This is a genomic window from Klebsiella sp. PK01, assembly GCF_057624675.1.
Window position 1 is genome coordinate 1 of the sequence record NZ_JBYEZM010000010.1, and the last position, 110,198, is coordinate 110,198.

Annotated in this window: 109 protein-coding genes, 1 tRNA gene and 2 pseudogenes; 62 read left to right on the forward strand and 50 right to left on the reverse strand. The window is 56.7% G+C overall.

Annotation, left to right across the window (positions count from 1 at the left end; translation table 11 throughout):
- Nucleotides 1-29 precede the first annotated feature (29 nt).
- A tRNA-Ser gene (locus tag AC22LX_RS22730) sits at nt 30-117 on the forward strand.
- Nucleotides 118-291: 174 nt separating this feature from the next.
- Here the strand turns inward: AC22LX_RS22730 and AC22LX_RS22735 are convergent.
- The 5 genes from AC22LX_RS22735 to efeU form a co-directional block, all read right to left on the reverse strand.
- The gene (locus AC22LX_RS22735) at nt 292-660 is read right to left on the reverse strand and encodes a hypothetical protein (protein ID WP_487334228.1); all 369 of its coding nucleotides are present in this window, start codon (nt 658-660) and stop codon (nt 292-294) included.
- A 6-nt stretch (nt 661-666) separates the two neighbouring features.
- Nucleotides 667-1,455 carry a phosphate starvation-inducible protein PhoH gene (gene phoH, locus AC22LX_RS22740; protein ID WP_045396936.1) on the reverse strand — a complete coding sequence of 263 codons (789 nt, stop codon included), beginning with the start codon at nt 1,453-1,455 and terminating at the stop codon, nt 667-669.
- A gap of 510 nt (nt 1,456-1,965) precedes the next feature.
- Nucleotides 1,966-3,249: an iron uptake transporter deferrochelatase/peroxidase subunit gene (efeB, locus tag AC22LX_RS22745; protein ID WP_047050546.1), complete on the reverse strand. Its 1,284-nt coding sequence runs from the start codon at nt 3,247-3,249 to the stop codon at nt 1,966-1,968.
- 4 nt (nt 3,250-3,253) lie between these two features.
- Entirely contained in the window at nt 3,254-4,381 is a 1,128-nt protein-coding gene (efeO, locus tag AC22LX_RS22750; protein WP_047050548.1) for an iron uptake system protein EfeO, read from the reverse strand.
- Between the two features lie 53 nt (nt 4,382-4,434).
- On the reverse strand, nt 4,435-5,265 hold the full coding sequence (efeU, locus tag AC22LX_RS22755; RefSeq protein ID WP_047043553.1) for an iron uptake transporter permease EfeU: 831 nt from the start codon (nt 5,263-5,265) through the stop codon (nt 4,435-4,437).
- A 274-nt stretch (nt 5,266-5,539) separates the two neighbouring features.
- Between efeU and AC22LX_RS22760 the strand changes: the two genes are divergently transcribed.
- The gene (locus AC22LX_RS22760; RefSeq protein WP_213292635.1) at nt 5,540-6,724 is read left to right on the forward strand and encodes a NupC/NupG family nucleoside CNT transporter; all 1,185 of its coding nucleotides are present in this window, start codon (nt 5,540-5,542) and stop codon (nt 6,722-6,724) included.
- A gap of 33 nt (nt 6,725-6,757) precedes the next feature.
- Here the strand turns inward: AC22LX_RS22760 and AC22LX_RS22765 are convergent, their stop codons facing one another.
- Entirely contained in the window at nt 6,758-7,192 is a 435-nt protein-coding gene (locus AC22LX_RS22765) for a DUF3574 domain-containing protein (RefSeq protein WP_045396952.1), read from the reverse strand.
- A 241-nt stretch (nt 7,193-7,433) separates the two neighbouring features.
- Between AC22LX_RS22765 and AC22LX_RS22770 the strand changes: the two genes are divergently transcribed.
- Complete coding sequence (locus AC22LX_RS22770) at nt 7,434-8,522, forward strand: AI-2E family transporter (RefSeq protein WP_074165786.1); 1,089 nt, start codon at nt 7,434-7,436, stop codon at nt 8,520-8,522.
- Nucleotides 8,523-8,618: 96 nt separating this feature from the next.
- On the opposite strand, the gene putP is transcribed toward AC22LX_RS22770, so the two are convergent.
- The gene (gene putP, locus AC22LX_RS22775; RefSeq protein ID WP_047050551.1) at nt 8,619-10,127 is read right to left on the reverse strand and encodes a sodium/proline symporter PutP; all 1,509 of its coding nucleotides are present in this window, start codon (nt 10,125-10,127) and stop codon (nt 8,619-8,621) included.
- A gap of 422 nt (nt 10,128-10,549) precedes the next feature.
- Between putP and putA the strand changes: the two genes are divergently transcribed.
- Together putA and AC22LX_RS22785 are read left to right on the forward strand one after the other, a co-directional pair.
- Nucleotides 10,550-14,512, forward strand: coding sequence for a trifunctional transcriptional regulator/proline dehydrogenase/L-glutamate gamma-semialdehyde dehydrogenase (putA, locus tag AC22LX_RS22780; RefSeq protein WP_047050552.1), 3,963 nt, complete (start codon nt 10,550-10,552; stop codon nt 14,510-14,512).
- A gap of 167 nt (nt 14,513-14,679) precedes the next feature.
- A complete protein-coding gene (locus AC22LX_RS22785; protein WP_045396958.1) occupies nt 14,680-15,075 on the forward strand; it encodes a lysozyme inhibitor LprI family protein in 396 nt (131 codons plus the stop codon).
- On the opposite strand, the gene rutR is transcribed toward AC22LX_RS22785, so the two are convergent.
- A complete protein-coding gene (rutR, locus tag AC22LX_RS22790; protein ID WP_045396960.1) occupies nt 15,072-15,710 on the reverse strand; it encodes an HTH-type transcriptional regulator RutR in 639 nt (212 codons plus the stop codon). The genes AC22LX_RS22785 and rutR overlap by 4 nt on opposite strands.
- A 284-nt stretch (nt 15,711-15,994) precedes the next feature.
- Here rutR and rutA point away from each other — a divergent pair, with 284 nt between their 5' ends.
- From rutA to rutG, 7 genes are read left to right on the forward strand one after another with little or no spacing between them, the layout of a single operon-like run.
- Complete coding sequence (gene rutA / locus AC22LX_RS22795; protein ID WP_045396962.1) at nt 15,995-17,086, forward strand: pyrimidine utilization protein A; 1,092 nt, start codon at nt 15,995-15,997, stop codon at nt 17,084-17,086.
- Nucleotides 17,086-17,796 carry a pyrimidine utilization protein B gene (rutB, locus tag AC22LX_RS22800; protein ID WP_045396964.1) on the forward strand — a complete coding sequence of 237 codons (711 nt, stop codon included), beginning with the start codon at nt 17,086-17,088 and terminating at the stop codon, nt 17,794-17,796. The genes rutA and rutB overlap by 1 nt, the downstream gene beginning before the upstream one ends.
- Complete coding sequence (rutC, locus tag AC22LX_RS22805; protein ID WP_045396967.1) at nt 17,789-18,181, forward strand: pyrimidine utilization protein C; 393 nt, start codon at nt 17,789-17,791, stop codon at nt 18,179-18,181. The genes rutB and rutC overlap by 8 nt, the downstream gene beginning before the upstream one ends.
- Complete coding sequence (gene rutD, locus AC22LX_RS22810) at nt 18,178-18,981, forward strand: pyrimidine utilization protein D (protein ID WP_487334229.1); 804 nt, start codon at nt 18,178-18,180, stop codon at nt 18,979-18,981. Before rutC ends, rutD begins: the two co-directional genes overlap by 4 nt.
- Nucleotides 18,978-19,568 carry a malonic semialdehyde reductase gene (locus tag AC22LX_RS22815; RefSeq protein ID WP_045396972.1) on the forward strand — a complete coding sequence of 197 codons (591 nt, stop codon included), beginning with the start codon at nt 18,978-18,980 and terminating at the stop codon, nt 19,566-19,568. Before rutD ends, AC22LX_RS22815 begins: the two co-directional genes overlap by 4 nt.
- A gap of 10 nt (nt 19,569-19,578) precedes the next feature.
- Nucleotides 19,579-20,073 (forward strand): NADH-dependent FMN reductase RutF, encoded by a 495-nt coding sequence (gene rutF / locus AC22LX_RS22820; RefSeq protein ID WP_045396975.1) that lies wholly within the window; start codon nt 19,579-19,581, stop codon nt 20,071-20,073.
- A 21-nt stretch (nt 20,074-20,094) separates the two neighbouring features.
- On the forward strand, nt 20,095-21,417 hold the full coding sequence (rutG, locus tag AC22LX_RS22825; RefSeq protein ID WP_487334230.1) for a pyrimidine utilization transport protein G: 1,323 nt from the start codon (nt 20,095-20,097) through the stop codon (nt 21,415-21,417).
- 44 nt (nt 21,418-21,461) lie between these two features.
- On the opposite strand, the gene AC22LX_RS22830 is transcribed toward rutG, so the two are convergent.
- Both AC22LX_RS22830 and AC22LX_RS22835 read right to left on the reverse strand, forming a co-directional pair.
- Nucleotides 21,462-22,388 (reverse strand): DMT family transporter, encoded by a 927-nt coding sequence (locus tag AC22LX_RS22830; protein ID WP_045396980.1) that lies wholly within the window; start codon nt 22,386-22,388, stop codon nt 21,462-21,464.
- 157 nt (nt 22,389-22,545) lie between these two features.
- Nucleotides 22,546-22,719 (reverse strand): con-10 family general stress protein, encoded by a 174-nt coding sequence (locus AC22LX_RS22835; RefSeq protein WP_015367250.1) that lies wholly within the window; start codon nt 22,717-22,719, stop codon nt 22,546-22,548.
- Between the two features lie 391 nt (nt 22,720-23,110).
- On the opposite strand from AC22LX_RS22835, the gene wrbA reads away from it, so the two are divergent.
- Together wrbA and AC22LX_RS22845 are read left to right on the forward strand one after the other, a co-directional pair.
- A complete protein-coding gene (gene wrbA, locus AC22LX_RS22840; RefSeq protein WP_015367251.1) occupies nt 23,111-23,707 on the forward strand; it encodes an NAD(P)H:quinone oxidoreductase in 597 nt (198 codons plus the stop codon).
- Nucleotides 23,708-23,727: 20 nt separating this feature from the next.
- Complete coding sequence (locus tag AC22LX_RS22845) at nt 23,728-23,955, forward strand: YccJ family protein (protein ID WP_015367252.1); 228 nt, start codon at nt 23,728-23,730, stop codon at nt 23,953-23,955.
- A 66-nt stretch (nt 23,956-24,021) separates the two neighbouring features.
- Here the strand turns inward: AC22LX_RS22845 and agp are convergent, their stop codons facing one another.
- Together agp and AC22LX_RS22855 are read right to left on the reverse strand one after the other, a co-directional pair.
- Complete coding sequence (gene agp / locus AC22LX_RS22850; RefSeq protein ID WP_045396982.1) at nt 24,022-25,269, reverse strand: bifunctional glucose-1-phosphatase/inositol phosphatase; 1,248 nt, start codon at nt 25,267-25,269, stop codon at nt 24,022-24,024.
- Nucleotides 25,270-25,890: 621 nt separating this feature from the next.
- Complete coding sequence (locus AC22LX_RS22855) at nt 25,891-26,115, reverse strand: hypothetical protein (protein WP_045396984.1); 225 nt, start codon at nt 26,113-26,115, stop codon at nt 25,891-25,893.
- A 266-nt stretch (nt 26,116-26,381) separates the two neighbouring features.
- Here AC22LX_RS22855 and AC22LX_RS22860 point away from each other — a divergent pair, with 266 nt between their 5' ends.
- Nucleotides 26,382-26,504, forward strand: coding sequence for a small membrane protein (locus AC22LX_RS22860; RefSeq protein WP_072251592.1), 123 nt, complete (start codon nt 26,382-26,384; stop codon nt 26,502-26,504).
- 141 nt (nt 26,505-26,645) lie between these two features.
- On the opposite strand, the gene AC22LX_RS22865 is transcribed toward AC22LX_RS22860, so the two are convergent.
- The 4 genes and pseudogenes from AC22LX_RS22865 to AC22LX_RS22880 all read right to left on the reverse strand — a co-directional run bounded on the left by AC22LX_RS22865 (nt 26,646) and on the right by AC22LX_RS22880 (nt 31,263).
- Nucleotides 26,646-27,059 (reverse strand): hypothetical protein, encoded by a 414-nt coding sequence (locus AC22LX_RS22865; protein WP_045396988.1) that lies wholly within the window; start codon nt 27,057-27,059, stop codon nt 26,646-26,648.
- 54 nt (nt 27,060-27,113) lie between these two features.
- Nucleotides 27,114-27,358 (reverse strand): annotated as a pseudogene (locus AC22LX_RS22870) (T6SS immunity protein Tli3 family protein); the annotation flags it as partial.
- A 744-nt stretch (nt 27,359-28,102) separates the two neighbouring features.
- A complete protein-coding gene (locus tag AC22LX_RS22875) occupies nt 28,103-29,494 on the reverse strand; it encodes an APC family permease (protein ID WP_015367261.1) in 1,392 nt (463 codons plus the stop codon).
- Nucleotides 29,495-29,844: 350 nt separating this feature from the next.
- Nucleotides 29,845-31,263, reverse strand: a complete 1,419-nt coding sequence (locus AC22LX_RS22880) for a glutamine synthetase family protein (RefSeq protein WP_045396993.1) — start codon at nt 31,261-31,263, stop codon at nt 29,845-29,847.
- A 225-nt stretch (nt 31,264-31,488) separates the two neighbouring features.
- Between AC22LX_RS22880 and puuD the strand changes: the two genes are divergently transcribed.
- The 5 genes from puuD to puuE all read left to right on the forward strand — a co-directional run bounded on the left by puuD (nt 31,489) and on the right by puuE (nt 37,156).
- Entirely contained in the window at nt 31,489-32,241 is a 753-nt protein-coding gene (gene puuD / locus AC22LX_RS22885; protein ID WP_487334231.1) for a gamma-glutamyl-gamma-aminobutyrate hydrolase, read from the forward strand.
- A gap of 25 nt (nt 32,242-32,266) precedes the next feature.
- A complete protein-coding gene (gene puuR, locus AC22LX_RS22890) occupies nt 32,267-32,824 on the forward strand; it encodes an HTH-type transcriptional regulator PuuR (protein ID WP_002898590.1) in 558 nt (185 codons plus the stop codon).
- A gap of 249 nt (nt 32,825-33,073) precedes the next feature.
- Nucleotides 33,074-34,561 (forward strand): aldehyde dehydrogenase PuuC, encoded by a 1,488-nt coding sequence (gene puuC, locus AC22LX_RS22895; protein ID WP_047050558.1) that lies wholly within the window; start codon nt 33,074-33,076, stop codon nt 34,559-34,561.
- Between the two features lie 2 nt (nt 34,562-34,563).
- Entirely contained in the window at nt 34,564-35,844 is a 1,281-nt protein-coding gene (locus AC22LX_RS22900) for an NAD(P)/FAD-dependent oxidoreductase (protein ID WP_045397003.1), read from the forward strand.
- 46 nt (nt 35,845-35,890) lie between these two features.
- Complete coding sequence (gene puuE / locus AC22LX_RS22905) at nt 35,891-37,156, forward strand: 4-aminobutyrate transaminase (protein WP_045386357.1); 1,266 nt, start codon at nt 35,891-35,893, stop codon at nt 37,154-37,156.
- Here the strand turns inward: puuE and AC22LX_RS22910 are convergent.
- Nucleotides 37,143-38,138 (reverse strand): LysR family transcriptional regulator, encoded by a 996-nt coding sequence (locus AC22LX_RS22910; protein WP_161801883.1) that lies wholly within the window; start codon nt 38,136-38,138, stop codon nt 37,143-37,145. The genes puuE and AC22LX_RS22910 overlap by 14 nt on opposite strands.
- Nucleotides 38,139-38,220: 82 nt before the next feature.
- On the opposite strand from AC22LX_RS22910, the gene AC22LX_RS22915 reads away from it, so the two are divergent.
- From AC22LX_RS22915 to AC22LX_RS22935, 5 genes are all read left to right on the forward strand, one after another.
- A complete protein-coding gene (locus AC22LX_RS22915; RefSeq protein WP_015367268.1) occupies nt 38,221-39,306 on the forward strand; it encodes a tartrate dehydrogenase in 1,086 nt (361 codons plus the stop codon).
- A gap of 775 nt (nt 39,307-40,081) precedes the next feature.
- Nucleotides 40,082-41,689: a BCCT family transporter gene (locus AC22LX_RS22920; protein ID WP_032714225.1), complete on the forward strand. Its 1,608-nt coding sequence runs from the start codon at nt 40,082-40,084 to the stop codon at nt 41,687-41,689.
- A gap of 37 nt (nt 41,690-41,726) precedes the next feature.
- Nucleotides 41,727-42,851, forward strand: coding sequence for a carnitine monooxygenase, oxygenase subunit YeaW (gene yeaW / locus AC22LX_RS22925; RefSeq protein WP_045397447.1), 1,125 nt, complete (start codon nt 41,727-41,729; stop codon nt 42,849-42,851).
- 18 nt (nt 42,852-42,869) lie between these two features.
- A complete protein-coding gene (locus AC22LX_RS22930) occupies nt 42,870-44,318 on the forward strand; it encodes an NAD-dependent succinate-semialdehyde dehydrogenase (protein WP_047043609.1) in 1,449 nt (482 codons plus the stop codon).
- Between the two features lie 56 nt (nt 44,319-44,374).
- Nucleotides 44,375-45,340: a PDR/VanB family oxidoreductase gene (locus AC22LX_RS22935; RefSeq protein WP_032714222.1), complete on the forward strand. Its 966-nt coding sequence runs from the start codon at nt 44,375-44,377 to the stop codon at nt 45,338-45,340.
- A gap of 37 nt (nt 45,341-45,377) precedes the next feature.
- On the opposite strand, the gene ptsP is transcribed toward AC22LX_RS22935, so the two are convergent.
- Nucleotides 45,378-47,879 carry a phosphoenolpyruvate--protein phosphotransferase gene (ptsP, locus tag AC22LX_RS22940; protein WP_487334232.1) on the reverse strand — a complete coding sequence of 834 codons (2,502 nt, stop codon included), beginning with the start codon at nt 47,877-47,879 and terminating at the stop codon, nt 45,378-45,380.
- A 309-nt stretch (nt 47,880-48,188) separates the two neighbouring features.
- On the opposite strand from ptsP, the gene AC22LX_RS22945 reads away from it, so the two are divergent.
- From AC22LX_RS22945 to AC22LX_RS22965, 5 genes are all read left to right on the forward strand, one after another.
- On the forward strand, nt 48,189-49,265 hold the full coding sequence (locus AC22LX_RS22945) for a PTS fructose transporter subunit EIIC (RefSeq protein WP_047043613.1): 1,077 nt from the start codon (nt 48,189-48,191) through the stop codon (nt 49,263-49,265).
- A 20-nt stretch (nt 49,266-49,285) separates the two neighbouring features.
- Entirely contained in the window at nt 49,286-49,606 is a 321-nt protein-coding gene (locus tag AC22LX_RS22950) for a PTS fructose-like transporter subunit IIB (protein ID WP_032711368.1), read from the forward strand.
- Between the two features lie 209 nt (nt 49,607-49,815).
- Nucleotides 49,816-52,113 (forward strand): formate C-acetyltransferase, encoded by a 2,298-nt coding sequence (locus AC22LX_RS22955; RefSeq protein WP_047050565.1) that lies wholly within the window; start codon nt 49,816-49,818, stop codon nt 52,111-52,113.
- The gene (locus AC22LX_RS22960; RefSeq protein ID WP_047050567.1) at nt 52,079-52,954 is read left to right on the forward strand and encodes a [formate-C-acetyltransferase]-activating enzyme; all 876 of its coding nucleotides are present in this window, start codon (nt 52,079-52,081) and stop codon (nt 52,952-52,954) included. Before AC22LX_RS22955 ends, AC22LX_RS22960 begins: the two co-directional genes overlap by 35 nt.
- A gap of 15 nt (nt 52,955-52,969) precedes the next feature.
- Entirely contained in the window at nt 52,970-53,311 is a 342-nt protein-coding gene (locus AC22LX_RS22965) for a PTS fructose-like transporter subunit IIB (RefSeq protein WP_047043619.1), read from the forward strand.
- 13 nt (nt 53,312-53,324) lie between these two features.
- Here AC22LX_RS22965 and AC22LX_RS22970 read toward each other — a convergent pair whose 3' ends face one another.
- Nucleotides 53,325-54,029: a phytanoyl-CoA dioxygenase family protein gene (locus AC22LX_RS22970; protein WP_411710450.1), complete on the reverse strand. Its 705-nt coding sequence runs from the start codon at nt 54,027-54,029 to the stop codon at nt 53,325-53,327.
- Here AC22LX_RS22970 and AC22LX_RS22975 point away from each other — a divergent pair.
- Nucleotides 53,996-54,115: pseudogene (locus tag AC22LX_RS22975) on the forward strand (hypothetical protein); the annotation flags it as partial. The gene AC22LX_RS22970 and the pseudogene AC22LX_RS22975 sit on opposite strands and share 34 nt — an antisense overlap.
- 236 nt (nt 54,116-54,351) lie before the next feature.
- Nucleotides 54,352-55,185: a helix-turn-helix transcriptional regulator gene (locus AC22LX_RS22980; RefSeq protein WP_047050570.1), complete on the forward strand. Its 834-nt coding sequence runs from the start codon at nt 54,352-54,354 to the stop codon at nt 55,183-55,185.
- Between the two features lie 201 nt (nt 55,186-55,386).
- Here the strand turns inward: AC22LX_RS22980 and AC22LX_RS22985 are convergent, their stop codons facing one another.
- From AC22LX_RS22985 to AC22LX_RS22995, 3 genes are read right to left on the reverse strand one after another with little or no spacing between them, the layout of a single operon-like run.
- Nucleotides 55,387-56,415 (reverse strand): ABC transporter ATP-binding protein, encoded by a 1,029-nt coding sequence (locus AC22LX_RS22985; RefSeq protein ID WP_047043625.1) that lies wholly within the window; start codon nt 56,413-56,415, stop codon nt 55,387-55,389.
- 1 nt (nt 56,416) lies between these two features.
- Nucleotides 56,417-57,991: an ABC transporter permease gene (locus AC22LX_RS22990; RefSeq protein ID WP_047050572.1), complete on the reverse strand. Its 1,575-nt coding sequence runs from the start codon at nt 57,989-57,991 to the stop codon at nt 56,417-56,419.
- A 23-nt stretch (nt 57,992-58,014) separates the two neighbouring features.
- On the reverse strand, nt 58,015-59,031 hold the full coding sequence (locus tag AC22LX_RS22995; protein ID WP_047050574.1) for an iron ABC transporter substrate-binding protein: 1,017 nt from the start codon (nt 59,029-59,031) through the stop codon (nt 58,015-58,017).
- Nucleotides 59,032-59,451: 420 nt separating this feature from the next.
- On the opposite strand from AC22LX_RS22995, the gene AC22LX_RS23000 reads away from it, so the two are divergent.
- The 4 genes from AC22LX_RS23000 (at nt 59,452) to AC22LX_RS23015 (ending at nt 64,693) form a co-directional block, all read left to right on the forward strand.
- The gene (locus AC22LX_RS23000; protein WP_487334233.1) at nt 59,452-60,315 is read left to right on the forward strand and encodes a ChaN family lipoprotein; all 864 of its coding nucleotides are present in this window, start codon (nt 59,452-59,454) and stop codon (nt 60,313-60,315) included.
- Nucleotides 60,312-61,103, forward strand: coding sequence for an energy transducer TonB (locus AC22LX_RS23005; RefSeq protein ID WP_227504809.1), 792 nt, complete (start codon nt 60,312-60,314; stop codon nt 61,101-61,103). Before AC22LX_RS23000 ends, AC22LX_RS23005 begins: the two co-directional genes overlap by 4 nt.
- A gap of 169 nt (nt 61,104-61,272) precedes the next feature.
- Nucleotides 61,273-63,495 carry a TonB-dependent receptor domain-containing protein gene (locus AC22LX_RS23010; RefSeq protein WP_047050580.1) on the forward strand — a complete coding sequence of 741 codons (2,223 nt, stop codon included), beginning with the start codon at nt 61,273-61,275 and terminating at the stop codon, nt 63,493-63,495.
- Between the two features lie 28 nt (nt 63,496-63,523).
- Nucleotides 63,524-64,693 (forward strand): YncE family protein, encoded by a 1,170-nt coding sequence (locus AC22LX_RS23015; RefSeq protein ID WP_047050581.1) that lies wholly within the window; start codon nt 63,524-63,526, stop codon nt 64,691-64,693.
- Nucleotides 64,694-64,723: 30 nt separating this feature from the next.
- On the opposite strand, the gene AC22LX_RS23020 is transcribed toward AC22LX_RS23015, so the two are convergent.
- The 3 genes from AC22LX_RS23020 to AC22LX_RS23030 all read right to left on the reverse strand — a co-directional run bounded on the left by AC22LX_RS23020 (nt 64,724) and on the right by AC22LX_RS23030 (nt 67,222).
- The gene (locus AC22LX_RS23020; protein WP_015704963.1) at nt 64,724-65,446 is read right to left on the reverse strand and encodes an RNA polymerase sigma factor FliA; all 723 of its coding nucleotides are present in this window, start codon (nt 65,444-65,446) and stop codon (nt 64,724-64,726) included.
- A gap of 197 nt (nt 65,447-65,643) precedes the next feature.
- Nucleotides 65,644-66,933, reverse strand: a complete 1,290-nt coding sequence (locus tag AC22LX_RS23025; RefSeq protein ID WP_047050582.1) for a flagellin FliC — start codon at nt 66,931-66,933, stop codon at nt 65,644-65,646.
- Between the two features lie 43 nt (nt 66,934-66,976).
- Nucleotides 66,977-67,222 carry a hypothetical protein gene (locus AC22LX_RS23030; protein ID WP_020079192.1) on the reverse strand — a complete coding sequence of 82 codons (246 nt, stop codon included), beginning with the start codon at nt 67,220-67,222 and terminating at the stop codon, nt 66,977-66,979.
- Here AC22LX_RS23030 and fliD point away from each other — a divergent pair.
- Genes fliD through fliT form a run of 3 tightly spaced genes read left to right on the forward strand, consistent with a single transcriptional unit; the run spans nt 67,216 to nt 69,461 of the window.
- A complete protein-coding gene (gene fliD / locus AC22LX_RS23035) occupies nt 67,216-68,619 on the forward strand; it encodes a flagellar filament capping protein FliD (RefSeq protein ID WP_045397414.1) in 1,404 nt (467 codons plus the stop codon). The two genes, AC22LX_RS23030 and fliD, sit on opposite strands and share 7 nt — an antisense overlap.
- A gap of 24 nt (nt 68,620-68,643) precedes the next feature.
- Nucleotides 68,644-69,054, forward strand: a complete 411-nt coding sequence (gene fliS, locus AC22LX_RS23040; RefSeq protein ID WP_015704959.1) for a flagellar export chaperone FliS — start codon at nt 68,644-68,646, stop codon at nt 69,052-69,054.
- Complete coding sequence (gene fliT / locus AC22LX_RS23045) at nt 69,054-69,461, forward strand: flagella biosynthesis regulatory protein FliT (protein ID WP_045397410.1); 408 nt, start codon at nt 69,054-69,056, stop codon at nt 69,459-69,461. Before fliS ends, fliT begins: the two co-directional genes overlap by 1 nt.
- A 394-nt stretch (nt 69,462-69,855) precedes the next feature.
- Here fliT and AC22LX_RS23050 read toward each other — a convergent pair whose 3' ends face one another.
- The 4 genes from AC22LX_RS23050 to fliE all read right to left on the reverse strand — a co-directional run bounded on the left by AC22LX_RS23050 (nt 69,856) and on the right by fliE (nt 71,975).
- Entirely contained in the window at nt 69,856-70,179 is a 324-nt protein-coding gene (locus AC22LX_RS23050) for a hypothetical protein (protein WP_223683770.1), read from the reverse strand.
- A gap of 130 nt (nt 70,180-70,309) precedes the next feature.
- Entirely contained in the window at nt 70,310-70,636 is a 327-nt protein-coding gene (locus AC22LX_RS23055; RefSeq protein WP_487334234.1) for a hypothetical protein, read from the reverse strand.
- A 646-nt stretch (nt 70,637-71,282) separates the two neighbouring features.
- A complete protein-coding gene (locus AC22LX_RS23060; RefSeq protein WP_072048039.1) occupies nt 71,283-71,396 on the reverse strand; it encodes a YmiA family putative membrane protein in 114 nt (37 codons plus the stop codon).
- A gap of 264 nt (nt 71,397-71,660) precedes the next feature.
- A complete protein-coding gene (fliE, locus tag AC22LX_RS23065) occupies nt 71,661-71,975 on the reverse strand; it encodes a flagellar hook-basal body complex protein FliE (protein WP_045375469.1) in 315 nt (104 codons plus the stop codon).
- A gap of 299 nt (nt 71,976-72,274) precedes the next feature.
- Between fliE and fliF the strand changes: the two genes are divergently transcribed.
- From fliF to AC22LX_RS23140, 15 genes are all read left to right on the forward strand, one after another.
- On the forward strand, nt 72,275-73,951 hold the full coding sequence (fliF, locus tag AC22LX_RS23070; RefSeq protein ID WP_045397400.1) for a flagellar basal-body MS-ring/collar protein FliF: 1,677 nt from the start codon (nt 72,275-72,277) through the stop codon (nt 73,949-73,951).
- On the forward strand, nt 73,948-74,940 hold the full coding sequence (fliG, locus tag AC22LX_RS23075; RefSeq protein ID WP_015367292.1) for a flagellar motor switch protein FliG: 993 nt from the start codon (nt 73,948-73,950) through the stop codon (nt 74,938-74,940). The genes fliF and fliG overlap by 4 nt, the downstream gene beginning before the upstream one ends.
- Nucleotides 74,933-75,634, forward strand: a complete 702-nt coding sequence (gene fliH / locus AC22LX_RS23080) for a flagellar assembly protein FliH (RefSeq protein WP_047065439.1) — start codon at nt 74,933-74,935, stop codon at nt 75,632-75,634. Before fliG ends, fliH begins: the two co-directional genes overlap by 8 nt.
- Nucleotides 75,634-76,995, forward strand: coding sequence for a flagellar protein export ATPase FliI (gene fliI, locus AC22LX_RS23085; protein WP_045397393.1), 1,362 nt, complete (start codon nt 75,634-75,636; stop codon nt 76,993-76,995). Before fliH ends, fliI begins: the two co-directional genes overlap by 1 nt.
- Nucleotides 76,996-77,016: 21 nt before the next feature.
- Complete coding sequence (gene fliJ / locus AC22LX_RS23090) at nt 77,017-77,463, forward strand: flagellar export protein FliJ (protein ID WP_045397390.1); 447 nt, start codon at nt 77,017-77,019, stop codon at nt 77,461-77,463.
- Nucleotides 77,460-78,638 carry a flagellar hook-length control protein FliK gene (locus AC22LX_RS23095; RefSeq protein WP_049061464.1) on the forward strand — a complete coding sequence of 393 codons (1,179 nt, stop codon included), beginning with the start codon at nt 77,460-77,462 and terminating at the stop codon, nt 78,636-78,638. The genes fliJ and AC22LX_RS23095 overlap by 4 nt, the downstream gene beginning before the upstream one ends.
- A gap of 162 nt (nt 78,639-78,800) precedes the next feature.
- A complete protein-coding gene (gene fliL, locus AC22LX_RS23100; protein ID WP_045397383.1) occupies nt 78,801-79,289 on the forward strand; it encodes a flagellar basal body-associated protein FliL in 489 nt (162 codons plus the stop codon).
- 5 nt (nt 79,290-79,294) lie between these two features.
- Nucleotides 79,295-80,302 carry a flagellar motor switch protein FliM gene (gene fliM / locus AC22LX_RS23105; RefSeq protein WP_015367298.1) on the forward strand — a complete coding sequence of 336 codons (1,008 nt, stop codon included), beginning with the start codon at nt 79,295-79,297 and terminating at the stop codon, nt 80,300-80,302.
- Nucleotides 80,295-80,711, forward strand: coding sequence for a flagellar motor switch protein FliN (gene fliN, locus AC22LX_RS23110; RefSeq protein WP_015367299.1), 417 nt, complete (start codon nt 80,295-80,297; stop codon nt 80,709-80,711). The genes fliM and fliN overlap by 8 nt, the downstream gene beginning before the upstream one ends.
- Nucleotides 80,711-81,103, forward strand: coding sequence for a flagellar biosynthetic protein FliO (fliO, locus tag AC22LX_RS23115; RefSeq protein ID WP_049061465.1), 393 nt, complete (start codon nt 80,711-80,713; stop codon nt 81,101-81,103). The genes fliN and fliO overlap by 1 nt, the downstream gene beginning before the upstream one ends.
- A gap of 2 nt (nt 81,104-81,105) precedes the next feature.
- Complete coding sequence (gene fliP / locus AC22LX_RS23120) at nt 81,106-81,867, forward strand: flagellar type III secretion system pore protein FliP (RefSeq protein WP_045397378.1); 762 nt, start codon at nt 81,106-81,108, stop codon at nt 81,865-81,867.
- Between the two features lie 17 nt (nt 81,868-81,884).
- The gene (gene fliQ / locus AC22LX_RS23125) at nt 81,885-82,154 is read left to right on the forward strand and encodes a flagellar biosynthesis protein FliQ (RefSeq protein WP_015367302.1); all 270 of its coding nucleotides are present in this window, start codon (nt 81,885-81,887) and stop codon (nt 82,152-82,154) included.
- 2 nt (nt 82,155-82,156) lie between these two features.
- Nucleotides 82,157-82,939: a flagellar biosynthetic protein FliR gene (fliR, locus tag AC22LX_RS23130; protein WP_047050586.1), complete on the forward strand. Its 783-nt coding sequence runs from the start codon at nt 82,157-82,159 to the stop codon at nt 82,937-82,939.
- A 262-nt stretch (nt 82,940-83,201) separates the two neighbouring features.
- Entirely contained in the window at nt 83,202-83,336 is a 135-nt protein-coding gene (sra, locus tag AC22LX_RS23135; RefSeq protein WP_072251507.1) for a stationary-phase-induced ribosome-associated protein, read from the forward strand.
- Nucleotides 83,337-84,132: 796 nt separating this feature from the next.
- On the forward strand, nt 84,133-84,369 hold the full coding sequence (locus AC22LX_RS23140) for a hypothetical protein (RefSeq protein WP_045397890.1): 237 nt from the start codon (nt 84,133-84,135) through the stop codon (nt 84,367-84,369).
- A 278-nt stretch (nt 84,370-84,647) separates the two neighbouring features.
- Here the strand turns inward: AC22LX_RS23140 and AC22LX_RS23145 are convergent, their stop codons facing one another.
- On the reverse strand, nt 84,648-85,538 hold the full coding sequence (locus tag AC22LX_RS23145) for a helix-turn-helix domain-containing protein (protein ID WP_045397887.1): 891 nt from the start codon (nt 85,536-85,538) through the stop codon (nt 84,648-84,650).
- A gap of 100 nt (nt 85,539-85,638) precedes the next feature.
- Between AC22LX_RS23145 and AC22LX_RS23150 the strand changes: the two genes are divergently transcribed.
- A complete protein-coding gene (locus tag AC22LX_RS23150) occupies nt 85,639-86,046 on the forward strand; it encodes an MAPEG family protein (RefSeq protein WP_045397884.1) in 408 nt (135 codons plus the stop codon).
- 2 nt (nt 86,047-86,048) lie between these two features.
- Here the strand turns inward: AC22LX_RS23150 and AC22LX_RS23155 are convergent, their stop codons facing one another.
- Nucleotides 86,049-86,984, reverse strand: coding sequence for a LysR family transcriptional regulator (locus AC22LX_RS23155; RefSeq protein ID WP_049059365.1), 936 nt, complete (start codon nt 86,982-86,984; stop codon nt 86,049-86,051).
- Nucleotides 86,985-87,076: 92 nt separating this feature from the next.
- Here AC22LX_RS23155 and AC22LX_RS23160 point away from each other — a divergent pair, with 92 nt between their 5' ends.
- Nucleotides 87,077-87,556: a GNAT family N-acetyltransferase gene (locus tag AC22LX_RS23160; RefSeq protein WP_045397879.1), complete on the forward strand. Its 480-nt coding sequence runs from the start codon at nt 87,077-87,079 to the stop codon at nt 87,554-87,556.
- A gap of 79 nt (nt 87,557-87,635) precedes the next feature.
- Here AC22LX_RS23160 and AC22LX_RS23165 read toward each other — a convergent pair whose 3' ends face one another.
- Both AC22LX_RS23165 and AC22LX_RS23170 read right to left on the reverse strand, forming a co-directional pair.
- Complete coding sequence (locus AC22LX_RS23165; protein WP_487334235.1) at nt 87,636-88,583, reverse strand: hydroxyacid dehydrogenase; 948 nt, start codon at nt 88,581-88,583, stop codon at nt 87,636-87,638.
- Nucleotides 88,580-89,275, reverse strand: coding sequence for an RraA family protein (locus tag AC22LX_RS23170; RefSeq protein ID WP_045397876.1), 696 nt, complete (start codon nt 89,273-89,275; stop codon nt 88,580-88,582). Before AC22LX_RS23170 ends, AC22LX_RS23165 begins: the two co-directional genes overlap by 4 nt.
- Nucleotides 89,276-89,441: 166 nt before the next feature.
- Between AC22LX_RS23170 and AC22LX_RS23175 the strand changes: the two genes are divergently transcribed.
- Nucleotides 89,442-90,158 carry an IclR family transcriptional regulator gene (locus AC22LX_RS23175; RefSeq protein WP_045397874.1) on the forward strand — a complete coding sequence of 239 codons (717 nt, stop codon included), beginning with the start codon at nt 89,442-89,444 and terminating at the stop codon, nt 90,156-90,158.
- 39 nt (nt 90,159-90,197) lie between these two features.
- Here AC22LX_RS23175 and AC22LX_RS23180 read toward each other — a convergent pair whose 3' ends face one another.
- The 4 genes from AC22LX_RS23180 to AC22LX_RS23195 form a co-directional block, all read right to left on the reverse strand.
- Nucleotides 90,198-91,532 carry an MFS transporter gene (locus AC22LX_RS23180; RefSeq protein ID WP_045397871.1) on the reverse strand — a complete coding sequence of 445 codons (1,335 nt, stop codon included), beginning with the start codon at nt 91,530-91,532 and terminating at the stop codon, nt 90,198-90,200.
- 58 nt (nt 91,533-91,590) lie between these two features.
- The gene (locus AC22LX_RS23185; RefSeq protein ID WP_045397868.1) at nt 91,591-92,859 is read right to left on the reverse strand and encodes an MFS transporter; all 1,269 of its coding nucleotides are present in this window, start codon (nt 92,857-92,859) and stop codon (nt 91,591-91,593) included.
- Complete coding sequence (locus AC22LX_RS23190) at nt 92,849-93,904, reverse strand: amidohydrolase family protein (protein ID WP_045397865.1); 1,056 nt, start codon at nt 93,902-93,904, stop codon at nt 92,849-92,851. The genes AC22LX_RS23185 and AC22LX_RS23190 overlap by 11 nt, the downstream gene beginning before the upstream one ends.
- Before the next feature lie 297 nt (nt 93,905-94,201).
- A complete protein-coding gene (locus AC22LX_RS23195; RefSeq protein ID WP_213292647.1) occupies nt 94,202-95,392 on the reverse strand; it encodes an MFS transporter in 1,191 nt (396 codons plus the stop codon).
- A 170-nt stretch (nt 95,393-95,562) separates the two neighbouring features.
- Between AC22LX_RS23195 and AC22LX_RS23200 the strand changes: the two genes are divergently transcribed.
- On the forward strand, nt 95,563-96,444 hold the full coding sequence (locus tag AC22LX_RS23200) for a LysR family transcriptional regulator (protein ID WP_045397858.1): 882 nt from the start codon (nt 95,563-95,565) through the stop codon (nt 96,442-96,444).
- On the opposite strand, the gene AC22LX_RS23205 is transcribed toward AC22LX_RS23200, so the two are convergent.
- A complete protein-coding gene (locus AC22LX_RS23205) occupies nt 96,419-96,919 on the reverse strand; it encodes a DUF2938 domain-containing protein (RefSeq protein ID WP_045397855.1) in 501 nt (166 codons plus the stop codon). The two genes, AC22LX_RS23200 and AC22LX_RS23205, sit on opposite strands and share 26 nt — an antisense overlap.
- An 80-nt stretch (nt 96,920-96,999) precedes the next feature.
- Here AC22LX_RS23205 and AC22LX_RS23210 point away from each other — a divergent pair, with 80 nt between their 5' ends.
- Nucleotides 97,000-97,398: a helix-turn-helix domain-containing protein gene (locus AC22LX_RS23210; RefSeq protein WP_369075379.1), complete on the forward strand. Its 399-nt coding sequence runs from the start codon at nt 97,000-97,002 to the stop codon at nt 97,396-97,398.
- A 55-nt stretch (nt 97,399-97,453) separates the two neighbouring features.
- Here the strand turns inward: AC22LX_RS23210 and AC22LX_RS23215 are convergent, their stop codons facing one another.
- From AC22LX_RS23215 to flgB, 12 genes are all read right to left on the reverse strand, one after another.
- Nucleotides 97,454-97,840: a VOC family protein gene (locus AC22LX_RS23215; RefSeq protein ID WP_045397852.1), complete on the reverse strand. Its 387-nt coding sequence runs from the start codon at nt 97,838-97,840 to the stop codon at nt 97,454-97,456.
- 203 nt (nt 97,841-98,043) lie between these two features.
- Nucleotides 98,044-99,003 carry a flagellar hook-associated protein FlgL gene (gene flgL, locus AC22LX_RS23220; protein WP_045397850.1) on the reverse strand — a complete coding sequence of 320 codons (960 nt, stop codon included), beginning with the start codon at nt 99,001-99,003 and terminating at the stop codon, nt 98,044-98,046.
- A 21-nt stretch (nt 99,004-99,024) separates the two neighbouring features.
- Entirely contained in the window at nt 99,025-100,674 is a 1,650-nt protein-coding gene (gene flgK / locus AC22LX_RS23225; RefSeq protein ID WP_015704937.1) for a flagellar hook-associated protein FlgK, read from the reverse strand.
- Between the two features lie 250 nt (nt 100,675-100,924).
- The gene (gene flgJ, locus AC22LX_RS23230; protein ID WP_045397847.1) at nt 100,925-101,869 is read right to left on the reverse strand and encodes a flagellar assembly peptidoglycan hydrolase FlgJ; all 945 of its coding nucleotides are present in this window, start codon (nt 101,867-101,869) and stop codon (nt 100,925-100,927) included.
- Nucleotides 101,869-102,969: a flagellar basal body P-ring protein FlgI gene (locus tag AC22LX_RS23235; RefSeq protein ID WP_015367323.1), complete on the reverse strand. Its 1,101-nt coding sequence runs from the start codon at nt 102,967-102,969 to the stop codon at nt 101,869-101,871. The genes flgJ and AC22LX_RS23235 overlap by 1 nt, the downstream gene beginning before the upstream one ends.
- A gap of 39 nt (nt 102,970-103,008) precedes the next feature.
- Nucleotides 103,009-103,710 (reverse strand): flagellar basal body L-ring protein FlgH, encoded by a 702-nt coding sequence (gene flgH / locus AC22LX_RS23240; protein WP_015367324.1) that lies wholly within the window; start codon nt 103,708-103,710, stop codon nt 103,009-103,011.
- Nucleotides 103,711-103,792: 82 nt separating this feature from the next.
- A complete protein-coding gene (flgG, locus tag AC22LX_RS23245) occupies nt 103,793-104,575 on the reverse strand; it encodes a flagellar basal-body rod protein FlgG (RefSeq protein WP_015367325.1) in 783 nt (260 codons plus the stop codon).
- A 34-nt stretch (nt 104,576-104,609) separates the two neighbouring features.
- On the reverse strand, nt 104,610-105,365 hold the full coding sequence (locus AC22LX_RS23250) for a flagellar basal body rod protein FlgF (protein ID WP_045397845.1): 756 nt from the start codon (nt 105,363-105,365) through the stop codon (nt 104,610-104,612).
- 12 nt (nt 105,366-105,377) lie between these two features.
- A complete protein-coding gene (flgE, locus tag AC22LX_RS23255) occupies nt 105,378-106,592 on the reverse strand; it encodes a flagellar hook protein FlgE (protein WP_015367327.1) in 1,215 nt (404 codons plus the stop codon).
- A gap of 44 nt (nt 106,593-106,636) precedes the next feature.
- Nucleotides 106,637-107,314: a flagellar hook assembly protein FlgD gene (gene flgD / locus AC22LX_RS23260; protein WP_015367328.1), complete on the reverse strand. Its 678-nt coding sequence runs from the start codon at nt 107,312-107,314 to the stop codon at nt 106,637-106,639.
- 12 nt (nt 107,315-107,326) lie between these two features.
- Nucleotides 107,327-107,731, reverse strand: coding sequence for a flagellar basal body rod protein FlgC (gene flgC / locus AC22LX_RS23265; RefSeq protein ID WP_015367329.1), 405 nt, complete (start codon nt 107,729-107,731; stop codon nt 107,327-107,329).
- 5 nt (nt 107,732-107,736) lie between these two features.
- Nucleotides 107,737-108,150 carry a flagellar basal body rod protein FlgB gene (flgB, locus tag AC22LX_RS23270; protein WP_015367330.1) on the reverse strand — a complete coding sequence of 138 codons (414 nt, stop codon included), beginning with the start codon at nt 108,148-108,150 and terminating at the stop codon, nt 107,737-107,739.
- A 159-nt stretch (nt 108,151-108,309) separates the two neighbouring features.
- Here flgB and flgA point away from each other — a divergent pair, with 159 nt between their 5' ends.
- The 3 genes from flgA (at nt 108,310) to AC22LX_RS23285 (ending at nt 109,784) form a co-directional block, all read left to right on the forward strand.
- Nucleotides 108,310-108,960: a flagellar basal body P-ring formation chaperone FlgA gene (flgA, locus tag AC22LX_RS23275; protein WP_045397842.1), complete on the forward strand. Its 651-nt coding sequence runs from the start codon at nt 108,310-108,312 to the stop codon at nt 108,958-108,960.
- Nucleotides 108,961-109,023: 63 nt separating this feature from the next.
- Nucleotides 109,024-109,347 (forward strand): flagellar biosynthesis anti-sigma factor FlgM, encoded by a 324-nt coding sequence (gene flgM / locus AC22LX_RS23280; protein WP_045397841.1) that lies wholly within the window; start codon nt 109,024-109,026, stop codon nt 109,345-109,347.
- 2 nt (nt 109,348-109,349) lie between these two features.
- On the forward strand, nt 109,350-109,784 hold the full coding sequence (locus AC22LX_RS23285; RefSeq protein WP_045397839.1) for a flagella synthesis protein FlgN: 435 nt from the start codon (nt 109,350-109,352) through the stop codon (nt 109,782-109,784).
- Nucleotides 109,785-110,198 lie beyond the last annotated feature (414 nt).

The window sequence follows — 110,198 nt, forward strand, 5'->3', positions numbered from 1 at the left end:
CCCACCCAAGGTGAGCAGCAAGACAATATGGTGAGGTGTCCGAGTGGCTGAAGGAGCACGCCTGGAAAGTGTGTATACGGCAACGTATCGGGGGTTCGAATCCCCCCCTCACCGCCATATTCGAGATGAGAGCTCGTACGAAAGTACGGGCTCTTTTCTTTTATATTCTCCGTTGGGGGGGGACGAGAACCCCCGACCGGGGTTCGACAACTGGCGCAGCCAGTTGGACAGACCGCGAACGCAGTAAGCGGGCTGCCCCGCAGGGGCGAGCAAAGCGAGTCAATCCCCCCCTCACCGCCATATTCGAGATGAGAGCTCGTACGAAAGTACGGGCTCTTTTTTCGCATGTGGCACCGCCGCCCTTCCCGGGGTCGGCATAAATGCCTCGCCCGGGCTACCCATCCCACAGGCCGCACCACCAACCAGTAGCCCGGCCAAGCGCAGCGCCGCCGGGAATCCCACAGGCCCCACCATCAGTAGCCCGTCCAGGCGCAGCGCCGCCGGGAAACCCCACAGCCGCACCACCAGTAGCCCGTCCAGGCGTAGCGCCGCCGGGAAACCCCACAGGCCGCACCACCAGTAGCCCGTCCAGGCACAGTGCCGCGGGAAAATGCTGCAAAAACAACAAAGCCCGGGACATCCCGGGCTTTGCACACTCACTAGCGTTTAGTAATAGGCTTTCAACGTTCGCTGGCAAAGCGTTGAACGCACGCAGTCATCGGTAGTAAAGCGCACAATGCCAATCATCTCGTCTTCTTCAAAACGCGACAACGCATCGCTCAGACCCGATTTTACGCCAGAGGGCAAATCACACTGGGTAATATCGCCGTTGACGATCACCGTGACGTTCTCCCCGAGGCGGGTTAAAAACATCTTCATTTGCGCCGCGGTCACGTTCTGGGCCTCGTCCAGAATCACCACCGCGTTTTCAAAGGTGCGTCCGCGCATATAGGCGAACGGCGCGATTTCTACCTTGCCGATTTCCGGGCGCAGGCAATATTGCATAAAGGAAGCGCCCAACCTCTTCACCAGCACGTCATATACCGGTCGGAAATAGGGAGCGAATTTTTCGGCGATATCTCCCGGTAAGAAGCCGAGATCTTCGTCGGCCTGCAGAACGGGACGGGTAACAATAATTCTGTCCACATCCTTATGGATCAGGGCTTCAGCTGCTTTAGCCGCGCTGATCCAGGTCTTCCCGCACCCGGCTTCGCCGGTGGCGAAAATCAGCTGTTTATTGTCGATGGCATTCAAATAATGCGCCTGAGCTTCATTACGCGCCTCAATCGGTGAAAGATCGCGGCTATCCCGCGCCATGCCGATTGCTTCTACGCCACTCATTTGCACAAGCGATGTGACCGATTCTTCTTCACGTTGTTTATGGCTACGCGAATCCCGTCTCAGCACACGTTTTGCCTCACGACGAGCTTTGATCACTGCTTTTTGTCTTCCCATGGATAGCACCTTGCGTTGTTGGTTTACATCACGCGCGTCAAGAGCAACGCGATTATGCGCACGAACGATTGAGGTTTGGCTTCCTTGTAAGCCATTGCTTGCCGGTTGAATGGACAACGAGTCGCGGCTACGCGCACCGCGTACCCTGCCAGAGTTAGCCTGATTAGTAGTGGAAGAAATTGGGGTTACAGAGTGAAAATCGCTGCCGGAAGCTGGGCCCCCGTGCTGGAAAGTACGGTATGTGGTTTTACGTTGTCCGCTACAGGACCTTACCATTCGCGATCTCCATAGTGAGCGACATCACTGCCGGGAACTACCGCGTATGTAATAAGTACATCAAAAATTATTCTTAATGCAACTTATTTTTTACATTGACGCAACAATGATTTCTAAAATCATTGTAGAAAACTATCCGTCATTTGTATTACAGAAATATAACACATGGCAGGAAATATATTGAATCCGAGAAAAACAGCAGAAAACGCCCTGCCTTAGCCGGCAGGACGCCTATCAGGCTTGTAACAGCGATTGTCCAAGATAATGCTGGTCATTCATCACGCCGGGCAACACAAAGAAGTATCCGCCGCCAATCGGTTTAACGTACTCCTCCAGGGCCTCGCCGTTCAGCCGTTTCTGCACCGTCAGGAATCCCTTTTCCAGATCGTGCTGATAGCAGACAAACAATAACCCCATATCCAGTTGCCCTGAGTTGGTGACGCCTAACGAATAGCTGTAACCGCGGCGCATCATCAGGCTGGACTGCGTTTCCGGCGTACGCGGGTTCGCAAGACGAATATGGCTATCAAGGGCAATCACTTCACCGTTCGGATCGCGACTGTAGTCCGGAACATCATGTTCATGCTTCATCCCCAACGGCGCGCCAGAATGTTTATCGCGGCCAAAAATCGTCTGCTGCTCTTTCAGCGGCGTACGATCCCAGAACTCAACGTGGAACTGAATGATACGCGCAGCCTGATAACTACCGCCGATCGCCCAGGCCGGTTCGCCCTGGTCGGCAGTCACCCACACCACGTTATCCATTAGCGCTTTATCCTGGCTCGACGGATTAGCGGTACCGTCTTTAAAGCCCAGCAGGTTAATTGGCGTCTCTTTGCCTTTGCTACGGGCCGCGCTATCAGAGATAAACCCTTCCCGCTTCCAGCGCACGCTCAGTAGATCGGGCGTGTGTTTGATAATGTCACGTAGCGCGTGAATGACCGTATCCTGGGTATTGGCGCAAATCTGCAGTAGTAAATCGCCATGGCACAGTGCGGCATCCAGCGAATCATTCGGGAAACGCGTCATTGCCTGCAGTTTTTTTGGCGCTTTATCCGCTAATCCAAAGCGCTCATCGAACAGCGAATGGCCGACCGAGACGGTGATAGTCAGGTTATCCGGCGCAATCCACGGCCCTAAAATCCCGGAATCCATCGGCGGCAATCGGGGATTCGGGGTATCCGGCGCCGGACCGCCTGCGGTTAAAAAGGCGATCCGCTGGGTCAGCAAGCGGAACAGGCGTTCGAGGTCAGCTTTATCCGCCGCCAGTACATCAAACGCCACCAGCATCATCGAGGCCTGCTGCGGCGTCAGGATGCCCGCCTGATGCGGGCCATAAAATGGCTGTTTTTCCTGACGCGCATCCGGAGCGAGCGTGCCGGGGGAGCTTTCCGCTTTCGCCGCCTGCGCCATCGGGCAACCGCCGCTGATGGCCAGCGCGCCGCCAAGCGCGCCGATCCCCTTCAGTAAGCGGCGACGTGACGGTTCATTCACGTCGCGTGGTTTCTGTTGTGTCATCGAATTAATCCAGGCCCAAAATTCCGCGCAGTTGAGCCAGATCTTCTGCCAGCGTCGTGATCGGCCCTTTCAGCGCATTACGGTCAGCGGTGGTGAGCTTGTCATAGGTCTCGAAACCGTCTTTCGTACGGTATTTAGCAAGGATGGCATCAACTTTTTTGAAGTTGGCGTCAACTTTGGCCAGCAGCGCGCTATTATCCTTTTGCAGCTGCGGGCGCAGCAGGTCGACGATTTTCTGTGCGCCGTCGATATTGGCCTGGAAGTCCCACAGGTCGGTATGGCTGTAACGATCTTCTTCGCCGCTAATTTTGCTGGCCGCCACTTCTTCAATCAGCCCCGCCGCGCCGCCTACCACTTTCGACGGCGGGAAGGCCAGCTCGCTAATGCGTTTTTGCAGTTCCAGCACATCGCTGTTCAACTGTTCGGCATAGTTTTCCATTCCCTTCACGCTGTTATCGCCAAACAGCGCTTTTTCCAGACGGTGGAAGCCGGTAAATTTCGGGTCTTCGGCTTTTTTCTCGAAATCATCTTCACGGGCGTCAATGCTGCCGTCGAGGTCGGAGAACAGTTCGGCAATCGGTTCGATGCGCTCGTAGTGCTGCCGGGTCGGGGCATACAGCGCCTTCGCTTTCTCGATATCACCGGCTTTTACCGCATCGGTAAAGGCTTTAGTACCGCTAACCAGCTGCGCTGTCTCCGCGGTGACGTAGGCTTTATAGGCAGTAATCGCCTCGCCAAGACTCAGCACCGCATCGGCTTTCGCCGCATCTTTGCTGGTTTCACCGGTGACAATCAGCTTACCTTTCGGGTTAGTCAGCAGGCCACAGGTCATATCGTATTCGCCCGGCTGCAGGTTAGCCGTCAATTTTTGCGTGAATCCTGGCGCGATGTTTTCCCGCTCCTCGACCACCATTACCCCTTTCAGGATCTCCCACTCCAGCGCTTTCTGGCTGTGGTTCTGGATGATGAACTGGGTTTTACCCGCCTTCACCGTTACCTGCATAGGTTCGCACTGCTTATCGTTGACGGTAACTTTGACCTGCGGAATATCCGCAGCCTGAGCGTAAAAGGCGGAACTGAACAGCGCGGCGACGGTTAACTGCAGCGCAGTACGGCGAAAATGAATCATCATGACCATCCCTTTCGAAAAGTATGTTGTAACTATATTAATCAGCGGCGCCTGAATTACGCGGCTCGCGATGCTGTCGTTTTGCTGCCCGGCGGCAAGGCAAAGCACACCAGCGCCGGGATCAAATAGAGGAGATAAACCGCCACTTCACTGACGGTGGGCGTCTCCTGATAACCAAAGATGCCTTCCAGCAGCGTGCCGAACAGCGTATGCGTCGATACCACGTTGCTAAGGTCAAAGGCGACATTCTGGAAGTAATTCCACAATCCCGCCTCGTGGAAGGCGCGAATCGCCCCGGCGGCCAGACCAGCCGCCACCAGCAGGATAAACAGACTGGTCCATTTGAAGAACACGCCGAGATTAAGACGGATACCGCCCCAGTAAAGCAGGAAACCTAATACTACCGCCGTCGCCAGCCCGAGCATCGCCCCCAGCGGCGGCCAGATGCCCACATCCTGCTGGAATGCCGCCAGCAGGAAAAAAACCGACTCCAGGCCTTCGCGGGCAACCGCAAAAAACACCATCATCACCAGCGCCCAGCCGTGGTTATTCCCGCGCTGTAGCGCGTTATCCACCGCCTGCTCCAGCTGTTGTTTGACGTTGCGCGACACTTTACGCATCCAGAACACCATCCAGGTGAGGATAAATACCGCTATCACCGCCACGATGCCTTCAAACAGTTCCTGCTCGCGCTGCGGAAATTCTCCGGTGGTCTCGTTGATAAAAATCCCCAACCCGAGACAGAGCGCCGCCGCGAGGAATACGCCAATCCACATGACGCCGATCCAGCTGCCGCGCTGGGTTCGTTTTAAATAGCTGGCAATCAGGCTGACAATCAGCGCGGCTTCCAGCCCTTCGCGTAACATGATGAGAAATGGAACAAACATGCCGAAACCCTTAAATGTGAACCGCAGTCAACGGATGCAAAGATAGGTAAATATTTATGATAGTGATTATCATTACAACAATGAGAAACACAAGCGAAATGTTCAGGGAATGATGACAAGTTGTAAATTAATCGCTACAAAATAGTCACTTACGAAAATATCTCACCAGCTAAGCATTAAAATGGCAAATAGCATGATTTTTTATGTCGCATATTTACCGGACCGTAGCGCTGTGGCTAAATGGCGGTCCTGATTTATCTGCGAAATAAATAACATGACTCAAATTTTGCATTTCCTGCTGGCGCTGGCGGTTATTCTCGCCCTCGCCTGGCTTGCCAGCTATGACCGTCAAAAAATCCGCATTCGCTACATTCTGCAGTTAATTATTATTGAAATCACCCTGGCTTTCTTTTTCCTTCACGCCGAAAGCGGGTTATGGGTAGTGAAAAATATTTCAGGCTTTTTTGCCTCGTTACTCGGGTTCGCCGCTGAAGGGACCAACTTCGTATTTGGCGGGATGGGTGAAAAAGGGCTGGCCTTTATTTTCCTCGGCGTACTGTGTCCAATCGTCTTTATTTCCGCGCTGATAGGTATTCTGCAACACTGGCGTATTCTGCCGATCTTTATTCGTCTGATCGGCACCCTGCTGTCGAAGGTGAACGGCATGGGCAAGCTGGAATCATTCAATGCCGTCAGCTCGCTGATCCTCGGCCAGTCGGAAAACTTTATTGCTTACAAAGGCGTACTCGGGGACCTCTCTCCGCGTCGCCTGTTCACGATGGCGGCGACCGCCATGTCAACGGTATCGCTGTCGATCGTCGGCGCCTATATGACCATGCTTGATGCGAAATACGTGGTGGCGGCGTTGATTCTTAATATGTTCAGCACCTTTATTGTGCTGTCGATTATTAACCCTACGCGCCCCGGCAGCGAAGCTGAAATAAAGCTTGAAAAGATGCATGAATCGCAGAGTTTCTTTGAAATGCTGGGCGAATATATCCTGGCGGGCTTTAAGGTGGCGATGATTATTCTGGCGATGCTAATCGGTTTTATCGCCCTGATTAGCGCCGTTAATGCGTTATTTGCGACCATTTTCGGCCTAAGCTTCCAGCAAATTCTCGGTTACGTGTTTTATCCGCTGGCGTGGCTGGTGGGTATTCCATTAAGCGACGCGCTAAATGCCGGGAGTATTATGGCCACCAAGCTGGTCGCTAACGAATTCGTGGCGATGATCGAGCTGCAGAAAATTGCCGCCAGCATGACGCCGCGCGGGCTAGGGATCCTTTCCGTGTTTCTCGTCTCGTTCGCCAACTTCGCCTCCATTGGCATCATTGCCGGGGCGATTAAAGGGCTTAACGAGCAACAGGGCAACACCGTTTCCCGCTTCGGCCTGCGTCTGGTCTATGGCGCGACGCTGGTTAGCCTGCTGTCCGCCAGTTTTGCCGGGCTGGTGCTGTAACTCGTCGGGCGGGGGCTCTCCCCGCCCTGTTCGTCAGAAATGTACGCACACCGGCTGATCAACGCGCATAACGGACTCCTGGGCGAATCGCGTCTTATACGTATTACGCAGCGCTTCAATCCCCTGCTCACTTTTCGCATCATTGCTGTGAATCAGCATCAGCGCCTTACTGGACTCGCGGGCCACTGTGCCATTGTTACCTAACCACTGGCCGCGGGCATCAAAAACCGTCAGGCCATCGCGAAAACGCGGCGTCACATCGCGGTCGACAAACTGCTGCCACTCCTGGGCGGTAATATCTTTCCCCGCTGGCCGGCTAAGGCCGAAATAAAGGGTGGTTTGCACCATCGCGTTGTCCGCCGGGCAGACGTTATTATCAACGCGCGCGGCGCTTTTCTCGGATGGCGCCACGCATCCTGTCAACAGTGCGGCAACGATCAGCGCCGCGGCGGTTTGGGGTAATTTCATTTGCTATCCTCATTGTTTTTTGTACCCAGATATCAGCGTATTTTCAGTGAATTAGCAAGAGCAGCGCGAACATTACTCTCTGGCGATACGGCGTATTTTCTTTTGTTCTACACTGATAAACACAGCCTGGGCGAAATTCTTTTTTAAATTATTTCCTGCGTTTTTTATTTCAAAGACTTCTCTATAGTTGAGCGTTTTTAACTGGCCTGGCGGCCGCGTAAAATAACAACTGGAATAATTCATGATAGAAAATAATGAGTTAGCTAATATTGAGAAAAGAATTGTCACCCGCTTTCTCGATATGTTTATTAAGTTCGGCTTGATACTGGCGCTGGCCTCCTTCTGCTTTACCGTCTTCTCGCCGTTCCTGAACATGATGCTATGGGCGCTGATCCTGGCCGTCACCCTCTACCCTTTACATCAACACATCGCGCGACGTATCGGCGGGCGACAGGGGCTGGCATCAACTATATTGGTATTATTCGGCCTGCTGATTATCGTCATCCCGACCATTTTCATGGTGACCTCGCTTGGCGAAAGCGCCGGTAGCCTGATTGATAAGGTCAGCGGCAGCGATCTGACGCTGCCGCCGCCATCGGCCAACGTCGCCTCTATTCCACTCGTCGGCGGTAAGCTGTATGCGTTCTGGCTGAAGGCCTCGGCGGACCTGCCGGCGGTACTGAGCAGTTATCACACGCAAATTGGCGAGGCGGCGAAACTGGTGCTCGGCGTGCTGGCAAGTATGGGCGGCGGGCTGCTGGGCTTTGTCCTCTCCTTTATTGTCGCTGGCGCCATCATGACCTGGGGCGCGGCAGGCGCCAACAGCGCTAAACGTATCGCCATCCGTATCACCGATGAAACTAAAGGTGTTGCCCTGAGCCGCCTGTGCACCGGCACCATTCGCGCCGTCGCGCAGGGGGTGATCGGCGTGGCGCTGATTCAGGCCTTGCTGACGGGAATTATCATTGCATTGGCGGGGATCCCGGCCGCCGGTATCTTCTTCGTGCTGGCGCTGGTGCTCGGTATCGCGCAAATCCCGGTGATACTGGTCACCGCCCCGGCGATTGCCATTATGTGGATGACCGGCGACCACGGCACCGCGGTTAATATTGTGTTTACCGTCCTGCTGATTGTCGCCGGGATGGTCGATAACGTCCTCAAACCGCTTATGCTGGGCCGCGGCGTAGACGCGCCGATGCCGATCGTTCTGCTCGGCGCGTTGGGCGGCATGGCCACCGATGGCATTCTCGGGATGTTTATTGGCGCCACTCTGCTCTCCATCGGATATCTGATCTTCATGAACTGGGTAAACGAAGGCGCGGCGAAGTAACCGCCTGACCGCCAGCAGCTCTCCGCCGGGCCGTACAGGCGGCAAAAAAAACGGCTCCCTGATGGGAGCCGTTGCGGTTTCTGGTGCTCGCTACTTTTATTCAGCGGTAGCGCCTACCGGCGGCGCAGAATGGTAATGCGCGTCCGCTTCGGCAAAACGCTGCTGCATGGCCGCCGATGGCGCTTTGCCAAGCAGGCTGAAGACCACAATCCCGATACTGCCGAACAGGAAACCAGGGATGATTTCATACAGTCCCAGCCAGCCGAACTGTTTCCAGACGATAACCGTAACCGCGCCAATAATCATCCCGGCCAGCGCGCCGTTACGAGTCATACGCGACCACATCACCGAGAACAGCACCACCGGGCCAAATGCGGCGCCGAATCCTGCCCATGCGTAGCTGACCAGACCCAGTACGCGGTTTTCCGGGTTAGCGGCCAGCGCAATCGCAATCAGCGCTACCACCAGCACCATGAAGCGGCCGATCCAGACCAACTCTTTCTGACCGGCGTTTTTACGCAGGAAGGCTTTATACAGATCTTCGGTAATCGCGCTGGAGCAGACCAGCAGCTGGCAGCTCAGGGTCGACATGACCGCCGCCAGAATGGCCGACAGCAGGATCCCGGCAATCCACGGGTTAAACAGGATTTGCGCCAGTTCGATAAATACCCGTTCGGCGTTCTGATTAACCGCGCCCGCCAGGCTCGGGTTGTTATTAAAGTAGGCGATACCGAAGAAACCGACCGATACCGCGCCCGCCAGACAGAGGATCATCCAGGTCATACTAATACGACGCGCATGAACAATGCTGTGGTGAGAATCCGCCGCCATAAAGCGCGCCAGAATATGCGGCTGGCCGAAATAACCGAGACCCCAACCCATCAGCGAAATAATCGCCACGAAGTTCAGTCCCTTGAGCATGTCGATATTTTCGATGCTTTTTTGCTTAATCACTTCCAGCGAATCGCCGAAACCGCCGACCGAGATAATCACCATCACCGGCGTTAAAATCAGCGCGAAGATCATCAGGCTGGCCTGCACGGTATCGGTCCAGCTTACCGCCAGGAAACCGCCCACGAAGGTATAGATGATTGTCGCGGCGGCACCGGCCCACAGCGCGGTTTCATAGCTCATACCGAAGGTGCTTTCGAACAGACGCGCGCCGGCAACAATCCCGGAAGCACAATAAATAGTGAAGAACAGTAAGATAACCAGCGCGGAGATAATACGCAGCACACGGCTTTTATCTTCGAAGCGTCCGGTAAAATAGTCCGGCAGCGTCAGGGCGTTGTTGTTGACTTCGGTATGCACGCGCAGGCGCCCGGCCACCAGTTTCCAGTTAATCCACGCCCCCAGGGTCAGGCCGATGGCGATCCAGCTTTCGGAAATCCCGGAGAGAAAAATCGCCCCCGGTAACCCCATCAGCAGCCAGCCGCTCATATCTGATGCACCGGCAGAGAGCGCGGTCACAAATGGGCCAAGACTGCGGCCGCCGAGAATATAATCGTCAAAGTTCTTGGTTGAGCGCCAGGCAATAAAACCTATCAGTACCATGCCAAAAATATAAACAATAAACGTCACCAACATGGGTGTGCTAATAGCCATGCAAATCTCCAGAATTTATTTCGACAACGTCCAACTTTGTCGTTTTATCCACTACCGGAACGGGGTAATGGCGTATTGGTTGTATTGGGCGAGCGTATCCTGACGGATGCGTCGGTATTTCACAAACGATTTAACACAGCATTTACACGAAAGTTGTCTCAGGAAAAATAGCAATTTTCTATAGGTTGCACTCCCTCACGTTTTTACGGGTTGCACCTGAAAAAACTGTTAAGCAACGCAGATAAATACGTTATTTGAATGAGGCTATTTATTGGAAAATCTTATCAAGGCTATTAACAATTCATTCATTTCTCAGCTTGCTAGCCAGGTCACAATTAACAAGGTTGCACAAAGTTGCAACATGGGTGATATTTCTACGCAACCAATAAAAGGGCATTACATAGCTAACAGGAGTTCCCGCAATGGGCACCACCACCATGGGTGTAAAACTTGACGACGCCACGCGCGAACGCATTAAGTCCGCCGCGAGCCGTATTGACCGCACGCCGCACTGGCTGATTAAGCAAGCCATCTTCAACTATCTGGAAAAGCTGGAAAACGACGAGACGCTACCGGAACTGCCGGCGCTCCTTTCCGGCGCCGCCAATGAAAGCGATGAAGCAGGCGCTCCGGCGGACGAGCCGTATCAGCCGTTCCTGGAGTTCGCCGAACAAATTCTGCCGCAATCGGTCAGCCGCGCGGCGATCACCGCCGCCTGGCGACGCCCGGAAACCGATGCGGTACCGATGTTGCTGGAGCAGGCCCGTCTGCCGCAGCCGTTAGGCGAACAGGCGCACAAGCTGGCCTACCAGCTGGCGGAAAAGCTACGCAACCAGAAAACCGCCAGCGGCCGCGCCGGCATGGTGCAGAGCCTGCTGCAGGAGTTCTCGCTTTCCTCGCAGGAAGGCGTGGCGCTGATGTGCCTGGCCGAAGCGCTGCTGCGCATTCCGGATAAAGCCACCCGCGATGCGCTAATCCGCGACAAAATCAGCAACGGCAACTGGCAATCGCATATCGGCCGCAGCCCGTCGCTGTTCGTTAACGCCGCCACCTGGGGGCTGTTGTTTACCGGGAAACTGGTGTCGACGCATAATGAGACCAGCCTCTCCCGCTCGCTGAACCGCATTATTGGCAAGAGCGGCGAACCGCTGATCCGCAAAGGCGTGGATATGGCGATGCGCCTGATGGGCGAGCAGTTCGTCACTGGCGAAACCATCGCCGAAGCGCTGGCCAACGCCCGCAAGCTGGAAGAGAAAGGGTTCCGTTACTCCTACGATATGCTCGGCGAAGCCGCGCTGACCGCCGCCGATGCGCAGGCCTATATGGTCTCTTATCAGCAGGCGATCCACGCCATCGGCAAAGCCTCTAACGGCCGCGGCATTTATGAAGGGCCGGGGATCTCGATTAAACTTTCCGCGCTGCACCCGCGCTACAGCCGCGCGCAGTATGATCGGGTCATGGAAGAGCTCTATCCGCGCCTTAAATCGCTGACGCTGCTGGCGCGCCAGTACGACATCGGTATTAACATCGACGCCGAAGAGGCCGATCGTCTGGAGATCTCCCTCGATCTGCTGGAAAAACTGTGCTTCGAACCGGAGCTGGCCGGCTGGAACGGAATCGGCTTTGTTATTCAGGCCTACCAGAAACGCTGCCCGTTTGTGATTGATTCGCTGATCGACATGGCGACCCGCAGCCGTCGTCGCCTGATGATCCGCCTGGTGAAAGGCGCCTATTGGGATAGCGAAATCAAACGCGCGCAGATGGAAGGCCTCGAAGGCTATCCGGTTTATACCCGTAAGGTCTACACCGACGTTTCTTATCTCGCCTGCGCCAAGAAGCTGCTGGCGGTACCGAACCTGATTTATCCGCAGTTTGCCACCCATAACGCCCATACGCTGGCGGCTATCTACCAGTTGGCGGGGCAAAACTACTATCCTGGCCAGTACGAGTTCCAGTGCCTGCACGGCATGGGCGAACCGCTGTATGAGCAGGTCGTGGGCAAAGTCGCCGACGGCAAACTAAACCGTCCGTGTCGTATCTACGCGCCGGTCGGTACCCATGAAACGCTGCTGGCGTATCTGGTGCGTCGTTTGTTGGAAAACGGCGCCAATACCTCCTTCGTTAACCGTATCGCGGATAATACCCTGCCGCTGGACGAACTGGTGGCCGATCCGGTCAGCGCGGTCGAAAAACTGGCGCAGCAGGAAGGCCAGGCCGGCCTGCCGCATCCGAAAATTCCGCTGCCGCGCGATCTCTACGGTAACGGCCGCAGCAACTCCGCCGGTCTGGATCTGGCTAACGAACACCGACTGGCCTCCCTCTCCTCTTCGCTGCTTAACAGCGCGCTGCATAAATGGCAGGCGCTACCGATGCTGGAGCAGCCGGTGGCCGAAGGCGAGATGCAGCCGGTCATTAACCCGGCGGAGCCGAAAGATATCGTCGGCTACGTCCGCGAAGCCAGCGATGCCGAAGTGCAGCAGGCGCTGACCAGCGCTATCAATAACGCGCCAATCTGGTTCGCCACCCCGCCGCAGGAACGCGCCGCCATTCTTGAGCGCGCCGCCGTACTGATGGAAAGCCAGATGCCGACCCTGATGGGGATCCTGGTACGCGAGGCTGGCAAAACCTTCAGCAACGCCATTGCTGAAGTGCGCGAAGCCGTCGACTTCCTGCACTATTATGCCGGTCAGGTGCGTGACGATTTCGATAATGAAACCCACCGCCCGTTAGGCCCGGTCGTCTGTATCAGCCCGTGGAACTTCCCGCTGGCGATCTTCACCGGCCAGATTGCCGCGGCGTTGGCGGCAGGCAACAGCGTGCTGGCCAAACCGGCCGAACAGACGCCGCTTATCGCCGCGCAAGGCGTAGCGATTCTGCTGGAAGCCGGCGTACCGCCGGGCGTGATTCAACTGCTGCCGGGCCGCGGGGAAACCGTCGGCGCCGCGCTAACCTCAGACGAACGCGTTCGCGGCGTAATGTTTACCGGTTCGACCGAAGTAGCGACGCTGCTGCAGCGCAACATCGCTAACCGCCTTGATGCGCAGGGCCGTCCGACACCGCTTATCGCGGAAACCGGCGGCATGAACGCGATGATCGTCGACTCGTCGGCGCTCACCGAGCAGGTGGTGATCGACGTACTGGCCTCGGCTTTCGACAGCGCCGGCCAGCGCTGTTCCGCCCTGCGCGTGCTTTGCCTGCAGGAAGAAGTCGCCGACCATACGTTAACCATGCTGCGCGGCGCGATGAGCGAATGCCGGATGGGTAATCCGGGTCGCCTGACCACCGATATCGGCCCGGTAATCGACGCGGAAGCCAAAGAGAATATCGAACGCCATATTCAGGCGCTGCGCGCGAAAGGCCGCAATGTCTTCCAGGCGGTACGTGAAAATAGCGAAGATGCCCGCGAGTGGAATCATGGTACTTTCGTGGCGCCGACGCTTATCGAACTCGAGAGCTTCGACGAACTGAAAAAAGAGGTCTTCGGCCCGGTTCTGCACGTGGTGCGCTATAACCGTAACGAACTGGATAAGCTGGTTGAGCAGATTAACGCCTCCGGCTACGGCTTGACCCTCGGCGTGCATACCCGTATCGACGAGACCATTGCGCAGGTCACCGGCAGCGCGAAAGTCGGTAACCTGTACGTCAACCGCAATATGGTTGGCGCGGTGGTCGGCGTACAGCCGTTCGGCGGCGAAGGGTTATCGGGCACCGGCCCGAAAGCCGGCGGCCCGCTGTACCTGTATCGTCTGCTGTCCAGTCGCCCGCAGGGCGCGGTCGGCGTCACTTTCGCCCGCCAGGATGCGGAGCGTCCGCTGGACGCCCAGTTGAAAACGCTGCTGGAAAAACCGCTGCAGGCGCTGCAGCAGTGGGCGGCTGGCCGTCCTGAACTGCAGGCGCTGTGTCAGCAATACAGCGAGCTGGCGCAAAGCGGCACCCAACGCCTGCTGCCAGGGCCAACCGGCGAGCGCAATACTCTGACGCTGATGCCGCGCGAGCGCGTATTGTGCGTGGCGGATAACGAGCAGGACGCGCTGATTCAGCTGGCGGCGGCGATGGCGGTTGGTTGTGAAGTGCTGTGGCCGGATAGCGCCCTGCAGCGCGAACTGGCGAAGAAACTGCCGCGTGAGGTCAGCGAGCGGATTCATTTTGCGAAAGCGGATCAGTTGACCAGTCAGGCCTTCGACGCGGTCATTTATCATGGTGATTCCGATCAGCTGCGCGAGCTGTGTGAGCAGGTGGCGGCGCGCGACGGGGCAATTGTATCGGTGCAGGGCTTTGCGCGCGGCGAAACCAATCTGCTGCTGGAGCGCCTGTATATCGAGCGTTCATTGAGCGTCAACACCGCCGCGGCAGGCGGTAACGCCAGCCTGATGACCATCGGCTAAAACGGGCTCCCCGGTGGCGCTACGCTTACCGGGGCTACATAACCCCGCCAAAGGGTAGCCCGGCCGCCATCCGGGACATCTACGGCGTGTTCAACTAATGACAGCCGACGTTAGCTGTGCTTAATTAAGGCTCCCGGACGGGAGCTTTTTTTTATGGGAGTAGAACGATGAAACGCACTTTAATTGCCGTGGCTGCCCTATTAGCCAGCGGCGCGGCGTGGGCGGATGACTGCAGCAACGCCAACACGCAAACCGAAATGAACCAGTGCGCCGCCGCACAATATCAGGCGGCCGATAAAAAGCTGAATGAGACCTGGGAGCAGGCGCTGAAACGCGCCTCCGGCAAACAGCTTGAATTGCTGAAAAAAGCCCAGCAGGCTTGGATTTCCCTGCGTGACGCCGACTGCGCGTTTCTCGCTTCCGGCGCGGAAGGCGGCAGTATGCAACCGATGCTGATAAGCCAGTGCATGACCGATAAGAGCGTCGAGCGCGAAGCCTTCCTCGCCTCGCTGCTTCAGTGCGAAGACGGCGACCAAAACTGCCCGCTGCCGCCAGCTAATTAACGTACGCGGATCCCTTCGATAATCATCCGCTGCACGTTATCCACGGTTTGCTGGAAAAACTGCTCATCCTGCAGCGTTGCGCCGGTTACCGCCTCCACCTGAGTGGCGAAATCGGCGTAATGCTGCGTCGTCGCCCAGATCATAAAGATAAGGTGCTGCGGATCGACCGCCGCCAGCTTGCCGCTATCAATCCATGACGAGATTATCGCCGACTTTTCATCTATCAACGCCTTCAGATCGCCGGTCAGTTCGCCCATGAGCAGCGGCGCCCCCTGTAGCATCTCCAGACAGAACAGTCTGGAGGCCTGAGGATGATCGCGCGATACTTCAAGCTTGAGGCGAATATACTCGCGGATCGCCACCAGCGGGCTGATATCTTCGCGAAATGCCCGCAGCGGCGCCAGCCAGATGGCGAGGATCCGCTGCAGCACGGCAACGTACAGCGCCTCTTTTGACGGGTAGTAATAGAGTAAATTGGTTTTCGATACCCCGGCCAGTTCAGCGACCTGCTCCAGCCGCGTACCGTGAATGCCGAACTGCGAGAAGGTCTCCAGCGCAGCGGCCAGAATGGCCTCTTTTTTGGCGCTCACCGCCTGTGAACGCTTGCCGGTTTTTTTCACGGCGCCCTGTGCCATACGTCTTCTCCTTCAGTAGTCATCTTCAGCATAGCAAAAGCCCCTCGCCGACACGACCCTGCGCACTCCGATCGCGCATGACTGCCGTTTTTTCGTGCACTGATTTTGACCATTCGGTCCACATTTTCATCATCAAATCCGGCAACCATTACACAACACATTAATAACAAAACCTTTTTTAAAACTGGCATTACCTTTGCTTTATTTCCACTGCGAGGTGGTTCGGGGAGAGGCAGGATGCCGCACCGCGCGATTTCATCTTCCATGACGACAGAGAGGTAGTTATGAAAATCGGTGTTTTCGTTCCCATTGGTAATAACGGCTGGTTAATTTCCACGCATGCGCCGCAGTATATGCCGTCCTTCGAACTGAATAAGGCGATTGTGCAGAAGGCCGAGCGCTACCATTTCGACTTCGCGCTCTCCATGATCAAACTGCGCGGCTTTGGAGGAAAAACGGAATTCTGGGATCATAACCTGGAATCGTTCACCCTGATGGCCGGTCTGGCGGCGGTGACGTCGAAGATAGAGATTTATGCCACCGCCGCGACGCTGACGCTCCCTCCGGCCATCGTCGCCCGCATGGCGTCCACTATCGACTCTATCTCCGGCGGACGTTTTGGCGTGAATCTGGTGACCGGCTGGCAAAAACCGGAATATGACCAGATGGGGATCTGGCCCGGCGATGAATACTTCGCCAGTCGCTATGACTACCTGACTGAATACGTTACGGTTCTGCGCGACCTGTGGGGCACCGGGCGCAGCGATTTTAAAGGTGATTACTTCACCATGAACGACTGCCGGGTCAGCCCGCGGCCCTCGCAGCCGATGAAGGTTATCTGCGCCGGGCAAAGCGACGCCGGCATGGCGTTCTCCGCCCAACACGCCGACTACAACTTTTGCTTTGGCAAAGGGGTTAATACCCCCGCCGCCTTCGCGCCCACCGCCGCACGGATGATGCAGGCGGCGGAAAAAACCGGCCGCGACGTTGGCTCCTACGTGCTGTTTATGGTGATCGCCGACGAAACTGACGAAGCGGCCCGCGCTAAATGGGAACACTACAAGGCCGGCGCGGATGAAGAGGCGCTGGCTTGGCTAACCGAACAGAGCCAGAAAGATACCCGCTCCGGCAGCGATACCAACGTCCGCCAGATGGCCGACCCCACCTCCGCGGTCAACATCAATATGGGCACCCTCGTCGGCTCTTATGCCAACGTCGCCCGTATGCTCGATGAGGTGGCGGCGGTCCCCGGTACCGACGGCGTACTGCTGACCTTCGATGATTTCCTGCAGGGCATTGACGCCTTCGGCGAACGTATTCAGCCGCTGATGCGCTGCCGTGACCATATTGCTCCCATTACCCGCGAGGTGGCCTGATGATTACCCTTCCCGCTCGCCCGGAATCGCTGACCTTCGCGCCCCAGCACAGCGCGCTGATCGTGGTCGATATGCAAAACGCCTATGCAAGCCAGGGCGGATATCTGGATCTCGCCGGTTTTGACGTCTCCGCCACCCGGCCGGTTATCGATAATATTAATCTCGCGGTGGCCGCCGCCCGCGCCGCCGGCATGTTAATTATCTGGTTCCAGAATGGCTGGGACGAACAGTATGTGGAAGCCGGCGGCCCTGGCTCGCCGAATTACCATAAATCCAACGCGCTGAAGACCATGCGCCAACGCCCGGAACTGCAGGGCAAGCTGCTGGCAAAAGGCGGTTGGGATTATCAACTGGTTGACGAATTGCGCCCCCGCGAGGGCGATATCATCCTGCCGAAACCCCGTTACAGCGGCTTTTTCAATACCCCGCTCGACAGCATTTTACGCAGCCGCGGTATTCGCCACCTGGTGTTCACCGGCATCGCCACCAACGTCTGCGTCGAATCGACGCTGCGCGATGGCTTCTTCCTCGAATACTTCGGCGTGGTGCTGGAGGATGCCACCCATCAAGCAGGTCCCGCCTTCGCCCAACAGGCGGCGTTGTTCAACATTGAAACCTTTTTCGGCTGGGTCAGCGATGTCGGCAGCTTCTGTCGCGCCATAGAACCCGCCGCCCCGCTCGCTTTTTGCGAGGAGAAACGCTATGCCTAAACAGGTGATTATTCCCCCCGGCACCGCTACGCCGATTGCCCCCTTTGTTCCTGGGACGCTCGCCGACGGGGTGGTGTATGTCTCCGGCACTCTGCCGTTTGATAAGCAAAACGATGTGCTCTACCCCGGCGACCCAAAGGCGCAAACCCGTCACGTGCTGGAGACCATCAAATGCGTTATCGAAACGGCGGGGGGCAGTATGGCGGATGTGACCTTCAACAGTATCTTTATTACCGACTGGCAAAATTACGCCGCGATTAACGAGGTCTACGCCGAGTTTTTCCCCGGTGATAAACCGGCGCGTTTCTGTATTCAGTGCGGGCTGGTGAAACCCGATGCGCTGGTGGAAATTGCCAGCGTCGCCCATATCGGTACTCCAACATGATGAGGCTCAATATTGCCCCGCCGCCGTGGCCCGGCGCGCCGGTGGTGGTGCTGAGCGCCGGGCTTGGCGGCGCTGGCGCGTACTGGCTGGCGCAGCGGGCGGCGCTGGAAAAGCATTATCAACTGGTGCTCTATGACCATAACGGTACCGGGGAGAATCGCGGCCCGTTGGCGGAAAATTACAGTATGGCGACGATGGCGCAGGAGCTTTTCCTCGCCCTGCAGGCGGCAGGCATCATGCGCTTCGCGCTGGTGGGCCACGCGCTGGGGGCGCTGATTGGCCTGCAGCTGGCGCTCGACTATCCACGCGCGGTCAGCACCCTGGTGCTGGTCAACGGCTGGCTGACGCTGTCGCCGCATACCCGCCGCTGCTTTCAGGTCCGCGAACGCCTGCTGCATGCCGGCGGCGTTCAGGCGTGGGTCGAGGCTCAACCGCTGTTTCTCTATCCGGCAGAGTGGATGGCGGCCCGCCTGCCGCGTCTCGAAGCGGAAGACGCGTTGGCCATTAGCCATTTCCAGGGCAAGGAGAATCTATTGAAACGGCTGCAGGCCCTGAAACAGGCGGATTTTTCGCGCCGCGCGGCGGCTATCGCCTGCCCGACGCTCATCATCAGCGCCGCCGACGACCTGCTGGTCCCCGCCTCCTGCTCGCGAATGCTGCAGGCGGCGATACCCGGTAGCCGACTCGTGGAAATGGCCTGGGGCGGCCATGCCTGCAACGTTACCGACAGCGACACTTTTAACCCTATTTTACGCGACGGCCTGACGACCCTGCTGCCGGTCGCCGAGGAGAATATATGAGCGAAGCATTAAGCCAAAAGGCTTGCGAAACCCTATTCACCCGTGCCCGGACCTACAATGGCTGGCGGGATCACGCGGTTAGTGACCAGCAACTGCGGGCAATTTACGACCTGATGAAAATGGGGCCGACCTCGGCCAACTGTTCACCGGCGCGAATCGTTTTTGTGCGCAGCGCCGAGGGCAAAGCGAAACTCCGCCCAACGCTCTCCAGCGGCAATGTGGAAAAAACCATGCAGGCGCCAGTCACCGCCATCGTGGCCTGGGATAGCGCGTTTTACGACCGCCTGCCCGCGCTGTTTCCCCACGGCGACGCCCGGAGCTGGTTTACTTCCAGCCCGCAGCTGGCTGAGGAAACCGCCTTTCGCAACAGCTCGCTGCAGGCGGCGTATCTGATTTTCGCCTGCCGCTCGCTGGGCCTCGACACCGGCCCGATGTCGGGGTTCGAGCGCGAGAAAGTCGATGCGGCGTTTTTCGCCGACAGCGGCTGGAAAAGCAATCTGCTGGTGAATATTGGCTATGGCGACCCCGGCAAACTGTACGACCGACTGCCGCGCCTGACCTTTGATGAAGCCTGCCTGCTGGCATAAGGAGACGATAATGAACCTAGCTGATCGACACAGTTTTCGCGACGCCATGGCCCACGTCGGCGCGGCGGTGAACATTATCACCACCGAAGGACCTGCCGGGCGCGCCGGTTTTACCGCCAGCGCGGTCTGCAGCGTAACGGATACCCCGCCGACGCTGCTGGTGTGCCTCAACCGTTCGGCCTCGGTCTGGCCGATATTCAGCGAGCATCAGACCCTTTGCGTCAATACCCTCGCGGCAGGGCAGGAGGAATTATCGACTATCTTTGGCGGTAAAACCCCGATGGCGGAACGTTTCGCCGCCGCCGTCTGGCAAACCGGCGCGACCGGCTGCCCGCGGCTGAAAGAGGCGCTGGTCAGTTTCGACTGCCGCATCGACCAGCGGCTGCAGGTCGGCACCCATGACATTCTGTTTTGCCAGGTCGTGGCTATCAGCCGCCAGCCGGAACCGCGCGGTCTGATGTGGTTTGACCGCGGCTACCACACGCTTATGCGACCCGTTTGTTAACCTCTCACCCGGGATATCATCATGGCACTCTTCAGTTTTCCTCGCTGGCAGTTAACCTCCCCCGCCGCGGATGCCGGCGTTGTCGCCCCGGATGAACGTTTATCCGCCGCACAAACGCTGATCATGGGCGTGCAGCACGCCGTGGCGATGTTTGGCGCGACCGTATTAATGCCTTTATTGATGGGGCTTGATCCAAACCTGGCTATCCTGATGTCGGGAGTGGGCACTCTGCTGTTCTTCGTCGTCACCGGCGGTCGGGTACCGAGCTATCTTGGATCCAGAGCCGCCTTCGTCGGCGTGGTCATCACCGTTACCGGCTTTACCGGTCAGGGGTTGAATCCTCATCTCAGCGTCGCCCTCGGCGGCATCATCGCCTGCGGGCTGCTCTATACCCTGATTGGGCTGGTGGTGATGAAAATCGGCACCGGCTGGATAGAGCGTCTGATGCCGCCCGCGGTAACCGGCGCGGTGGTGATGGCGATCGGTCTTAACCTGGCGCCGATTGCCGTGCACAGCGTTTCCGCCAACGCCTTCGACAGCTGGATGGCGATGCTGACGGTGCTTTGTATCGGCGCCGTCGCGGTATTTACCCGAGGACTGCTGCAGCGTCTGCTGATCCTGGTGGGGCTCATTATCGCCTGTGCGCTCTATGCGCTGCTGGCCAATGGATTCGGTCTTGGCAAACCGCTGGATTTTGCCCCTGTCGCTCAGGCGGCATGGTTTGGGGTTCCGCACTTTACTTCGCCCACCTTTGACAGCCAGGCGATGCTGCTGATAGCGCCAGTGGCCATCATTCTGGTGGCGGAAAACCTGGGGCATTTGAAGGCCGTCGCGGGAATGACCGGACGCAATCTGGATCCCTGGATGGGGCGCGCGTTTGTCGGCGACGGGCTAGCGACCCTGCTTTCCGGCGCCTGCGGCGGTAGCGGCGTCACCACCTATGCGGAGAACATCGGCGTTATGGCGGTGACCAAAGTCTATTCAACGCTGGTGTTTGTCGCCGCGGCGCTGATCGCCATCCTGCTCGGTTTTTTACCCAAGTTCGGCGCCCTGATTCATACGATTCCAGGCCCGGTCATTGGCGGCGCGTCAATCGTGGTTTTTGGTTTGATTGCGGTCACCGGGGCGAGGATATGGGTGCAGAATCGGGTCGATCTCAGCCAGAATGCGAATTTAATCATGGTGGCGGTGACTTTGGTTCTGGGCGCAGGCGATTTTACCTTGTCGCTGGGTGGCTTCCGCCTGGGTGGGATTGGGACGGCGACTTTCGGCGCTATTGCGCTGCATGCGTTGCTTAACCGCCGCCAGCATCAGGAAAAGGTGGCGAAAGCCACTACGGTATAACGAGGGATGGGTTCGCCCCGGCGGCGCGGCTGCCGGGGCGAAAATTAGGGCTCGTGCCGATCCGCAAGCTCTGGTGCTTCCTCCGCCGCGATCTGCGACCGTGATTTTTTCTTCCACTTCAGCTCGCTGACCAGTACCCCGGCGAGAATAAACAGACAGCCCACCAGCGCCAGCAGCGGCAAACGCTCGCCGGCGATACGACCAAACACGCCCGCCCAAACCGGCTCGCCGGTGTAAATCAGCGTCGCCCGCGTTGGCGATACGCTACGCTGCGCCCAGTTCATGGTGACCTGAATGATGGCGCTGAAAATCCCCAACCCCAGCGCGACGGCCAGCAGTTCCGGGCGCATCGGCGGGATAGACTCCCCTGCCGGGCCCATCGCGGCAAAAGCCACCAGCGAAGCGGTCGCCAGCTGTACCACCGTCACCCGGCGCACATCGACCTGACGCGCCCACGCGCTGATTAAAATGATTTCGGCAGCGATAGCCACGGCGCTTGCCAGGGTAATCATTTCGCCAATTCCCAACGCCAGCAGATTATTTTCCGGCCCCGCCAGCAGGATCAGCCCGATAAACGCCAGCACGATGCCCACGCAGGACATGACGCCGGGCATGCGCCCCAGACACAGCCACTGCAACAGCGGTACCAGCGGTACATACATGGCGGTAATAAACGCCGATTTACTGCTGGAGATGGACTGTAAGCCCCAGGTTTGCAGGCTGTAACCGAGCGCAATCGCCACGCCGATCGCGACACCGGCCTTAACCTCAAGCCAGGTCAGGCCGCGTAGCGTACGCAGCGACAGTAGCGCCACCGCCAGCGCGGCGGTGGCGAAGCGCAGGCCGACGAAGAAAAACGGCCCGCTAAAGCTCACGGCGTATTGTACGGCAAGAAAGGTTCCGCCCCAGAACATGGTGATCACAATCAGGATCAGTTCCTGCGGCGTTATTGAGAGTTTGAGCGAAGACATGCGGCGACCAATAGCAAAAAATAGCTAACCAGTTTCGCAGGCGCTTCAGGCCGAAAGCAACACCCATTGACAAAAAAACCGCCGACATACGTCGGCGGCGAGGGTGATGCGGCAGGGTCGGGGGAGATTAACACCGCATCATTAAAGACAGTCCCGGCTAGCTATTGCGATTACCGTGACTATTTTTACCCCCTTTTTTGCCAGCTTCCGAGGCGCGTTGAGGATCGTTTTTAAAGTTCCCCCCGCTGTGCTGGCCACCTTTACGACCTGCTTCTGATGCTCTGGCACGATCTTCGGCAAAGTTGCCGGAACCGCCACGATGGTTTGCCATTACTGACCTCCATTGGATTTGACATCATATTGCATTAGGTGAGTTCAGGGCCTAAGCCCCCGCGGCATATGGCATGGCCATTATGCATCGCGTGCTTATAAGCGTAGTAAATGAAACTCATTTCCTGGGCAAATAGTCACATTCCGCAACATTTAATCGTCAAAACCAGACGCCAGCCGCGAGCGCAACCGCTAAACATTTCTTCTCTCAGCTGAAATCAGCCCTGCGCAAAATGTATCTATTTGCTACGAGATACGTTGCAAATTAATCTTTGCCATTTTGTTATAAATCAAACAAATGTTTGTTGGATTTGCACTCTGCGCCACAGGCCTTATCTTTATAGATAGCCAGTCGTTTGGCTGGACAATTACGCAACCGAGGAGTGATGCAAATGGCTAAAATTCTGGTGCTTTATTATTCCATGTATGGACACATCGAAACCATGGCCCATGCCGTTGCCGAAGGGGCAAATAAAGTTGACGGCGTTGAGGTGGTTGTGAAGCGCGTGCCGGAAACTATGCAGGCTGAAGCGTTTGCCAAAGCAGGCGGGAAAACACAAAATGCGCCCGTCGCCACACCGCAGGAACTGGCGGAGTATGATGCCATCATCTTTGGTACCCCTACCCGTTTCGGCAATATGTCGGGACAAATGCGCACCTTCCTGGATCAGACCGGCGGTCTGTGGGCTTCCGGCGCGCTGTATGGCAAAGTCGCCAGCGTCTTTAGTTCAACCGGTACCGGCGGCGGCCAGGAGCAGACAATTACCTCAACCTGGACTACCCTTGCCCATCATGGGATGATCATTGTGCCGATTGGCTACGGCGCGCAGGAGCTGTTTGATGTCTCCCAGGTGCGCGGCGGCACGCCATATGGCGCAACCACCATCGCAGGCGGCGACGGCTCCCGTCAACCAAGCCAGGAAGAGCTGGCTATCGCTCGCTATCAGGGTGAACACGTCGCCAATGTGGCTGTGAAATTACACGGCTAACCTTTAACAGGAGGAGTTGCATGCCGAACCAAGAAGCGAAGGCCCACCACGTGGGCGAATGGGCAAGCTTACGTAATACCTCTTTGGAAATCGCCGAAGCCATTTTCGAACTCGCGAATTACGATGAAAAGCTGGCGGAGAAAATTTGGGAAGAAGGCAGCGATGAGGTGCTGTCGCGAGCTTTCGCCAAAACCGACAAAGACAGCCTCTTCTGGGGCGAGCAGACCATTGAACGTAAAAACGTCTGATAGCTCAATTACGCGGGCATTGCGCCCGCGCTAATTCTTCACCCGGATTGCTCCGGGTTTTTTGTTTTATTTTGCCGCCTCGTTCATGACCTTTTTGAACGTTTCCAGCGGGCAGAATCCCTGATCATCTACCGGACAACCGTTAAGCGCCAGCGTGACCCGCTGCGGCGGGGATTGCAGGCTCAAGGCATCCGCGTTGCGCAGCTGTTCAGTGCTTTGATAGACATACTCAATCTTCATTAAATCGCGATTGCTGCCGCTATCGTGCCAGCGCTGGAACAGCAACTTGCCGCCGATGGGCGTGCGCTCATACTGACCAGGTAACTGATAAGGTTTAAAGTCCAACGCCGTCAGCAGCGAAGCGATGTTGGAATCATGCCCGACCAGCAGCGTTACTTTCGCCTTACCGGCGCCATCGCCCACCAGCGCATTATCGATATATTTGACCAGCGGCTTAGCGACGTTGCGCGCCACTTCCGCGGAAGTAAACAGGCTGTCCTGATAGCCATTTTTCAGCTTCGACAACACCTGCCACTGCTTATCGCTGGCAATTTCACCCCACGCCACCTGATCTTTCGGAAAACCTTCGTAGTATTGCAGGGTGAAGGCGTCGACCAACGAGTTGCCGACCTTCAGCGGCCCGGAGACGCCCGGCTCCTGCTGATATTTGGCGCTAAAGGTATCTTTACCGTCGCTAAGCGAGCAGACATGCTTTTCTTTACAGGATGGCGAATTGCGATAGTCGGTCATCTCTTCCAGCAGCTTGTAGCTCTCAGCGAGCTGCATCCCCTGACGCTCTTTCTCCATCGCCTGCACCGCTTTTTGCGCGAATTCGGCTGAATCATCGGTAATGACCGGATTGAAAGTAGGATCCATGGTTCCCATCTGCGGCTGATGATGCACAGGCACCCCGCAGCCCGGGAAAGCGCCGGTGATAAAGAACTGCGCGGTTGCAACGGTGCGCTGCAGGCTATTGGCGTAGGCGTAAACCGCATTTTCCGGCGGGCACTCGCCGCTGGTCACCAGCTTCTGCTGCGCCAGCCATTCACGCATATAGTGACCCATGTAGACTTCCAGCACGCCGCCTTTGGTGGTCAACTGACCGCCTGGTACATCCCACTGCGGCCAGGATTTCGGCGTCGACTGCTCAAGTACGCTGCCATTATTGGCCAGCGGCGCGCGCAGGTTATGGCGGCTCATGATCAGCACCTGTTGCAGCTGATAGCCCTCTGGCGCAACGGCGTCCTGCGCCTGCACGCCGGCGGATAACAATACAGCCCCGGCCACCGCGGCAGCGAGTAGACTTTTTTTCATCCCTTCATCCTCAGTCATTTATTATCATCGCCATCATTGTGACGGATTTATGACATTTTTGCGGGCAATGGCTCACAAACTGAGGCGTCGGTCGCTTTTTTAACACTTCAGAGATGGCCGGGAGCGGCGGATTCAGGACCGTAGATACTGTTATCGGTTTACAACTTTTTAGCTTGAGAAAAGCGTTTATCTCGTGTCGCTCCAGAGTATATCGCGCTCCCGGTTAATTTTTCTGCCATATGTTTTCCGCGGCGCAGGGAGCGCACAGAGGGCGGCTAATCGCTGCCAGGGTTTTTTCCCGGAGGCGGCGCGTTGCGCCTTCTCCGGGCTACCAAATCGCCCAGCGCTGTAGCCCCGGTAAGCGGCAGCGCCACCGGGGGTTTTGAGATCACCAGCACCAGTAGTGTCAGCCAGCGTGGTGAAGAAATTAACGACAGGCCGCACGGACCGTAGATCGGGTAAAGCGTTAGCCGCACCCGACAAAAAACGGCACCGCCGGTCGCCCGGATAAAGCGCAAGCCATAACCCGGGAGTACCTCAGTTGGTATGAACTTAACCGCTACCGAAGGCATAAAACAGAGTCAGGATGAGTGTCGCAGAGGGAGTGGCGAAAGCGGCTACCTATTCCGGTAATGGCACCGCCGCCAGCGTACAAATCGCTTCATGTTCGCCGCCCCGGCGATCGACCATAACCACTTTATCCCCGGCTTTTTTACCTTCGCAGGGTTTTAACACCTGCTCGACAATTCGTTCGCGAACCTGTTGGCTTTCCGACTGCGCCCAACTGGCAAAAGCCGTCAGCATAAGCGCCGAAGCAAGCAGGCCGGCGAGACTTTTTTTAAACATGCATTACTCTCAGAAAATTCTCATTCAACGATTAGCGTAACAGCCGCAGCCCCGTTCGTCTGTAAATTGACTTAACGGAGTGTTACATCCAACGCCAGGACGCCCACAGAGCGTCATAAACCCATTAACACCATCAATACTTTAACATAACGAGCCATGCCGGATGCCTTTGGCACTTTTAGGTCATCTTTCGGAAACATCCCGATGATATCGTCTTCGTGAGGCGTTATTTTTTCTTCTGTTTAAACAACTCATTAGGTTAATTTATGTCGGGTTTTGTGCTCTTTATCGTGGCGATTGCTCTGCTGGGAGTCGCCGTCTACAGTCTGGTGTCCTATATCAAAGAACGCCGCGCCGCTCAGTTGCCAACCGATAAAAAAAAGAAATAATTTCACTTTGCCAATCTTTACACCCGGGCTGCGTATTAACAGGGACAGGAGCCGATCTCACGGTCGGCTTCTTCCCGTAAATACAATAAAATTCAGCTCAATACCCCATATGTTGATATGCCTTATTGACGGCTAAAACAGTCAATGACACACCGGCGCCAAAAGCAATAATGGGTATTTATCCACTCTGGGCAATCCTGTATACCACAGTGTTTTAGGCGCAGTAACGGACTTAACCTCCAGATAGACTGGGATCTTTTCTTCTACATCAGCAATGCCGGACATCGGCTGGTAAAGATATACCGGCTTTTCGCCTGATACTCTGACATAGTGATTAGTGAACGAAAACGCACAGGCGCTTTCCATACTTTTTGAATCACTGTCTTCTTCATGCATATCGACAGTAATGACGATTCGGTTAATGACGTTGTCATCGGGCGCAGCGATCCATTTACCCACAATGCCGTATTCAGGACACTCGGTAAGGTATTCCACTTCACAGGCGTTGGCGTTAGGGATGTTCAGATGCTCCAGTACCCTCCTCAATGCATCCACACAGAAGTTATCTCCCCACGTACCCAGACGATAAATTCAGTTCCGCGGTAATGTATAGCGATCAGAAGGGTGGATAAATTTTTTGGTAAAAATTCGGTAGAACTGACTTACCGGCTCAGTATGAATCCCCCTCAGCGTATCCGTGTACCAGAGTTCGCCCTCACAGTCCCAACCCTTCAGCTCCAGATAACGGTGGTCATCGAAACGATAATAACCTGCGTCGGCGGTTGTTGCGCCTGACATCCAACGACCATAAGCATGGCCGCCAGAACGGTCCCTGATGTGTATGTCTGCTTCATAAATATTCCCTAAATATCGAGAGCTGACCGTTGGTTTCCTATACCCAGTTCCCTGTCACTTTTGGGTTTCGGCATCTCCCACTGCAGGTTTGCCACTTTCTGATTACCGGCAGCCAGATCGCGGGATGGCCTCACCCTGGTCGCATTGTTAAATTCGTTTAACACTCCAAACTTGCCCGTGGGTAAAACTTCATTCGGTTTGTTCATAAAGAATTTGGTTACAGCTGCAGGCAATTTACCGGAACGATAATATTCAATTGCCTGTTGGTTCAAACTCAAAGGATCGCGCCAGTCTGCACGATGCAGTAGATCTTCCCAGAATTTACCTACTTTATAGTCAAATACACGTCTTACTGAGCGTCTCTTCGCCTATAAAAGAATACACATCGGCAGCCATATTTTTGCTTCGAGGAAAGTAAAGCAAATAACGGTTTAACGTATCCTGTAATTGAATTATTTTCGTTTGTTCTGTCACAACCAAATATCCTTTTGATAAAACAGGGTCACTCAAAAATAATACGCCCGGCAACACAAAATTAAAATATAAGTTTATTATTCCATAATATATAATATTACCAGCCCATTACATTCACAGCGGAAATAAAAAACATTCATTTAAAGTCGACAAAAAAACAAAAGATGGGGTAAAGCAGATATTCAAGTCATTAAAAAGGGCTCCATGATAAACATGGAGCCCTTATTCGACATCAGGCTTGCCTGCCTTGTTGTCATAGTAACGGCGAATTACGACTCCCAGGCCTGCTCCGCTTTCGTCGCGTCAAACTGCGGCGGCGGTTTACGGAAACGGCGGGTCAGGTAGGTCAGATAAAGCAATCCCAGCGCGGCCCACACCAGACCCAACGTCAGCGAGGTCGCCTCAAGGTTCAACCACAGCACCCCCACGGTCAGCGCGCCAACCATCGGCAACAGCAGATAGTGGAAGCGGTCTTTCCAGGTTTTGTTATACCCCTTGCGCCGCCAGAAGTGGTTGTATACCGAGAGATTAACGAAGGTAAAAGCCACCAGCGCGCCGAAGTTGATAAGCGCCGTCGCGGTCACCAGGTCGAAGAACAGCGCCGACAGCGCGACGATGCCCACCATAATCACGTTCAGCGCCGGGGTACGCCATTTCGGATGCACATAGCCGAAAATGCGCTCCGGGAAGACGTTATCGCGGCCCATCACGTACAGCAAGCGCGACACGCTGGCGTGCGACGCCAGGCCCGATGCCAGGGTATTAACAAAAGTGGTGCACAGGAAAATCGACTGGAACAGCTTGCCGCCGACGTACAGCGCAATTTCCGGCAGCGCGGCGTCCGGATCTTTAAAACGATGGATATCCGGGAAGAACAACTGCATAAAGAACGAGGCGACGATAAAAATAATGCCGCCGTACATCGCGGTAAGGAAGATGGCCTTCGGGATCACCCGCGCGGCATTCGGGGTTTCTTCTGAAAGCGTGGTAACGGCGTCAAAGCCGAGGAACGAGAAGCAGACAATCGTCGCGCCGGTAATAATCGGGATCAAATGCGCATTCTCGCTGATAAACGGCTGCAGCGACCAGACGGTACCAACGCCCTCGCCTTTATGCAGCCCTTGTACCACCAGAATCACAAACACCACCATGATGGAGATCTGCACCAGCACGAACAAGGTATTGAAGTTGGCCACCAGGTTGACGCTTTTCAGATTCGCCGCGGTCAGAATGGCGACAAAGGTCACCACCCACACCCACGGCGGCACTTCCGGAAACAGCGCGGAGAGGTAGATCTTCGCCAGCAGGACGTTAATCATCGGCAGGAACAGATAGTCCAGCAGTGAGGACCAGCCGACCATAAAACCGATATGCGGGCTAATTGATTTTTGCGCATAGGTGTAGGCCGAACCCGCTTCCGGGAACTGGCGCACCAGCTTGCCGTAGCTGATGGCGGTGAATAGCACCCCAGCCAGCGCCAGCAGATAAGAGGCTGGAACGTGGCCATTACTGATGCCGGAAACGATGCCGAAGGTATCAAACACCGTCATGGGGGTCAGATAAGCCAGCCCCATCATCACCACTTGCCACAGTTTGAGCGATTTACGCAGACGCGGTTTTCCCGCCTGAGCGGCGTTTTCTGCAGGAAGATTAGCAGCCATGACGCATTCCCCCCATGCCGACGACAGTTTGCGGGCACAAAGACCGGGTAACAAACCTGCTTAGCAAGGGGGTAAGACGTAAATAAAAGGGTAAGACGGACCGATGAACGGCGGTAAGTTGGCATCCAATGCGGCCAAAGAGGCCCCCTTCTCCCTGCGGATATTTGAACATCTGCATCATCTCATTTCCTCGTCACACACTGTGTCGTTAACTGAAGCCCCGTTGCCGCCTGCGCTCCTTAACGCGACATCCGGGAAATGGCTGGGCTCCCAGCAAAAAGGACGACCAGGCTCCGCTCAGGCCGTATGATGCTACTGATTAAACTAATGCGCCCCTTACGGGGCGAACATCAGGCGTTTTTCAACATCCACTCAATTTCGGTTTCTGTGATAAGACGCTCAAACTGCAGTAACTCATCATTCTTACAGGCGTGGTAAACGTGGCAGAAACGCTCGCCAAGACGCTCCCGCAGATGATCGTTTTGCATAAACTCCCACAGCGCGTCGCTCTGGCGGATCGGGAACGGCAAGCCTTCTTGTTCCAGACCGTTACCTTCCACCTCTTCCTGCAGCGGCAGCGGATTATCCAGGCCGTGCAGGATGCCGGCGAAAATCGCCGCCATCACCAGATACGGGTTGGCGTCCGCCCCGGCTACGCGGTATTCAACGCGGTGGTTATGTCGATCGCCGCACGGGATACGCAGCGCTACCGTACGGTTGTTATGCCCCCATGACGCCTGCGTCGGCACATACATGCCCGCCTGGAAGCGACGATACGAGTTCACGTTCGGCGCCAGCAGCGCCATCGACGCCGGCATCAGGTCAATCATCCCGGCCAGCACGCGTTTCAGCAGGGCTGAATCCTCGCCGTCCGCATCCGCCAGCACGTTTTCACCCTTATTGTTTTGCATGCTGATATGGATATGCATCCCGCTACCCGCATGCTCTTCATAAGGTTTCGCCATAAAAGTGGCGTGCATCTTATGCTTCTCCGCCATTAAACGCACGAGACGTTTTAATGCCAGCGCATCATCGCACGCATCCAGCACGTTATCGGTGTGGTGGAGGTTGATTTCGAATTGCCCCGGAGAGGCTTCGGCCACCGCGCCATCCGCCGGGATCAGCTGTAACTGGGCCAGTTCATCAATATCATTCAGTACATCGGCAAAATGGTTGAGGTTATCAACGGAATAGACCTGGCTTTGGGTATTGCGGTCGTCGGTGCCGGGCGCGCACGGCGGCTGCAGGTAGCCTTCGGCATCGCGTTTGCGATCGAGTAAATAGAACTCCAGCTCTACCGCTACCACGGGGAACAATCCGCGCTGGCGGAGCTGCTGCCAGAGGCGGTTGAGTACGTTCCGCGGCTCAACGTCAAAGGGAGCGCCATCTTCATCAACCATGGTCAACAAGACCTGGCCGATGTATTCCGGATCGGCGGCCGAAGGGGTCAACGTACCTAATACCGGGACGCAGCTGCGGTCCGGTTCGCCCATATCCTGGCCAAGCCCGGCCTCTTCCACCACGTTGCCGAGAATATCCATCGCGAAAACGGACGCCGGGAAGTAGCAGCCTTTCTCGAGCTTGCTGAGGCTGGCGACCGGAATGCGTTTGCCGCGGAAGCAGCCGTTAAGGTCTGTGAGGAGTACATCGACGTACTGAGTGTTGGGGTAGGTTTCGAGGTAGCGCTTCACTTCTTTAGCGAACGCGCTTACCCGTCTCTCTTCCGTCTGCTGAACAAAATTCTCAACTTCTACGATATTGGTTTCCATGATTCACCGCCGTTGTTTTAGTTTTCGGACCCTGACTGAAAACGTCAAATATAATGTCCACCCTTCGAATGTGTATGCAAACAAAATGTTTGTCAAATGTTAAATTAAGTTTGCAAACGGCTATTTCCACTGCTAGATTGAGAAAATATTGAACGATATGGCCGTTTATCAGCCACTGGCGGTCATAATTTAGTCCACTTTGTGAGGGCGATCATGGAAAATATAATGTACAAGCCAGTTATTGGCGTCGTGATGTGTAGAAACAGGCTTAAGGGTCACCAGACCCAGACTCTGCAAGAAAAGTACCTGAATGCCATTGTTAACGCTGGCGGACTGCCGATTGCCCTGCCGCACGCGCTGGCCGAGCCGGAACTGCTGGATGCGTTAGTCGATAAACTGGACGGGATCTACCTGCCAGGCAGCCCCAGCAACGTGCAGCCGCACCTTTATGGTGAAAACGGCGATGAGCCTGACGCCGACCCCGGGCGTGATCTTCTGAGCATGGCGCTAATTAACGCCGCGCTCGCAAGGCGCATCCCCATTTTCGCCATCTGCCGAGGGCTGCAGGAACTGGTTGTCGCCACTGGCGGGACTCTGTATCGTCGTCTGTTTGAACAGCCGGAACTGCTGGAGCATCGCGAAGATCCTGAACTACCGGTGGAGCAGCAGTATGCGCCGTCCCACCAGGTGGAGGTGCAGGAAGGAGGTTTACTTTCTCAGTTAATACCGGGCTGCAACACGTTTTGGGTAAACTCGCTACACGGCCAGGGCGCAAAAACGCTGGGTTCGCGTCTGCGCGTGGAGGCCCGTTCACCGGATGGGCTGGTTGAGGCGGTCAGCGTCAACGACCACCCTTTCGCGCTGGGCGTACAATGGCATCCTGAATGGAACAGTAGCGAATACGCCCTGTCGCGTATGTTGTTTGATGGTTTTATCACCGCCTGTCAGAGCCATGTCGCCGAAAAGCGGCGGCTCTGACCACTACAGTTAAGGAAATGCAAATATGAGCGATGACGGACTGGCGCCAGGGAAACGTCTGTCAGAGATCCGCCAACAGCTGGGTCTTTCACAGCGTCGTGCCGCCGAACTGTCTGGGTTAACACATAGTGCCATCAGCACCATAGAGCAGGACAAAGTCAGTCCTGCCATCAGTACGCTGCAAAAGCTGCTGAAAGTATATGGGCTGTCGCTCTCGGAATTCTTTTCTGAACCCGAAAAGCCGGATGAACCGCAGGTCGTCATTAATCAGGACGACCTTATCGAAATGGGGAGTCAGGGCGTTTCAATGAAACTGGTTCATAACGGAAATCCGAACCGTACGCTGGCGATGATTTTTGAAACTTACCAGCCTGGGACCACAACCGGGGAGAGAATAAAGCATCAGGGTGAGGAGATAGGCACCATACTGGAAGGTGAAATCGTGCTGACGATTAACGGTCAGTCGTACCACCTGGTGGCTGGACAGAGCTATGCCATTAATACCGGCATCCCTCATAGCTTCAGCAACACCTCGGCAGGTATCTGCCGCATTATCAGTGCCCACACCCCCACCACATTCTAATTTCTTAGCCTGAGCAGGTTTCAGGCTTTCTTCAGGCCTGCCGCGGCGGATGTAATATTTCCGCCGCGGCGAAGAACTCGCAGTAATAATACCTGCGCAGCGCGGAAATCTTATTTCCTGCTGGCCCAAAGATAATTAACGCCAGTGAATGGCGAAGAGACGGTTTTCTACCCCGGGGACGCCCTGCGCCCTGAGCCCCTGAAAACGCCGAACCCTATATTTTGCCGATGATGTTTTTAAGGAGTCATGATGAATTTTCAGCACCTGGCTTACTGGCAGGAAAAAGCGAAAAACCTGGCCATTGAAACGCGCTTATTTATTAACGGCGAATATTGCGCCGCGGCCGATAATACCACCTTCGAGACTATCGACCCTGCCGCACAGCAGACATTAGCGCAGGTCGCCCGCGGTAAAAAAGCCGACGTCGAACGGGCAGTGAAAGCCGCGCGCCAGGCCTTTGATAACGGCGACTGGTCGCAGGCCTCCCCGGCCCGGCGTAAAGCGGTTCTCACGAAATTTGCCGACCTGATGGAAACCCATCGTGAAGAGCTGGCGCTGCTGGAAACGCTCGATACCGGCAAACCGATCCGCCACAGCCTGCGCGACGATATTCCCGGCGCCGCCCGCGCCATTCGCTGGTACGCCGAAGCGCTGGATAAAGTCTATGGCGAAGTGGCGCCCACCGGCGGCAACGAGCTGGCAATGATCGTTCGTGAACCGATTGGCGTGGTGGCCGCGGTGGTGCCGTGGAACTTCCCGCTGCTGCTGGCCTGCTGGAAACTCGGCCCGGCGCTGGCGGCAGGCAATAGCGTAATCCTCAAACCCTCGGAAAAATCGCCGCTCACCGCCCTGCGTCTGGCAGGGCTTGCAAAAGAAGCCGGACTTCCGGACGGGGTGTTAAACGTGGTCAGCGGCTTTGGCCACGAGGCCGGGCAGGCGCTGGCGCTGCATCCTGACGTTGAAGTCATCACCTTCACCGGATCCACCCGTACCGGCAAACAGCTGCTGAAAGATGCCGGCGACAGCAACATGAAGCGCGTGTGGCTGGAAGCCGGCGGCAAGAGCGCCAATATCGTCTTCGCCGACTGTCCGGATCTGCAAAAAGCGGTCAACGCCACCGCCGGCGGTATCTTCTATAACCAGGGGCAGGTCTGCATCGCCGGCACCCGCCTGCTGCTGGAAGAGAGCATCGCCGACGAGTTCCTGGCATTACTGAAAGCCCAGGCGCAAAACTGGCAGCCGGGCAATCCGCTCGATCCCGATACCACCATGGGGATGTTAATTGATAACGCCCATGCCGACAGCGTGCACAGCTTTATCCGCGGCGGTGAGGCCAAAAGCACGCTATTCCTCGACGGGCGGAAAAATCCGTGGCCAGCCGCCGTCGGCCCAACCATTTTCGTCGATGTCGACCCGTCCTCAACCCTCAGCCGCGAAGAGATCTTCGGCCCGGTGCTGGTGGTCACGCGCTTCAAAAGCGAAGAACAGGCGCTGCAGCTGGCCAACGACAGCGACTACGGTCTCGGCGCCGCGGTGTGGACCCGCGATCTGTCGCGCGCCCACCGCATGAGTCGCCGCCTGAAGGCCGGCTCAGTCTTCGTCAACAACTACAACGATGGTGATATGACCGTCCCGTTCGGCGGCTATAAGCAGAGCGGCAACGGGCGCGATAAATCGCTGCACGCGCTGGAAAAATTCACCGAACTGAAAACCATCTGGATTGCTCTGGAGTCTTGATCATGACTGAACATACCACTAGCTACTACGCCGCCAGCGCCAACAAGTATGAACCGTTCCCAACGCTGGAGGAATCAATCAACTGTGACGTCTGCGTCGTCGGAGGCGGTTACACCGGCCTCTCCTCGGCCCTGCATCTGGCCGAAATGGGCTACGACGTGGTGGTGCTGGAAGGCGCGCGTATCGGCTTCGGCGCCAGCGGCCGCAACGGCGGACAGCTGGTTAACTCTTATAGCCGCGATATCGACGTTATTGAGAAGAACTACGGCCCGGATGCGGCCAAAATGCTCGGCAGCATGATGTTCGAAGGCGGCGATATTATTCGCGAACGCATTCAGCGCTACCAGATCCAGTGCGATTACCGCCCAGGCGGCCTGTTTGTGGCCATGAACCATAAGCAAATGGAAACGCTGGAAGAGCAAAAAGCCAACTGGGAGCGCTACGGCAATACCCAACTGGAACTGCTCGACAGCCATGCCATTCGTCGCGAAGTAGACAGCGACCGCTACGTCGGCGCCCTGCTCGACCACAGCGGCGGCCATATTCACCCGCTGAACCTCGCCATCGGCGAAGCGGACGCCATTCGTCTTAACGGCGGCCGGGTGTATGAGCAGTCGCCGGTGACCCGAATTCAGCACACCAGCCCGGCGGTGGTCAGTACCGCGCGCGGCCAGGTAACCGCGCGCTACGTGATCGTCGCCGGTAACGCCTATCTCGGCGACAAGCTTGAACCGGAGCTGGCAAAACGCAGCATGCCGTGCGGCACTCAGGTCGTGACGACCGCTCCGCTGTCGGAAGACTTAGCCCGCTCGCTGATCCCGAAAAACTACTGCGTGGAAGATTGTAACTACCTGCTGGACTACTACCGTCTTACCGGCGACAACCGCCTGCTGTACGGCGGCGGCGTGGTCTACGGCGCCCGTGACCCGGACGACGTAGAGCGGCTGATTATGCCGAAGCTGCTGAAAACCTTCCCGCAGCTGCAGGGGGTGAAAATTGACTACCGCTGGACCGGCAACTTCCTGCTGACCCTGTCGCGTATGCCGCAGTTCGGCCGTCTGGATAACAATATTTACTACATGCAGGGCTACAGCGGTCACGGCGTGACCTGTACCCATCTGGCCGGACGCTTGATTTCAGAACTGCTGCGCGGCGATGCCGAGCGCTTCGATGCCTTCGCCAAACTGCCGCACTACCCGTTCCCGGGCGGGCGCAGCCTGCGAATTCCTTTTACCGCCATGGGCGCCGCCTACTACAGCCTGCGCGATCGCCTTGGGGTCTGATTTGCCGTTCGGTTCCGTGATTAACTTTTGCTAAAGGGTGTTTATTATGAGCAACAATGAATTCCATCAGCGTCGTCTTTCCGCTACCCCGCGCGGCGTGGGCGTTATGTGCAACTTCTTTGCCCAGAGCGCACAAAACGCCACGTTGACCGATGTCGAAGGCAATGAATATATCGATTTCGCCGCCGGCATCGCGGTGCTGAATACCGGCCATCGCCATCCGCGGATGGTCGCCGCGGTTGAACAGCAGCTACAGCAATTTACCCATACCGCCTATCAGATCGTGCCTTATGAAAGCTATGTGTCGCTGGCGGAGAAGCTCAACGAACTGGCGCCGGTCAAAGGCCCGGCAAAAACCGCCTTCTTCTCTACCGGCGCGGAAGCGGTAGAAAACGCGGTGAAAATCGCCCGTGCCCATACCGGACGCCCCGGCGTTATCGCCTTCGGCGGCGGTTTCCATGGCCGTACCTATATGACGATGGCGCTAACCGGTAAGGTCGCGCCGTACAAACTGGGCTTCGGGCCGTTCCCCGGCTCGGTATACCACGTGCCGTACCCGTCAGCACTGCACGGTATCAGCACCGCCGATTCGATTACCGCCCTTGAACGCCTGTTCAAAGCCGATATCGAAGCCAAACAGGTGGCGGCGATTATTTTCGAACCGGTACAGGGCGAAGGCGGCTTTAACGTCGCGCCGAAAGAGCTGGTTGCCGCAGTACGCCGCCTCTGCGATGAGCACGGCATCGTGATGATTGCCGATGAAGTACAGAGCGGCTTCGCCCGCACCGGTAAATTGTTCGCCATGGATCACTATGCCGATAAACCGGATCTGATGACGATGGCTAAAAGCCTGGCGGGCGGCATGCCGCTTTCCGGCGTGGTCGGTAACGCGCAGATCATGGATGCCCCGGCGCCGGGCGGCTTAGGCGGCACCTACGCCGGCAACCCGCTGGCGGTGGCGGCCGCGCATGCGGTGCTGGATATCATTGATAACGAAGCGCTGTGCGAGCGCGCGCAGTTCCTCGGCGAGCGCCTGCTGGCGACGCTACAGGAAGTTAAGGGCTGGTGTCCGGCGCTGGTGGAAGCGCGCGGCGTGGGTTCGATGATCGCCGCCGAGTTCTTCGATCCGGCGACCGGCGAACCGTCGGCGGCGATTGCGCAGAAAATCCAGCAGCAGGCGCTGGAGCAGGGCCTGCTGCTGTTGACCTGCGGCCAGTATGGCAACGTTATTCGCTTCCTCTATCCGTTGACCATCCCGGATGCTCAATTCTCCCGCGCGCTGACGATCCTGCAGAGCGTCACTCGTCTGTAACGCCCTCCGCCGGCGGCGCTGGTCGCCGGCTGTTTTCCTCACTGCTGACGATACACTGCTGGGGATAGTGCTGCTGAAAATAGTGGCGCAGAAACTCCACGGTGGTGCGAATTTTGGCTGAGGTCGCCAGCCGCGACACGTAGACCGCCCAGACGTTGGCGGGCTGATAATAGTCCGGCAGCACGTGTACCAAATGGCCGCTGGCGATATTTTCACTGACATCCCACCATGAACGTAATGCAATCCCCTGTCCATCCAGACACCACTGATGCACAATTTCACCATGGTTGGAGGAGAGCGGCCCGGTTACCTTGATCGCGTGCTGGCCCTCTTTGCTGTGCAGTTGCCAGACGCCAAACGGATGATCGCGCTCTTTAATCACCAGACAGGGTAAGGCTGCCAGGTCGCTTAGCTGTTTCGGCGGCGAGTGGCGGGCAAGGAACTGCGGCGACGCGCAGAGAATACGGTGGTTGGTCGCCAGCTTGCGGGCAATCAGATTCGGCGCGATATCGTCGCCGACGCGAATATCGAGATCCACCCCTTCATTGACCAAATCCACCAGACGGTCCTGGACATCGAAGCGCAGCTCAAGTTGCGGGTACTGGCGGGCCAGCGCCGACAGCGCGGGGGCGACCACCCGGCGACCAAAGCCGAAGCTGCTGATAATTCGTAGCGTTCCCTGCGGTACCTGACGCACGTCGGAAAGCTCGTCCATCATCTCATCCACATCCTGCAGAATGCGCTGCGCCCATTCGTAGATCCGCTCCCCCTCTTCGGTAATGGTGACCCGGCGGGTGGTACGGTGCAGCAACATCACATGCAGGGTTTGCTCCAGCAGCGAAACCCGCTTGCTGACGAACGCCGGTGAGACGCCAAGCTCCTCGGCGGCGGCGGCAAAACCGGCCCGGCGAGCGACCAGCATGAACACGCGTAAATCATTTAGCAGCGGCAGATTATTCATGATCTGTGTTTTATGTTTCACCAGTTAGCGTGATTAATTATGAACCAGTCAATTATAGGATAGGCAGGTGGTCAAACATCATCGCTAAAAAGTGAGAACCGGAATGAAAAAAACCTGTCGTATTGCCGCCATCCCCGGTGACGGAATTGGTAAAGAAGTTCTGCCTGAAGGTATTCGCGTGCTGCAAGCCGCCGCGCAGCGTTGGGATCTGTCGCTGAGCTTCGAGCAGATGGAGTGGGCAAGCTGCGAATATTACGCCCATCACGGCAAGATGATGCCGGACGACTGGCGCGAGCAGTTGCAGGGCTTCGATGCTATCTATTTCGGCGCCGTCGGCTGGCCGGATACCGTCCCCGACCATATCTCCCTATGGGGTTCGCTGCTGAAGTTCCGCCGTGAGTTCGATCAGTACGTCAATCTGCGCCCGGTGCGCCTGTTCCCCGGCGTCCCCTGTCCGCTGGCAGGTAAAAAGGCCGGCGACATCGATTTTTACGTGGTGCGCGAAAATACCGAAGGCGAATATTCCGCCCTCGGCGGTCGCGCCAATGAAGGCACGGAGCATGAAGTGGTGATTCAGGAGTCGGTCTTCACCCGCCGCGGCGTTGACCGGATCCTGCGCTACGCCTTTGAGCTGGCGCAAAGCCGCCCGCGCAAAACGCTGACCTCCGCGACCAAATCTAACGGTCTGGCGATCAGCATGCCCTACTGGGATGAACGCGTGGAAGAGATGGCCAAAAGCTATCCCGAAATTCGCTGGGACAAGCAGCATATCGATATTCTCTGCGCCCGCTTCGTGCTGCAGCCGGAACGTTTCGACGTGGTCGTCGGCTCGAACCTGTTTGGCGATATTCTGTCGGATCTCGGCCCGGCCTGTACCGGCACTATCGGTATTGCGCCGTCGGCTAACCTCAATCCAGAGCGGACTTTCCCGTCGCTGTTCGAACCGGTTCACGGGTCGGCGCCGGATATTTACGGTAAAAATATCGCCAACCCGATCGCTACCGTTTGGGCCGGGGCGATGATGCTCGATTTCCTTGGCAACGGCGATGAGCGCTACCACGCCGCGCATAACGGCATTCTGGCGGCGATAGAGCAGGTGATCGCCAGCGGGCCGAAAACCCCGGACATGAAAGGCAACGCCTCAACGCAGCAGGTCAGCGACGCTATCTGCAAGGCCATTTTGGCGTAATTACCCCGCCGCTCCCCGGTGGCGCTGCGCTTACCGGGGCTACAATGGCACGCTCATGTAGATATCGCATCGGTTTGCAACGGTTTTGGTCCGGGAAAAACATGTGCTTTGTGTTAATTCAGAGCACATTGCGCTCCCGATATTTCTTCTGCGTTATGGCTCTCATGGCGCAGGGAGCGCACAGAGGGCGGCCATTCGCCGCCGCCCTCTGTACTCCCGGGCTCTGGCCGCCAAAATCGCCACTTCGTGGTACCTTCGACTTATCCCTGCAGGCTTCGGGTCGGGCCGAGGCAGCGTCCTTGCAAAACACGGCCCTCAGCCCGCATCCATGCGGGCTGCCCCGGCCTTCCGGGAACGTCTCAGCGATTTTGAGGCCACCAACACCAGCAGTTTCAGCCAGCGTGGTGAATAAATAAAAGGCAGGTCGCTCGGACCGTAGCCCGGGTAAGGCGTAGCCGCTACCCGGGAAAACCCGCACGCCTGGCCTGCCAACTCCCCTCTCTCCTCTGAATGCAGAATCCCCCACGATTGACAAGTGAACCGCATCACAGCGGCGAACTTTATTGATTCCCGAAAGGAAAGAACCTGCGCCAATTCACCTTTTATTATTTCCGTTCCGTGTTTTATTGCTTCACGAATCGGCCAATTGTTTAATTCATGTAACGAAGAAATAATCCAATTGTTAATAGCATTTTGCTACGAACCCTGACCCTACAGCGTGATAACAACGACAGGCTAAAGCCACCGACGGGCAACCGTGCCCAGGAGATCACTCATGTTGAGCAACGTAAAGAAAAAAGATGTGCCGCTGATTGTCATCAGCCTGGCGGCCATTGTTTTCATCGCCGCTACATTAAGTCTCTTCCCCCAACAAACCGCGCAGGCGGCTAATTCGATTTTTAACGGCGTCACCCGCCTGCTGGGTTCCGCGGTACAGGTGCTGGTACTTCTGGCGCTGGGACTGGTGTTGTATCTGGCCACCAGCAAATACGGCAATATCCGGCTCGGCGAAGGCAAAGCCGAATACAGCACTCTCTCATGGCTGTTTATGTTTATTTGCGCCGGACTCGGCTCCTCTACGCTGTACTGGGGTGTTGCCGAGTGGGCTTATTACTACCAGACCCCTGGCCTGAATATTGCGCCGCATTCAGCAAAAGCGCTGGAATACAGCATCCCCTACTCTTTCTTCCACTGGGGCATTAGCGCGTGGGCGACCTACACCCTCGCCTCGCTGATCATGGCCTATCACTTTCACGTGCGGAAAAATAAAGGCCTCAGCCTCTCCGGGATCATTTCGGCGATCACCGGCGTCAATCCGCAGGGCTTCTGGGGTCGCCTGGTTGACCTGATGTTCCTGATCGCCACCGTCGGCGCGTTAACCATTTCGTTGGTGGTCACAGCCGCCACCTTCACCCGCGGTCTGTCAGCTCTCACCGGACTGCCGGATAACTTCACCGTCCAGGCGTTTGTGATCCTGCTCTCCGGCGGTATTTTCTGCATGAGCTCGTGGATTGGCATCAATAACGGCCTGCAGCGACTGAGCAAAATGGTCGGCTGGGGAGCGTTCCTGCTGCCGTTAGTGGTATTACTGGTTGGTCCGACCGAATTCATCACCAATAACATCATCAACGCCATCGGTCTGACGAGCCAAAACTTTCTGCAGATGAGCCTGTTTACCGACCCGCTCGGCGATGGCGCCTTTACCCGCAACTGGACCGTCTTCTACTGGCTGTGGTGGATCTCCTATACCCCAGGCGTGGCGATGTTCGTCACCCGCGTCTCCCGCGGACGTAAGATTAAAGAGGTGATCTGGGGGCTTATCCTCGGCAGCACCGCCGGCTGCTGGTTCTTCTTCGGGGTGATGGAAAGCTATGCCATGCATCAGTTCGTCAACGGCGTGATTAACGTGCCGCAGGTGATGCAGTCTCTCGGCGGCGAAACCGCCGTCCAGCAGGTGCTGATGTCGCTGCCGGCGGGCAAGCTGTTCCTCGCCGCCTATCTGTTCGTGATGATCGTTTTCCTCGCCTCGCATATGGATGCGGTGGCCTACACCATGGCGGCGACCAGTACCCGTAACCTGCGCGAAGGCGAAGATCCGGATCGCGGCATGCGCCTGTTCTGGTGCGTGGTGATCACCCTCATCCCGCTATCGATTCTGTTTACCGGCGCCTCGCTGGAAACCATGAAAACCACCGTGGTGCTGACCGCCTTACCGTTCCTTGCCATTTTACTGATCAAGACCGGCGGCTTTGTACGCTGGCTAAAACAGGACTACGCCCACGTGCCTGTGCATCAGATAGAAACCCATACGCCCGAGCCGATCGTTAAAGCCGAGACGCTGCCGGTTGGCGCGGTACTTAAAGGCGACGGCCAGTCGCTGTAAAAAACGCTTACTGACAATAATCACAAGGTGACCCTACATGAGCAATTTAAGCCCTGACTTTACCCTGCCGATTAACTTTTGCGCCAATCCGCAGGACGCCTGGACCATTCCGGCCCGTTTTTACACCGACAGCCAGGCGTTTGAGCACGAGAAAGAGCGTATCTTCGCCAATAGCTGGATTTGCGTCGCCCACGGTAGCGAAGTCGCCAGGCCGAACGATTACATCACCCGGGAGATCATCGGCGAAAATATCGTTATCGTCCGCGGTCGCGACAACATTCTGCGCGCCTTCTATAACGTCTGCCCGCACCGTGGCCACCAGTTGCTGAGCGGTGAAGGTAAAGCCAAAAACGTGATTACCTGCCCCTATCACGCCTGGGCCTTCAAGCTGGACGGCAATCTCGCCCACGCCCGCAACTGCGAAAACGTAGCGAACTTCGATAGCGAAAAGGCAAAGCTTGTGCCGGTGCGCCTTGAAGAGTATGCCGGCTTTGTGTTTATCAATATGAACCCGCAAGCGGAGAGCGTGGAAACGCAGCTACCGGGACTGCAGGACAAAGTGCTGGAAGCCTGCCCGGATGTTCATGAGCTGAAACTGGCGGCGCGCTTTACCACCCTTACCCCGGCGAACTGGAAAAATATCGTCGATAACTATCTGGAATGTTATCACTGCGGCCCGGCGCACCCGGGCTTCTCGGATTCCGTGCAGGTTGACCGTTACTGGCACACCATGCACGGCAAATGGACGCTGCAGTATGGCTTCGCCAAACCGTCCGAGCAGTCATTTAAATTCGAAGAAGGCACCGACGCCGCGTTCCACGGTTTCTGGCTGTGGCCGTGCACCATGCTCAACGTCACGCCGATCAAAGGCATGATGACCGTCATTTATGAATTCCCGGTGGATGAAGAGACCACCCTGCAGAACTACGACATCTATTTCACCAATGAAGAGCTGACCGACGATCAGAAGGCGCTGATTGAGTGGTATCGCGACGTGTTCCGCCCGGAAGATTTACGCCTGGTGGAAAGCGTGCAAAAGGGGCTGAAGTCCCGCGGCTATCGCGGCCAGGGACGCATTATGGCGGATAACAGCGGCAGCGGTATCTCCGAGCATGGGATCGCGCATTTCCACAATCTGGTCGCCCAGGTGTTCCAGCCGTAATCGTTGAAGGAGTTGGCTATGTCCGTATTTCACTCAAATCTGTTTCGCCAGCAGGCGCTGATTGCCGGAAGCTGGCGCGACGCCGCCGACGGAACGACCCTTGCCGTCAGCAATCCCTCCACCGGCGAGGCGCTCGGCCAGATCCCCAATATGGGCCGGACGGAAGCGCAGCAGGCGGTGGATGCCGCCGCTGCCGCGCTGCCGGCATGGCGCGCGCTTACCGCCGCCCAGCGCGCCGCGCTATTGAAGAACTGGCACCGCCTGATCCTCGAAAACAAGTCCGCGCTGGCGCAGATTATGACCGCCGAGCAGGGCAAGCCGCTGGCGGAAGCGGAAGGCGAAATCGCCTATGCCGCCTCGTTTATCGAGTGGTTTGCCGAACAAGGGAAACGCGCCAACGGCGAGATAATTCCCTCCCCCGGCGCCGATAAACGCCTGATGGTGATCCGCCAGGGCGTGGGCGTCTGCGCGGCGATCACCCCGTGGAACTTCCCGGCGGCGATGATCACCCGTAAGGCCGGCCCGGCGCTGGCCGCGGGTTGTACGATGGTAATTAAGCCTGCCAATGAAACGCCGTTTACCGCGCTGGCGATGGCGGAACTGGCGAATCAGGCCGGGATCCCGCAGGGCGTCATTAACGTCGTAACCGGGCAGTCGCGTGAGATTGGCGCGGTGTTCACCGGCGATGAGCGGGTGCGTAAGCTCTCCTTTACCGGTTCGACCGAAGTCGGCCGCGTGCTGATGCGCCAGTGCGCGGAATCCATCAAAAAGCTCTCTTTAGAGCTCGGCGGTAACGCGCCGTTTATCGTCTTTGACGACGCCGATATCGATAAAGCGGTCGAGGGGGCGCTGATCGCCAAGTTCCGCAACGCCGGGCAAACCTGCGTTTGCGTCAACCGCTTCTATATTCATCGCGCCGTCTACGACCAATTCTGCGATAAGTTCGTTGCCCGCGTCGCCGCCCTGAAAGTGGGCGATGGCAGCGAGTCCGATGTCCAGATTGGCCCGCTTATCAACGCCGACGCCGGACGCAAAGTCCAGTCCCTGCTCGACGACGCGCTCACCCGCGGCGCGACGCTGTTAACCGGCGGTAAAGCGCATCCGCTGGGCGGTAATTTCTTCACCCCTACGGTGATCGGCGACGTACAGCCGGGGTCACTGCTGCTGCAGGAAGAGATTTTCGGCCCGGTGGCCGCGCTGGTGAAATTTGAGGATGAGCAAGAGGTCATTGAGCAGGCCAATAACACTATCTACGGCCTCGCCTCCTATTTTTACAGCAACGATGCCGCCCGTATCTGGCGCGTCTCCGAACAGCTGGAATACGGCATGGTCGGCATCAATACCGGGCTGATTTCTAATGAAGTCGCGCCATTTGGCGGAGTGAAACAGTCAGGTCTTGGCCGCGAAGGTTCGGAACACGGTATCGAAGATTACCTGGAGATGAAGTATCTCTGCCAGGGGTTGTAACTGTATTCTCCCGGCGGCGGCTCTGGCCACGCCGGGATTTTTGATGGAGTTCAGCGATGTCTGATTATCAAATGTTTGAGACGATCGTTCGCGATGTTGAACAGATCACCGCCCAGGTTAAGCGTTTTACGCTAGTCTCGTCGACCGGCGCCCCGCTACCGGAGTTCAGCGGCGGCAGCCATATAATCGTCCAGATGCAGGATGGCGAGCAGCGCTACAGCAATGCCTATTCGCTAATGAGCTCGCCGCTGGATACCGCCAGCTGGCAGATTGCGGTGCGTCTTGAGTCGCCTTCCAAAGGCGGCTCGCGTTTTATGCACCAGCAGGTGCGCCCGGGCGATACCCTGACGGTGTCCACCCCCAACAACCTGTTCGCCATCGAGCCACAGGCGCGCAAGCATCTGCTGATCGCCGGCGGCATCGGCATTACGCCATTCTTATCGCATATTCCGGAACTGGAACAGCGCCAGGCCGACTGGCAGCTGCATTACTGTTTTCACGACGCAGACAGTAATGCTTTCGTCGATACGCTTCGCGCCGCGCCGTGGCGCGACCGGGTCAATATTCACATCTCAGCGCTCGGCAGCCGTCTCGATCTGTCGCGCCTGTTCGCCGACATCGAGCCCGGAACCCACGTCTATACCTGCGGCCCGGCTGCGCTTAACGAGGCGGTGAAAGCCGCCGCCGAACGGCATCAGGTTCCCGCCAGCCAGCTGCACTTTGAGCAATTTATCCTTGAGGATAAAGGCGGAGAAGCATTTACGCTGGTGCTGGCGCGTTCCGGACGCGAATTTACCGTGCCGCAGGATATGACCATTCTGCAGGTTATTGAGAATAACAAAGCGGCGAAGGTGGAATGCCTGTGCCGCGAAGGAGTATGCGGCACCTGCGAAACGATGATTCTCGAGGGTGAAGCCGACCACCGCGATCAGTACTACAGCGATGAAGAGAAAGCCAGCCAGCAGAGTATGCTGATCTGCTGCTCACGCGCTAAAGGCGGCCGGTTAGTGCTGGATTTATAGCTCACTCTCCGGCCAGCGGCGCTGGCCGGAGAGACAATCACAGTTCCAGCTCGCGGCGCAACAGTTCGGCGATATCCTCGGGGCTTGCCGCATTCACCAGAGCGGTACGAAAACCCTCATGCATAATCCGCCGCGCCAGGCGTGAGAAGATCCGCATATGCTGGTCACCCGCCGAGTGTTTGTTCAGCGTCAGCATAATGACAAATTGCGCTTCTTCATCGCCCCACATCACCGGTTGCGCCAGCCGCGCGACGCTGATGGTCGACTGCTCAATATGCTCGGATTTACTGTGCGGAATGGCGAAGCTAAAGCCCAGACCGGTGGAGAACACCGCCTCGCGGGCCCACAGATCGGCTTCCAGCTTACGCGGATAGCGGCAACGCTCGGCCAACAGCAGATTGTCGGTCATCCCTTTCAGAACTTCTTCTTTACTGCGCCAGTCGCTATTAAGCGTAATGCACTGGGTACTCACCAGCGGAACATCCTGCTGACGCATGCGGAACTGGGCCAGCAGATGTTCCACTTCCAGCGAAGTACGGCACTGCATCGCCTGATTCAGCAGCTGGCGGCAGGCGCGGCTATCCAGTTGCGCCAGGCGCGCCTTGGTCGCCGGGATTGCCGGCGCGCTCATACTCAATTCATCTAAACCGAGGCCAACCAGCAGCGGCAGCACCGATCCTTTCGCCCCCAGCTCGCCGCACAGGCCAATCCATTTTCCCTGACGATGCACCGCCTGCACGGCATAGTCCAGCGCGCGCAGGAAGGCCGGATTCAGGCTGTTGTAGTGGCGCGTTACTTTAGCGTTATCGCGATCGACCGCCAGCAGATACTGCGTTAAGTCGTTACTGCCGATGCTAAAGAAATCGATCTCTTCACAGCACTGATCGATGATAAACATCACCGACGGTACCTCCAGCATGATACCGAGCGGGATCTTTTCATCAAACGGGATCTGTTCGGCGCGCAGCGACTGCTTGGCCTCCGCCAGCCGCTCTTTCACCCACAGAATCTCCTCCATTGATGAAATCATCGGGATCATAATTTTCAGCGAGCCATGCGCCGAGGCGCGTAAAATCGCCCGCAGTTGAGTATGAAACAGCGCCTGATACTCTTCATAAATGCGCACCGCGCGGTAGCCGAGGAACGGATTGTTTTCCGCCGGAATATTGAGATACGCCACCGGCTTATCGCCGCCGATATCCATGGTCCGCACGATAATGCTGCGGCCGTTGGCCGGCTCCAGCGCCTGACAAAAGATGTTGTAGAGCTCATTTTCCGACGGCGCGCCAGGGCGGTCCATATACAACATTTCGGTGCGGAACAGCCCAACCGACTGCGCGCCGTTATTGAATGCCGCCACCGCTTCCACCGAATGCGCGATATTGGCGGCAATCTCGACGCGGATACCGTCTTGCGTCTGCCCGGCTTTATCGAGCCATACCTGCTGCTGTTGCTGAATTTGCTCCTGTAGCCAGGCCTCCTGCTGATAATAACGCGCCACCGCTGGGCTGGGGTCCACCACCAGCAGCCCGGCATTACCGTCTATCTGTACCTGGGTATCGACCCACGGCAGCAGCGCCGGCAGGTCAACCCCCACCAGGGTAGGAATATTGAACGAACGGGCCAGAATGACAGTATGTGAAGTGGTGCCACCGCTGCGCAGCAGTAGCCCTTTCAACTGCGACTTATCCAGTTCCAGAAACTGGCTTGGGGTCAGTTCATCGGCAAGACAAATAGCCGCTTCCCGCAGTTGTCCCGGTGCCGGAAAGCGGTCTTCACCGTAAATATGCTGCAATAGCTGGAAACAGACGTCGCGGACATCCAGCACTCGTTCCTGCAGATAGCTGTTGCCGGAATCGCGGAACTGGGCGCAGAAGTGGTCGCCGGTGGCGACAATAGCCTGCGCGCAGCTAAGGCTGGTAAGAATACCGCCAAGCAGGTGCTGGCGCAGGGAAGCATCGGTCGCCAGCGAACGGTGAGCTTGCAGAATCGCGCTGGCGGTGCCGTCATTGTCCAGCAACCGCAGATCGATATCCTGCACCAGCAGACGCAAACCGTTATCCAGCGCCGTCTGCTCCTGTTCAAGGCCGGCGGCGACGGGCAGTTCGCCAAGGTCGTGAAGATCGCGTGATTTGAGATGAACCAGCTTACCGCCCGCACTGCCGGCGCAGACCGGGCGCGCAGGAAACAGCGTTGGATTCAGCCGCGACAGCGATTCCGGCACCGGCTCGATATCCAGCGCTTGCGCGGCAGGTAGCGGCGCATCGCAGTGCGGAAACTCATTTTCGATAAACGCGGTTAACGCGGCAAATGCTTCGGCTTCATCCTCACCGCTGATAATCAGCTGACAGGCGTCGCCCTTGAGGGTGTTACTACCAATGATCGCCAGCGCGCTTTTCGCATTCCCGCGACCGTCGCTACGCAGATTCCGCCACTCAACCGCCGATGAAAAGCGGTTACACAGCGTTTCGACCAGGCTTGCCGGGCGCGCATGCACGCCATTTGGCAAATCACATATGAATTCAATTACCAGTGCCATCGCCTTCCTCCTGAGCAATGCGTTATTTCAGCCAAAGGTAATGAAAGAAGGCGCAATGAACTACGTGATAAAACTGGCAATTACTGGACTATTGTACACATACATCTTTTTTATGCTCACCATCACAATTCATCAGACAGGACATACATAACCCTCTTCACAGCTAAGATTTGAGGTTGATCGCAATTCCTTTCTCACCTTACAAATATCCAGTAAATGCACTTTTTCTCTACTATTTTATACCCCGCCCTTTTTCTAATGTTGAAGCATCAATACTGTCACGGGCCACACAGCGCTCAGGAGCAAGCAATGAACGAACTGGTGCAAATACTAAAAAATACTCGCCAGCATCTGATGACCGGCGTCTCACACATGATCCCCTTCGTCGTCTCGGGTGGGATCCTACTGGCGGTGTCCGTCATGTTGTATGGCAAAGGCGCGGTGCCCGATGCCGCCACCGACCCTAATCTGAAGAAGCTCTTTGATATCGGCGTCGCCGGGCTGACGCTGATGGTGCCTTTTCTTGCCGCCTATATCGGCTACTCCATTTCTGACCGCGCCGCGCTGGCCCCTTGCGCCATTGGCGCCTGGGTGGGCAACAGCTTCGGCGCCGGCTTCTTCGGCGCGTTGATAGCCGGCATGATTGGCGGTCTGGTGGTCTATTACCTGAAAAAAATCCCCGTACATAAAGTTCTGCGCTCGGTGATGCCGATTTTCATCATTCCCATCGTCGGCACCTTTATCACCGCCGGGATCATGATGTGGGGGCTCGGCGAGCCGGTAGGCGCGCTGACCGCAAACCTGACCAGTTGGCTGCAGGGGATGCGCGAAGGCAGCATCGTGGTGCTGGCCATCATTATGGGCCTGATGCTGGCCTTTGATATGGGCGGCCCGGTCAACAAAGTGGCCTACGCCTTTATGCTGATTTGCGTCTCTCAGGGCGTCTACAGCGTCGTGGCAATCGCCGCGGTCGGCATCGCCGTACCGCCGCTGGGCATGGGGCTGGCGACGTTGATTGGCCGTCAATATTTTACCGCCGAAGAGCGTGAAACCGGCAAGGCCGCGCTGGTGATGGGCTGCGTCGGCGTGACCGAAGGCGCCATCCCCTTTGCCGCCGCCGACCCGCTGCGCGTTATTCCCGCCAACATGATTGGCGCCGCCTGCGGCTGCGTTACCGCCGCGCTGATGGGCGCGCAGTGCTATGCCGGCTGGGGCGGGCTTATCGTGCTGCCGGTGGTCCAGGGCAAACTCGCCTTCGTCACCGCACTCTTTGTCGGCGCCTGCGTCAGCGCGGCCTGTGTCATCACTCTGAAAGCATTCACCAAAAAGAAACCGTCCGACGCCCAGGACGACGATGAATTAGATCTTGATTTCGAAATTAACTAACAGACTGGAAGGAACACCCTATGACCCACATTATCGCCGTTACCGCCTGCCCATCGGGCGTCGCTCATACCTATATGGCCGCCGAGTCGCTGGAAAGCGCCGCCAAAGCCAAAGGTTGGCAGGTTAAGGTAGAGACCCAGGGTTCCATTGGTATTGAGAACGAACTCACGGCGGAAGAGATCGCCGCTGCCGATATGGTCATCCTGACCAAAGACATCGGCATTAAGTTTGAAGAACGCTTTGCCGGGAAAACCATTGTGCGCGTCAACATCAGCGATGCGGTAAAACGCGCAGACGCCATCATGAACAAGATAGACAGCCACCTTTCCCAGAACGCCTGAAGCCCAAAAGAGGCGCTACGCGCCTCTCAGACTGCTGACAAAGAAGGAAAAAGCGTGGTTTTTCCTTCTTTGTGGTTATCAGCCGAAAATCAATAAATTGATTTTCCTTGTTATTTGCCTGGTGCAATTTGCAAGCTCAATGATTGCATGAGGTTTGTCATTAATCTCAGAGGCGCTACGCGCCTCTTAGCCACAACATGGAGTTTGTCATGACGAATCGTACTCAACGCCTGAAAGCCAGCCTGTTCGCCCAGCCGCGCGAAATCTCCCTTGAACGCGCATTGCTCTATACCGCCAGCCATCGGCTGACGGAGGGGGAGCCGGTGATTATCCGCCGGGCGAAAGCCACGGCGTGGATCCTCGATAAGGTGGCCATTTCGATTCGTGATGATGAACTGATTGCCGGCAACCGCACCGTCAAACCACGTGCGGGGATCATGTCGCCGGAGATGGACCCCTACTGGCTGCTCAACGAGCTCGACGCCTTCCCGACCCGCCCGCAGGACCGCTTCGCGATAAGTGAAGAAGATAAGCGGATTTACCGCGAAACGCTGTTCCCTTACTGGGAAAAGCGTTCGATGAAAGATTTCATTAACGGTCAAATAACCGAGGAGGTCAAGGCCGCGATCGGCACGCAGATTTTCAGCGTTAATCAGACGGATAAAGGCCAGGGCCATATTATTATCGACTATCCGCGGCTGCTGAATAATGGCCTTGATGCGCTGATCGCCGAGCTGAAATCACACTGCGCCCGGCAGCCTGATAACCACTTTTATCAGGCGGTCCTGATCTTGCTTGAAGCTTCGCAGCGTCATATTTTGCGCTACGCCACGCTGGCGGAAGAGATGGCCGCCAACTGTACGAATGCCCGGCGTCAGCAGGAGCTGGCAACCATCGCCGCCATCTCACGCCATAACGCGCAGCATCGGCCGCAGGATTTTGCCCAGGCCTGCCAGCTGTTCTGGTATATGAATATTATTTTGCAGTACGAGTCCAACGCCAGCTCGATTTCGCTCGGACGCTTTGACCAGTACATGTTGCCTTTTTATCAGGCATCGCTGAATCAGGGTCAGGATCCCGCGTATCTCAAGGAGCTACTGGAGTCGCTCTGGTTGAAGTGTAACGATATCGTTCTGCTGCGTTCGTCCAGCAGCGCACGCTATTTCGCCGGTTTTCCCACCGGCTACACCGCCCTGCTTGGCGGACTGACGGAAACCGGGCGTAGTGCGGTAAACGTACTGTCCTTTCTTTCTCTCGATGCTTACCAGAATGTGCAGCTACCGCAGCCGAATCTGGGCGTGCGGGTCAATGAGCTGATTGACCGCCCGTTCCTGCGCAAAACCGCTGAGACCATTCGCCTGGGTACCGGGATCCCGCAGATTTTCAACGATGAAGTGGTCGTCCCGGCCTTCCTTAACCGCGGCGTGTCGCTGGAAGATGCCCGCGATTACGCGGTGGTCGGCTGCGTAGAGCTCTCTATTCCAGGGCGCACCTACGGCCTGCACGATATCGCGATGTTTAATCTGCTGAAGGTGATGGAAATTGTGCTGCAGGAAAATGAACATCAGCCTGAAGTCAGCTGGGACGGTCTCATCAGCCAAATCCGCGACAAAATCCGCTATTACATCAAGCTGATGGTCGAGGGCAGCAACATTTGCGATATCGGACACCGCGACTGGGCTCCGGTCCCCCTGCTGTCATCCTTTATCGAAGATTGCGTGCAGCACGGCAAAGATATCACCGCAGGCGGCGCGCGCTATAACTTCTCCGGCGTTCAGGGTATCGGAATCGCTAACCTGAGCGATTCGCTGCACGCGCTGAAGGGCATGGTCTTCGAGCAACAGCGCCTCAGCTTTGCCGAACTGATGGCGGTACTGAAAGCCAACTTCCGCACGCCGGAAGGAGAAAAAATCCGCGCCCGTTTGATCAACCGTTACGAGAAATACGGCAACGATATCGACGAAGTGGATAATATTAGCGCCGATCTGCTGCGTTTTTACTGTAAAGAGGTAGAACGGTATCTAAACCCGCGCGGCGGCCATTTCACCCCAGGCTCCTATACCGTATCCGCGCATGTGCCGCTGGGCTCGGTGGTCGGCGCGACGCCGGACGGCCGGTTGGCCGGCGAACAGCTGGCGGACGGCGGCCTGTCGCCAATGGTTGGGCAGGATGCCCAGGGGCCGACGGCGGTGCTGAAATCGGTCAGCAAACTGGATAATTATCTGCTATCGAACGGTACGCTGCTGAACGTCAAATTCACCCCGGCAACGCTTGCCGGCGACAGCGGCCTGAACAAACTGGCAGACTTTTTACAGGCCTTCTGCAAGCTCAAACTGCAGCATATCCAGTTTAACGTGGTCAACGCCGACACGCTGCGTGAAGCGCAGCAGCGGCCGCAGGATTTTGCCGGTCTGGTGGTGCGCGTCGCAGGTTACAGCGCCTTCTTTGTTGAGCTGTCAAAGGAGATACAGGATGACATTATCCGCCGCACCGCGCATCAGCTGTGAGGTCATCGAAACGCGCGCCGATACGGCGCGCATTTTTAACCTCCAACGCTACTCGCTTAATGACGGGCAAGGGATCCGCACGGTGGTGTTTTTCAAAGGCTGCCCCCACACCTGCCCGTGGTGCGCCAATCCTGAATCGATCTCGCCAAAGATCCAGACCGTGCGCCGGGAGAGTAAATGCCTGCGCTGCACGCGCTGCCTGCAGGACGTCGCCGAGTGTCCCTCCGGCGCATGGGAGCAGATTGGCCGGGATGTTACGCTCGATGCCCTGCTGCGCGAGGTGCTTAAGGACGAGGTCTTCTTCCGCGCCTCCGGCGGCGGCGTCACCTTGTCAGGGGGCGAAGTGCTGATGCAGGCCGTGTTTGCCGCCCGCTTCCTCCAGCACCTGCGCCACTGGGGGGTGCGCACCGCTATCGAGACCGCGGGCGACTGCGCCTTTAGCCGTTTTCTCCCGGTGGCCGAAGCCTGTGACGAAATACTGTTTGATTTGAAAATCATGAATAGCGAGCAGGCCCATTCACTACTGCAGATGAATCAGCCGCGAGTGCTGGACAACTTCCGTCAGTTGGCCATCCGCAAAATGAATCTTATCCCGCGCGTGCCGCTGATCCCTGGCTACACGATGAACACGGAGAATTTTAAGCAGATCTTAAAGTTCCTCGCGCCGTTCGGTCTGACGGAGATTCATCTGTTGCCGTTTCATCAATATGGCGAGGCGAAATACCGTCTGCTGGGTAAAACCTGGCCGCTGGCCAACGTCAACGCTCCCCGAGAGGCGGATATTCATCCTTATCAAGCGCTGGCTGAAGCAGCAGGATATCACGTCACTATCGGCGGTTAACGCCTGGAGGATGTTATGGACTTCAACATTGTCGCGGTGACCGCCTGCGTGAGCGGGGTTGCACATACCTATATGGCAGCCGAGCTACTGGAAAAAGTCGGTCATCATGAAAAATGGTCTCTGAAAGTGGAAACCCAGGGCGCGCTCGGCGTGGAAAACCGAATTAGCGAAGAGGATATTGCCCGCGCCACGGTGGTGTTACTGGTAACCGATATCGAAATCGATGGCGCTCAACGCTTTGACGGACTCCGTACCATTAAAACCAGTATCGCCACATTCCTGTTGCAGCCACAGCAGATTGTCAAAGCCGTTAATAGCATTATGAAAAAGCCGGTCGTTTACCTGGAAGTTCCCTGACCGGCCACGGCGTTTATTGCACGTCGAGCAGCCACTTTTGCGCGGGCGTCAGGCGGCTCGCCGTTTCCGGCGTCAGCCAGCGCTGCTGGTCCTGCTGCGCGGTATCAGCACGATCAATATATAAGCCATGAAGCACGCGCCTTCTGCTGCCTTCAAGATTGCGGGTGCCGCCGTGCCAGGCATGCGCGTTATAAATCATTACGCTGCCGGCCGGCGCGGCAAAAACAATTTCATCAGGATGCGTCTTTTGCGGATCCGCCAAAACCTCTTCCGGCAGCTCCGGGCGCAGATGGGTCGCGGGAATAATCCGCGGCGCGCCGTTGGCGGCGCTCAAATCATCAATAGCCCATATCGTATTGACCAGATGCACTTTCGGGAAGTCTACCCGTGGCTTTTTCCAGTCGGCGTGCAGCGGTTGATGACCACCGTTATACAGCGCCTCGCGGGCATTAAGGCTGGAAACTTTAAACGCGCCATTAAAAATATAACGACAGGCGGAAAGAATGAGCGGATGCGACCACACCTTCTCCCAGATAACGCCCTTGTTGATGAGGTTGGCAATACGCGTCGCCGTCGCCTCCTGATGGTGTTCCATCGCCAGATTCTCGCCTTCACGTTCCACCAGCGCGTCAATGCGCTCGCGCATCTCGCTCAGCCACTGAGGATCAACGACGTTGTGCACCACGGTATAGCCAAGCGTATCAAGTTCATGTTTCATTTGGTCGCTTAGCGTCCGGGTCGCGCCAAGCGCAGCCAGATGAACCGTCGATTGTGAGTCCATATTGTCTTCCTTTTAACTTTTAGATAACACAATCAAACTCTACGATGCGGCCAACGACCAGGCAGGAAGGGAAAACTACGAAAAACTGGATATCCGTACGCCAGACACAAAAATGTGAGCCTTATCAATAATTGCCGATGGGTAAATTCGTTGTAAATATTCACCCATTTAATAATGCATCCGCCGCGCGTCGTAAGGCGGAACATCAGGATAAAAAAGATTATAATCAAAGAGATAATTTTAACTCGGGGTCGACAGGATGATTGATGATCTGGCGGGCATACTAAATCGTTTAGTTAATCAAAAAGATAGGCTGCAGGTCCGCTTTCCGGAGCCGGATATTCCCGTTCCGGCGCTGGCGTTGAAGGTGCCCTTCCCGCGTCTGGAAATCGTCCTTGAAGGCGAGCTCCATGATCAGGGTCTACCGCTATCCGCGGCGGTTTTAGCCACTTCGCAGGTACTCTACGTACAGGCGGGAAAGTGGACGCTACCCGAGTGGAACGGTCCGGCGGTCACGCTCAGCATTTTATTTGGCCGCCAAAAGCTCGGCTTTTGCATTCAGCGCTGGGACGGAAAAAAACTACATACTGAAAAGCAAAACGTCGCCCGGCTGGGCCCCCGCGTTGGCTCCTATCTGCTGCTGGCGTTGAATGAAGTCTGCCTGCAGCCTGACCCAGTAACCGCCCGGCTGGTGGTTTCCGCGCTGTTAAGCCACTGCCTTGAACAACTTGTCGGTCTGGAAATGCGCGTTAGCCGCAGCCGCGATCTGTTTTTAGCAGTTCAGGATTATCTGCAAGAAAATCTTAGCCAGCCGCTGACCCGCGAATCGGTTGCCAGACGCTTTCATATTACCCCGAACTATCTTTCGCATATATTTCAGAAATCGGGTTCAGTGGGCTTTAATGAATATCTAACCGCCGTGCGGCTGGAAAAAGCGAAGCAACTATTACGCGGTTACGATTTAAAAGTAAAAGAAATTGCGCATAATTGCGGCTTTATCGATAGCAACTATTTTTGCCGGGTGTTTAAACGTAATACTGAACGTTCACCTTCGGAATATCGTCGCCACTGCCGTAGCGCGCAGCAGCGATAATCATCTCAGGGGAAATAAGAATGGACTGACCCCGCGGAAATATTCCAACGACCTACCACTCCATGGCGACGAGATCAGTGGCGCGGATACTAATGCGTTCGCTGGTAGTGTAATTAGCACAATGTGCTACATCAGCAGCTAATTAACGCATCTCCGCGCCAAATCAATTTTTATCCCAGCTGAGCGGTCAGCTTTTCGCCGCTATGCGCAAAATATCCGCGCCGGGCCAATAATCTCCAGGCGAACCGGAGCGCCTGTTTGCCAGGCAGCCTGGCTGACGGTTTTCAGCACCAGCGGCATTGATTGCCCCGCTACCGTCACCGTCAGCGTCGAGATATGGCCGGCGAAATCGACATCTACGATGCGAAAGGCGCTCTCCTGCGGCCCGCACGGCGACACCCGCAGTTGCTCCGGGCGCAGCATTACGCGTCCGCGGCCGCTGGCGTGAGGATTGTCAGTCGGTAACTCGCCGATGGCGCAACGCGCGCGCCCCTCCGTGAGCTCGGCGTCGAGCACCAGCGCATCGCCAAGAAACAGCGCGGTGGCCTCGTCAACCGGGCGCGAATAGACCTCGAACGGGGTTCCTACCTGAGTAAAACGCCCCTGCCGCATTACCGCGACCTGGCTTGCAAACGACAGCGCCTCCGTCTGATCGTGAGTAACCAGAATCGACGCCACCCCAGCCTCGGCCAGCAGGTCGGCGGTGGCTTTGCGCGTCGCCGCACGCAGCCCGGTATCCAGCGCCGAGAAAGGTTCATCCAGCAGCATCAGCGATGGCCGCTGGGCCAGCGCGCGCGCCAGCGCAACCCGCTGCTGCTGGCCGCCGGAAATTTCATGCGGCCAGTGGCTCGCTAATGTCGAATCTAACGCCACCATTTCCATCAGCGCGGCGACCCGGCGGCGTTTCTCTTCGCGACCGCAATCGAGCCCCCAGGCGATATTGTCCGCGACGTTAAGATGGGGGAACAGCGCCCCTTCCTGCGGCACGAAACCGATCCCACGCTGATGCGCCGGCACAAACACGCCGTCGGCAAACAGGGTGTTGCCCTGCAGAACGATTCGCCCGTGATCCGGGGTTTCAAAACCGGCAAGAATTCGCAGCAGCGTGGTTTTACCGGAACCCGACGGGCCGACAATAGCGGTACGGCTTCCCGGCGCCACGGTCAGATTAAGGTTATCGAGCACCAGCGCGTCGGCGAAAGATTTCGAGATAGAAGACAATTCCAGCATGTTACAACCCTGCAATTTTTTTCGACTGCACATAAAGAACCGCCGTCAGCGGTAGCGAAATCACGATCATCAGCATCGCATAAGGCGCCGCGGCGACGTAGTCGATCTCGCTGGTTAACGCCCAAAAACCGGTCGACAGCGTGCGGGTGCCTAGCGGCGACAGCAGCAACGTCGCGGTAAGCTCGTTGCTCACGCCAAGAAACACCAACGCGGCGCCAGCGGCCGCTCCCGGAGCGGCAAGACGCATGGTGACGCTCCATAAGGCGCGGGCCGGACTGCGCCCAAGGCTACGGGCGACGTTTTCCAGCTCAACCGGCGCCTGGGCGATACCGGCGCGCAGGTTAATTAACGCTCGCGGCATGAACATCAGCAGGTAAGCCAGAAACAGCGTCACTTCGGTCTGATACACCGGGCGGGCATAGTGGATAGTCACCGTCACCAGCGCCAGCGCGGTGACGATACCCGGCAGTGAGCTGGTAATGTAATTACAGCCCTCCAGCAGGCGGAACAGCCGGCGCGGATAACGCACGCCGAGCCAGGCGATAGGAATCGCGCAGGCGGTGGTCAGCAGCGCGCCGCCCGCGCCCAGCATCAGGGTCTGGCGTAGCGAATGCCAGAGATCGGCATGCAGCCAGTTCTCCACCCCGCCGAGCCATAGCCAGCGGCACAGCACCAGCAGCGGGACGCCCATCGCCAGCATCACCAGCGTCAGCAGCAGCAGTTGCGCGGCCCATGCGGCCACGTTCCCCAACAGACGTCGCTTCTGTTCGCGCGCCGCGCCGGCGCCGATGCGCGCGTAGCGCGCTTTACCGCGCGAAACGCTCTCCAGTAGCAGGATCGCCAGGCAGCACAGCGCCAGCACTCCCGCCAGCATATTCGCCGCCGGGCCGCTAAAGGTGGACTGGAACTGGTCGTAAATGGCGGTGGTGAAGGTGTCGAAGCGAATCATCACATACAGGCCATATTCCGCCAGCAGATGCAGCGCCACCAGCAGCGCGCCGCCGCAGATAGCCAACCGCAGCTGCGGCAGCACCACGCGAAAAAAAACTTTCCACGGCGGCGTGCCCAACGAGGCGGCAACATCTTCCAGCGTCGGGTCAAGACGACGGAGCACAGCCGCCACCGGCATGTAGATAAAGGGATAGTAGGCCAGCACGGAGAGGAACACCCCGGCGGACAGACCGTGGAGCGAAGGAACCGCGCTGACCCAGGCATAGCTCTGGACAAATGCCGGGATAGCCAGCGGCGCGACCGCCAGCGCCGACCACAGCTGACGCCCGGCAAGCGCGGTGCGTTCAGTGAGCCAGGCCACCGCCACGCCCAGTACGATAGAGATAGGCACCGCCAGCAGCGTCAGCCACAGCGTATTGCTGAGCAGTTCAGCTACCCGCGGGCGAAACACCAGTGCTTTAATGGTCGGCCAGCCGGTCTCAATCCCCACCGCGGCCACAAAACCTAACGGCAGTAACGCCATTACTGAAAACAGTACAGCTAAGGCAACCATCGGAAATGCAGGACGCCTGCGCTCGGGCAGGCGTCCTGTTTTCTTTCCGAGTACCAGACTCAGGACAGACATAGATAAATCACTTCAGCATAAAATTACAGCAGGCCAGCCTGGGTCATCAGGTCGATCACTTTTTTGCTATTCAGCGTTGACGGCTCTACCTTCGGCGCGTCCAGCTCTTTCAGCGGCGTCAGTTTCGGGTTAGAGGCGGCATTCACGCCCACCGCATATTCGAAAGCATTATTGGTACGCAGCTCATCCTGACCCTGCTTGCCGGTGATCCATTTGATAAAGGCCTGCGCCTGCTCTTTATGTTTGCTGGACGCCAGTACGCCGCCGCCGGAGATACTCACGAAAGCGCCCGGATCCTGGTTTTTAAAGTAATACAGCCTGGTGTTTTTGCTGTTCTCGCCGGTTTTCGCCTGGTCGACAAAGCGGTAATAGTGGTAGATCACCCCACCGTCGATTTGTCCGGCGTTGACCGCTTTCATCACCGTGCTGTTGCCTTTGTAGGCCACGAAGTTCGTTTTCATCGCCTTCAGCCAGTCGAGCGTCGCTTTTTCGCCCTTCAATGCCAGCATGGCGCTGACGATGGCCTGGAAGTCTGCGCCCGATGGTGAGGCGGCCCAGCGCCCTTTCCACTCAGGTTTCGCCAGGTCCATCAGCGAATGCGGCAGCTGAGATTCGCTGATTTTCGCCGGGTTATAGACGAAAACGGTGCTGCGGGCAGCAATGCCAATCCAGCGGCCGTGCTCAGGACGATACTGCGGCGCGACCTGATTCAGCGTCACGGCATCCAGCGGCGCAAACAGTTTGGCATTATCAACCAACACCATTGAAGGCGAGTTTTCGGTCAGGAAGACATCCGCCGGCGAGGCTGCCCCCTCCTGCACCAGTTGATTACCCAATTCGCTATCGTCGCCGTTGCGCAGCGTGACTTTAATACCGGTTTCTTTGGTAAAGCCGTCAACCCAGGATTTCACCAGGTTTTCATGCTGGGCGTTATACACCACAATGCCGTCGCCATTGTCAGCAGCCATAACCTGCGGAGCGGTAAACAGAGCCGAAGCAGCGAGCATCGCCGCGCAATATGCCGATAAGCGGAAATTCATAAGCTAATCCTTAGTATGGGTAGTCGAAAAGCCGTGGAGAAACCGGGTTGGCACGGATTAAATCACAGAGGAATGTGAATGATAATGAAAACAATTACCATCATTTTAAAAAAGTGAAAAACACCGCCAATTAGAATTTCCTGATGACAAAATGCTTATTTCAACGTGCGACCGAAACAAACATTAAGACAACATTAAGCCTGCAGATTTAAATATTATCGCTGTTTAAAATCTTGATCGTCTTCACAGATTCTCTCCGCGACACAGCAACGGCCAGCTGTTTGCCGGGTGAAATCATCACCCTTGCCAATAATTTTAAATGAGAATGATCTTGATAATCATTCTCAATATCACATATCATCCTGTTACAGCAGCAAGATACGAAGAAAAGACGACTAAAAAGCCGAAAATGGATATTTTATGTTTAAGGAACCCCTTTTAAAGACTCTGGTTATAGGCTGCGCGTGGTTACTGAGCGCCTGTCACAGCCCGGTTCACCCCCTCTCTCCTGCCGGGGAGCACGCGCTGGTAGAGAAGGCGAATATTCGTGATACCGCCAGCGGGCGCACCCTGACGCCGCAACAATTGCTGAACCAACTCGCCCAGGCGCCGCTGGTTATTGTTGGCGAAGAACATACTAACGCTCAGCATCACCAGATTGAGCGCTGGCTGCTGCAGAACCTCCACACCCTTCGCCCGCAGGGTAGCGTGCTGATGGAGATGATCGACCTAAGCCAGCAGGAGGCGGTCAATCGGGTCAAGCGGGCCAGCCTCAGCGGGACGACCGTGAGCGCCACTCGCGCGGCGGAAACCCTGCGCTGGAACCCCGACTGGCCGTGGGCGCTTTATCGCGACGTCGTGATGACCGCGCTGCAAGCGCCTTATTCGCTGCTGGCAGCCAACCTTAGCCGCCAGCAAGTGAGCGACATCTATCAGCATCCCACGTTTCCCCGCGGAACGCTCTCCAACAGCCCGCAGGTACATGAATCGCTATCGGCCATTATCTATCTGATGCATAACGGGCAAATCGATGGCGAGCAGGTCACCTCTATGCTCGCTATTCAGCAGCAGCGCGATCGCCTGATGGCGACGCAAATGCAAGCCGCGCCGCGCCCGGCGCTGCTGATTGCCGGCGGCTATCATGCGGCTAAAGATATTGGCGTACCGCTGCATCTGGCCGATCTCAAGGCGGAAAAACCGCTGGTGTTACTGCTGACCACCGACGGCACCACGCTGACGGCGAAGCAGGCTGATTACATCTGGTCGGTGGCGGCGGAAAAATGAATATCCCTCTCTCCACGCCATTGATAGCGTCGCGCCCTCGCTGGTTCACGGGAACAACGGCCAGCGTGCTGGGTCATCTGGCGCTGGCCGTGCCTTTTATCGTTCATTTCGCCTCGCCGCCGGATGCCGCCCCCCCTGCCGCGGTGATGGTGGAGTACGCGCCGGAACTGGAAGTGTCATTGATTCATCCCGAGCTGCCGCCGGGTGTCACCCAGCAGCGCAAAGTCGAGGCGATGACCGAGCAGGAAACGGCCGCGGTGAAAGAAGCGCCGAAGCTGCATATTCACGAGAATGCGCAAATAAAGCTCTCCGCCAGCAAACCCGAACCGCAGCGGAAAAAGAAAATCGAGGTTAAAAAACAGTCCCGCCGCCAGCAGCAAGAGGAAAAGGGCAATTCAACCATCACCAGCTTCGCCGCGCCCCCGGCGCCGGCCGTCCTCACTCAGCGCACCACCGCGCCGCTCGATAGCGATGCCGCGCGCCTGAGCGACAACAAGATCAGTTGGGAATCGCTGGTGAAAGGCAAAATCAACAAAATGCGCCACTACCCGGAAGATGCGCGCCGCCGTAAACGTACCGGTACCGTCATTATTACCTTCAGCGTCAACGAACGCGGCGAGGTGTTGCAATCGCAGTTGGCGAACTCATCAGGGACCCATTCGCTGGATCGCGCCGCGCTGATGGCGCTGGAAAATGCGCGTCCGCTTCCGCCGCCGCCAAAAGAGCTGCTGCGTAACGGTATTAATAAGGTCACTCTGCCGGTGGAGTTCGGCTTATTAAAAATATAAACCCAGGGTTCCCTGTTATTTATTCAGGCAACCCGGATGTTATTTATAACGGTCACTGACCGCTGATGTTTTTTTATTTTGGGCAATGTGTCATCGCACTTAGCAATAAGCGCGATGCACGCTGCTGCCCTTTTTGTGCGTTAACTATTTATTACCTCAGGATTGGATTATGGAAAAATCACAAATAATCACGGGGCTCGTTACCGGGCTACTTATCGTCAACGGCCAGGCTTTCGCCGCCGAAAGCGAAGGAGAATCGGTTTTCTCTCCTATCACCATTACCGATAACCCGCTGGCGGAAAATGCCGGCCAGGTCGGCTCCTCAGAGGAGAGCTATACCCGCCCCGGCGCTTACAGTTCGCGAACGCTCAATAAGAATCTGCAAAGCCTCGATGCCTCGCTGCGCAGCATGGCGGGCACCTATACGCAAATCGACCCGCTGCAGGGCACCATCAGCGTCAATATCCGCGGCATGAACGGGCTGGGCCGGGTAAACACCATGGTCGATGGCGTCACCCAGACCTTTTTCGGCATGGCGCCAGCTAACTACCACGGCGGGGCGAATACCGCAGCCGGGGTGCCGCTGGACCCCAACTTCCTGGCCGAAGTGGATATCACCCGCGGCAACAGCGCCGGTTCGCAAGGCGTCAACGCGCTGGCGGGCAGCGCCAACCTGCGCACCATCGGCATCGATGATGTGTTAAAACCGGGGCATCAGGTCGGCCTGCTGTCACGTTTTTCCGTGGGCGATAACGGACTCGGCCGCACCGGTATGGTAACGGTAGCCGGCAAAACCGACACCTTCGATAACGGCGGCGGCCTTGGCGCGCTACTCGGCATCAGCGGCACCCGCACCTATGCGACCTATAAAAACGGCGGCGGACGCAGCAGCGAAGAGTTTATCGGCGAGGATAATAAATATTTGCGTCAGGAGCCGCGCTCGCAGCTATATAAAATCAATTTCAACGTCGATCAATTTAACCGCTTCGAGTTTTCCGGGCGTAATTACCGCAATAGTTTTACCCGTCGCGATATTAGCAGCGACGACTACTATCTGCGCTATAACTACGCGCCGCTCAATGAACTGGTCGAGTTCAATGTATTAGCCAGCACCAGCCGCGGCAATCAGGCATATAAACCGGAGTCGCTGTATAATTTTAACGACTCCTCGACCACCAATAAGTCCAACGCGCTGGACATGAACAACACCAGCCGTTTTCGTATTACCGACGATCTGTATGCCGCTTTCCAGCTCGGCGGCAAATTAATGGACACCCGCTATTCCCGCCGCTTCGTGCAGGATACCGAGACCGACCACAACGCCTTTGCCCCGGCGGGCAAACAGAAGATCGCCTCGCTCTATAGCGGGCTGACATTAAACAAGGATATTTATCAGCTCGATCTTAATCTCAACTATACCCGTAGCCGGGTACAGGGCTATAAACCGGCCTGTGCAGATAACGAAAAATGCTTCCCGCAAGGGGCAACCCAGCTCAACGTCAAAGATAACGGTTTTAATCCCTCGGCGACCTTCTCCGCTCAGGTGACGCCATGGCTGCAGCCGTTTGTCAGCTGGAGCCGTTCATCGCGCGCGCCGAACGTTCAGGAAGTGTTCTTCGCCAACGAGGGCGGCGCATCGATGAATCCGTTCCTGAAGCCGGAAAAAGCCGAGACCTGGGAGGCCGGTTTTAACGTTATCAAAAAAGGATTATTGAGCGAGCAGGATAGCCTTCATCTGAAAGCGCTTACCTACCGCTCGCGGATTAAAGATTACATCACCAGCGAATCCTTCCTGCTGTGCAGCAACGGCGGGCTGTGTAAAGATGTCGCCAATGCTTCGCCGGATTTCAACGCCAATATCTCAGTTAACGTGACCTCGCCGGTGACCACCGAGGGCTATGAGATTGAAGCCGGATACGACATCGGTTTTGCCTACGCCAATGTGTCATGGAGCAAGCAGCGTACCGATCAGCCCACCTCTATTGCCAGCACGGTCTATAGCTTCGCCTATAGCGACCTGAGCGATCTTCCCAGCAGCTACGCCACGGTTGATGTCGGCGGGCGCCTGTTCGATCGCAAACTCACCGTCGGCAGCCTGGTGAAATTCACCGGTAAATCAAAACGCCTGAGTACAGAAGGTATTAGCCTCGATACCAATACGGTGCCGAAAGAGAGCATGCCGAAGATCCCGACCATTATCGACCTCTATAGCAGCTGGCAGATGACCGATAACGTACTGCTGCGCTTTAGCGTGCAGAACGTGACGAATCGTGACTACTCCGAAGCGCTAAACCGTATGAACCAGAGTCTCGATAACGCCAAAGAGGGGGCGTCTGTTAACACCACCGCCCGCGGCCGCACCTATATTTTCGGCGGCGAAATCCAGTTCTGAACCCTATTTATCAACAAGGATAACCATCATGCCTAATCGCAACTTGATAAAACCGCTGGCTGCGCTGCTGCTCGCCGCCCTGCTCCCCCCGCCGGCATTCGCCATCGATCCGCCGCCGCGGGAAGCGTCGCGCTTTGCGATGAAAACCAATTACCTGCAGGAAGCCAATGAAGGGGTTTATGAGCTGGCGTTCGATAATGGCGACAACCTGCTATTCGCCGCGGCGACCGACCGGGTTAACCGCGCGGCCAATAAAGGTTATCTCTACGCCTTTAATCCGGCCACCCTGCAGGTTATCCAGCGCTATGATATGCCCTGGCGCGCTTTCTCGCTGGCGATGAACCAGCCGGCGCGCGTGCTTTACGTCGGCCATACCCAGGCGGCTTCGCTGCGTATCAGCCAGTTCAACGTCGCCAGCGGTAAAATCACCCGCACCAGTCCGCGCCTGAGCTTCACCACCGACGGCGCCGCCGATGCGCGCTTCGAACATCTGCGGCATATGGTATACAGCCGCGCCGCTAACCTGTTATTCGTCAGCTACAGCCATATGTTGAAAACCCAGGACGGAATGCGTCCGCTACATAAATTACTGATGCTCGACGGCACGACGTTACAGCTAAAAGGGGAAGTCAAAGGCGCCTATCGCGGCACCGCCTACGGCCTGACGCTGGATGAAAAGACGCAGAAGATCTACGTTGGCGGCCGCGACTATATCAACGAGATCGATGCCAGAACCCAGCAGGTTGTCCGCACTATCCCGCTTAACGCGCCGCAGTTGGCCAGCGCGCAAAACCTGATCGTCGATTCCGACTCAGGGCGTATTTTCGTCGTCGCCTTCGATCACGACGAACGCAGCGGCCCTCACGATGGCCTGTATATTTTCGATCTGAAAGACGGCAAATCGCTGGGTTACGTGCGTACCGGAGTGGGCGCCAACGCGGTACGCTACAATCCGAAATACAACGAGCTGTACGTCAGCAATTTCACCAGCGGCACCATCAGCGTCGTGGATGGCAAAACCTGGCGCGTAACCCGTGAATTCCGCGCCCCGGTTTATCCGAATCAAATGGTGCTGTCGCCGGACATGGATACCCTGTACGTCGGCATTAAAGAAGGGTTCAATCGCGAGTGGGATCCTGAGGTATTTGTCGAAGGGGCGAAGGAGCGCGTTCTGCGCATTGATTTGCGTAAATCGTAATCCGCTAACCACCTGCCCGGCAGGTGGTTATTAGCCTTCGTTGGCCAGCTTCGCGCGCAGGCGCTTAATCGCCTGGCTGTGTAGCTGGCTAACGCGGGATTCCCCCACCTCCAGCACCGCGCCGATCTCTTTAAGGTTTAACTCTTCCTGGTAGTAGAGGGTGAGGACCATTTTTTCGCGTTCCGGCAAGGCTTCAATCGCCTCAATGACCCGCTGGCGCAGGCTGCCTTCCAGCAGATGATGCAACGGATTGGCCTCTTCGTGCCCTTCCAGTAGTCGTTCGGCATTCTCGCCCTGCTCTTCCCGCCATTCGTCATAGGAGAACAGCTGGCTGTTATTGGTATCCAGCAGGATTTGTCGGTACTCGGCAAGGGTGATACCCAGCGTCTGCGCGAGTTCGCTTTCCGTGGCCGGGCGGCCCAGATGCTGCTCCAGCTTCTGCATCGCCTGAGCGACTTCGCGGGCGTTACGCCGCACGCTGCGCGGCACCCAATCGCGGCTACGCAGTTCATCGAGCATTGCGCCGCGGATACGTTGCACCGCATAGGTGGTAAAGGCCGTGCCCTGTAGCGAGTCATAACGCTCGATGGCGTTCAACAACCCGATTCCCCCGGCCTGCAGCAGATCGTCAAGCTCGACGCTGGCGGGCAGCCTGACCTGCAGGCGTAACGCCTCGTGCCGCACTAACGGAACGTAGCGCAGCCAGAGGGAATTTTTGTCCATCACGCCTTCGGCGGTATACAAATCGCTCACTATTTCTGAAACCTGCGGATAAGAGAGTCAGCGCTATTATGCGCAGGGGCAAAAATGCCAATCGCCGGAAAAACCGCATAAAAGCGTCTCTATTTACGACATGCTTTCTCATTCAGCCGTTTTGCCAGGCGGCTACGGGCAAAAAACAAAAACCCCGCCGAAGCGGGGTTGCGATGCGACAGTAATCAGACGTGCGATTAACGCAGCAGAGACAGGACGTTCTGAGTCGACTGGTTAGCCTGCGCCAGCACGGAGGTACCCGCCTGCTGCAGGATGTTCGCGCGGCTCATGTTGGACACTTCGGTCGCGTAGTCAGCATCCTGAATACGGGACTGGGAAGCGGACAGGTTGTTAACGGTGCTGTTCAGGTTGTTGATTACAGAATCGAAACGGTTCTGTACCGCACCCAGGGAGGAGCGCAGTTGGTCAACCTGGGACAGGGCTTTGTCGAGGGTAGCCAGCGGATCGGCAGTTTTCGCTGAAGTCTGGATTTGATCGCCTTTCGTTACCTTACCAGTAGCTTCATCGATATTCGCCTTAAAGTAAGCATCATTACCGTCTGCATCCTTACCTTTGATGGCATAGCCGTTAGCATTGCCTTTCGCATCAGTCAGAGTACGTAACTCTTCACCAGTACCCAAACCTGAGACGGTTTTACCACCAGTAGTGGTGGTAACAGGTACGGTTGTCACTTTAGTTTCAGTACCAGTAGCTGTGATTTTAGTCGTTGCATCAGAAACATCGTAGGTATATTTACCTGTCGCAGGATCCATGTCCACTTTGAAAGTATCAGTACCTTTCTTAACGTAGTAATCACCCGTACCACCCACATCTTGATACAGATCCGCCGTATCAGCACCGGTGCTAGTCGTGGATACCGCTGTATTTGTTGTAGTAGATGTACCACCTACTTGAGTAACCGCGGTTGCACCGATCTGAGTTGCAGGATCCATCGGATTAGCCACGCTGAACTTATCCAGACCCAGAGTCTTCGCATTGATATCTTTCAGATCGATATCGATAGTTTCGCCGTCGTTGGCGCCGACCTGGATGGTCAGCTTCTGGTCGCCGCTCAGGACTTTAACGCCGTTAAAATCGGTCTGTTCGGAGATACGGTTGATTTCAGACAGACGCTGGGAGATTTCATCCTGGATGGACTGCAGGTCGCTTGCGGAGTTAGAACCGTTCTGTGACTGTACGGTCAGACGGCGGATGTTCTGCAGGTTATCGTTGACTTCGTTCAGCGCGCCTTCGGTGGTCTGCGCCAGGGAGATACCGTCGTTAGCGTTACGGGAAGCCTGAGTCAGGCCTTTGATGTTAGCGGTAAAACGGTTGGAGATCGCCTGACCCGCGGCATCGTCCTTGGCGCTGTTGATGCGCAGACCGGAAGACAGACGCTCAATCGCCGTCCCCAGGGAAGACTGGGATTTGTTCAGGTTGTTTTGCGCCATCAGCGACAGGCTGTTGGTATTAATTACTTGTGCCATTATATGCATTCCTTACGAGTCAGTTGCGTTCAGTGCAACGTGGTTAAAAGGTTCGGGCTTGCTTGCCCACGGCGTCAACCACCGTCCCTTCTGGTATCGACGTATCCTTTGCAACCTTTAGCCATTTTTTGAAAAATTTTTGCCCCTCCGCCAATGGCGAAAATAACGCGCTTTTTCCCTCTTCTATTACGCCATCGCCTTTTTCACTTTTTCGGTAAACTTTTTCTCCACTGGGCCGATAACGCAATAAGCGAATAACGTCATTAGTAAGGAGAAACACCAATGGCATCGATCAGTTCCTTAGGCATCGGCTCAGGACTCGACCTCAACGGTTTACTGGACAAACTCAGCAAGGCGGAACAACAGCGCCTGACGCCGTATACCACTCAGCAAACCAGCTATAACGCGCAGCTAACGGCTTACGGCACGTTAAAAAGCTCGCTGGAAAAATTCGATAACCTGAGCAAGGAGCTGGCCAAGCCGGAGTTTTTCAACAGCACCACCGCCACCAAGCACGACCAGTTCACCATCACCACCACCAATAAGGCGGTGCCGGGCAACTATAGCGTTGAAGTGCAGAAGCTGGCGCAGCCGCAAACCCTGACCACCCAGGCGACGATTACCGACCAACAAGAGAAGCTGGGTACCGCCGGCAATAGCAATCGCTCCATTACGATCACCGCCGGCGACCCACCAAAAGAGACCACGATTCCGCTGAGCGACGACCAGACCTCGCTGCTGGAGATGCGCGATGCCATCAACGGCGCTAAAGCCGGCGTCACCGCCAGCATCATGCGCGTCGGCGACAATGACTATCAGCTGGCGCTGAGCTCCTCCACCACCGGCGAGAAAAACACCGTTTCGGTGCAGGTGAATAACGACGATAAACTCGGCGCCATCCTCAACTACGACAGCAGCAGCAAAAGCGGCGCGATGAAGCAGACCGTCGCCGGGCAGGATGCGGAGATTGTCGTCAACGGCACCAAAATTAAGCGCAGCACCAACTCGATTGCCGATGCGCTGCAGGGCGTCACCATCGACCTGAAAACCACCACCAAAGCCGGCGAACCGCAAAACCTGGTGATCGGCATCGATAAAAGCGGCACCGCCGACAAAATCAAATCCTGGGTGGATAACTACAATTCCCTGCTCGACACCTTCGGCTCGCTGACCAAATATACCCCAGTGAAAAGCGGTGAAGCGCAAAGCGCCAAGAACGGCGCGCTGCTCGGCGATAACACCCTGCGCGGCATTCAGTCCTCGATTAAAAGCGCGCTCAGCGCCGCTCAGGACAACCCGGAGCTGAAAGGCCTTGGTAACCTCGGGATCTCTACCAATCCCAAAACCGGCAAGCTTGAAGTCGACAGCACGAAGCTCAATAAAGCGCTCGACGAGAAACCGGATCAGGTCGCCAACTTCTTCGCCGGCAACGGTAAAGACACCGGGATGGCCACCGAAATCCATAATGAAATCCAGAACTATATTAAAGCGGGCGGCATCATCGAGAACTCGACCAAAAGCATCAACACCAATCTCGATCGCCTGAATATCCAGATCGACACCGTTTCCGACAGCATCCAGAACACTATCGATCGCTATAAACAACAGTTTGTTCAGTTGGATACCATGATGTCCAAGCTGAGCAGCACGGGTAACTACTTACAACAGCAGTTCTCGTCCCAGTAACCCTTAATCAGGTAATGAAACAGCATGTATAACCGTAGCGGCACGCAAGCCTACGCACAGGTCAGTCTGGAAAGCAGCGCGATGAGCGCCAGTCCGCACCAGTTAATCGTAATGTTGTTCGACGGGGCGCTTAACGCCCTGCTTCGCGCACGCATCCTGATGAATCAGGGGGATATCGCCGGTAAAGGCCTGGCGCTGTCGAAGGCAATCAACATCATCGACAACGGGTTGAAAAGCGGCCTCGACCACCAGCAAGGCGGCGAAATCGCCGATAATCTGGCGGCGCTGTACGATTATATGAAGCGACGCCTGATGCAGGCCAACCTGCATAATGACGAAGCGGCGATCGTCGAAGTGGTCAAGCTGCTGGAGAATATCGCCGATGCCTGGCGGCAAATTGGGCCAAACTATCAACCTGCTCAGGGTACATTGTGATGGAACGCCAACAGCAGCTTTTAGCCGCCTATCAGCAGATCCATACCCTGAGCAGTCAGATGATTGCCCTGGCGCGCGCCGGGCAATGGGAAGCGCTGGTGGAAATGCAGTTTGCCTACGTGACGGCGGTCGAGAAAACCGCCGAATTTACCGGCAAAGCGGGGCCATCTCTGGCTCTGCAAGAGATGCTCAACGCTAAGTTGAAGCAGATTATCGACAATGAGGGAGTACTGAAAGGGCTATTGCAACAGCGGATGGAACAATTAAAAACGCTGATCGATCAATCCACCCGCCAGAACGCGGTCAACAACGCTTACGGCCAGTTCGACGATCGCTCGCTCCTGCTTGGCGAACTGCAGTCCGATAATGTGGTCGCCATCAAGAGCAAAAGCGAAGAATTACAATAACAACAACAGCGTCACAGCCTGATATCCGGTCAGGAAGCGCATGATGGGTCTCACCAGGGCAATGCAGAGTGTTGCCTGGTAAGCCATCGGCGGATTTTACAGGAGTGAATAAGCAATAATATATAATCAATTATTTCATTTACGCTTCATACATTCATCAATTAAATATTCCAAACATCGCGCCAGCTAAAATAAGCCACTCACGGGCTTAGGGAAATATGCCTGTAAAATATACTGTGTTATCTTGACCGGATTAATATGATATTACTCACGGGATAAAACATGGATGTATTCTTCGGGAAATGAGTGCCCCTGCGTTGGCTCTTTAAGGTGTTTCATCAACAGTAAAAGAATACAAACAGGCAATACCATATATGAAATTGATAATAAGTAATCACTCGATTTTCAAGTAGATAAGATATGCTTTAAAAGCCATCGGGAAAGGTGTTAATTTCCAAACAGCAATCAGGATAAAAATAATGATTAGCGGATAAGTAAAATCATTACTTTCGAAGTTAAAAATCCACGAAACGACTATGGCAAAGGCAATACAAACAATAATAACGCCGCCCCAAAAACGTTTTCGTAAACTGTCGATCAAAGTAGCATAGGTTTCATTGTTACTTTCTTGTCGCGTCAGGATTTCGCGCAGGCGGGCAATCTCTTTATCGGTGAAGCCATGTTCACGAAGATCATCTTCTGTTAGCTGCTTTCCCACGCCAGGTTCCTCCATGCTGGTTATATATTTCTCCAACGTTTCCGACTGAAGATACCCGTTATATCGCTCAGCCAAAACGGTAAAAGGGATACAGATAGGTAACACGATGTATGAAGTTAAAGATAAATGACTATCTTATTTTTAGATACAATTTGTATGCTTTGAGCGCCATTGGAAACGGAGTTAGTTTGTAAACTACCGAGAAACCGAATAATAAAATGAAAAAATAGGCAAAATGATTAATTGAATCATAATTATAACACCAATGAATGAGCACTATAAAAACAATAAAAAAACCTAAGACTCCAGCCCAAAGTCTTTTGCGAAGTTCATCGATTAAATCAAAATAGCTTTTGTTTTGGCTTTCTTGCCGCGCCAGGATTTCACGCAGGCGCGCAATCTCTTTTTCGGTGAAGCCATGTTCACGAAGGTCATCTTCAATTAGCTGCTTTCCCACGCCAGGCTCCTCCATGCTGGTTATATATTTGTCCAACGTTTCCGACTGAAGGTACCCATTGCGTTGCTCAGCCAAATGCTCAGATGTAATGCCACTGCCGGGGTTACCACAGTCCGTGGAATATTGCCCCTGAAGTTGCCAGGGGTCAAGCGCGCGTTCATATCCTACAACGGCTTCACGCCTGATCCGCCAGAATGCTGTCAGTTTAAAGGAGATGCGTTACGCTACCGCCCCGCCTTCATCCTCCCAACGGCAGACCATGTGGTACAGTTCCCGCTCGTCGTATTCATCGTGGAATCTATTCACAACAACCTCCAGACGATTGTTAGACACGATCTAAGTTTAGTTGTTGGTAAGGAGGGGGCATATCAAGAAGAGTAAAAGCGGCGATTACTCGCTATCCTGTCGCCAGGTTTCATGAAACATCGCTATCGCAACAAAAGCTAAAACGACAAAAAATACAACGGTCTGAAGCCACAGCATAACGCCTCCGCGGAGCAAAATTTGCGCAAATTATTTGCTACAGAGCCGAAAAACGATAGTGAATTGCCATCCAAATTTAAATTTTCGCCTCACCCCGATAACTCAACAATGCCTGTCTTCTGGCTGACAAGCCGATACTAAATAACAGTCTAAGCTGTTCGGACTACGCCAACGCGTAGGCCACCATCGTCGCTATCGCTCCCCAAAAGACCAACAAACCGAGAAAAATCCCTATCCATACCTTACGCCGCAATTGATGGTCTACTTTTTCGGACATCTGCTATTCCAAATTAGAATTATTTTGGCAAGACCATACAGTTTGTAGTGGTAGTAGTCAGATCGTTTGTATCGATCGATGAACGGCTATTGATCTGTATCCCCTATCGATTGTAGTGATATTTCAGACTCATTCATTCACCGGTTGATGGGTTAAAATCAATGCAGAGGCGCGCAATTTTTTGCCGTTGTCGCCGTAAATAGACAAAACCGCCAGCGTTAAGCATAGCGGTTTGCAGGAAGAAGTAGCGCCGAGATTTTATGACTAAACTGGCATATTCATAATGTCCTGATAGGCCGCCACCAGCTTATTACGCACCTGCACGCCCATCTGCAATGAAACTGAAGATTTCTGTAAATCGACCATCACATCATTAAGGCTGATGCCCGGCACGCCCAGCTCGAAGTTCTGCGCCTGTTGACGCGCGGCCTGCTGAGTATCGCTGATTTTACCCAGCGCGGCGGTGAGTTCACTGGCAAAACTGACTCCCTGCGGTACGCTATTCTGCCCGTTTTTTCCCGCCTGAATCGCCATCGCCTGCATCTGTTGCAGTACGCCTTCAATACCCTGAATCGCCATCTTTTCCTCAATACTCTCGTGATCGCCAGGCGCTATTTCACCCTGTATTTCTCCAATGCTGCACACCCTAACACAGTGATTTTTGCTTAAAGCGGTTAATTAGCTGCAAAAAACCCGGCTTATCGGGCAATCAGAATCATCTGATAAGACGAATAATGGCCTGCCCAGAAATGGGAGCGCCGCTATTGAGAAAAGATGTGTATCAGGGAGTCTGTTTTGTCACATAACGCTATCCATACCGTTCGTCAGCACGCCAGCGCGCGTCGCCGTCTGAACGCCAGCGAAGGATACCGCCTACCATGAGTGCCTCGTTATCCGCCGGCGAAAGCCGCGACAACGGCCTGCAGGCCATCTGGAGTCGTCTGCGCGCCAATCCAAAAATTCCGCTGCTGGTGGCCGCCTCCGCCGCGATTGCCATTATTGTCGCGCTGCTGCTGTGGGCGAAAAGCCCGGATTATCGCGTGCTGTACAGCAATCTGAACGATCGCGACGGCGGCGCTATCGTCACCCAACTGACGCAGATGAACATCCCCTACCGCTTCGCCGAGAACGGCGCGGCGCTGATGATCCCGGCGGAAAAAGTGCATGAAACCCGCCTGCGTCTGGCGCAGCAAGGGCTGCCGAAGGGCGGCGCCGTCGGCTTCGAACTGCTGGATCAGGAAAAATTCGGTATCAGCCAGTTCAGCGAACAGATTAACTATCAGCGCGCTCTCGAAGGCGAACTCTCACGCACTATCGAGTCGCTGGGGCCGGTGCAGAATGCGCGGGTGCACCTGGCGCTGCCGAAGCCCTCGCTGTTCGTCCGCGAGCAAAAATCCCCTTCCGCCTCTGTCACCCTGACGCTGCAGCCGGGTCGTGCGCTGGATGATGGCCAAATCAACGCTATCGTCTATATGGTATCGAGTAGCGTCGCCGGCCTGCCGGCGGGTAACGTCACCGTGGTCGATCAGGCCGGACGCCTGCTGACGCAGTCCGACGGCACCGGACGCGACCTCAACGCCTCGCAGCTGAAATATGCCAACGAAGTGGAAAACGGCTATCAGCGACGCATTGAAACTATCCTGGCGCCGGTGGTCGGCAGCGCCAACGTCCGCGCTCAGGTGACCGCGCAGATCGATTTCGCCTCCCGCGAGCAGACCGACGAACAGTATCAGCCGAACCAGCAGCCCGAGAAAGCGGCGATCCGTTCGCAGCAAACCAGTAGCAACGAGCAAATTGGCGGTCCGCAGGTGGGCGGCGTCCCTGGGGCGTTATCCAACCAGCCGAGCGCGCCGGCAACGGCGCCGATTGAAAGCGCTAAACCGGCGGCCAATAACGCCAACAACGCGACTAACACCCGCAGCGCCGCGGCCAACAGCGGCCCGTTAAGCACCCGACGCGACGCCACCACCAACTACGAACTCGATCGCACCATCCGCCATACCCAACAAAAAGCCGGGACGGTGGAGCGTCTGTCGGTCGCCGTGGTGGTGAACTACAGCCTCAACGCCGACGGCAAAGCGCAGCCGATGAGTAAAGAACAACTGGCGCAGATTGAAGCGCTGGTGCGCGAAGCGATGGGCTACTCCAGCACCCGCGGCGATAGCCTGCAGGTGGTCAATACGCCATTTACCGACAATCAGATGACCGGCGGCGAGCTGCCGTTCTGGCAGAGCCAGGCGTTTATCGATTTGCTGCTCGAACTGGGACGTTATCTGCTGGTGCTGCTGGTCGGCTGGGTATTGTGGCGCAAGCTGATTAAGCCACAGCTGCAGCAGCGTCAGGCCGCACAGCAAGCCGCGGTCGCCGCCGCCAGCGCGCCGGTCGCTAAAGCGAACGACAGCCATAAACCAAGCAATGAGGAGCTGGCGCTGCGCCGTAAATCGCAGCAGCGCGTCAGCGCAGAAGTCCAGAGCCAGCGCATCCGCGAACTGGCGGATAAAGATCCGCGGGTCGTCGCTCTGGTAATCCGCCAATGGATGAGTAACGAACTATGAGCCTGACCGGAACCGATAAAAGCGCCATTTTATTAATGACGCTGGGCGAAGACCGCGCGGCGGAGGTGCTCAAGCACCTCTCCTCCCGCGAAGTCCAGCTTTTGAGCGGCACCATGGCCGGCATGAGCCAGGTCTCGCATAAACAGCTCGGCGAGATCCTCTCTGAATTTGAAGACGATGCCGAACAGTTCGCCGCCTTGAGCGTCAACGCCAGCGACTATCTGCGGTCGGTGCTGGTGAAAGCGTTGGGCGAAGAGCGCGCCGCCAGCCTGCTGGAGGATATTCTCGAATCCCGCGAAACCACCTCCGGGATGGAAACGCTCAACTTTATGGAGCCGCAGAGCGCCGCCGACCTGATCCGCGATGAACACCCGCAGATCATCGCCACCATCCTGGTACACCTCAAGCGCGGCCAGGCGGCGGATATTCTGGCGCAGTTCGATGAGCGCCTGCGCAACGACGTGATGCTGCGTATCGCCACCTTCGGCGGCGTGCAGCCGGCGGCGCTGGCGGAGTTGACCGAAGTGCTCAACAACCTGCTCGACGGCCAGAACCTCAAGCGCAGCAAAATGGGCGGAGTGCGTACCGCCGCCGAGATTATCAACCTGATGAAAACCCAGCAGGAAGAAGCCGTTATCGACGCGATGCGCGAATACGATGGTGAGCTGGCGCAGAAGATCATCGACGAGATGTTCCTGTTCGAAAACCTGGTGGAGGTCGACGATCGCAGTATCCAGCGCCTGCTGCAGGACGTGGACAGCGAATCGCTGCTGATTGCCCTGAAGGGCGCCGAACAGCCGCTGCGCGAGAAGTTCCTCAAAAACATGTCGCAGCGCGCGGCCGATATTCTGCGCGACGATCTCGCCAACCGTGGGCCGGTGCGCATGTCGCAGGTGGAAAACGAACAGAAAGCGATTCTGCTGATAGTCAGACGGCTGGCGGAAAGCGGCGAAATGATCATTGGCGGCGGCGAGGACACCTATGTCTGATCGCATTAATTCCATGCCCTGGCAGCCCTGGTCGCTCAACGACCTTGGCGACGCGGCCCCGGCTTTCGAACCGCCGCTGCCGACGCTGGATAACGAAGCCTTGCAGCCTGACGCTCAGGCAGAACTGCAGCAGCAGCTTGCCGCCCTGCGCCTACAGGCCGAGCAGCAAGGTCAGCAATCCGGCTATGCCGATGGCCAGCAAAAAGGCTATGAAGCCGGATTTCAGCAGGGGCTTGAGGAGGGCCGCCAGCAGGGACTACTGGAAGCTCAGCAGCAGCAACAGCCGCTGACCGACCACTGGCAGCAGCTGGTGAGCGAGTTTCAGCACACCCTTGATGCGCTCGATTCGGTGATCGCCTCACGTCTGATGCAGCTGGCGCTGACCGCCGCAAAACAGGTGCTTGGCCAGCCGCCGGTCTGTGACGGCACCGCCCTGCTGACGCAAATTCAACAGCTGATCCAGCAAGAGCCGATGTTCAACGGCAAGCCGCAATTGCGTGTGCACCCACAAGATTATGAGCGCGTTGAGCAGCAGTTAGGTACCACCCTCAGCCTGCACGGCTGGCGGCTGCTGGCGGACGGCGATCTGCATCCCGGCGGCTGTAAGGTCAGCGCCGAAGAGGGCGATCTCGACGCCAGTCTCGCCACCCGCTGGCATGAATTGTGTCGCCTCGCCGCACCGGGAGCGCTGTAATGACCGCCCGTCTTGGCCGCTGGCTGAATTCGCTTGAAGCGCTGGAACAGCGTATCGCCCGAACGCCGACCGTGCGACGCTACGGTCGGCTGACCCGCGCCACCGGCCTGGTGCTGGAGGCCACCGGTCTGCAGCTGCCGCTCGGCGCAACCTGCCTTATCGAGCGCGACGGCGGCAACGGCGTGCAGGAAGTGGAAAGCGAAGTGGTCGGCTTTAACGATCAGCGGCTGTATCTGATGCCGCTGGAAGAGGTCGAAGGGATCGTACCTGGGGCGCGGGTTTACGCCCGTAGCACGGCGGACGGCCAGCACGCCGGTAAACAACTCCCGCTGGGCCCGGCGCTGCTGGGACGCGTGCTCGACGGCGGCGCCAGGCCGCTTGACGGCCTGCCCGCGCCGGAAACCGGCTATCGCGCGCCGCTGATTACCGCGCCGTTTAACCCGCTGCAGCGTACCCCTATCGAGCAGGTGCTGGACGTCGGCGTGCGCACCATTAACGGTCTGCTGACCGTTGGGCGCGGCCAACGTATGGGGCTGTTCGCCGGCTCCGGCGTTGGTAAAAGCGTGCTGCTGGGTATGATGGCGCGCTACACCCAGGCCGACGTCATCGTCGTCGGCCTGATCGGCGAACGCGGCCGGGAAGTCAAAGACTTTATCGAGAATATTCTCGGCGCCGAAGGCCGCGCGCGTTCGGTGGTGATCGCCGCCCCGGCAGACGTATCCCCCCTGCTGCGCATGCAGGGCGCCGCTTACGCCACCCGCATTGCCGAAGATTTTCGCGACCGCGGTCAGCACGTGCTGCTGATCATGGATTCGCTCACCCGCTATGCGATGGCGCAGCGTGAAATCGCGCTGGCGATCGGCGAACCGCCGGCTACCAAGGGCTATCCGCCTTCGGTATTCGCCAAACTGCCGGCGCTGGTTGAACGCGCGGGCAACGGTATCAGCGGCGGCGGTTCGATCACCGCCTTCTATACCGTACTGACCGAAGGGGACGATCAGCAGGATCCGATTGCCGATTCGGCACGCGCGATCCTCGATGGCCACGTGGTGCTGTCCCGACGGCTGGCGGAAGCCGGTCACTACCCGGCCATCGATATTGAAGCCTCGATCAGCCGCGCGATGACGTCGCTTATCGATGACGAACATTATCGCCGGGTACGTACCTTTAAGCAGATGCTGGCCAGCTTCCAGCGTAACCGCGATTTAATAAGCGTCGGCGCCTATGCCGCCGGTAGCGACCCGCTGCTGGATAAAGCCATTGCCCTGTATCCGCAAATGGAGACCTATCTGCAGCAGGGAATTTTCGAGCGCTGCGGTTATGACGAAGCCTGTCAGCAGCTACAGCAGCTGATTGTTTAACGCCATCGGAGACGCCACGCGATGAAAGCACAGTCCCCTTTGATTACCCTGCGCAATCTGGCCCAGGAGGCCGTCGAACAGGCGGCGCAGCGTCTGGGCCAGGCGCGCCAGGCGCAACAGGCCGCCGAGCAACAGCTGACGATGTTGCTTAACTATCAGGACGAGTACCGGCAAAAGCTCAACAGCACCCTTTCCGGCGGCATGGAAAGCTCTCGCTGGCAGAACTACCAGCAGTTTATCGCCACCCTCGAACAGGCCATCGAACAACAGCGCCAGCAGCTGCTGCAGTGGGGACAAAAGGTGGAGCACGCCGTGAAGCAGTGGCAGGACCATCAGCAGCGGCTGAACGCCTACGATACTCTGCACACGCGCGCGCAAAACGCCGAGCTGCAGTTGGAAAACAAACGCAATCAAAAATTGATGGATGAGTTCGCGCAACGCAGTACACAAAGGAATACCGCTTCATGAATCTCAATGCTTTGCCCGCCCTTAGCCTGCCCGGCGACGCCAGCGCCCTGCCGGATCTGGCGCTCGACGACGTTCAGCTGTCGTCTGCCTTCGCGCAACTGCTCGGCGCGCGCTTCACGCCCGCGCAAAGCGGCACGCTGCCGCCCGCGGCGCTGAGCGCCGATGATGAAAGCGCCCCGCCGCTAAGCCGTAACCAGCTTAACCAGCTGCTGGCGGCGCTCGGCGAACGCGGCGCGCTGCTGGTCAATGCGTTACCGCCATCGGCGGGAAACGCCGTCGACGCAACAGCGAAAAAAGAGGATAGCGGCCCGCATACGCCGCCGCTCAGCGAGGCGAAAACCTTAGATCCGGCGACGCTGCAGGCGCTGTACGCCATGCTGCCGGCGGCAATCGTCGCCCCGCCGCCGCAGACCGCGCTACCGCTGGCTCAACAACCAGCGCCCAGCGGCGATAAAACCGCGCTCCACATCGGCAATGCAGCTATTCAGCATGTCGCGAACCTGCCGGAAGGCGAAGCGGCGGCGAAGCCGCAGCCGGGCACGGATCCCCTTAGCGGGCAAAATCTGCCCTCCCCTGTCGCGCAGGCCGCGGCCACGCCGCAGCACGATATGGCCGAACGTCCGGCGGAGAATACTCCGGCGCAGCCAGCCGCCGTCGCTTTCGCCGCCGCCAGCCCCAGCCAGAGCGCCACGCCCGCCAGTGCGCTGGTAACCGCGCCGCCGACGCCGCAGCTTAATGCCCAGCTTGGTAGCCCGGAATGGCAGCAGGCGCTGAGCCAGCAGGTGCTGATGTTCCACCGCAATGGCCAGCAGAGCGCCGAACTGCGCCTGCATCCGCAGGAGCTGGGCGCGCTGCAGATCACTCTACAGCTCGACGATAAACAGGCGCAGCTGCATATCGCTTCCGCACACGGTCAGGTACGCGCTGCGGTCGAGGCGGCTATGCCGCAGCTACGTCACGCGCTGGCGGAGAGCGGAATCAACCTCGGTCAGAGCAGCGTTGGCGGCGAAGCGACGCCGCAATGGCAGCAGCAAAACGGCAACGGTGAAGGCCGCGCCAGCTACGCGGAACGCCACGGCGGCGGCAACGATGGCGCGCCGATTGAGCCAGTCAGCGCCCCGGCAGCCCTGCAGCGAATGGTCAGCCAGGTCAACGGCGTCGATATTTTCGCCTGAGGGGCGCTAAACGGCCAATCTGGCCCCCATTTGCCCGTTTATTCCGGCTATTGCCTCGCGCGTTAGCCGCGATAATACCTTTATATGTCATACGTGCGGCGCCGCCGCGCGTGATGCCCGTCAGCAACGCGGCGGGCGGAACAACAGGAATTTGATTTGGCTATGTCTCAAAACTCCCTTCCGGCAACCGCGCCCAAACGCCCCTTATTGATCATCCTGCTGACGATCGTGGCCGTGGCCGCCTGTGCTGCCGCAGGTTACAGCTGGTGGCTGCTGCAACAGCGCGACGGCGGCGCGCAAACCGCCATCGAAAAGGCAAAACCGCCCGCGCCGCCGGTATTTATGCCGCTGGATACCTTTACCGTCAATCTGGTGACCCCGGACAACGATCCGGACCGCGTACTGTATATCGGCCTGACGCTGCGCCTGCCGGATGAAGCAACCCGCCGCCAGCTTAATGATTTCCTGCCGGAGGTGCGTAGCCGTCTGCTGATGCTGCTTTCGCGTCAGGAGGCCGGTCACCTGGCGAATGAGCAGGGCAAGCAGCAGCTGGTCGCGCAGATCAAAGAGACGCTGAGCGCGCCGCTGGTTAAGGGACAACCGAAGCAGGTGGTCAGCGATGTGCTGTTCACCGCCTTCATACTGCGGTAATCACCATGGGCGATAGCATTCTTTCACAGGCAGAGATCGACGCCTTGCTCAACGGCGACAACACGGGCGACGAGCCCGAGACGGTTGTCGGCGGTAAAGAGAGCGAGGTTAAGCCTTACGATCCGAATACCCAGCGCCGCGTGGTGCGTGAACGCCTGCAGGCGCTGGAAATTATCAACGAGCGTTTTGCCCGGCAGTTCCGCATGGGATTGTTCAACCTGTTGCGCCGCAGCCCGGACATCACCGTCGGGCCGATTAAAATTCAGCCGTACCACGAGTTTGCCCGCAACCTGCCGGTGCCGACCAACCTTAATCTGGTACACCTGAACCCGCTGCGCGGCACGGCGCTGTTTGTCTTCGCGCCGAGCCTGGTGTTTATCGCCGTCGATAACCTGTTCGGCGGCGACGGGCGTTTCCCGACCAAGGTCGAAGGCCGAGAATTCACGCCCACCGAACAGCGGGTCATCAAACGCATGCTGCGCCTGGCGCTGGACGCCTACGGCGACGCATGGAGCGCAATCTATAAGATTGACGTCGAATACGTGCGTGCGGAGATGCAGGTCAAATTCACCAACATCACCACCTCGCCGAACGATATCGTGGTGACCACGCCGTTCCAGGTGGAGATTGGCGCGCTAAGCGGTGAATTTAATATCTGTATTCCTTTCGCCATGATTGAGCCGCTGCGTGAACTGCTGACCAATCCGCCGCTGGAGAATTCCCGCCAGGAAGATAGCCAGTGGCGCGAAACGTTGGTCAAGCAGGTGCAGCACTCCGAGCTGGAGCTGATTGCCAACTTCGTCGATATCCCGATGCGCTTGTCGAAAATTCTTAAGCTGCAGCCTGGCGACGTTTTACCGATAGATAAACCGGATCGCATTATCGCCCATGTCGACGGCGTGCCGGTGCTGACCAGCCAATATGGCACCTTAAACGGGCAGTACGCCCTTCGTGTTGAACACTTGATAAACCCTATTTTGAATGCTCTGAGTGAGGAACAGCCCAATGAGTGATCCTAAGCAACCGTCTGGCGCAGGAAAGGAATCCGTAGACGATCTGTGGGCTGATGCGCTTAATGAACAACAGTCGTCTGAGAAATCCAGCGCCACCACCGATGGGGTGTTCAAATCGCTGGAGGCCCAGGATGCGCTCGGCAGCCTGCAGGATATCGATCTGATCCTCGATATTCCGGTGAAGCTGACCGTTGAACTGGGGCGCACCAAAATGACGATTAAAGAGCTGCTGCGCCTGTCGCAGGGATCGGTTGTCGCGCTGGATGGCCTGGCGGGCGAACCGCTGGATATCCTGATCAACGGCTATCTGATAGCCCAGGGCGAAGTGGTGGTGGTGGCCGACAAATTCGGCGTGCGCATTACCGATATCATTACTCCGTCCGAACGTATGCGTCGGTTGAGCCGCTAATGACCGCCCCCGTTACCGTGCAGACCAGCCAACCGGTTACCGAAACGGCAATATCCGGCGGCTCGGCGCTCATGCAGGTAAGCAGCGCGCTCGGCGCGATTCTGCTCCTGATCCTACTGGCCGGTTGGTTGTTCCGCCGTCTCGGCTTTGCGCCGCAGGCGCGCAACGGCCGGTTGCTTAACCTGCGCGCCAGCTGCCAGGTTGGCCAACGCGAGCGCGTGGTGGTGGTAGAAGTCGATAATACCCTGCTGGTGCTGGGCGTCACCGCCCAGCAGATCACCCCGCTTCATCAGTTCCCGGCGCCGCCGCGTGATGAAGATAACACGGCGGTCACGCCTGCTAACGACTTCCGCCAGCTGATGCAAAACGTCCTCAAACGCCCGGAAAAATAGCCATGTTCCCTACTCTGTTCGCTTGCCTTCGCCGTCGGGCGCCGTGGCTCGCCGCCGCGTTACTGCTGCTGAGCCCTGCCGCCTTCGCACAGCTGCCGGGGCTTATCAGTCAGCCGCTGGCTAACGGCGGCCAGAGCTGGTCGCTGCCGGTGCAGACGCTGGTGCTGTTGACCTCGCTGACCTTCCTGCCGGCGATGCTGCTGATGATGACCAGTTTTACCCGCATTATCATCGTACTGGGTCTGCTGCGTAACGCGCTGGGCACGCCTTCCGCGCCGCCGAACCAGGTGATGCTCGGGCTGGCGCTGTTCCTGACCTTCTTTATCATGTCGCCGGTGTTCGACAAGGTCTATCAGGAGGCGTACCTGCCCTTTAGTCAGGACAAAATCGGCCTTGATGCGGCGCTGGATAAAGGCGCGCAGCCGCTGCGCGAATTTATGCTGCGCCAGACCCGCGAAAGCGACCTGGCGCTGTACGCTCGTCTGGCCAACCAGCCGCCGCTGGCCGGGCCGGAGGCGGTACCGATGCGTATTCTGCTGCCCGCCTACGTCACCAGCGAACTGAAAACCGCTTTCCAGATTGGTTTTACGGTGTTTATTCCGTTCCTGATTATCGATCTCGTGGTCGCCAGCGTGCTGATGGCGCTGGGGATGATGATGGTGCCGCCGGCGACGATCTCGCTGCCGTTTAAGCTAATGCTGTTTGTGCTGGTGGATGGCTGGCAGCTGCTGCTCGGCTCGCTGGCGCAGAGCTTCTATTCCTGAACCGCCGGAGAACAATCATGACGCCAGAATCCGTGATGGCCATTGGCACCGAAGCGATGAAGGTCGCCCTGGCGCTGGCCGCCCCGCTGCTGCTGGCGGCGCTAATCAGCGGGCTGGTGGTCAGCCTGCTGCAGGCCGCCACCCAGATTAACGAGATGACCCTGTCGTTTATCCCCAAAATTCTCGCGGTAGTGGCGACGATTATTATCGCCGGGCCGTGGATGCTGAACCTGCTGCTGGACTATATGCGCACGTTATTCAGCAACCTGCCTAATATTATCGGCTAGCCGTGATCCCCTTTGACAGCGCCCAGCTTAGCGAATGGCTCAGCCAGTATTTCTGGCCGCTGCTGCGTATTCTGGCCCTCATCAGCACCGCGCCGGTACTGAGTGAAAAGCAGATAAGCAAAAAGGTGAAAATCGGCCTCGGCGGCCTGATTGCGATACTGATCGCCCCAACGCTGCCCGTCAACGCGATCCCCATTATCTCTGCTGCCGGTTTATGGCTGGCGATTCAGCAGATCCTGATCGGCGCGGCGCTGGGGCTGACGATGCAGCTGGCTTTCGCCGCGGTACGCATCGCCGGCGAAGTCATCGGCATGCAGATGGGGCTATCGTTCGCCACCTTCTTCGACCCCAGCGGCGGCCCCAATATGCCGGTGCTGGCGCGGCTGCTGAACCTGCTGGCAATGCTGCTGTTTTTAAGCTTTGACGGCCACCTGTGGCTTATCTCGCTGCTGGCCGACAGCTTCCATACCCTGCCGATCCAGAGCCAGCCGCTAAACGGCAACGGTTTCCTGGCGCTCGCCCAACTGGGTTCGTTAATCTTTATCAACGGCATGATGCTGGCGTTACCGCTGATTTGTCTGTTGCTCACGCTCAATATCGCTTTGGGTCTGCTCAACCGCATGACGCCGCAGCTGTCGGTATTCGTGATCGGTTTCCCGGTGACCATGACCTTTGGCATTATGACCCTCGGCATGATGATGCCGATGCTGGCCCCCTTCTGCGAACACCTGTTTGGCGAAATGTTCGATCGCCTGGCGGCCGTTATCGGCGGTATGACGTTTTAACCCTGCCGTTATTTCCTTCTTTTTCGCCGGACAAAATGGCAATAAAAAACGTTTACTGGGATAAAAGCCTGGAAAAACGTTTTTATTGCTACTAAGGTCCGAATGTTCATAGCGGCTTGAATTAAAAAATAGCCACCCTACAATAAAGCCTGAATTTAATTGTTAGTGAATTTTATTTTTTTATAAAATTAAAACCTCGGGAAACGCAGAATATTTTCCTGCGTGGGTTTAGTGCATCTTTAATAAAATAAGGAGCGACATCATGATTAAGGCGAAAGGTAACCGTATAGCGCGGCGTGTATTAGGCCTGCCCCACTGGGAAAGTAACCGATTTAAAATCGTGCTGGCCGACACCGCCGCTGGCGGAAAATGGAAAGTGGTGAAGAAAAAGAAATAATCCTGACTAGCAATTGTTCTTTGCGCAACATAATTCCAAATTGCACAGTGCCGTAGCCCCGGTAAGCGCTCGCGCCACCGGGGATTTCGAGGCCACCAACACCGGCAGTTTCAGTTCTCAATGGTACGAGTCGTAGACCGTAGGCCGGATAAGGCGCAGCCGCCATCCGGCGCGAAAGTAGCTCTTTACCCGCGGTTATTGCCCGGCGGCGCTACGCTTGCGCGGGCCTACAGATCACATGCCGTGGTAGATACTGTTATCGGTTTGCAACTTTTTTAATGGTTTTTCCCGGACGCGGCGCGTTGCGCCTACTCCGGGCTACCAAATCGCAAAGCGCAGTAGCCCCGGTAAGCGGCAGCGCCACCGGGGGATTTTGAGGCCAACAACACCGGCAGTTTCAGTTCGCAATGGTACGTTCCGTAGGTCGGGTAAGGCGCTAGCCGCCACCCGACAAAAAAGTACCGCGGGTAGATGCTGTGAATATTTCCCACCCTACGTAACTCAAACTTATTCAATGACGATTAATATGCTAAGCTTTTCATTACGGAAAGAATGCGCTCTTCTCCGCGAAGCCCTATTGCATTTATCAAAGCTCTATCAATTTTATCGCTGACAAGAAAATAAAGCATTTCCATATTATTGTTATAGAGTGCCAAATATAACTGAGGCGATATATCCCTGAGTTTTCTTGCAGAAATCGCTGCCGTCTGAACCTTTCCATAAAGACATTGCCTGAATTCCCTTTTCATGATAAAAACACGAGGTGTAATTAGCACCATATCATGAGGAATGAATTATGAAAAAATGGATTTTTATTATTTTTTCTTTCATCCTATCATTTATCATCCTGGTTACCCTGATGTTTGAATTAGCGTTTCGCCTATTAAAGGCTGATGAAGTTATCAACTTTATGGAAAAATCAGTTTTTATCGATTCGTTTAATTCATGGTTTATCTTTTTGGTTATATTATCATTCATAGGTGCTATCATTATCAGCAGCATGGTATTTTTAAAGATTAAAAAGGTGATGTAATGCCCTGTTTATCTCCTTTTTTTAAAGAAATACTTAACGACCTTAAAGTTTATGTCATTATCATTTCTCTTTTTACATTTTATTACTTTGCAATTCCAGGATGCTGGTTTCTATGCAGTATAGTTACAATAATAATTTATGGTATTATTAAAATAGTTATAGCGTCAAAAAAAAGTAATAAAGGTGCTATTAAATAGTGATGTTACTTTTGGTCGCATTCACTGGTAGCCTGCTCAGAATAATAACTTACCGCATCTTACCCTGACTTATAAATAAAATCACACAGCATGACGCAGCGCCCGTATTCCCTTTCCAGTCTGACGGCGCAGCAACGCCAGCAGCGTCGACACTTCCGAATAACCCACGTCAGCGGTAATCGTCTCAATATCTTTCCCCTCGGCAAGCAGCTGCTTTACTCGTTCGACCCGCAATTGCTGGAAAAAAGCCAACGGTGATTTCCCCAGCGCGGCCTCCATTCTGCGCTGTAAGGTGCGTGGATGCACGTTAAGCGCGCCGGCAGCCGCCTGCAGGGAAAATCCCTGTGCCAGATGCGCTCGCGACCAGTGCGCAAAGCGGTTGATCAGGTCATCGGCATACTGAGGATAACCTGCCGGCAGGCGTGAAACCTGAGGATGGCGGATATCAGCCGCCATCGCTTTTGCCAGCAAATCCGCAAGCGGCGGGCTGCTCTGGCGAATCAGCCACAGCGCCAGCTCCACATGGCCCATCATTGCGCCGGGAAGGATCGGCGCAGCCGCATTGAGCCATGACGCAGCGGCGGTCTGCTCATTGAGCAAACGGCTATCCGCCAGGATGAAGGTATTTAAACAGGCGGCGGCAATTTTAACGCCGCGCTTCGCCATGTTTTGCAAAAACCGCTTAGCGTCAGCAATATCGTGCCAGCCATCCGGTGGCGATTGTCGTGCGTGAACGTTGATCGCCGGCACCACAATCCAGTCGGGATAATCCAAACCCGATGCCTGATGAGCAGGAATACTCAACCCATGGGCTGATTTAACCTGCCCGGTCACGGCAATCATTTGCACCTCAAAGCGAGAAATATTCATGCTCTGGCGTCGCGCCATATCATTGGCCGCGGCGAACGTATCCAGCAACGTCGCTAAGCCGGTGTCGAAAACGCCATCCAGAGTCAGAATATTTATCTTCATGTCGTTAATGGTATTGAAATTGTCATTTTTGCATATGGTTCTATTTTAACCTTAGCCATAGACTTTCCTCTATCGTTATTAATTACCAGAGTCAATTGCCATGAAAAATAATCCTGAACTGATTATCCTTGCGTTAATTTGTCTGCTAACGGTTATGATGTGGATCCCCTATATTATTGCCCGAGCCGCGCGCGTTAACGTCGCGCCCGCGGCGGGAAACGGCCATTCGCCATCAACCGGGCTGGCGCCCTGGGCGCAGCGTGCGCAAAAGGCGCACGCCAACGCGGTAGAAAACCTCGTTATTTTTGCCCCACTGGTGGTGGTCGCCGCGTTGCTTAACGTCAATAACGCCATAACGTTAATTGCGGCTAAAGTTTATTTGCTCGCGCGCATTGTCCATTATATTGCGCATACCGCCGGGATCCCCGTTATCCGAACGCTCGCCTTTCAGACCGGTTTTGTCGCGACGGTTACCATAGCGATAGTTATTTTAAGTTCGGTTCTTTGAGGTTAAAAACTCCCGGCATTCGCTGCCAACGCCAGGCTTTGTAGCGCCGTCTTAAGCCATTTGGTTGCTCCTCGCTGCCCGCCGCGTTTATGGGAATAGATCTTCACGGTGAACGGGCTTATGGCGAACGGCAAAGGAAAAATCGCGATCGGGGCGGCATGAAGGAACTTCTCTGCGGCATAACGAGGAATCGCCATTAACAGATCGCTTTGCGCCACAATAAACGGCGCGCTGAGCATCGAAGGGGTTTTGAGCGCTATCTGCCGCGTATAGCCTAATTCCTGCAGGCGTAAATCCAACACTCCCTGCTTTTCATTCCACGGCGTGACCACCAGATGCCGCGCGGCGAGATAATCCGCCAGCGTCAGCGCCGTGCGACGGGTATTGCTGATAACCACGTACTCATCCTCAAACCAGTCAATTTCCTCCAGTTCATGATGACGGATATCTTCAGCGGTGCTGAAGCCCAGCGCCAGATCCACCTCTCCCGCCAGCAGCTCCGTCAGTGCCGGGCTATGCGGCAAATAACGGAGTTCAAAACGCAATCCCGGCGCTTCATGCTGCAGCTTTTGCATCAGCGCAGGGAAAATGCATAACGCGGTGAAATCGGTAATAGCTATCTGGATCCGCTCGGTGCTGTCGGCGGCAATAAACTCTGGCTGTCGCGTGAGTTCCTGATTAAGCAATTTCAATACTGAAGCGATGGAGGGCGCGAGCTGAGTGGCATAGACGCTCGGGCACATCCGATGTCCTTCGCGAAAAAACAACGGATCGTTCAGCGCCACGCGCAGCCGCGACAGCGCGTGGCTCAACGCGGAGGTACTCATCGCCAGCTCATCGGCGGCAAGACGAACGGAACAGTGGCGATAGATAGCATCAAAAACGAGCAGCAGATTGAGATCGAGGCGTCTGAGCGCCGGATGCATAATATTCATCATTGGGTGATTTCATTGCACTTAATTCTTCTGACAATACCCCCTATGCTTAGCGTCATCAATATCGTTAACGTGTGAAAACGACAGGAAAACTAATGAGTATTACGATTAGACAGGCCCGTGCGGATGACGCTTCCGCCATCTACAACATGATTTATGAACTGGCGGTGTACGAAAAAGCCCCGCAGGAAGTGGTCACCACCCCCGAAGAGATCCGCGAAACCCTGTTTGGCGACGACAGTAAAACCGAAGCGCTGATCTGTGAAATTGACGGTAAAACGGCGGGCTATGCCGTGTTCTTCACCAGCTATTCAACCTGGCTCGGACGCAACGGTATTTATATGGAAGATTTGTATATCTCACCGGACTATCGCGGCCAGGGCGCGGGTCGAGCGCTGCTAAAAACCATTGCCCGGTATGCGGTTGCGCGCCGCTGCGGACGCCTTGAGTGGAGCGTGCTGGACTGGAACCAGCCGGCCATTGATTTTTACCTCAGTATTGGCGCCGCGGCGCAAAGCGAATGGGTCCGCTATCGCCTCGATGGCGAAGCGCTGGTTAATTTTGCGGAGCAATAACATTGCTCACAGCATCACTCAGCTTGCTCTTTGCAAAAAGCACAGCAGCCCCGAAAGAGCGGAGCTGCTGGAAGACAAGTTAGTACGCTGTTTCAGTCTGCGATGAATCCTGCACTACCTGTAGAATATTGGCCGCGGCGGCGGTACCCATTTTGACGTAAGAGGCGTCGCTTACGCCGCCAACGTGCGGAGATAGAATGACATTTTCGACCCGCTCCCAGATGTGCGGCGTGGTGAGTGGTTCGCTGTTAAAGCTATCGAGCGCCGCCCAGCGCAACGCCCCTCCTTTTAGTGCCGCTGCCAGCGCTGCATCGTCGATTAATCCGCCCCGCGCGGTATTGACCAGGATGGCGCCGGGTTTACACTGTGCCAGGGTAACGGCATTTATCATTCCCCGATTTTGCTGCGTTAAGGGACAATGAAGGGAGACAACATCAGCCTGCGTGAGAAGGTGTTTGAGTACATCAACACGTTCGCATCCGGGAGGAACCGTGGTGGCATACGGATCGTAAGCCAGCACCTTCATACCGAAGGCGACGGCAATTTTCGCCACGCGGCTGCCAATCGCGCCCAGACCAATCAGCCCCAGCGTTTTGCTCTCCAGTTCGAGCGATTTATGCGTCGATTTATCCCAGTGCCCTTCGCGCAGGCGGCGGTCAAGCGGAATGATTGACTTGGCGCAGGCCAGAATTAATGCCCAGGCGTGTTCTGAAACCGCCGCGGCGTTAGCGCCTGTCGCCGCGCGAACCATGATGCCGCGCGCCGCCGCCGCTTCGACGTCAATGACATCAATGCCGCTGCCATGCTTGGAAATGACCTTCAACGCCGGAGCGGCATCCATCACAGATGCCGTAATCTTGCCATAGCGCACTAATATAGCGACCGGATTATGCTGCTGACATAATGCTATCAATTGGTTTTCTGTTGGTTGGCGGCCAGCAAATACGAGTTCATAATCTTCCAGCATGCCGAGCGCCGCTTCAGCCAAATCGCTGCCGGTTACCAGTACGACTTTTTTATCGCTCATGGCAATGCCTCCCCTTCGCTCAGCATACCCGCCTGACGCAACGCGTTCTCCAGCCAGTGCGGGCGAAGATCGCCGTCGTGGATGGCCGACAGACGTTTGACTTCCCCTTCCAGTTTACCTTTCGCCAACTCAATGATGGTGCGTACTTCATCGCGGGGGATAACCACCACGCCGTCAATATCCCCTACCACCAGGTCACCCGCCTGCACCGCGGCGCCCGCGACCGAGATAGCATGATTGACCCGGCCGGGAATGAACTTGGTGGGACCACACGGATTAAGACCGGCAGCGAAAACAGGAAAGTTTTGTTTACTTAAGGTTTCAGCATCGCGAACTGCGCCGTCAATGATGATACCTGCGATGCCGCTGGCCTGCGCCTGCGTGGCCATGATCTCACCGAGTAAAGCGCAGGAGAGATCGCCTTTGCCGTCTATCACCAGCACATCGCCAGGTTTAGCGACGGCCATCGCAGCGTGAATCGCCAGGTTATCTCCCGGGCGGACCTCTACGGTAATCGCCGGGCCGGCCACAGCCATATGTGGCGCCAGTGGCTTGATACGGCCATGTAATGTGCCGCGGCGTCCGGCCACGTCAGCGAGAATCGCCGCCTGATATTCAGCAGCCTGACGGACCTCCTCCGCGCTAACGCGCTCAATATCCACATTTATTAATTTCTGTTGTGATGCAGGCATGGTTAGTCTCCATTTGTTTTACTATGTACAACACAGATGTACTATATAAAACAACTATACGAGCATTGCTTCTCTTTTCGCCAGCGCTGAGAGCGTGTTTGTGATGTAAACACGATGTTAATCACAAAATTCAGGTACAATTTTGTTCGGCCAAAAGGAGAAAATGATGGGGAATGAAGGCGTAATTGCCGTTGAAAAGGCGCTCGCTTTACTGGATTGCTTCCGTCCCGGTAATGACAGCCTGACGTTAACTGAGCTGGCCCAGCTTTCGGGATACCACAAAACCACCGTTTATCGCTTAATGAATTCGCTTGAGCGTATGAGCTACATTATCCGGCATGACGATGGCACCTATACGCTCGGCCACCGTCTGCTCTATCTCGGCAAGCTTTATGAGCAATCATTTCAGCTTGCGAGAATTGTACAGCCGGAATTGCAGGCGCTGTCTCAGGCCTCCAGTGAGAGCGCGAGCTGGTATGTGATAGAGGGCGGCCAACGACTGTGTCTGTTCCGCGCCGAAGCTTCAGAGGGATTACGCCATAGCAACCTGCCCGGCAGCCAGTTCCCACTGGATGGTTCCGCGATCAGCAAAGTTTTACGTCATTGGGGACTGGGTGAGGCGCTGCCGGAAGACGAAGAAACGCTGCCGTTCTATACCTCTGGCGCGCGCGATCCGCACACCTCCGCCTTCGCGATGCCGGTTTTTGGCGTCCACGATAACCCCATCGCGGCACTGGCGCTGACAGGACCGTCATCGCGTCTGACTGCGGACCGCAAAGAGAGCGGCCTCAGCCAGCTAATGCGCGAGACGGCCAACCGCCTGTCGATCAAGTTAGGGGCCAGTAAATCCTTCTGCGAAACGTTTTACGGTATACAAGAATAACGTATGTTGAAAAGGCGGGAACAATCCCGCCTGTGCTTATTAATGGGTGACCGGTTTTTCCTGACCGGCAGGCTGCGAGTAACGGCGTCCCATGATCAGCACCGCGATGCCGCCTGCCAGGCACAAGCCAGCCAGCGGTAGCATCGCCAGCGTATGGCTTCCTGTCTGTTCGCTAATCACACCATAGGCATTCACCATCACCACTCCGCCAATCAGGTTGGCTATCGCGCCGATTGCCGCCAGCCCCGCAGCGGCTGACGTGCTGCTCATCCAGCCTGAAGCCAGCGCCCAGAATGGCCCCTTCGCCGAATAAGCGCCAATTAATATGGTACTGAGAATAACAATGGTAATCGGCAGCGACAGATTGATGAACGCCGCGAACACGCCAGCCGCAATCATAAAGAGGGTGAGAGCCGTGTGCCAGCGGCGTTCATTGGTGCGATCCGAACTCCGCCCCCAGACAATCATCAGCACCGAGGCCAGACCATAGGGGATAGCATTGAGCAGCCCGGTAGTCAGGTTATCAAGATGGAAAGACTTCAGTAGCTGTGGAGACCAGACGCTAAGCGTGGTGCCAGCAGACGACGCGCCCGCGTATATCAGCGCCATCAGCCAGATTTGGCGATGCTTTAACAGTTGCCATGTGCTGATGTGACCGATCTGTTTCTGCTGTTGGCGCTCTGCCTGAAGCGTATTTTCCAGCCACGCTTTCTGCCGCTCGTTCAACCAGCCAGCCTGATGTGGGCGGTCACGCAGGATAAAAAATGCGGCTATCCCCAGCAGCACCGCAGGCAGCCCCTCAATGATGAATAACAGATGCCAGCCGCGTAACCCGAACCAGCCATCCAGCGTCAGGATCAACCCTGAAAGCGGTGAACCGATAAAGTTAGCCAGTGGAATGGCCACCATAAAAGAGGCAATAATGCGCGCACGGTAACGCGAAGGGATCCACCAGGTAAGATAGAGCACCACGCCCGGGAAAAAGCCCGCTTCCGCCGCTCCCAGCAGAAAACGCACGATATAAAGGGTGGTTGTATTTTGCACCAGCGCCATGCACATCGATACCACGCCCCAACTGATCATTATCCGCGGGAGCCACAATCGCGCGCCCACCTTCTGCATCGCCAGGTTGCTGGGAACTTCAAATATAAAGTAGGCGACAAAATACAAGCTGCTGGCGAAGCCAAAAGCCGCCTTGCTCAAGCCCAGATCCTCATTCATCTGTAGCGCCGCCATACCAATATTGCCCCGGTCAATAATCGAGACCAGGTAGCTGACAATCAAAAAGGGCAGGATGCGCCAGATAACCCGCCGCATGGTCTCTTTTTCCAGCGCGTCGTTGTCGATAGCGCTATTCGGTAATTGATCGGTCATTGTTTCCTCGCAGGGTTTCATTATGTTTATCAGGAAAACGATGTAGAGATGAAATACGTTACTTCAGCTTGATGCCCCTGGTTTCCGGCGCTCGCCACACCACCAGCATCGCCGCAAGGAAGGCGACCACGGTCGTCGCCAGTCCCGCGGTGAAACCGCCGGCGTTGGCGACGGCGCCAATCAGTAGCGGCGCGATAAATCCGCCCAGCCGGCCGCCATTGTAGGCAAGCCCCATCAGGAAACCGCGCGATGACGTGTCTCCAATGATTTCTGCAAGGAAGGGTCCCGATCCCGCAAAAATACCATTAACACCAAAACCGGCCATGAAAATCGCCACCATCAGAATGAAGGGTTGCGTGGTCACAAGGTAAAGCGCGACGGCAATGGCGCCCGTTAACAGATAAATCAGGAACATCGGACGGCGTCCCCATTTATCCGCCAGCACCGAAAACACCAGAAAACCCGCGATGGCCCCAGCCTGCAGCGCAAGTACAAATTTCAGACTGTGCAGAAAATCCAGGTGTTTTACTTCTCGCAGATAGGTGGGTGTCCAGGTAAATACGCCCCAGAACAGATACTGAATAAAAAAGATAAAGACAAAGGCCAGCAGCAGACCTCTCAGATTGTGTTTACCCAGCTTTGCGACAGGTTGACTACTCGTCGCCTTCGCCTGTTGACGAGCAAGCCAAACCTGCGATTCCGGCGTGAACCAGGCCACCACGCTCATAATGAACACCGGCAGCGCACCGATCATAAACAGATAGCGCCATGCGCCCTGCTCCAGGCCGCCATTAACCGAGCTCACGATTGCCGTCAGGCTGATGGACAGAATTGCGCCAACGGGCAACCCCATTTGCATCAGCGCCCCGCCGCGCGCGCGCCGCTCTGGCCGCCAGGTTTCCGCAATCAGCGCCGCGCCCGATGTCCACATTCCGCCCATACCCAGCGCGCCGCAAAAACGTAAAAGCGCGAAATGTTGTTGATCGTGCGTAAAGGCTAACAGGCCGGAAAAGAGTGAATAGATGGCGATACAGGTCAGCGCCGTTTTTACACGGCCAATTTTGTCGGCGATAAAACCAAACAGGATCCCGCCAATAATCTGCCCCCCGGCCGTGACGCTGATAAACAGCCCAAGCTCGGTTTTATTAATACCGAACACCACGCCCAGTACCGGCAATAGCAGCGAAAGCAGGAAGGAGTCGTAGCTTTCAAATGTCCAGCCAAGGCCGCCCAACGCCAGCGTCCGCCTCTCAGCAACGCGTTGTGGCAATGTGTCAGGCGTCGATTTAGTCGCAGTAAATTGATTCAGCTCGCTTTTACTGGTCATTGATATTCTCCACAGAGGTTAACCGATAACAGGTTGCGGCAGTGCGCCAGAACAACTGCGCCTGTTCGCCAGGCGACATCTGTTGCGCCAGGCGTTTGCAGGCGTTCCAGAAAACGCCGTAGCTGAACATGCCTTTATCGACCGGAAAGTTGCTGGCGAACATGCAGCGTTCCGCACCGAAAAGCGAAACGATGGTCTCAAACCACGGTTGCCAGGCCTGTGCCAGCATTTGCGAATCCGGTGGTGTTTCTGCCGCTGCGAAGGGAAATCCCCTGACCGTCATACCAAATCCGCTAATTTTTACGCATACGTTCGGTAGTTCCGCCAGATGTCGCATACTGTTTCGCCACTGCTGAAACATGTCTGGATCCCTTTCTGAATAGGGTCCAACGCCGACTGGCCCGCCACAGTGATCGAGCACAATCTGAAGCGTTGGTATGTGCCGCGCCAGCTCGGCAATTTCATCCAGTTGCGTGTGGTAAACCCACACATCAAGCGACAATCCATTTTTCGCAAGGCAGAGAGCGCCCCGACGGAACGGGTCGCTCAGCGCCAGTCCTGCCGGTGGCGTAACCGGGCTGGACGTGACCCGCGGATCCGGATGCCAGGCCAGTGGATTACGCATTCCGCGCAACCGCCCGCCTGATAAAGCCAGCGCGCTCTCGATGGCAGGCTGCATCGCATCGCCCGCCAGCAAGCTAAGGCCGCCGATGATGGCTTCACATCCGAGAGCGTTTGCATAATGTCCGCTGGCGAACATCGCGGCTATCCCGCTGGCAAACTCGATTTCACCAAGCGGTTTCAGCGTTTCCGGCCCGTGGCGGCGTAGCATAGAGCGGCATTGCACGTAGACCGATGAGTAAACGCGATGCCCTGAGGTCTGGATATCGTCGCTGAACTCATGGGTGAGATAGCGTCCGGTTTGCCTATCCCAGAGATGATGATGCGCATCAATGATGGGCAGCTCGGGTTGTAGTGGCGCCTCACGATGTAACGCAAGCCACTCGTTTCTGACCGCAAGATGCGGTGCGGTAACGATCTCCATGAACACCTCGCTTTTGTTGCACCATGTACAACCGTGTTTTATTTTACAAAACTAATATAACGAGGCTGTCGCGTTTTTATCCAGTTAACGATTGGTTTAAATGATGTAAATAAGAGGTGAATCACAGATGTTTAAAGTCGGTAAAGAAGGAGAACGTTGAGAAAAAACAAAAACAAATTAAATTTCAATAAGTTATAAAATAACGCCACCCGTCGCAGCCAGATATCTGGCAAACCTTACGTCTGCCAGACCCGCTCACGTTGTCCATTTACCGATGACTATTCGATGAGTAAAGCGTTATATCGCTCTTGGGCTTTTCAGCTTCCAGACCAGCGCCATGCCGCAGATCATCGCCACCGCCGCCAGTAATGCCAGTGACGAAAGACCAAACCTTGCCGATACCAGGCCGCCGACAAGCGCGCCAGTGCCGATGGCAGCATTGAAAATAGCGACATATAAGGCGGATGCGGGCTGCGTCGCCTCTCCTGCGCTTTGTAGCAGCCAGGTTTGCAAGCCAACGAACACGATAGCCATGCCCGCGCCCCATATGCCGAGCAATACCGCGGTGAACCAAAGAGGAAGCGAGGACAGGCTCTTCATCCCCAGCATCCCCAGCGCGCCTGCGCTGAGCAGCAGTGATGTCATAATCAGCAACCTGATATGTCGATCGATGAGTTTGCCGGCGATGATATTTCCCAGCAGCCCGGAAAGTCCTGACATCAGCAGCAGCGCGGAAATCGCCGATGTCGGTATACCTCGGGTTTGCGTGAGCAACGGCTCAAGATAGGTGAAAGCTGCAAAATGCGCGGAAATAACGCAGGCTGTAGCGCCGAACAATGAAAGCAGTAGCGGATTCTTAACTATCCCAACGTAAACCTTCAGCCCTAACGGCTGCGGAGCCGCCAGCGTGGGAAGCGTCCAGAGCAAAGCCACGGCGGTGGCTAGTGAGAGCAGTGAAATCGCGCTGAATGCCTGTCGCCAGCCGACCATGTCGGCAATAAAGCTCGATAGCGGCACGCCCAACACGCTGGCCGCCGAAACACCGGCGAAAATCACCGAGGTGGCCAGCCCCAGTTTATCAACCGGTACCAGTTGTACCGCCACGGTGCCTATTAGCGCCCAGAATGCGCCATGCGCCAGCGCCCCTGTCATCCGCGCCGTCATAAATGTCTGCATAGTGTGCGACTGGGTCGCCGCCAGACAAGAAAATGCGAGGATTAACATCAACACAATCAACAACGCCTTACGTGAAATCCGGGCGGGGATCGCGCCGGCCAGTAAGGCGGCCAGCGCGGCTACCCAGCCATAAGCGGTGACGGCAAGACCCGCTCCCGCCTGCGACTGATGCAAATCGTTTGCCAGCGCGCTGAGCATACCGACCGGCGCCAGTTCGCTGGTCACAATCGAAAATGCGCTGACGCCCAGCGCAGCTACGGCGAGCCATGCGCGCATTGGCGTTGGGTTGGCCTGTAAAACAAGGTCGTTCATGTCTTCTGTATCCCGGTGAAAATGGCTGAAAAGGAGTTGGCTTGCCTGATACGCGAGAGTTTCCGCGTCGTTGCTTATTGCCTTCTCTTGAGGTGCAGTGCAGTATCATTCCAGGAGAAGTGATAAAACAGCCATGAAAACGGAGAGCCGTTTTCCAAAAATGGAAAATAATGAAAGCAGATTTTAACTGGGACGATACGCGGATTTTTCTGGCTGTGGCCCGCTCAGGTACGCTAAGCGGCGCGGCAGAAACTATGGATATGGGCATCGCAACCCTGTCAAGAAGACTCGACCGGCTGGAAAAATCATTGGCCGTCCCCCTTTTCAGCCGGCATCAAAGCGGCTACCGGCTAACGGATGATGGCGAGGCGCTGCTGGCGCGAGCAGAGGCGCTCGAGCATGCAGGGCTCGCTTTTGGCGAGACGGCGAGGCTGCAGGGGAATGTTGCCGGGCTGGTCCGGCTGGCTACCTCGGACAATCTGGCGGCGCATTTTATTCTGCCTTCACTCAACGGCTTGATGGAAAAATATCCCGACCTGCGGGTCGAGGTGCTCAGCGGCGTGCAATCCGTCAACCTGCATCGACGGGATGCCGATTTAGCCATTCGAATGGTCAAACCGGAAAGCGGCAACCTGACGCTGAAGCGTCTCGGGAAGGTGGGGTTTGGTCTGTACAGCGCCGATACCGGACAAGCAGGCTCTACCGACGTCGCGTTCAATCACGCTCACTACATAGGCTGGCCAGAATCACACCAGCATCTGCCCGCCGCGCGCTGGATAACTCGGACGCTTCGCGGCAGGCCGTGCCGGGTGGAAGCCAACACGCTGCTGGCGCAGCTGTCGGCGGTTTCAGCCGGCCTGGGGTTGGGCGTGTTGCCACACTTTATGGCGCGGAAAAATGGCCTGCAGTGCGTGAATGCGGATATCGGCGTCGACCAAACCCTATGGCTGGTGATGCATTCCGATTTAGCCCACTCGCGGCGCGTCAGAGTGGTGGCCGATCATTTAATTGCCCTGTTTGATGAGATTAAAGATCAGCTGACATCACCATAACTCTGTAAGCGCTCGCTGCCAGATACAGCCCGATGCCGTAGGCCAGGTGCGCCACCAGGCTCAGCGAACGCGCCAGCCACGGTCGGGGAGTCCGTGAGGCCGCGACGCCAAAACCAAATGCGGGCTGCAGGATCAAGAACGGCGCGAATAAGGTTACGACCCCTGACAGCAGCGCTGTCGCCAGAGTGGGGGCATAAAACCAATCGGCGCCGCTCAACACAAGCGGCACCGCCGCAAAAGCGATACCGATCAGATAATGGCATAACCAGCCGATAAAACGCTCACCCTCTAGCGGAGGGGTTGCGGCGATGGTGTTATGCCGCACTTTCCCCCGCCAAAGCCATAACGCCCAGCGACCGACCAGCGCATAGTTCAGCGGCGCAATCTTGAGTATATGCTTCTGAAAGAGCGACCATAAATCCATGACTAACGTGGCGCCGAGGCCCGTCAGCAAAATTTGCACAGCAACAATCATCTTCAATTTATTCTTCCTTTTTATGAGCCAATGCTACTCTGTTGACCAGTGTGCAACTTAAAGTGAGGTTTAAGTCAATCATGAAAGAACTGGATATCCGCGAGGTCGCGACGCTGTCCGGCATTACGCCTTCAGCGCTGCGTTTTTATGAAAAGAAAGGTTTGATCAAACCGATTGGTCGTCATGGCCTGCGAAGGCAGTACCATGAAAATGTGCTGAATAAGCTGGAACTGATCGTGCTGGGACAGGCCGCCGGCTTTTCGCTTTCTGAAATAGCCGGGATATTTAACGCTGACGGCAAGATAGCCATTGATAACCAACGGCTTGAGCAGCGCGCGCAGGAAATTGATAACACCATTCGTCGGTTACAGCTGTTAAGCCAGGGGCTAAAACACGCCGCCCGCTGTACTGCGCCGGAACATATTCAATGCCCTGAATTTAAAAAAATTGTGGCGAAAGGCATTAGACTGTTTAAATGAACATCCCTGTATTGGGGCTTGCTGAGGAAGAATTAGCGCATTGAGGCGCGAGTCTTTATCCCCACGCTTTATTCTGGAGTACCACCCTGTAGCCATCTGGATCAACGAACGTCTGGCCATTGACATCCCAGTAAGGGTTAAAAGAATTCGTCAAGGTAAAGCCCGCTTCGCGCATTCTGGCGCAAGCATCCGACCACTCCTTCTTATCCGGGTAATACAGCACGAGTAAATCTTCCTCCGTCTGCAAGGGTTGCACGGGATGATACTGGCACCAGGTAAATTCTATATGCCAGCCGAGCCCCTGTCGCCCTAACATTATTCCATTAAAACCATCGTGATCGTTGAATTCAGCAATTTTGTGTAAGCCCAGTCCCTGGCAGTACATCAAACAGGACCGTGCAAGATCGGTGACGGGTTTGGCGATACGCATATGAGTAAACATCCTGGATTCTCCTGAAGAGGATACGGTGTGAAGGTTGGGATCCGGTTTGAGTTTACACGCTACGATGTGGTGAATTTGTCGCTGAGAGCCCACCCGCTCTCTTCTCTAATCAGGCCCCCGAAAAAAAGGGCACCTCACCCCGCGTACACAGAGAGAACGGGATGTGGTGCCAAGGTGCTAAATGAAAAAGTGGTTATTCGTGATTAGCGATTCATCTGAAACAGCGACATGCCCTGCATATCGCTGAAGGTTTTATAAGATGCCTGCAGCGCCGCCTGCTGCATAAAATAAGAAGAGATAGATTCCGCAAGGTCAGCATCGGTCAGGGCGCTCATCTGCAGCTGGTTGGTCATATCACGCTCTTTGCCGATGCTATCGAGCTGATCCATCTCCTGTAGCTGGTTGCCCAGCTCAGCGCGCACGCTCAATACCTTGTTGTAGGAGTTATCGAGGCCACGGTTGGCCTTCGCCAGCGCATCGTTCACCTGCTGTTTGGTGGCGTCATCGGCCTCCTGCAGCGGCGTTTTCAACGCCTCCAGCGCAATATCGATACTGGCGAACACATCGGCGACCGGCGCGCTGCCGTCCGGCTCCGGCTTCGGATTGCTGGTCAGCGCCATAAATACCGAATTACCGGTATGGCCGATGGTCATCGTACGGTTGGCGTCAACCTTCTGTTCCACGGTTTTATTGCCGCCCTGATAGCTAATCTTGCCGTTAGTATCGACAAACGGCGGCTTATCATTCTCATAGCCGCCAAACAGGTAGCGTCCGTTGCCATCGGTACTGTTGGCCTGGTTGAGCAGTTGATCCTTCAGCCCCTGTAGCTGGGTCGCCAGCGAATCGCGGTCGTTATCGCTCTCGGTGCCACCGGCGTTAACGATCAGCGCCTTGATATCAGATATCGTCGAGGTGGCTCCGGAAAGCACGGTCTCTTCCATTGATACGCTCTGGCGGGCGAATGTGCGCGCCAGAGTATACTGATTGTTCTCGGCCTGCGATTGCGACAGCATCACCGCCCGCGATGCCGCCAGCGGATCGTCGGAGGGATTAATCACCTTCTTGCCGGTTGAAAGCTGCTCGGCGGCCTTCATAAACAGCGACTGATTGCCGGTGATGCCGGTCATGTTCTGTTGGTACATCATGCTGGTGCTCATGCGCATGCTGTCAGTTCCTCAATACAATCAACGAATATTCAGCAGCGCGTCGAACAGCGAGCTGGCGGTCTGGATCACCTGGGCGTTCGCCATGTAGTACTGCTGGAAACGCAGGAGCTCGCCATACTCTTCGTCGAGGTTTACCCCGGAGAGCGACTGCTGTTGACGGGCCAGTTGGGTGACGATACTGGACTGCGATTCGCTGCTCACCTTCGCGGCGGCGGTCTGGTTGCCCACGCCGCTGACGATCCCGGCGTAGGCGCCGCTGAGCGTCGCTTTGCCATCCACCAGGTTTTTGGTCTGCAGGTCGAGCAGTTTTTTAGCGTTATCGTTATCGCCGCGGCCGCTGTCATCTTTACCGGCGGCGGCGATTTTCGCTGAATCGGTAATCGCCACTTTCAGGTTGCCCGCCACGTCGCTGACCGGCTTCACCGTAAAGCTATCTTTCTGCTGCGGGTTGCCATCAATACTGACTTCGAGACCATCAAAGCTCAGCGTAGGGTTACCGTCTGCATCTTTACCGGCGGTGGCGTTGACTTTGACGTTGTCCGGCAGACGGCTGACCTGCCAGTTGGCGCCGTCATACTCCACGCGGTAGTCGTTGGCTTTTACCTTGCTGGTATCGGTATAGGAGACCGACAGCGAGGCATCGCCGGTATTGCGCGTGTTATCAACCACCCGCGCGCCGCTGAAACTGAAGAAATCGCCCCCCTGCTCACCGTTGAGATCGAAGCCCTCGCGGTGCTGCTGGTTAAAGCTATCGGCCATCGCCAGCGCCAGTTGCCCGAGCTGATTGCGCACGCCGTCCAGCGTCTCGCTGCGAAAACGCAGCACGCCGCTCAGGCTGCCGCTGGTGATCTGCCCTTCCGGCACTTCGCTGGCGCCGCTGCCGCGGTTATAGCCGAGAGTCAGGCGCGAAGGGTCGCTGCTGGAAGGGATCGCTTCCACCTGATAGCTGTTGTTGCCCTGCACCAGGGTCAGGCCGTTGGCGAAGGAGACGGTATAGGCGTCGCCGTCCTGCTGGGTTACCTGAACGCCCACCAGTTGGTTGAGTTCGCTAACCAGCTGATCGCGCTGATCGAGCAGCGCGTTCGGTTCGCCGCTGGCGCTGCCGCGCAGGCGGGTAATCTCATCGTTAAGACGGGCAATCTGCTGGCTATAGCTGTTAATCTGCTGGGCGGTGTCGTTAATTTGCTGATTAACGCCGCTGTCCATGTCGCGCAGATATTTATCGGTATTATTAAACTGGTTGACCAGGCCGTTAGCCTTACCCAGTACCGTCTGGCGCGCCGCGTCGTCGCCGGCGTTGCTCACCAGGTTCTGCAAATTGGTGAAAAAATCCTGCAGGCTCCCCGACAGGGTATTAGTTTTGCTGGCCAGCAGATTATCGATCTGCGAAATCTTTTCGTAGTAGGCGTTCTGCGAACCGGCCGCGCTCTGCGCGCCGCGCAGCTGGTTAGTGATGAACTGGTTATATTCGCGGTTCACGCTGGTCACGGTCACGCCGTTACCGATAAAACCGTTCATAGTGGCCAGGCCGCCGTTTTGGGCCAGAATCGCCGTCTGCCGGTTATAACCCGCCACGTTGTAGTTAGAGATATTGTTGCTGACGGTACTGAGCGCCACCTGCGCCGCATTCAGTCCGCTCATCGCCGTATTGATTAAGCTATTGGACATCAGGGTTCCTTATGCTGCCAAGTCAATTCGCTCAGCTCGCCCTTGTTATCGGTCAGAGAAGTAAAAACTTGAGTAAATCTGCCTGCAAAATTCCGCAGCCGCTTTTATGCCGGATGGCGCTACCGATTACCGGGCTACAGCACTGTGCGATGTGGTAGCCCGGACAAGGCGCAATGCGCCGCCTCCGGGAAAACATATCGCAGCAGAATTAACCGGGAGCGCGAGCCGGGAGAAGGCGCGACCTTCGAACCTAGAACAGATCGTTAATATCCGCGGCATAGGCTTTCACCGCCTGCGCCCCGGCGTGCTTCATCTGCTGAATCACGCTGACCAGCTTGCTGGCGTACTGCGGGTCGGTGGCGTAGCCCGCGCGCTGCAGCTCGTGCGCCGCCTGCTCCGGAGTAGACGCTTCGGCAACCGAGGCATAACGCGGGTTGTTGGTCAGCAGCTTGACGTAATCAGCAATCGCCGAGAAATACGAATCGTAGACGCGGAATTTGGCCTTCACCTTCTTCGCCACCCCCTGTTCAAATTCGGTGGTGGTGATCTCGGTAACCGGCCCCTTCCAGTTGCCCCCGGCCTTAATACCAAACAGGTTGTAGCTCGGGGTACCGTCAGCGGTCGGGATTTCGCGCTGCCCCCAGCCGGATTCCAGCGCCGCCTGGGCGACAATCAGCTGATGCGGGATCCCGCTGCGCTCACTGGCGGCGCGCGCCGGCATTGACAGACGGGCAACGAAGTTGCCGTTGTTTAGCGATAGCGGCGCGGCGGCTGGCGGCGCTTTCGGCAGCGCCCGGCGGATCATCTGCTCCAGCGCCTGATTCGGTAGCGTCTGCAGCACCTCATTATCCAGCGCCATCGGCGCGGTGCCCGCCGTTTCGCTGGGGACCGCGTTGGCATTGCTCATCTGCTTGACCATCATGTCGGCGAGCCCTAATCCCTTTTGCGACATCTGCTGGGCAATCTGCTGATCGTACATCGAGGTATAGAGCCGTGTCTGGTCGCTGCTGAGTACGCCATCCTGCGGTAGCGCGGCGCGCATGCTCTTTAGCATCATCTGTACAAACATGCCTTCGACCTGCTGCGCCACCTGCTTGAGGTTGCCCTGCGGATCGGCGGCGGCATCGCGCTTCAGGCCGTTCAGCGCCTGGGCGTCATAGGCGGCGCCCGACATCGCCATAACATCGCTGGCCATTAGATAATTTCCAGTTTGGCGCGCAGGCAGCCGGCGCTTTGCATGGCTTGCAGAATCGACATCAGGTCGATTGGCGTCGCCCCCAGCGCGTTCAACGCGCGCACCACGTTGTTGAGGTTGGCGCTGGCGTTGATTTTCTGCAGCGAACCGCCTTGCTGCTGCATTGAAATCTGGGTGTTCGGCGTGACCACCGTCTGGCCGCCGCCGAACGGCGTCGTCGGCTGGCTGACGCTGGTTTGTCGGTCGACCACCACCGACAGGTTGCCCTGAGCCACCGCGCAGGAATCAAGAATCACCTCGCGATTCATCACCACCGAACCGGTACGCGAGTTGATAATCACTTTGGCGTCCATGGCGCCAACGTTAACGTTGATATTCTGGATTTCGGCGAGGAATCGCACCTGCGAGCTATTGCCCTGCGGCACCAGTACCTGAATGGTACGCGCATCGAGCGGCGATGCGGTGCCGCCGCCGCGCTGGCGATTAATCGCATCGCTAATCTGCTGCGCGAGTGTGAAATCTTCATCATTGAGCTGCAGGTTGAGCACCCCGCCGCTGCCGAAAGTAGTCGGCAGTTCGCGCTCGATGGTGGCGCCGTTGCTGATGCGTCCGCCGGCCAACTGATTGACCTGTACGCTGCTGCCGCCCGCCGCCGCGCCGGCGCCGCCCACCAGCACGTTGCCCTGGGCCAGCGCATAAACCTGGTTATCCACCCCTTTGAGCGGCGTCATCAGCAAGGTCCCGCCGCGCAGGCTTTTGGCGTTGCCCATTGATGAGACCACCACATCGATATTCTGCCCCGCGCGCGCGAAGGGCGGCAGCTTCGCCGTGACCATCACCGCGGCGACGTTTTTTAGCTGCATGTTGGTGCCGGGCGGCACGGTAATGCCGAGCTGCGATAGCATGTTGCTCAGGCTTTGGGTGGTAAACGGCGTTTGCATGGTCTGGTCGCCGGAGCCGTCGAGCCCCACCACCAGGCCGTAGCCGATTAAGGCGTTATCGCGCACGCCCTGTACCGTCACCAGATCGCGAATACGCTCCGCCGTCGCCGGTAAGCTGGCCGCGCCGATTAATAGCGCAATGATGAGTTTTTTAACCATGTGAATCTCTTTTCAGTAACACCGCAAATGGCCCGCCCATTAGTACGGGGAGACGTTGAGGAAGAACCGCTGCAGCCAGCCCATCGTCTGCGCTTCATTGATGTAGCCGTTGCCGACATACTCGATGCGCGCGTCCGCCACCTGCGTTGAGGTGACCGAGTTGCTACCGCTGATGGTGCGCGGGTTAACCACCCCGGAGAAGCGAATGAATTCGGTGCCCTGGTTAATGGCGATCTGTTTTTCCCCCACCACGTGCAGGTTGCCGTTGCTCAGTACCTGATTAACGGTGACGGTAATGGTGCCGTTGAAGGTGTTATTGGCATTCGCCCCGCCTTTGCCGCCGAAACTGTTATCGCCGGAAATATCCATATCGGCGCGGGCGTTGCCCAACAGGCCGTCTAAGTAGCGCGGCGCGGTGGCGACGCCAAACTTGCTGGAACCGTTACGGCTGGCATTGGCGGAAGAACTCTTGCTGGCGCTGACGTTTTCCTGCAGCACGATGGTTAGCGTGTCGCCAACGTTGCGCGGGCGGCGGTCTTCAAATAGCGGCTGATAGCCGTAGTTCATCGGCTGCGCGGCCTGAAAAATAGAGCCGTTCGGTACCGGCGCGGTCGGCGGTGCGGGCTGCGCCGAGGTCGAGCCATCGACCAACGGTTTATGCGGAATGTACGCGCAGCCGCTCAGCGTCAGCATCACCATGCCCGCCAGCAAGCGTTGTCCCTGGCGCGGCAGGGTGGCCATCGAATGTGTGGTTACCACGGGGTATCGCCTTTGTTACACCAAAAAAGCGACGGGCGCGGCAGGCGACGCCCGTCATCAAACATTACAGCTGGGTCAGCTTCTGCAGCATCTGATCCGACGTCGAGACCGCTTTGCTGTTGATCTCATAGGCGCGCTGGGTCTGGATCATATTGACCAACTCTTCCGCCACGTTGACGTTAGAGGTCTCGACATAACCCTGGTAGAGCATGCCGGCGCCGTTCAGGCCCGGCGTGCTCTCATTCGGCGCGCCGGAGCTCTCAGTTTCCTGGTACAGGTTCTCGCCCACGCTTTCGAGGCCGCTGTCGTTAATAAAGGTGGTTAACGTCAGTTGCCCGACCTGCTGGGCGGCGGTCTGCCCCTGCTGGGTGACGCTCACGATGCCATCGCGGGCGATGGTAATAGTCAACGCGTTGGCCGGAATAGTGATCGCCGGCTGCACCTGGAAGCCGCTGGCGGTCACCAGTTGGCCGTTCTGATCGATCTGGAACGAGCCGTCGCGGGTGTAGGCCTGGCTGCCGTCCGGCAGCAGCACCTGGAAGAAGCCCTGGCCTTTAATCGCCACGTCTTTGCTGTTGTTGGTCTGCGACAGGTTGCCCTGGCTATGCAGACGCTCGGTGGCGACCGGGCGGACGCCGGTACCGATCTGCAGGCCGGAAGGCAGCGTGGTCTGTTCGGAGGACTGTGCCCCCGGCTGACGCATGGTCTGATACAGCAGGTCTTCAAACACCGCGCGCTGGCGTTTAAAACCGTTGGTGCTGACGTTCGCCAGGTTGTTGGCGATCACGTCCATATTGGTCTGCTGCGCATCAAGACCGGTTTTCGCAATCCATAAAGAGGGAATCATTGGTTATTTCCTTTGGCCGCGGGCCGACTGGCTATCAGCTTACTGACAGCAGAGAATTCGCCCGCTGTTCGTTCTCATCCACGCTGTGGATGACCTTCATTTGCATTTCAAAGCGACGGGCGTTGGCGATCATATCGACCATGGTCTCCATCGGCTTGACGTTACTGCCCTCCAGCACGCCCGGCATGACCCGCACCTGCGGGTCGTTGGCCAACTGGTTGCCGCGGCGCTGCTGGGTTTCCGGGGTCAGGCGGAACAGGCCGTCATCGCCGCGCATCACTTCGCGCGCATCGGCTTTCACCAGCTTCAGGCGACCAATCTGCGCGATGGTGTTCGGCGGATCGCCGGGATTCAGCGCCGAAATGGTGCCGTCGGCGGCGATAGTGATTTCCGCCGACGGCGGCACCTCAACCGGCCCGCCGTCGCCCTGCAGCGGCATCCCCTGCACCGTTAGTTGACCGTTGGCCGAAACCTGAATGCTACCGTTGCGGGTATAGGCTTCGCCGCCGCCCGGCAGGCTGAGCGCCAGAAAACCGTCCTGCTGCAGCGCCACGTCCAGCGGGCGCCCGGTGTAGTTCAGCGCCCCCTGACTCATATCGGCGCCCGGCGTCGAGGCCGCCACCAGCGTGCGGGTGGCGAGGCTCGGCCCGTCTACCGGCACCGCGCGCAGCGCGGCGAGCTGGGCGCGAAAGCCCGGCGTCGAGGCGTTGGCGAGATTGTTGGCGGTAATCGACTGCTGCTCCAGCGTCTGGCGCGCGGCGCCCATCGCGGTATAAATCGCGTGATCCATAACTCAGTTCCGTTAGCGCAGGCTGACCAGCGTCTGCAGGATCGAATCCTGCGTCTTGATGGTCTGGGCGTTGGACTGATAGTTACGCTGGGCGACGATCATGTTCACCAGCTCCTGGCTCAGGTCGACGTTGGACGACTCCAGCGCGCCGCTGGTCAGCTTGCCAAAACCGCCGCCGCCGGAGAGTCCTACGCGCGGCTGGCCGGACGCGCCGGTCTCCTGCCAGACGTTATCGCCCTGCGACGCCAGGCCTTCCGGGTTGGAGAAGTTGGCCATCACAATCTGCCCCAGGACCTGGGTCTGCTGGTTGGAGTAGATACCGACGACGGTACCGTCATCGTTAATCTGGAAGTTGGTGTATTCGCCGGCGGCATAACCATCCTGCGCCACTTTACTCACCGAATCGCTACCGACGTTCTGCTGCATACTACCGGCGAAGCTAAGCGTGAAGTTCTGCGCCGGTGCGCCGTCTTTGGCGCTCATCGGAATGGTCATGCTGAACTCGCCCGCCTGACCGTTAACGCTGACCAGGTTCCCGCTGGTATTGAACTCCATGGTGCCCGCGCTGACCGCAGCCGCGCTGCCGTCCTGGGTATAGACCTGCCATTTGTTATCGTCGGTTTTCACGAAATAGGCGTTGATGTTGTGGGCGTTACCCAGCGAATCGTAGGCGGTGATGGTGTTGACGTAGTTGTAGCTGTCCTGCTTCGCCGGGTCGAAGGTCTTGTTCTCCGGCACTTTATGCGTCGACTTCAGGTTGGCGACCATTTCGCCGGAAGTCGATGCTTTGGCGTTCATCATCCCTTCGGGAATGCTCAGCGGTACCGGGTTGGCGCCCTGCTGAATGGTCGGCGGCGTGCCGGCGGCCGGATAGCCGGTCAGCTGCAGCCCCTGCATATTGGTCAAATTACGGTTTTCGTCCAGCTTAAACTGGCCGTTGCGGGTATAGAAAATTCCGCCGTCTTTATCCTGCATGCGGAAGAAGCCGTTGCCGTTAATCGCCACATCCAGCGCGCGGCTGGTGCCGGTGGTGGTGCCGCCTTTAAAGTTCTGGGTGATTCCGGAGACTTTAACCCCCAGTCCGACCTGCGAACCGGCGAACATATCGGCGAACGACACGCTGCCGGATTTGAAACCCGCGGTCGCGGAGTTAGCGATATTGTTGCCAATCACGTCGAGATTGGTGGCCGCCGCATTTAAGCCGCTGACTGCCTGAGAAAAGGCCATGTTACTCTCCAAATATTGAGGATATCGATAAAATCAGGTGCGAATTACAGGATCTGCCGCACTTCTTCGAGACTGGCGTTACCGGCAAGGCCGAGATCCAGCTTCGCGCCGTTGCTGTCGTTAATCACGCCGTTAACCATGCCGAAGTGCAGGCTGCGCGCCACCAGTTGCTCGCCGTTGCCCTTGGCGTTAATCGCCACTTTATAGGCGCCGTCCGGCGCGGCGGTACCATCATCCAGCGAGCCGTCCCAGGTAAAGGCGTGCACCCCGGCGGTGAGGCCGCCAATCTCAATGGTCCGCACCACCTGGCCGTTGGCGTTGGTAATGGTTGCCGTGACCTGATCGGCGGCGCGCTCCAGTTCGACGCCAAACGGCGTGGTGCTGACCTGGCCTTCTTTGCTGCCGACCAGAATGTTATTACCCGGTACCATCACGCCGTGGCCGATCAGCGCGCTGGCCTGCAGCGACTGGTTGCTGTTGATCTGCCCCGAGATCGCGCCAAGGGTGGTGTTGAGTTTTTCGATGCCCTGTACGGTATTAATCTGCGCCAGCTGCGAGGTCAGCTCGTTGTTCTGCATCGGGTTGGTCGGGTCTTGATTTTTCAACTGCGCCACCAGCAGCGTCAGGAAGCTGTTATGCAAATCCTGGCTGGTGCTGCTTTTGCTGGCGGAATCAAGAACCGCGTTATTGGTCGATTCATTGGTGGTTGCGGCGATAGCCATCGGGATCTCCGGTTACTGACCCAGCGTCAGGGTTTTCATCATCATCGACTTAGTGGTGTTGAGCACTTCGACGTTGGCCTGATAGCTGCGGGAGGCGGAGATGGTGTTAACCATTTCGCTCACCACATCGACATTCGGCATCCGCACGTAGCCCTTAGCATCGGCCAGCGGATTACCCGGTTGATAAACCATCCGCGCGGGCGCCGGATCGTCAACCACCTGTGAGACGCGCACGCCGCCGGTCTGCTGGCCTGGCGCCGCGGCCACTTCGAACACCACCTGCTTCGCGCGATAGGGTTCGCCATCCGGGCCGGTGACGCTATCGGCGTTGGCCATATTGCTGGCGCTGACGTTCATCCGCTGCGACTGGGCCGAGAGCGCTGAGCCGGAGATATCAAAAATATTGAGTAAAGACATTCGCCTTATCCTTGTTGCAGCACCGACATCATCCCTTTGATCTGACCGTTGAGCAGCGTCAGGTCGGTCTGATATTTCAGGCTGTTGTCAGCGAAGTTGGTGCGTTCGCGATCCATGTCCACGGTGTTGCCGTCCATCGACGGCTGGTCCGGCACCCGAAACAGCAGATCCAGCTCCGGCGGCTGCATGGTTTGCGCCGGAATATGACGCGCCGCCGTCAGGTTCAGCGCCATGCCGTTGCCGTTTACCCGCCCCTGTTGCAGGACTTTATTCAGTTGGCTGGCGAAATCGATATCCCGCGCCTGATAGCCCGGCGTGTCTGCGTTGGCGATATTGGCGGCCAGTATTTCCTGGCGCTGGGCGCGCAGGTTCAGCGCCTCCTGGCCAAAACGCAGAGCAGCGTCCAGTTTGTCGAGCATGCTCCCTCCGCAAGGTTAGAATTTGGAGCCGACAGCATAAACGCCCCCTGCGCCAACCTATCGCGGGAATAGGGGCAAAATGGAGCGCTATTTATCTGTTTAGTCCCTCAGGGCAGCCGTTACACTTAACCCCTTTCCGGGTGGCGTGAGGGAAACGCGATGAAAAGTAAAATCCTGCTGGTCGGTCTGCTGTGCAGCCTGAACGCCCGCGCCGACACGCTGGCGACGCAAATCGAAAGCTTCATTAAAAGCAAATTCGACGATAATGCCGTACAGGTGAAAGTGCTGGTACGCACGCCGCCCGCCCAGTGGCCGCCGTGTGAATTACCGCAGCTGTCGCTGGCGCCCAATGCGCGAATCGGCGGTAATATCAGCGTCTCCGCCCGCTGCGGACAGGAACGGCGGTTTATTCAGACCCAGGTGCAGGTATTTGGCCGTTATCTGACGGCGGCGCGCGGTATTAGCGGCGGAACGCCGCTGACCCCGGCGGATGTGGTGCTAAAATCAGGCAGGCTCGATACCCTGCCGCCGCGTACGCTGACCGACAGCAAGAAAGCGCTGGGCGCCGTGACGCTGCGTAATATCAGCCCAGGGCAACCGCTGACGCTGTCGATGCTGCGTCGCGCGTGGGTGATTAAAGCCGGTCAGCCGGTGCAGGTCATGGCCGAGGGCGACGGCTTTAGCATCAGCGGTGCCGGTAAGGCGATGAATAACGCGGCGGCCGAAGATAGCGTGCGCGTACGCATGGTTTCCGGCAAAATCGTCAGCGGTATCGCCGGGGAGGATGGATCCATCCGTATTACGTTATAAAAAAGTAAAGGTTTGCCAGCCCCTGCCGATAACCCCATTAGAAACCCATTTTGGAGATGGACCATGAGTATCGATCGCACCCAGCGGTTACAGCCGGTTTCCACGGTGCAGCCGCGTGAAACCCCGGCCGACAACCCGCTTCAGCCGCGTAAGGCCGCCGTGGCGGAAACCGCCGTTAGCGCCACCAAAGTGAAACTGAGCGATGCGCAGGCGCGGCTGATGCAGCCAGGCACCCAGGATATTGATATGAACCGGGTTGAGGCCATCAAACAGGCGATTCGCAGCGGCGAACTGAAAATGGACGCGGGCAAAATCGCCGACGCCCTGCTGCAGGATGCGCACAACGATATCCAGCGCCTTGCCGGTAGCAAAACAGATAAGGCCTGATGATGGACAGATTACGCACTCTGCTGGATAAACTGGCGGAAACCCTGCGGACGCTGGATGACGTGCTGGCGCAAGAGCAACAGTTGCTGTGTGCGGATGAGCTGCCTGGCGTGGCTCTGCAGCGCGTCACCGATAGCAAGAGCCAGCTGCTGGCGACGGTGGCCTGGCTTGAGCAACAGCGGCCGGCGCTGGAAGCTAACCTTGCGCTACGCGCGCCTTACCCCGGCCATGAAAGCTTCGGCGAAAGCTGGCGGCAGATCCAGCAGTTAAGCCAGTGCCTGCGTGAAAAGAATCAGCATAACGGTCTGTTGCTCAATCAACAGATCGCCCATAACCAGCAGGCGCTGGCAATTCTTAGCCAGAATAATAAATCGCTGTACGGGCCGGATGGCCAGTCGCGCGCCGCGAGTCTGCTGGGCCGTAAAATCGGCGTCTGAACGCCTTTCTCTGTATTTTCCCCGCTGGCGACGGTTACCCGTAGCGCCGTGTTTTGTCAGGTAGCGCTACGCTTACCTGACCTACGCCGGCATGTGATCTGTAGGCCCGCGCAAGCGTAGCGCCGCCGGGCAATAACCGCGGGTAACGAGCCATTTTCGCGCCGGATGGCGGCTGCGCCTTATCCGGCCTACGGTCCGTGCTATTGTGAGCTTAAGATCTCTATCTTGTCCCCATGGCTACTGAAACTGCCGGTGTTGGTGGCCTCAAAATCGCTGAGACGTTCCCGGAAGGCCGGGGCAGCCCGCATGGATGCGGGCTGAGGGCCGTGTTTTGCACGGATAATGAGATGGACGCTCCAGATTTTACGGTATCAAAGTACCAGACTGGATCGTTGCAATACGTCCTAAAAAATG

Bases quoted from the DNA above. Each gene is read 5' to 3' on its own strand.
- phoH (WP_045396936.1), bottom strand. From the start codon at position 1,455: ATGGGAAGACAAAAAGCAGTGATCAAAGCTCGTCGTGAGGCAAAACGT.
- efeB (WP_047050546.1), bottom strand. From the start codon at position 3,249: ATGACACAACAGAAACCACGCGACGTGAATGAACCGTCACGTCGCCGC.
- efeO (WP_047050548.1), bottom strand. From the start codon at position 4,381: ATGATGATTCATTTTCGCCGTACTGCGCTGCAGTTAACCGTCGCCGCG.
- efeU (WP_047043553.1), bottom strand. From the start codon at position 5,265: ATGTTTGTTCCATTTCTCATCATGTTACGCGAAGGGCTGGAAGCCGCG.
- AC22LX_RS22760 (WP_213292635.1), top strand. From the start codon at position 5,540: ATGACTCAAATTTTGCATTTCCTGCTGGCGCTGGCGGTTATTCTCGCC.
- AC22LX_RS22765 (WP_045396952.1), bottom strand. From the start codon at position 7,192: ATGAAATTACCCCAAACCGCCGCGGCGCTGATCGTTGCCGCACTGTTG.
- AC22LX_RS22770 (WP_074165786.1), top strand. From the start codon at position 7,434: ATGATAGAAAATAATGAGTTAGCTAATATTGAGAAAAGAATTGTCACC.
- putP (WP_047050551.1), bottom strand. From the start codon at position 10,127: ATGGCTATTAGCACACCCATGTTGGTGACGTTTATTGTTTATATTTTT.
- putA (WP_047050552.1), top strand. From the start codon at position 10,550: ATGGGCACCACCACCATGGGTGTAAAACTTGACGACGCCACGCGCGAA.
- AC22LX_RS22785 (WP_045396958.1), top strand. From the start codon at position 14,680: ATGAAACGCACTTTAATTGCCGTGGCTGCCCTATTAGCCAGCGGCGCG.
- rutR (WP_045396960.1), bottom strand. From the start codon at position 15,710: ATGGCACAGGGCGCCGTGAAAAAAACCGGCAAGCGTTCACAGGCGGTG.
- rutA (WP_045396962.1), top strand. From the start codon at position 15,995: ATGAAAATCGGTGTTTTCGTTCCCATTGGTAATAACGGCTGGTTAATT.
- rutB (WP_045396964.1), top strand. From the start codon at position 17,086: ATGATTACCCTTCCCGCTCGCCCGGAATCGCTGACCTTCGCGCCCCAG.
- rutC (WP_045396967.1), top strand. From the start codon at position 17,789: ATGCCTAAACAGGTGATTATTCCCCCCGGCACCGCTACGCCGATTGCC.
- rutD (WP_487334229.1), top strand. From the start codon at position 18,178: ATGATGAGGCTCAATATTGCCCCGCCGCCGTGGCCCGGCGCGCCGGTG.
- AC22LX_RS22815 (WP_045396972.1), top strand. From the start codon at position 18,978: ATGAGCGAAGCATTAAGCCAAAAGGCTTGCGAAACCCTATTCACCCGT.
- rutF (WP_045396975.1), top strand. From the start codon at position 19,579: ATGAACCTAGCTGATCGACACAGTTTTCGCGACGCCATGGCCCACGTC.
- rutG (WP_487334230.1), top strand. From the start codon at position 20,095: ATGGCACTCTTCAGTTTTCCTCGCTGGCAGTTAACCTCCCCCGCCGCG.
- AC22LX_RS22830 (WP_045396980.1), bottom strand. From the start codon at position 22,388: ATGTCTTCGCTCAAACTCTCAATAACGCCGCAGGAACTGATCCTGATT.
- AC22LX_RS22835 (WP_015367250.1), bottom strand. From the start codon at position 22,719: ATGGCAAACCATCGTGGCGGTTCCGGCAACTTTGCCGAAGATCGTGCC.
- wrbA (WP_015367251.1), top strand. From the start codon at position 23,111: ATGGCTAAAATTCTGGTGCTTTATTATTCCATGTATGGACACATCGAA.
- AC22LX_RS22845 (WP_015367252.1), top strand. From the start codon at position 23,728: ATGCCGAACCAAGAAGCGAAGGCCCACCACGTGGGCGAATGGGCAAGC.
- agp (WP_045396982.1), bottom strand. From the start codon at position 25,269: ATGAAAAAAAGTCTACTCGCTGCCGCGGTGGCCGGGGCTGTATTGTTA.
- AC22LX_RS22855 (WP_045396984.1), bottom strand. From the start codon at position 26,115: ATGTTTAAAAAAAGTCTCGCCGGCCTGCTTGCTTCGGCGCTTATGCTG.
- AC22LX_RS22860 (WP_072251592.1), top strand. From the start codon at position 26,382: ATGTCGGGTTTTGTGCTCTTTATCGTGGCGATTGCTCTGCTGGGAGTC.
- AC22LX_RS22875 (WP_015367261.1), bottom strand. From the start codon at position 29,494: ATGGCTGCTAATCTTCCTGCAGAAAACGCCGCTCAGGCGGGAAAACCG.
- AC22LX_RS22880 (WP_045396993.1), bottom strand. From the start codon at position 31,263: ATGGAAACCAATATCGTAGAAGTTGAGAATTTTGTTCAGCAGACGGAA.
- puuD (WP_487334231.1), top strand. From the start codon at position 31,489: ATGTACAAGCCAGTTATTGGCGTCGTGATGTGTAGAAACAGGCTTAAG.
- puuR (WP_002898590.1), top strand. From the start codon at position 32,267: ATGAGCGATGACGGACTGGCGCCAGGGAAACGTCTGTCAGAGATCCGC.
- puuC (WP_047050558.1), top strand. From the start codon at position 33,074: ATGAATTTTCAGCACCTGGCTTACTGGCAGGAAAAAGCGAAAAACCTG.
- AC22LX_RS22900 (WP_045397003.1), top strand. From the start codon at position 34,564: ATGACTGAACATACCACTAGCTACTACGCCGCCAGCGCCAACAAGTAT.
- puuE (WP_045386357.1), top strand. From the start codon at position 35,891: ATGAGCAACAATGAATTCCATCAGCGTCGTCTTTCCGCTACCCCGCGC.
- AC22LX_RS22915 (WP_015367268.1), top strand. From the start codon at position 38,221: ATGAAAAAAACCTGTCGTATTGCCGCCATCCCCGGTGACGGAATTGGT.
- AC22LX_RS22920 (WP_032714225.1), top strand. From the start codon at position 40,082: ATGTTGAGCAACGTAAAGAAAAAAGATGTGCCGCTGATTGTCATCAGC.
- yeaW (WP_045397447.1), top strand. From the start codon at position 41,727: ATGAGCAATTTAAGCCCTGACTTTACCCTGCCGATTAACTTTTGCGCC.
- AC22LX_RS22930 (WP_047043609.1), top strand. From the start codon at position 42,870: ATGTCCGTATTTCACTCAAATCTGTTTCGCCAGCAGGCGCTGATTGCC.
- AC22LX_RS22935 (WP_032714222.1), top strand. From the start codon at position 44,375: ATGTCTGATTATCAAATGTTTGAGACGATCGTTCGCGATGTTGAACAG.
- ptsP (WP_487334232.1), bottom strand. From the start codon at position 47,879: ATGGCACTGGTAATTGAATTCATATGTGATTTGCCAAATGGCGTGCAT.
- AC22LX_RS22945 (WP_047043613.1), top strand. From the start codon at position 48,189: ATGAACGAACTGGTGCAAATACTAAAAAATACTCGCCAGCATCTGATG.
- AC22LX_RS22950 (WP_032711368.1), top strand. From the start codon at position 49,286: ATGACCCACATTATCGCCGTTACCGCCTGCCCATCGGGCGTCGCTCAT.
- AC22LX_RS22955 (WP_047050565.1), top strand. From the start codon at position 49,816: ATGACGAATCGTACTCAACGCCTGAAAGCCAGCCTGTTCGCCCAGCCG.
- AC22LX_RS22960 (WP_047050567.1), top strand. From the start codon at position 52,079: ATGACATTATCCGCCGCACCGCGCATCAGCTGTGAGGTCATCGAAACG.
- AC22LX_RS22965 (WP_047043619.1), top strand. From the start codon at position 52,970: ATGGACTTCAACATTGTCGCGGTGACCGCCTGCGTGAGCGGGGTTGCA.
- AC22LX_RS22970 (WP_411710450.1), bottom strand. From the start codon at position 54,029: ATGAAACATGAACTTGATACGCTTGGCTATACCGTGGTGCACAACGTC.
- AC22LX_RS22980 (WP_047050570.1), top strand. From the start codon at position 54,352: ATGATTGATGATCTGGCGGGCATACTAAATCGTTTAGTTAATCAAAAA.
- AC22LX_RS22985 (WP_047043625.1), bottom strand. From the start codon at position 56,415: ATGCTGGAATTGTCTTCTATCTCGAAATCTTTCGCCGACGCGCTGGTG.
- AC22LX_RS22990 (WP_047050572.1), bottom strand. From the start codon at position 57,991: ATGTCTGTCCTGAGTCTGGTACTCGGAAAGAAAACAGGACGCCTGCCC.
- AC22LX_RS22995 (WP_047050574.1), bottom strand. From the start codon at position 59,031: ATGAATTTCCGCTTATCGGCATATTGCGCGGCGATGCTCGCTGCTTCG.
- AC22LX_RS23000 (WP_487334233.1), top strand. From the start codon at position 59,452: ATGTTTAAGGAACCCCTTTTAAAGACTCTGGTTATAGGCTGCGCGTGG.
- AC22LX_RS23005 (WP_227504809.1), top strand. From the start codon at position 60,312: ATGAATATCCCTCTCTCCACGCCATTGATAGCGTCGCGCCCTCGCTGG.
- AC22LX_RS23010 (WP_047050580.1), top strand. From the start codon at position 61,273: ATGGAAAAATCACAAATAATCACGGGGCTCGTTACCGGGCTACTTATC.
- AC22LX_RS23015 (WP_047050581.1), top strand. From the start codon at position 63,524: ATGCCTAATCGCAACTTGATAAAACCGCTGGCTGCGCTGCTGCTCGCC.
- AC22LX_RS23025 (WP_047050582.1), bottom strand. From the start codon at position 66,933: ATGGCACAAGTAATTAATACCAACAGCCTGTCGCTGATGGCGCAAAAC.
- fliD (WP_045397414.1), top strand. From the start codon at position 67,216: ATGGCATCGATCAGTTCCTTAGGCATCGGCTCAGGACTCGACCTCAAC.
- AC22LX_RS23030 (WP_020079192.1), bottom strand. From the start codon at position 67,222: ATGCCATTGGTGTTTCTCCTTACTAATGACGTTATTCGCTTATTGCGT.
- fliS (WP_015704959.1), top strand. From the start codon at position 68,644: ATGTATAACCGTAGCGGCACGCAAGCCTACGCACAGGTCAGTCTGGAA.
- fliT (WP_045397410.1), top strand. From the start codon at position 69,054: ATGGAACGCCAACAGCAGCTTTTAGCCGCCTATCAGCAGATCCATACC.
- AC22LX_RS23060 (WP_072048039.1), bottom strand. From the start codon at position 71,396: ATGTCCGAAAAAGTAGACCATCAATTGCGGCGTAAGGTATGGATAGGG.
- fliE (WP_045375469.1), bottom strand. From the start codon at position 71,975: ATGGCGATTCAGGGTATTGAAGGCGTACTGCAACAGATGCAGGCGATG.
- fliF (WP_045397400.1), top strand. From the start codon at position 72,275: ATGAGTGCCTCGTTATCCGCCGGCGAAAGCCGCGACAACGGCCTGCAG.
- fliG (WP_015367292.1), top strand. From the start codon at position 73,948: ATGAGCCTGACCGGAACCGATAAAAGCGCCATTTTATTAATGACGCTG.
- fliH (WP_047065439.1), top strand. From the start codon at position 74,933: ATGTCTGATCGCATTAATTCCATGCCCTGGCAGCCCTGGTCGCTCAAC.
- fliI (WP_045397393.1), top strand. From the start codon at position 75,634: ATGACCGCCCGTCTTGGCCGCTGGCTGAATTCGCTTGAAGCGCTGGAA.
- fliJ (WP_045397390.1), top strand. From the start codon at position 77,017: ATGAAAGCACAGTCCCCTTTGATTACCCTGCGCAATCTGGCCCAGGAG.
- AC22LX_RS23095 (WP_049061464.1), top strand. From the start codon at position 77,460: ATGAATCTCAATGCTTTGCCCGCCCTTAGCCTGCCCGGCGACGCCAGC.
- fliL (WP_045397383.1), top strand. From the start codon at position 78,801: ATGTCTCAAAACTCCCTTCCGGCAACCGCGCCCAAACGCCCCTTATTG.
- fliM (WP_015367298.1), top strand. From the start codon at position 79,295: ATGGGCGATAGCATTCTTTCACAGGCAGAGATCGACGCCTTGCTCAAC.
- fliN (WP_015367299.1), top strand. From the start codon at position 80,295: ATGAGTGATCCTAAGCAACCGTCTGGCGCAGGAAAGGAATCCGTAGAC.
- fliO (WP_049061465.1), top strand. From the start codon at position 80,711: ATGACCGCCCCCGTTACCGTGCAGACCAGCCAACCGGTTACCGAAACG.
- fliP (WP_045397378.1), top strand. From the start codon at position 81,106: ATGTTCCCTACTCTGTTCGCTTGCCTTCGCCGTCGGGCGCCGTGGCTC.
- fliQ (WP_015367302.1), top strand. From the start codon at position 81,885: ATGACGCCAGAATCCGTGATGGCCATTGGCACCGAAGCGATGAAGGTC.
- sra (WP_072251507.1), top strand. From the start codon at position 83,202: ATGATTAAGGCGAAAGGTAACCGTATAGCGCGGCGTGTATTAGGCCTG.
- AC22LX_RS23140 (WP_045397890.1), top strand. From the start codon at position 84,133: ATGAAAAAATGGATTTTTATTATTTTTTCTTTCATCCTATCATTTATC.
- AC22LX_RS23145 (WP_045397887.1), bottom strand. From the start codon at position 85,538: ATGAAGATAAATATTCTGACTCTGGATGGCGTTTTCGACACCGGCTTA.
- AC22LX_RS23150 (WP_045397884.1), top strand. From the start codon at position 85,639: ATGAAAAATAATCCTGAACTGATTATCCTTGCGTTAATTTGTCTGCTA.
- AC22LX_RS23155 (WP_049059365.1), bottom strand. From the start codon at position 86,984: ATGATGAATATTATGCATCCGGCGCTCAGACGCCTCGATCTCAATCTG.
- AC22LX_RS23160 (WP_045397879.1), top strand. From the start codon at position 87,077: ATGAGTATTACGATTAGACAGGCCCGTGCGGATGACGCTTCCGCCATC.
- AC22LX_RS23165 (WP_487334235.1), bottom strand. From the start codon at position 88,583: ATGAGCGATAAAAAAGTCGTACTGGTAACCGGCAGCGATTTGGCTGAA.
- AC22LX_RS23170 (WP_045397876.1), bottom strand. From the start codon at position 89,275: ATGCCTGCATCACAACAGAAATTAATAAATGTGGATATTGAGCGCGTT.
- AC22LX_RS23175 (WP_045397874.1), top strand. From the start codon at position 89,442: ATGGGGAATGAAGGCGTAATTGCCGTTGAAAAGGCGCTCGCTTTACTG.
- AC22LX_RS23180 (WP_045397871.1), bottom strand. From the start codon at position 91,532: ATGACCGATCAATTACCGAATAGCGCTATCGACAACGACGCGCTGGAA.
- AC22LX_RS23185 (WP_045397868.1), bottom strand. From the start codon at position 92,859: ATGACCAGTAAAAGCGAGCTGAATCAATTTACTGCGACTAAATCGACG.
- AC22LX_RS23190 (WP_045397865.1), bottom strand. From the start codon at position 93,904: ATGGAGATCGTTACCGCACCGCATCTTGCGGTCAGAAACGAGTGGCTT.
- AC22LX_RS23195 (WP_213292647.1), bottom strand. From the start codon at position 95,392: ATGAACGACCTTGTTTTACAGGCCAACCCAACGCCAATGCGCGCATGG.
- AC22LX_RS23200 (WP_045397858.1), top strand. From the start codon at position 95,563: ATGAAAGCAGATTTTAACTGGGACGATACGCGGATTTTTCTGGCTGTG.
- AC22LX_RS23205 (WP_045397855.1), bottom strand. From the start codon at position 96,919: ATGATTGTTGCTGTGCAAATTTTGCTGACGGGCCTCGGCGCCACGTTA.
- AC22LX_RS23210 (WP_369075379.1), top strand. From the start codon at position 97,000: ATGAAAGAACTGGATATCCGCGAGGTCGCGACGCTGTCCGGCATTACG.
- AC22LX_RS23215 (WP_045397852.1), bottom strand. From the start codon at position 97,840: ATGTTTACTCATATGCGTATCGCCAAACCCGTCACCGATCTTGCACGG.
- flgL (WP_045397850.1), bottom strand. From the start codon at position 99,003: ATGCGCATGAGCACCAGCATGATGTACCAACAGAACATGACCGGCATC.
- flgK (WP_015704937.1), bottom strand. From the start codon at position 100,674: ATGTCCAATAGCTTAATCAATACGGCGATGAGCGGACTGAATGCGGCG.
- flgJ (WP_045397847.1), bottom strand. From the start codon at position 101,869: ATGGCCAGCGATGTTATGGCGATGTCGGGCGCCGCCTATGACGCCCAG.
- AC22LX_RS23235 (WP_015367323.1), bottom strand. From the start codon at position 102,969: ATGGTTAAAAAACTCATCATTGCGCTATTAATCGGCGCGGCCAGCTTA.
- flgH (WP_015367324.1), bottom strand. From the start codon at position 103,710: ATGGCCACCCTGCCGCGCCAGGGACAACGCTTGCTGGCGGGCATGGTG.
- flgG (WP_015367325.1), bottom strand. From the start codon at position 104,575: ATGATTCCCTCTTTATGGATTGCGAAAACCGGTCTTGATGCGCAGCAG.
- AC22LX_RS23250 (WP_045397845.1), bottom strand. From the start codon at position 105,365: ATGGATCACGCGATTTATACCGCGATGGGCGCCGCGCGCCAGACGCTG.
- flgE (WP_015367327.1), bottom strand. From the start codon at position 106,592: ATGGCCTTTTCTCAGGCAGTCAGCGGCTTAAATGCGGCGGCCACCAAT.
- flgD (WP_015367328.1), bottom strand. From the start codon at position 107,314: ATGGCTATCGCCGCAACCACCAATGAATCGACCAATAACGCGGTTCTT.
- flgC (WP_015367329.1), bottom strand. From the start codon at position 107,731: ATGTCTTTACTCAATATTTTTGATATCTCCGGCTCAGCGCTCTCGGCC.
- flgB (WP_015367330.1), bottom strand. From the start codon at position 108,150: ATGCTCGACAAACTGGACGCTGCTCTGCGTTTTGGCCAGGAGGCGCTG.
- flgA (WP_045397842.1), top strand. From the start codon at position 108,310: ATGAAAAGTAAAATCCTGCTGGTCGGTCTGCTGTGCAGCCTGAACGCC.
- flgM (WP_045397841.1), top strand. From the start codon at position 109,024: ATGAGTATCGATCGCACCCAGCGGTTACAGCCGGTTTCCACGGTGCAG.
- AC22LX_RS23285 (WP_045397839.1), top strand. From the start codon at position 109,350: ATGGACAGATTACGCACTCTGCTGGATAAACTGGCGGAAACCCTGCGG.